The organism is Pseudomonas sp. M47T1 (genome assembly GCF_000263855.1).
Classification (GTDB): Bacteria; Pseudomonadota; Gammaproteobacteria; order Pseudomonadales; family Pseudomonadaceae; genus Aquipseudomonas.
This window is the reverse complement of sequence record NZ_AJWX01000014.1, coordinates 1-109,553: the sequence shown is the minus strand read 5'-3', so window position 1 is coordinate 109,553 and position 109,553 is coordinate 1. Positions and strand designations below refer to the sequence as shown.

The window sequence follows — 109,553 nt, the reverse complement described above, 5'->3', positions numbered from 1 at the left end:
CAGCAATCGGCAATTCCGGTAATCAGGTTAGTAGCGCCTGGGCCACTGGTGCCCAGCGCCACGCCCATCACCTTGTGGTTCGTCGCCCGTGCGACAGCGGATGCAGCGAAGGAGGCACCTTGCTCATGGTGCATGGACACCAACTTGGTCTTGCCGAGCAAGTTAATACTGTCCACCAGATGGGCGATCATGCCACCGATGAGCTCGAAACCGTAGAGGACTTGGGTGTCCGCGAGAACCTTTGCTACTGCATCCGATGCTTTCATAAATTTAGAAACCGATCCCGAAGAACTCTTCCAGTTTTTCACCGACGTAGTCGAAATGCTCCTGACCTAGGGAGGGCTGCACGCCCAGCCAGAACGTCTGGTTCATGGTTCGATCTGTGTTGGTAAGGTCGCCGACGACACGATATTCCACGTTGTGGAAGTACGGTTGGCGGGTCAGGTTGCCGGCGAACAGCAGGCGGGTGCCGATTTTGTGCTGGTCCAGGAACTTCAGCAGGTCGACACGCTTGACCCCGGCGCTCTCTTTCAAAGTAACCGGGAAGCCGAACCAAGAAGGATCGCTGTTAGGCGTAGGCTCGGCGATTTCCAGGAAGTCGCTGAGACTGGCCAGCCGCTCTTTCAGTAGTTTGAAGTTGCGCTTGCGGGTCTCGATGAATTCTGGCGCACGGTCCAGCTGAGCCAGGCCACAGGCCGCTTGCATGTCGGTGATTTTCAAGTTGTAGCCCAGGTGGGCATACACGTACTTGTGATCGTAACCTTGAGGCAGGCTGCCGAACTGCTGGCCGAAACGGTTGCCACAGGTATCGTCGCAACCTGGAGCGCAGTAGCAATCGCGGCCCCAGTCGCGAAACGATTCGGCTATCAGTTTCAGTTGAGCATTGTTGGTGAACACAGCACCGCCTTCGCCCATGGTGATGTGGTGGGCAGGGTAGAAGCTGAGTGTGGCGATATCGCCAAAGGTGCCTACCAGCTTGCCGTCATAGGTTGCGCCCAGGGCATCACAGCAATCCTCGACCAGCCACAGGTTGTACTTCTCGCACAACTCCTTCACCTTGCCGAGATTGAAGGGGTTACCCAAGGTGTGGGCAAGCATGATCGCCTTGGTCTTTGGCGTTATGGCTGCTTCGATCAGGTCAGCGTCGATGTTGTGGGTGGCCATATCCACGTCAACGAACACTGGGATCGCGCCGAACTGGACGATCGGATTGACGGTGGTCGGAAAGCCGGCGGCGACGCCAATCACTTCGTCGCCTTTCTTTATCGCACGGTCACCGAGTTTCGGCGAAGTGAGAGTGCTGAAGGCTACCAGGTTGGCCGAAGAGCCCGAGTTCACGGTGAGCAAGTAGTTCACGCCGAGGAACGCAGCGAGCTTCTTCTCGAACTCTGCATTGAAGCGACCAGTGGTGAGCCAGCCGTCAAGCGAGGCCTCAACCATTAGTTGTAATTCACGGGCGCCGATCACCTTGCCCGAAGGTGGGATGACGGTTTCGCCCCCAACGAAAGGTTTGGTCGCCAGGGCAGTCTGGGCATAGCGCTCTACGAGCTGGCTGATTTCCTGACGGATCATATCGGGGGTCATAGTAATTCCTGCTCAAGCTAATTATCGGTTAGGCACCAGAGGCCATGGCTGCCATGTAGCAGTTGATTTCGTCCACGCAACGGGCGTGCATATCGTCACCTTGCAACCAGCGGCGATGCCAGTTGACGATGTGAGTCAACGTGGTTTCCAAGCTCCAGGTAGGCTCCCATTTCAGGTGGGTACGGGCCTTGGAAATATCCAGTTTCAAATAACGTGCTTCGTGTGGCTGAGGATTCTCGTCGAGCTGCCAGCTGGCACCCGCCCCCCACGCCTGCACCATATGGTCGAGTATCCATTCCACAGGCTGTGCGTCTTCGTCTCTAGGTCCGAAGTTCCACCCTTGTGCGAATGCATGGCCATGCTCCCACAGGTGCTGGGCAAGGACAAGGTAACCGCTGAGCGGTTCTAGCACGTGCTGCCAGGGCCGTGTGGCGACAGGGTTGCGGACTACAACGGGCTTGCCTTGTTCCGCAGCGCGCAGGATATCGGGAATCAGCCGGTCATCGGCCCAGTCGCCGCCACCAATTACATTGCCCGCACGCGCTGAGGCGAGGGCAGCGCCGTGTTCTGCATTGAAGAACGAGTTGCGGTAGGCGCTGGTGATCAGTTCCACGCAGCCTTTACTGTTGCTGTACGGGTCATGGCCACCCATGGGTTCGTTTTCACGGTAGCCCCATTCCCATTCCTGGTTTTCGTAGCATTTGTCAGTGGTCACGTTTACGATCGCGCGCAGCGCAGTGCACTTGCGAGCGGCTTCGAGCACATGAACGGTACCCATCACGTTAGTGGCGTAGGTTTCCACCGGTTCCCGGTAGGAAAGCCGCACCAACGGCTGCGCCGCCATATGGATCAGGATATCGGGATTAAATGCCACCATGCTTTCGTTGATGGCGTGCAGGTCGCGAATGTCACCAATCTCCGACGTCATACCGCGCTCGACCTGCGCCTGCTCGAATAACGAGGGTGTCGTAGGCGGGGTCAGGGCAAAGCCCTTTACCTGCGCGCCCATGCCCTGCAGCCAGAGGGCCAGCCAACTGCCCTTGAAACCGGTATGCCCAGTGAGAAACACCTTCTTGCCCAACCAGAACGCGGGCGATACAGAAGCTTTCATATCGTAGTCAGCTCCAGGTCTTCCACGGCGCGGCACCAGTCTGCCACAACTTTTCAAGCAGAGTCTTGTCGTGGAGGGTGTCCATGGGTTGCCAGAAGCCTGGATGTTCGAAAGCCATTAGTTGGCCATTCTCGGCCAGCCCCATCAGTGGCTCCTGCTCCCACACGGTACTGTCGTCTTTCAGGTATTCCAGAACCTGGGGAGAAAGAACAAAGAAGCCGCCATTGATCATGGCACCGTCACCTTTGGGCTTCTCTTTGAAGTTAAGGACCTGGCCAGCGCTGATGTCCAGTGCGCCGAAGCGGCCTGGCGGATAGGTAGCGGTCAGCGTTGCGGCTTTGCCATGGCGCTTGTGAAAGGCGATGGTGGCGCCGATGTCCATGCTGCCGACGCCGTCGCCGTAGGTAAAGCAGAATGCTTCATCATCGCGAACATAGTCTGCGACGCGGCGCAGGCGACCACCGGTCATGGAGGTTTCACCGGTATCCACGAGCGTCACGTTCCAGTCTTCCGCACGTTTGTCATGAACCTTCATGCTGTTGTCACGCATGTTGAACGTGATGTCCGACGTGTGCAGGAAGTAGTTGGCAAAGTATTCCTTGATCATGTAGCCCTTGTAGCCACAGCAAATGATGAAATCATTGATGCCGTGGGAAGAGTACATTTTCATGATGTGCCACAAGATTGGCTTGCCGCCGATCTCGACCATTGGCTTGGGGCGGGTACCGGTCTCCTCGCTTAAGCGAGTCCCGAGGCCACCTGCCAAAATGACTGCTTTCATAACTGCTCCTTGTTAGTTTGAACTCACGAATGCATCTGAGTAAAAGTGTTTGACTGGCAACCCGGCAACTGTAAGTGCCTCACGCGCAGAGTGAATCATATCCTCTGAACCACAGGCGTATACGACCGCCTGCGCAAGGTCGATGGCGTCATCAAGTAGCGCGGCCTGTACGTAGCCAGTACGCCCTTGCCAGTCAGCGGAGGCCCGTGACAGCACGGGAATAAACGACGCGCTCAGCCCGTCTAGCTGGGGTGTCCAATAGATGTCGGCGGCAGTTCGACCGCCCCAATAAATGCGAATATTCTTGCCTTCGGCCAGTTTCGGGGTGCTCAGGAGCTGCTCCAGTATCGCCTTCACGGGGGCGATTCCGGTACCGGTAGCGAGGAATACGAGTGTGCTGGCAGATTTATCACGCAAGCAGAAGGTGCCGAGCGGGCCCTCCAGGCGCAGGAGGTCATTGGGTTTCGCGCTGCCAAACCAGTATTGGGACATCGAGCCTTGCTCGACCTCGCGAATTTGCAGTTCCAGCTTGCCGTCAGCGCGCTGGGCGTTGGCGATGGAGTAGCTGCGGCGTAGCCCCCCCTCGCCGATCACGTCCAGGTACTGGCCAGGAAGATAATGCAGCTTGCTGGTAGGTGGGACACGCAGGACCACTTCCACCACGTTCTCGGCCAGTCGGGTAATTGTATCGATCCGGCAGGGAAGCGTCTTAACCACAATATCGCCCAACGCACCGATATCTTCGGCGTCCAGCTCAACATTGCTAAGGGCCTGACGGCAACAGGTAAGGATCATGCCGGCGGCAAGTTCGTCGGCGGTCAGTGAGCTTTCACCCTTCAGGGCTTCAGTGTCACCGCTGAGTACGGTTGTTTTGCATACGCCGCAGCGTCCCGTGCGGCAGCTGTATTCCAAGGTGATACCCGCAGCCTTCGCGCTATCTAGCAGTGATGTGCCAGGCTCCGAACTGAACGTCTTACCGTTGTAAAGTTTTACCGAAATCATGAGGCTACCGGATCAAAATGCTGAAAGGTTGCAGAAGCTACTCTCGGTTAATGTGGCAAATACCTCTGGGCGATGGACATCACAAATCCGAGTACGGCAGAGGCTTCGAGGCTGGATCTAAATAGCTCTATGGAGTACAGCGGTCACACATGGAGCGCTTCTGAAGTTTGCTCGGGTGCGGGAGTTTACCACTGCGATGCCAATTTTTGTGTTGGATTTTGTAAGGTGGCTTTGAGCAGGAAATTCTTCTGGAAAGACGCGGATTCCCTGGGGGAGACCGACTGACTGACGCCGCCAGTGCACAGGGCTACTCGCCCCTCGATCACGCAGGAGGAGCACAGTCTGGGGATCTGGCTCGGGCTGCACGTTCACTGAAGCCTGATCCTCTACCGCCATGGTTGGGATGGCCTGTTGAATCAATTAGTCGCAATTCTGTACGGAGATAGACATGGCCGTCAGGCCGGTGTAGTGGCAAGGCACCACTCGGTGCGGGCCTTGCTCAATGCATGAGTGCGCTGTTAAACGGACATGGTTATTCCTTTACCAGGTTTATTTGTTGAAGGGCTATACCCAAAATCCTGTTGTCAGTTGATCCTGTCAGCGCCTGCGGTGATGTTGCCTGTGGGATGGCGATTGAAATAATTCGAGTTCCCCGCGCTCCAGAGAAGGGTATCGGGACCTCTACAGGATTTCCTGAGGCGACCTGAATTTGCTCATTCCAGTGCCAGGAGCGTTGCTCGCTTGAAAACGTAATAGAAATCGGATGTTCCAGGGTTGCATTGAATGCAACGAATTTCAAAACGGCGTTGCATGATTTGCGTGCGCAGTCGTCTGGTATGGGCAGCATCAATTTTGCATTGCCGTGGGACCACACCGACTTGGTTTCCAGGCCATACCAGCCCTCCCTGAGCATGAGGGCACTTCCTTCAAGTCCTGGGCTTATCGAGATAGGGTATTGGGTGTTTGCCAGCATTGCGGCTTCAGATTTCTCGCGATCCCCTACGAATTCAGGTCGCAATCTTGCGACGGCAAAGAGGCTGGTTTCCGAAACCTCTATGGGTTGTAGCCTCTTTAAAGCGTCTACAAATGGTTTTAACGTGTTCTGACTATCGGTGGGACAGCGGAAGTCTGGAATGCCACGAAATTGCTGTTGCTGCTCTTCAGTCAACTGTGCCGTCGTTTCAGCTAGACAGGGCCATACATGGGGCGCCCATAGCATGTGAAAGTAAGGTATGACCAGTGTGTCGACTGTTCCCTTGGTAAGCGTCAATGCTGCAGCTTGCGCTTTTTGGGGGGATAGAACTCCGGCCAGGCCGCCCAAGTCCTCCGGCCAGCTAGCTTGGGCAGCAGCAAGGTTCTTGTCGCCCCCTATGTTAAAAGTGCGAAAGCCAACTTTGGGTGCCAGATAGTTGGCCATGAAGTCGTTGCCCCAAGGTAAGAATAAGACTTTCTCTCCAGGATGGATTCGCTCGGATAACCTTGTTACAAGGTTATCGTCGATCTGGAGAAACATGAGCCGGTTATCAGTTCCGTTTCGCCATCTGTCATGAATATTTGGAAGGTTTGTGATAACCAATGCTGCCAGTGCCAGTGTACAGGCCTGCTGGGCTTTCTTCTCTGCTTGCGAGGCCCAAAGCATTGTCAGTGCCCACAACCCAAAGATCCCTAGCGCAGACCAACGGTACGAGGCGCGCATCACATTGAAGCCGGGCAGTTTCTCGGACATCCATGCGTTTCCGGTTGGCGCTACTGCGTAGTTGGCCGGCATCAGCGCGCTTTGTTGCTGCGGCTGGCTAGCTTGCAAGGATTCAGGCTTTACCGAATCAATTTTTAACGATGGGCCTAGGCTCATATATATGCCAAATAAAGCGATCAGCAGGAAGCTGGATGAACGCTTCAGTTGAGATCGGGTGCGCCACCACCCTGCCAAGCCAATTATCAATACAGGCAGGAAAAATGTTGTTGTCCATACAGAGGCATCGCCGAAGTGGACTTCATCTGTGCGCTTTACGCTCAGCCCCAGGGCGTCGGGCAGCCATAACACGCCGCGAGTCGGAATGGTTATATATGACAGGTCGATGCCCCAGCCTCTGAAAAACTCTAAGGGAGGGATGTCAAAGTTAGATTTTCCGATGTAGGAACTGTAGAGGAAATAGGCCAGTCCGAAGCTGGTTGCGTGAATCGGGGCGGTAAATTGTAGTGCTGATTTGCGTAGTTCGGGTCGGGTGATGAAGGTGTGGAGGAGTAGTATGCTGGACCCGCTGGCAAACATCATGAATGTATAGCCATCCATGAATACTGCAATGATGGTTGCAGTGAAGTAGAGGGCTACCGTTGTTAGCGGCGGTGGCCTTGATCCGAGCGGAGAAGAAAATAGCTTCAAGGCCGCAAGGAAGTAGAACGGTAGCAGTGCGATGCCCCAAGACAGCATGCTATACCCCGCATGCGCCCAGATGACAGGCATTGTGGACCACGCCGTAGCCCCGATCAGTGCTATCGGTCTTGCGGTACCTAATCTGAGGGCGATCGTGCAGGCCGATAGGAAGCCTAGCCCGACCCACAGCGCAGCAGTGATCGAATAGGCGTCGGCGGCCGATAACCCTAGTCTGATAAATAGACTTGCAGGCCAGGCCCCGGCGAGACCGAAAGCGATCGCGGCTGGTTTGGGGATGCCGATGTCATGCGCAAACAGACTAAATATGGACCCATTGGCCAGCGACTCGGAGAAGCCCATCGACCAGATGGCCTGCCCTAGCGTAGGCATCATCAGGAATGGCACTGTCTCCTGAATAAACAGCACAAAAGAAACTGCCACGAAAGCGAGCAGGATCTCCCATAGTGTCCAATTTTTACGTTCAGGCATTCGTGGAGTCCGTGGCAGTTGCATGGGGTTGGAGGGGGGATACGCATAGGAAAAACAATAGGTCGCCGGTAACCGTCACAAGTCTGCCCAGAAGCGTTGCCATGAGTAGGTCTGCCTCCTGCACGGTGCCCTTCAGCAACAAGAGCAGAACCATTTCACGTATGCCCACGCCAGCAGGAGCACCAGGGGTAACCAGCCCGGCAAGCCAAGCAATAATGTAAGCGCCACCAATGCTTGGCCAAAGCGTCATGGGAATAATTTCATTCTTGGAAATGACGCTAATCAGAGCGGTAAATATTCCGGCCGATACTCCGAGAAAAACGGCCTGGTAGATAAATGCAGTGACCACTTGCTGGCTGCCGAGGCGCTTTAGTACCCACGCAAAAATCCACCCTGATACCAATAGTATGAGGACGCTAAGTGTTTCCGGAAAGTGGGGGGTGAGAAGAGGTGGCACGAGTGAACTGAAAAGGGTTGCAGTCGCGACGAGTAACCCCAGTTCCCATAAGGTCGACTTAGCAAGGGTGCCAGCCGGTATTCCAGCTGCCATCCCTAGCGCTTGTCGTCCGGCCAAATGAAAAATATTACCCGGAAGGTATTTTGCGAGTTGAGATATTCCGTAGATTTTTATTGACCTTGGTCTCGATACGGATGTTCCCAGGTGTGAGACCAGGTGTCGCCATGCCAGTGCGAGTAATATATTGGCAGCGCCGTAAGCAACTGCAAGCAGTCCGACGGAGAACCACGCGAGCGGTATGACTTCCGAGAAGTCCAATTCGAGCCAGTATGTGCGCATTCTGAAGATGACGAAGATAATACCGGCTATCGCGAGTCCGCTACCGAGCCAGTGCAGTTTTTGCCGTAGGTTTGGGGGCGTTTTCACATTCGTGGGCGGCATAGCAACATTGTCCAAGGCAGCGGGCTACTTATTTCTATAACGTCAAAATATTTCGAAACCATTGTAATGAAGCGTTGCTTTGACCAGTGTTGGATATGTCCTGGCGTGTTGCCGAACTGCGCAATATATTTGCCGCGTGCAAAGTTGAGAGCGCGCCATAGAGGCTCGCGGGGGACGCTGAGGATTAGATGCTGGAAGGCTAGATTTTTTAGTGCTTGTAATCCTGCATCGGGGTCCTCCAGGTGCTCCAGTACTTCGCAGCAAACCAAAAGATCGGCGCTGTCCTTGGTCGCCTCAAGGTCGTAGATGCTGCAGGGCTGGAATATTGACGGCGATACGCCTCGTGCGATGGAATTTTCCCGCGCGAGTTCAATGACCGTTTTTGAAAAGTCACAGCCTCGCGCGTTTATTTCCTGTTCTGTCCAGCGTAGCACCCAATAGCCTTCTCCGCAGCCGATCTCATGGATGGACTTGGGCTCTGCTTTTGTCACAAAGTCTGACAGGGCTGATTCGAATCCGTTCATCATCCATTTGACGATTGGATTTTTTGACCCGTATTTATCATAGGCATTGCCGGTAACGATGCCATCTTCTTTTGCTCCCCCGGAGATTTTGATCTTCATGGTAGGTTTTTCGCATTCGTCGTTAAAGGTTCAGGTTCCGGCTTCTGCGTAGCATCCGATGAGTCATTGCGGTCGCTGCGCGATGCGCTGGCTACTTTGAAGCGTATGTCTTCGAGCAACTTCCTATTGGCTGCAAGCAAATCTGCGATGAACGCCACGAGCAATGTCTGAAAACCGATCCCGAGGAAGACAGATGCCAGAATCAGGGACTGTACGTGGCCTTCGCCTGCGCCATTCACATAAAACCATATAAAGCGTAGGCCTATGAGCGTGCCAATGCCGAAAAGGGCGGCGCCGATAGACCCGAAGAAGGTAAAAGGGCGATAAATAATAAAAATTCGTATGATGGTGACGACGCTACGCTTAATGTAGGATGGAATACTTTTGACTAAGCGTGATGGCCGAAGATCCTCATTGACTCTAATAGGGACGGAGGTTATTGCCATATTCTTTTGGCCGGCCTGGATGATTGTTTCCAGCGTGTAGGTGTAGTCGTTGAATACCATCAGGCGTTGTGCGGCGGATCGGCTAATGGCACGAAATCCGCTGGGAGCATCAGGAATATTCGTCTTGCTGGCTACGCGTACAACCCAGCTACCTAGCTTCTGCAGTAGTTTTTTTACCGGTGAAAAATGTTCGATTGTGTATATGGGGCGAGCGCCGACCACTAATTCGGCCCGGTGTCGAAGAATCGGTTCGACCAACGTAGGTATGTCGTCAGCGTTATATTGGTTGTCAGCGTCGGTATTCACGATTACGTCGGCGCCAAGTCGCAGACAGGCGTCCAGTCCGGTCATGAATGCTCTGGCCAATCCCTTGTTGCTAGGGTGTCGGATGATATGGTCCACGCCATTGCGGCGTGCGACATCGACGGTGTTGTCCTGGCTGCCATCATCAATGATCAGCCATTCAACCGAGCTAAATCCGGGCATCGTACGCGGCAGGGCCGCCAGCGCAATAGAAAGGGTTTGAGCTTCATTAAAGCAAGGGATCTGTATGATTAGTTTCATTGATTATATTTTGATTACCAATGCCGGTCTTTAGTTGACAGGTAGGGAATGTCACCCTTCCAGATCTTGATTTTGCTTGTATTTTTGCACATTCCTTCGCCCGCAAGTAGCTTTGGCTAGCAGCTTGTCACTCATTGCCTGCGCCAGTCATCGTCATGTTTTGGCGTTGATCCTGACAAGGTTGCCCGGAATCTAGGGTAAAAAATAGTCACAATTTGAGGCGGTGGAAAGCTCGCGATATGTGCGCCAAAAAAATACGCTTGTCCCGCTTCCACGGGCGCCCTCGGGGGTTAGAAGCGTGTGACGAAAAAAAAACCGGTGTTCGCGTCTTGCAGCGCCATAGCCAGTCGAGCTAGCCCATGGTTGGATGTATACTGCCGCGCAGTCATGCGTGGGTGCCGGATTAGTACGGAGCTTTGCGTAGCGCTCATTTTTAAAGCCCTTGTGGAACAAATGGAGTAGGTCAATTCACATGAAAGCAATCGTTACTGGTATCACGGGTCAGGACGGGGCATATCTGGCGGAGCTGTTGCTTGAGAAGGGCTACACCGTCTACGGCACCTACCGCCGTACCAGCTCAGTCAATTTCTGGCGCATCGAAGAGCTGGGCATCCAGAACAACCCCAACCTGCACCTGGTCGAGTACGACCTGACCGACCTGTCGGCCAGCATTCGCCTGCTGCAGACGACCGAGGCCACCGAGGTCTACAACCTTGCTGCGCAAAGCTTCGTGGGCGTCTCCTTCGAGCAGCCGCTGACCACCGCCGAAATTACCGGCCTGGGCGCCGTGAACCTGCTGGAAGCCATCCGCATCGTCAACCCGAAAGCCCGCTTCTATCAAGCGTCGACGTCGGAAATGTTCGGTAAGGTGCAGGCCATCCCGCAAGTCGAAAGCACGCCTTTCTACCCGCGCAGCCCGTACGGCGTTGCCAAGCTCTACGCCCACTGGATGACCATCAACTACCGCGAGTCCTACGGCATCTTCGCCACCAGCGGCATCCTGTTCAACCACGAATCGCCCCTGCGTGGCCGCGAGTTCGTGACCCGCAAGATCACCGACTCGGTCGCCAAGATCAAGCTGGGCCTGCTGGACAAGATGGAACTGGGCAACATGGACGCCAAGCGCGATTGGGGTTTTGCCAAGGAATACGTGGAAGGCATGTGGCGCATGCTGCAGGCCAAGGAGCCGGACACCTTCGTCCTGGCCACCAACCGTACCGAAACCGTGCGTGACTTCGTCACCATGGCCTTCAAGGCGGCCAACATCGAGATCAACTGGCACGGCGAAGCCGAAGGCGAGCACGCGATCGACACCGCAACCGGTAAGGTAGTGGTTGCGGTGAATCCGAAGTTCTATCGCCCTACCGAAGTGGACCTGCTGATCGGTAACCCCGCGAAAGCCAAGGAAATTTTGGGCTGGGAGCCTAAAACTAATCTGGAAGAACTGTGTCGGATGATGGTATTGGCCGACCTGCGCCGTAACGAAAAAGGATTTTCCTTCTGATGACCACTGCCGGCAAACGTGTACTGATAACAGGGATTCATGGCTTCACCGGTCGCTACATGGCGGCCGAGCTTCAAGCCAATGGCTATGAAGTAATGGGGATGGGTACCAACCCGTCGCCTGAAGCCAATTACCATCAGGTGGACCTGGCCGATGCGCCGGGCCTCAACAAGCTGCTGGCAGAACTTCAACCGGACGTCGTGGTGCACCTCGCTGCCCTGGCCTTTGTTGCCCATGGTGCGGCGGAGGCCTTCTATAAGGTCAACCTCATCGGTACCCGCAACTTGCTGGAGGCTATCGCGGCCTGCGGCAAAACGCTGGATTGCGTGTTGATCGCCAGCAGCGCCAACGTATACGGCAACGTATCCGAGGGCCTGTTGAGTGAAGACACCTCACCAGCCCCGGCCAATGATTACGCAGTCAGCAAGCTGGCCATGGAGTACATGGCCAAGCTCTGGCAAGGTCGGTTGCCCATCGTGATCACCCGGCCGTTCAACTACACCGGGGTAGGGCAGGCGGATAACTTCCTGTTGCCCAAAATCGTTTCCCACTTCCGCCGCAAGGCTGAAAAGATCGAGTTGGGCAACCTGGATGTGTGGCGTGATTTCAGTGACGTTCGCGCGCTGGTCAAGGCCTACCGTGGCCTGATCGAAGCACGCCCCTTGGGCGAGACGGTCAATGTCAGCTCGGGGAAAGCCTATTCGCTGCGCGAAGTCATCGAGATGTGCAGCACCATTACCGGGCACCACCTGCAGGTTGAGGTGAACCCGGCATTCGTGCGCGCCAACGAAGTGAAGACCTTGTGTGGTGACAACAGCAAGCTGCGAGGCCTGGTGCCGGGGTGGCAAACCCCTCCCCTGGAAGATACCCTGGGCTGGATGCTGACTGAATAAATGAAGGTCATCCTTTCTGTCGAGCCGGTTCGCTTTCCGCTGACCGGCATCGGCCGTTATACCTATGAACTCGCGCTGAGGTTGCAGCAAAGTCCGGACATTACGGACCTGCAGTACTTTGCCGGTCGCCGATTTCTTCCGGCCCTGCCCACGGCAGCCGACTCTTCCGGCACTGGGTATGGCTTCAAGCGGGCTGTACAGAAAAACTTCCTCGCCATCGAAGCTTACCGTTTGCTGATGCCTTTCTTGCGCAAGCAGGCGCTCAAGGCGCATGGCGATTTTCTGTACCACAGCCCCAATTACTACCTGCCGCCTTTCAAGGGGCGTAGCGTGGCCACGTTTCACGACTTGTCTCCTTTTACCTGGGCGCACTGCCATGCACCGCAGATGGCGCGTTACCTGCAAAAAGAGCTGAGTGTCACGGTGGCGCGCGCAGATGCGCTTATCACCGACTCGCACTACACGCGTCACGAACTGGCGACGTTCTTCAATTGGCCCCTGGAGCGTATTCATGCGGTGCCTTTGGCCAGTTCGCCCGAGTTTTATCCTCGTAGCCCTGAAGTGTTGACGGGCGCGCTTGCTCGTCATGGCCTTGAGCCTGGCGGCTATAGCCTGTTTGTCGGCACCATTGAGCCGCGCAAGAACATCGAAACGTTGCTGGATGCTTACAGCCGCTTGCCCATGGCCCTGCGAACTCGTTGGCCACTGATTCTCACTGGCTACCATGGCTGGGCAAACGAAGCGATTCATCAACGCCTGGACAGTGCTCGTCAGGAAGGCTGGGCACGCTACCTGGGTTTTGTGCCCGGTGACGACTTGCCCCTGCTGTTTGCAGGGGCGAGGCTGTTTGCCTTTCCATCTTTGTACGAGGGGTTTGGCTTGCCGGTGCTTGAGGCCATGAGCTCTGGAGTGCCGGTGGTGTGCTCCAACAGTTCATCGCTACCGGAAGTAGCAGGTGATGCGGCACTGATGTGCGAGCCCATGGACGTCGAGCAACTGACGGCTCATCTGCAGCGTGGCCTTGAGGATCAGGCGTGGCGCGAGCAGGCGCGGGCGATGGGGATCGCCCGTGCTGCCGGATTTTCCTGGGAGCGCTGCGCCGAACAGACGCTTGAGGTCTACAAGAAGGTGAGTCAGGGGCGATGAGCAAGGTTCTGCACTTCTTCAAAACCTATTACCCGGACAGTATGGGGGGGATCGAGCAGGTCATTTTCCAGATCGCTGAAGGCTGCACGCCCCGGGGATTTGATGCCCAGGTGCTGTTTCTGAGTGAGCGAGGCGCGGCGCGCAATGAAATGCTGGCCCATCACGTTACCCATCGATCCAGGCTGGACCTGCATGTGGCATCCACCGGGTTCTCCTTGTCCGCTTTCAAGGATTTCGCCGAGCTGGCTGCTGAAGCGGATCTGATTCATTACCATTTCCCCTGGCCCTTTATGGACCTGGTGCATTTCGCCAGCCGGGTGCGCAAGCCCACGGTGGTCAGCTATCACTCCGACATCGTCAAGCAGAAGTACCTGCTCAAATTGTATGAGCCGCTGATGAACCGGTTCCTGGGGAGTGTTGACGCCGTAGTGGCTTCTTCGCCCAACTACGCCCAGAGCAGCCCGGTGCTCCGGCGGCTGGGCGACAAGGTGCGGATCATTCCCTATGGCCTGGACGAGGCCACGTATCCGATACCGGATGCCTCCAGGCTGGCGCATTGGCGACAGCAGGTTGGGGACCGATTTTTCCTGTTCGTAGGTGCACTGCGTTACTACAAGGGCATCAACTACCTGCTGGAGGCCGCCAAGCTCAGTGGCTGCCCCGTGGTCATTGTGGGGGGCGGTCATCTGGAAATGGAGCTCAAGGCGCAGGCGGTTAAATTGGGCTTGAACCAGGTCCATTTTGTCGGTGGCCTTCCCGATGAAGACAAAGCGGCGCTTTTACAGCTCTGTACTGGCTTTGTGTTTCCTTCTCACCTTCGTTCCGAATCATTTGGCATATCGCTTTTGGAAGCAGCCATGTATGGCAAGTCGATGATCTCCTGCGATATTGGCACCGGTACTTCATTCATCAACCTCGATGGCGTTACTGGAAGGCTGGTTTCACCGCGTGATGCCCACGCGCTGGCCAAGGCTATGGTTGAAATACAGAGCAACCCGGAACTGGCTGCCGAGTGGGGGCGCAATGCGCGTGCCCGTTATCAGCAGGTATTCTCGGTCAATGGCATGGCGACCGCGTACGCTGGCCTTTATGATGAGTTGCTGGGCAAGGCATAGCCTGCTGGCGGTCGACTTTCCTCGGGTGCGTGTCCATGTCGGGTAGATCCATTCTGGTTACTGGTGGTACCGGGTTCGTCGGCGGCGCTGTGTTGCGCCATTTTTCAACCGGCCCTGGTGATCGCGTCGTCGCAGCAGTGCGCAAGTCTGCCCTGGACTTGCCAAGACACGTTATTGCCCATGACGTTGGCGATATCGATGGGGCCACGGATTGGTCGGCAGCGCTGCAGGCAATAGACGTTGTTGTGCACGCGGCTGCTCGTGTTCATGTCATGAATGAAACCGCCGGTGACCCTTTGGACGCTTTCCGTCAGGTCAACGTCCACGGCACCATGGCGCTGGCAACCCAGGCGGCGGCGTTGGGCGTACGGCGCTTCATTTTCCTGAGCTCCATCAAGGTCAACGGCGAGTTGAGCCCGCAAGGTCGGGCTTTCACGGCTAACGATGTGCCTGCACCGGTCGATCCCTACGGCCAGTCCAAGCTTGAGGCCGAGCAAGCGCTGTTTGACCTTGCGGCCAGGACAGGCATGGAAGTGGTTGTTATCCGCCCCGTGCTGGTCTACGGGCCTGGCGTAAAAGCCAACTTTCGCAACATGATGCGTTGGGTTGATCGTGGTGTGCCGTTGCCGCTCGGCGCGGTGAATAACCAGAGAAGCCTGGTGTTTCTGGATAACCTCATCGATCTGATTGACGTGTGCTGTCGTCACCCTTCGGCCGCAGGGCAGGTTTTCCTGGCCAGCGATGGTCAGGATGTGTCCACTACTCAGCTGCTGGCCCTTCTAGGGCAGACGCTTCGTGGGCATGCGCGATTGTTGCCGGTTCCGGCGTCTTGGTTAACGCTGGCGGGGCGTTTGAGTGGGAAAGCCGCGGTTGTCCAACGGCTTTTGGGCAGCCTCAACGTAGATATAAGCAAGAATCGTGAATTATTGGGCTGGGAGCCTCCCGTGACCGTAGAGACGGCATTGGCGAGAACAGCGTTGGCCTACAAGGAGTCTGTGCACGAATGAATCAAGGTTTTCTCGTGCTGCTTGGGTGGGCCGTTTCCTACGGCCTGACGGGATTGTTGCGTCGGTATGCGCTCAAGCAAAGCCTGATGGACGTGCCTAATGCACGCAGTTCACATACGGTACCTACGCCAAGGGGCGGCGGCGTGGCAATTGTGGCCAGCTTTCTGCTGGTCGCGCTGATCATGGCATTGAGCGGCTCGCTTTCCGGACGTCAGGTGCTGGCATTGATCGCGCCCGGGATTCTGGTGGCTGTGCTTGGGTTCATGGATGACCATGGCCATATCGCCGCACGCTGGCGGCTGCTGGGCCATTTTGGTGCGGCGTTGCTTGCGCTTTTGTGCATCGGTGGCATGCCAGCAATACCTTTGCCATGGACAGAAGTCGAGCCGAGCTGGTGGCTGCTCGCGCTGGGCTCATTTTATATGGTCTGGATGCTCAATCTTTACAACTTTATGGATGGCATCGACGGCATCGCCAGTGTTCAGGCCATCACGACCTGCTTGGGGATCTGTCTGATCTACGCGTTGGGTGGGCACCTTGACCTGGTTTGGGCCCCGCTGTTGCTGGCTGCGGCCGTGGCAGGTTTCTTGCTCTGGAATTTCCCGCCGGCGAAGATTTTCATGGGCGATGCGGGCAGCGGCTTTCTGGGCCTTGTGCTCGCCGTAATGTCCTTGCAAGGCAGCTGGTCCGATGGACGGTACTTCTGGGTGTGGCTCATTCTGATGGGCGTATTCATCGTCGATGCAACACTCACACTTTTCCGACGTCTATTGCGCGGAGACAAGGTGTACGAAGCTCACCGCAGCCATGCTTACCAATATGCTTCGCGGTATTGGCGGGGCCACCGGCCGGTAACGCTCTGCGTTGCTGCGCTAAATGTATTCTGGCTGTTGCCGATCGGTTTCGCAGTCATCTTCGCCCACTTGCCGGGGCTGGTTGGTGTGATGCTGGCCTATGTGCCGCTAGTTATGTTGGCTGGGAAATATCATGCTGGTGCTCGTGAAAGTGCAAGCGCGGTGATTTGATCGTTAACGCCGACAATATCGCTACAATGGAGTCGAGTTGCTGAATGCCAGACCATGAAGGTTGAGAAGTTATGGATCGATTGAGAGCATTTTTACTGAGGCTTCCACGGCGGCAGAAGCGGATTATTCAGGTGGCAACGGACGTTGTGCTTGTCTGGGGGGCTTTGTGGCTTTCGTTCATGGTGCGCCTTGGCATCGAGGACATGTACAACCCGTTTATTGTGCATAGCTGGCTGTTTGTCTGCGCACCTGTGGTTGCCATACCTCTCTTCATTCGTTTCGGTATGTACCGAGCGGTGATGCGCTATTTCGGCAACGACGCCCTGGTGGCCATCGTCAAGGCCGTTAGCCTCTCGTCATTGATCCTGGCCGTGGTTGTGTATTGGTACAGCAACCATCAGGCGGTGGTGCCCCGGTCGATCATCTTCAACTACTGGTGGTTAAGCCTGGTCATCATTGGCGGGCTGCGACTGGCGATGCGCCAGTACTTCATGGGCGACTGGTTTACTTCCAACTACGTGCCATTTCGCAGTCGTGACGAAGGGCTGACCAAGGTTGCGGTGTATGGGGCCGGTGTTGCAGGCAATCAACTGGTCGCGGCCTTGCGTATGGGGCGCACCATGCGCCCGGTCGCGTTCATTGATGACGACAACAGCATTGCGGATCGAATCATTTCAGGCCTACAGGTATTTAACTCCAAGCATATCCAGCAAATGATCGACGAGACCGGCGCACAAGAACTGCTGCTGGCCTTACCCTCGACTACCCGTGCGCGGCGGCGTGAGATTCTGGGCTTCCTTGAAGGGTTCCCGTTGCACGTGCGTAGCGTTCCGAACTTTACTGACTTGGCCGCCGGCCGCGTGAAGGTCGACGATATCCAGGAGGTCGATATCGCCGACCTGCTGGGACGAGATTCCGTGCCTGCCCAGGATGACTTGCTGCAACACTGCATCACCGGCAAGGCGGTCATGGTCACAGGGGCTGGGGGCTCGATCGGTTCGGAGTTGTGCCGGCAGATCATTTCATTACGGCCAACGCTGCTGGTGCTGTTCGAGCACAGTGAATTCAATCTGTACAACATCATGGGCGAGTTGGAACAGCGCCTTGAGCGCGAGGCACTGACCGTACAGCTTCTGCCTATCCTGGGTTCCGTGCGCCATCCGGACAAGTTACTGGACGTGATGAAGACCTGGAGCATCAACACGGTCTATCACGCTGCAGCGTATAAGCATGTGCCCATGGTTGAGCACAATATCGCCGAAGGTATTTACAACAATGTCATCGGTAGCCTCAATACGGCCCAAGCCGCTCTGCAGGCGGGTGTGGCCAACTTCGTACTGATTTCCACCGACAAGGCTGTGCGCCCCACCAACGTCATGGGCAGCACCAAGCGGCTAGCCGAGATGACCCTGCAGGCATTGAGTCGCGAGCTGGCGCCCGTGTTGTATGGCGACCCGGCCAACGTTGCTCGCGTCAACAAGACCCGGTTCAGCATGGTGCGGTTTGGAAATGTGCTGGGATCTTCGGGTTCGGTAATTCCACTGTTCCATAAGCAGATAAAGACGGGTGGCCCGCTGACGGTGACGCACCCCAAGATCACCCGCTATTTCATGACCATTCCGGAAGCGGCTCAGTTGGTGATTCAGGCGGGGTCGATGGGCCTGGGTGGTGATGTATTCGTGCTCGACATGGGTGAGCCCGTTCGCATTGCCGAACTGGCGGAAAAAATGGTTCATCTGTCGGGCCTGAGCATCCGTTCAGAGAAAAACCCGCAGGGTGATATCGGTATTGAGTTCACCGGGTTGCGTCCCGGTGAGAAGCTCTATGAGGAGCTACTGATCGGCGACAATGTGGCAATGACCCGCCACCCGATGATCATGTGCGCGCACGAAGAGCACATTCATTGGGATTTGCTGAAGGAAAAACTTTCGGAACTGGTCATGGCCATTGAAGGCAATGACTACCATCGCGTTCGTACGCTGTTACGCGATACCGTCAGTGGGTACGCGCCCGAGGGCGAGATAGTTGACTGGGTGTATTTGCAGCAGCGGCAGGAGCTTTGAGGCTGCCCTGTAAATGGGGTGTTGCCTGAAGGGAAATATCTCCTGACGAACCGCCGTTGGACAAGCACTGAGCCTGGACTAAGTTGAGAGGGCGGCTCTGGAATGCCGCCTTCGAACCCTCAGCAGTCAAGGAGCTTCATCCATGCGCACGTTCTCCCTACCGGCCCTGTTGGCTACTCTCCTGTTTACCCTGTCCCTGGCTGCCAATGCCGCCCCAATCCCCAACAGCCCGCCAATGGCGGCTGTGGCTCAGTCTGCCCAGGTCAATCTAAACAAGGCCGACGCCGAGACGCTACAGCGCGACCTGGCTGGCATCGGCACGGCCAAGGCCCAGGCTATCGTCGCCCACCGCGAATCCAACGGTGCTTTCACGTCAGTGGACGAGTTGCTGGAAGTCAAAGGCATCGGGAAGTCCCTGCTCGACAAGAACCGCGACCGCTTGACGTTGGAGTAAGGCGCGCACTAATGAAAAAGGCCGGAATTTCCGGCCTTTTTTCGCAACCTAACTAACCTCGAGGGTCAGCGCAGCCTTTGGCAGCAGCTACACCTTAGCGATTCACCTCGATGCTACCATCCTGGTTCTGGCGAATGAGTGTGTACGGAAGCAACGCGGTGTCCACTACGGCCGACAATGTCAGGTCAAGCAAATGGAATATCGGCGGGGTGCTGGTGTAGTTGTTTTCATCCTCCGGCGCGCCATGCAGCACGCAGAAGTCGAATATTGTCCCGCTGTAGACCCTCGGTACGGCACCGCAGTAGGACCTGGCTTCAACTAGATACTCGCTGGTCACCCGATCGTCGCGTACTACGGTAATGATGCTTCCGCAGCCGCTTAGCAACAGGGCTGCACAAGCTGCCATAAATAACTTCATCTCGAACTCCTTGTCCCAGGCACCGAAGCGGCACCAAAGCCGCGACCCTAAGTCTCAAGGACCATCCACGCTACCCGACACGCCCCCTAAAAACTGTATCAAGCCTTAACCAGATTAATCATCTCCTCCCGATACCGCCCACGGCTATCCACCAGCAACCGGGCATTCTCCCCAATCACCCCATAATCAAACCGGTCATGGTCCGTCGCCAGCACCACCGCGTCATACCCGGCCACCACCTCGGCCGTCAGTGTCACGCTGTCCATCGCAAAGTCATACACCCCATGCCCATGAAACGCAGGAATATGGGGGTCGCTGTAGGACGCAATGGCCCCACGCTCGCGAATCAATTTGATGATTTCCAGCGCTGGCGACTCACGCATGTCGTCGATGTTCTTTTTATAAGCGATGCCCAGCACCAGCACCTTGCTGTTTTTCAGCGCCTTGCCGTCGTCGTTCAGGCCGTCCACCAGTTTGCTCACCACGTACTCGGGCATGCCCTGGTTGATTTCACCAGACAGTTCGATAAAGCGGGTGTGCAGGCCGTAGGCTCGGGCTTTCCAGGTCAGGTAGAAGGGGTCGATGGGGATGCAGTGGCCGCCCAGGCCGGGGCCGGGGTAGTAGGGGGTGAAGCCGAAGGGTTTGGTGGAGGCGGCGTCGACCACTTCGAAAATGTCGATGCCCATTTTGTCGGCGACGATTTTCATTTCGTTGACCAAGCCGATGTTGACGGCGCGGTGGATGTTTTCCAGCAGTTTGGTCAGTTCGGCGGCCTTGGTGGAGCTGACGGGCACGATGCGGTCGATGGCTTGTTCATACAGGGCCACGCCCACTTCCAGGCAGGCCTTGGTGGCGCCGCCGACTACTTTGGGGATGGTTTGGGTGTCGAAGTGTTTGTTGCCCGGGTCTTCGCGCTCGGGGGAGTAGATGACGAACACGTCCTGGCCGATGGTGAGGCCCTGGTGGATGATGCGCGGGATGATTTCTTCGTCGGTGGTGCCGGGGTAGGTGGTACTTTCCAGCGACACGACTTGGCCTGGGCGCAGGAAGGGCGCGATGGCGTCGGCGGTGCTGGTGACGTAGCTGATGTCGGGCTCACGGTATTCGTTGAGCGGGGTGGGCACGCACAGGATCAGGGCGTCGCATTCGGCCACGTCCTTGAAGTGGCAGGTGGCACGAAAGCCGGCTTCGCGGGCCTGGGCGATGCGCTCGCCGGGGATGTGTTCGATGTAGCTCATGCCGTCGTTGAGCTGGTCGACCTTGTGGGTGTCGATGTCGATGCCCAGCACGCGGAAGCCGGCGGCGATGTAGCGCAGCATCAGCGGCAGGCCGACGTAGCCAAGGCCAACGATGCCGATCACGGCTTCGCGGCTTTTGAGGCGGGCGATGAGTTGGGTTTTGCTGTGCATGTTGAAACTGTCCTGTGTCGGTGTGGGTCAGGCGGAGGCGTTAGCCGTTTTGCCTGGCAACCACTGGGCAATGCGCTGGTACCAGTGCTGCTTGGGTGGGGGGCATGGCAGCGGTGGAAGCTGTAATGCATGGGCGAAGGCTTCGGTACGCTGGGACAGGCGGTGGCGTTCACGCGCCAGGGCCAGGCCGTTGGCGGCGATGCGCTGGGCGGTCTCGGGGCTGGCCTGCAGTTGGCGGTATTTGTCCAGGGCTTCTTCGAGGGTGTCGTAGTGCACCACGTTGTGCATGTCGACGAAGCCGAGCGGGCCGTCTTCCGAGGGTTGGCGCTTGGCCATTAGCAAGCAGCCACAGCCCATGGCTTCGAAGTTCTTGGCCATGTATTCGTTGAAGCCGATGTCGGCGCTGAGAAACACGCCGATACGGTTAAGCAGGTGCAGGTATTCGTCGGGCGTCTGGGTGCGCAGGGTTTGCAGGCCACACAGGGTTTCCATGCGTTCGAGCAGGTGGCGGCGCTCGTTGTAGACCTGGCTTTTGGTACGGCCTATAAAGCCCAGGCTGATGTCGCGCGGCACGTCGAGGGCGTCGAGTACGCTGTCGTCGTAGGCCTTGGGAATACAGCAGGCATCGATGCCGCGGGCGATGAAGTAGTCGCGCATGAAATAGCTGGTGACGATGATGCGGGCATTGGTCAATTCACCGAAGCCGGTGGCGAATTGCTGGCTGAATTTGCTTTCGGCCACCCGTTCCTGGCAGGCGTCTTCTTCATAGAACACCAGGCCCTGGATGGTGCGCAGGGCTTTGCTGGCGTTGCCGATGCGGCGTAAAGGCACGTCGAACAGCACGCGGTCCCAGGCGCTGAAGTCGGTGTGCTTGAGGTAGGGGCGGATATCGTGGACCTGGGCCTTGGTCAACTTGTGTACGTCGACCTGAGCGAAGTGCCCCGCGAGCCTGGCAAACAGGCTATCGAAGGAGCGCGCGCGCTGTTGGCGGGTGACGATGAGCAGTTTCATTTCACTGTCCTGCGGTAAGGAACGGGGTGCGGTAGTCATCGCGGCTGATCAGGTGCTGGTAGTACAGGGCTTCGGCGAGGTCGTCGGTGCCGTGCAGCCAGTTTTGTTTGCCGTGCTGGCGGGACAAGCTCTTGCGCAGTTCCGCCTTGATGGATGCCGCTGCACCGGCGGGCAACTGGCAGGTAATCAGGGTGTCGGGCGCGCTGAGGGCATAGTGCTTGGTCGCCAACCAGTTCCCGCCTCGGGCCCACCACAGCAATCGACGAACTTGATCCGGGTTCAGTGGCTGGCGCTGCAGCACGGTGCCGTGCCGCGCCAGGGTGTCGACGATGTGCTGTTCGTGCTGGTGTTCGCGGGTTTCCTGGCGCGTGACCAGTATCACCAGATTGTGGGGGGCTTGCGGTGTGCGGGTATGCAGGCGCGCCGTCTCCAGGGCGTGTACATGATCCAGCCAGGCGTCTTGGTCGGGCCAGCGCCGGATAAGATCGAACGGTATTGCCCAGGCCTGTTCAAGCAGCCACTGATGACATTCCAGCAGGCTATCGAGTGGGGGCAGGGCAACACCCTCCCGCCGGGCTTCTTCCAGCAGGCGCTGGCGGTAGTCTTTTTTAGCGGTTTGGCGGCTGGCATCACTGTCACCCGGCAGCATGCGCAGGCCGCTGGCTTGGCGCTTGTGATAGGTCAGGTGGTAGACCAATGCCGGCAGGTAGTCTGCCGGTGCTATGCGGTACCAGCCGCGAGGGTCGAGTTGGCGACGGTCCAGCAGGTGCCGGGCGCGAACGGGTGGGTAGTAGGGTAACTGGCGATAGGAAAGGCCAGTACGGCCGGAGTCGCTATAGAGGTCGAACTTGACCTTCTGAGCCTTGCGCCCCAAGTTGAAAAACGGCATTGCTGCGGCAATGCGCGGCAGCGAACCATGTTCCACCAACAAGTCGATGTCATCGACCACTTGGCGGCTCAGTACCTGGGGAACGTCGTCGTACCAGCGCAACACCACATACGCCACGTCTTCCCGCGCCAGGCCCTGGAGAAAGGCGGCGGGGTTGCGCAGCCGCAGGCTGAAGCCCTTGTCGGCCTTGAGCTTCTTGCGCCAGCGGGCTAGGCGCAGGCGAGTCAGTAATGCTTTGATCGGGTTCATGAGAACAACTCGTAACGTTTGGCGCGGGACAGTTCCATCTGCTTGCCCAATGAGTAGTGGGCCTGGCAGGTGTTGGTAGCCACGTTGAACAAGGCCGCTCGGCGCCCCAGGTGCCGGGTTGCCCACTGGTCGAAGGTGTTTTCAGCCAAGCAGTGCTGTGCCCATTTCTGCCACAGGTAACCCAGGTAATAGGCGTAAAGCTCGCCTTTGCGCGATTGGTCCCAGGCCATATATTCAAAGTCGATGATGCGGACGTTATCGTCGTCATCGAGCATGACGTTGCGGGTGTTGAGGTCCAGGTGAAAGACTCCGGCCAGAGCCATCTGGACGATCACCGGCTCCACGGCGTCAAGCGCGACGATGGGCTGCTGCGACAGGCGCTCGTGCAGGGTGCGAAAGCCTCTCAGGTACGGGTACGCCACCACTTGCTGGCGGCACAGCAGTGCATTGCGTTTTTCCAAAAAGGCGCGTACCGCCAGGCCCGGCAGGCCCAGGGCGCAGAAACGTTCGGCGTTGATGCGTTCGGACCAGCCATGGCGATGGCCGTGCACCGGGCACGGCTGTTTCCAGCGGGCGCGCCAGCGTTGTTTGACACGGCGGATCTCGAATACCTTGAACACCAGGGCAGCACCGTTGGCGCTCGCCCATACCTGCGTCTCATCGCCACGTGGGTTGAGGGCCTGGAAGGTGGCGGGATGCTCAATAAATCGAGTCAGGTCCAATTGCTCACTGGCAGATAAGCCAGCGGCGGTAAAGAGAGGGGTTAGCATTGAATCCATTCGTTTGCGTGGGGAGAGGTGCCAGCATTTCGTCCCCTGATTAATGTTTCATAATTGTGACTAGTTGGTACATTGTCTATTGCTAATGATTTGACGTCAATTGGCCATCATCTTGGGCGTTGGTTGTATTTACGGGTTTGTCTCAAACCATTTGCTTTTTAAGATGATGGGCGTAATCCTATAGGGGTGGAATTATGGCCGACATATATCGGTTGCCTCAGGCGCCGTAGCCGTCAACAGTTACAAAGAAGGATCAATCATGAACAACCGCAGAATCGTTATCACCGGCATGGGCCTGGTGTCCCCCTTGGGCACGGGCGTGGAAGCCGTATGGCGGCGTCTGCTGGCCGGCCAGTCGGGCCTGCGTGAATTGCCGCAGGCCGTGGTGGCGGACCTGCCCGCTCACGTCGGCGGTGTGGTGCCCACCCTTGAGGAAGACGCCGAGGCGGGTTTCGATCCCGACTTCGCCGCGCCGCCCAAGGAGCAGAAGAAAATGGACCGCTTCATCCTCTTCGCCCTGGCTGCCGCCCGCGAAGCGCTGACCCAGGCGGGTTGGGCGCCGAGTGATGAGCAGGCGCGTGAGCGCACGGCTACCGTGATCGGGTCGGGCATTGGCGGTTTCGGCACCATTGCCGAGGCCGTGCGTACCACCGACAGCCGCGGGCCGCGCAAGCTGTCGCCGTTCACTATTCCCGCGTTCCTGGTGAACCTGGCGGCCGGGCATATTTCTATCCAGCATGGTTTCAAGGGCCCGCTGGGCGCGCCGGTTACCGCCTGCGCCGCCGGGGTGCAGGCCATTGGCGATGCGGCGCGGATGATTCGTGCCGGTGAGGTGGACATTGCCGTGTGTGGCGGTGCTGAAGCGGCCATTGACCGGGTCAGCCTGGGCGGCTTTGCTGCGGCGCGGGCGCTGTCCGGCGGTTTCAATGACACGCCGACCCGGGCCTCGCGGCCGTTCGATCGCGATCGCGATGGTTTTGTGATGGGCGAGGGCGCGGGTGTACTGGTGATTGAGACGCTTGAGCACGCGTTGGCTCGTGGTGCTACGCCGCTGGCCGAGTTGGTGGGGTATGGCACCAGTGCCGATGCTTATCATCTGACCGCTGGCCCCGAAGACGGCAGTGGTGCGCGGCGGGCCATGGTGCAGGCGCTGACCCAGGCAGACGTTGCGCCTGGGCAGGTGCAGCACCTCAATGCCCACGCCACCTCCACGCCGGTGGGCGACAAGGGTGAGCTGGCGGCGATTCGTTCGGTGTTTGGCGCGGGCGAGGGGCCGGCGATTACCTCGACCAAGTCCGCCACGGGCCATTTGCTGGGGGCGGCGGGCGGCCTTGAGGCGATCTTCACGGTGCTGGCGTTGCGCGATCAGGTAGCGCCGGCAACCTTGAACCTGGAAAACCCTGACGAGGCGGCCGAAGGGCTGGATCTGGTCCGTGGTGAGGCGCGGCCCATGGCCATGGAATACGCCTTGTCCAATGGCTTCGGCTTTGGCGGGGTGAATGCCAGCGTGTTGTTCAAGCGCTGGGGGTGATTGTTAACGCTCAGGCGGCCCTGTTCTGAGGTGTGGGGGCAGACTTGCCAGCGAGCGTTCAGGGCCTCACAGCTCGCTGGCAAGCCAGCTCCCACAGGGGTTTATTGGCCTGGGGGATTCATCATGGTAACGCTTGGCAGGCCCCGTCGGCTTGCAGCTTGAGCGCTTTGCGGGCGGTATCCAGGATGCGCAGTGACAATTGCGGATCTTCTACGCTGCGCGACAGCATCAGCGCCCCTACCAGGGTGGACAACATCACCACCGCCTGCTCGTCGGCATCCTCTGCACTTAACGTCGCGGCAATGCGCCCGAGGCGATCTTCCACGCCGCGGTCGATGATGGCGCTGGGTTGGCCGCGCTGGCCCAGTTCGGCGGCCATGGTGGGCAATGGGCAGCCTTTTTCCGGGCTGTCGCGGTGGGTGGGGCTGAGGTAGGTGTCGATGAAGCTGTGCAGGGGCTTTTGCTTGGCAAAGGCCTTTTCGCACACCTCGGTCAGTTCATCGGTGGCCGCCTGCAGGGCGGTCTCCACCAGCTCATCCTTGGATTTGAAGTGCGCGTAGAAGCCGCCGTGGGTCAGGCCCAGGGCTTTCATCAACGGCTGCAGGCCGGTGGCGCCAATCCCGTCCCGGCGAAAGCGCGCGGCGGCTTCCTTGACGATGCGGTCGTGGGTCTGGGCTTTGTGGTCTGCGGAATAACGCACGGGCGATGCCCTCCGGGGCGGTGCATGGGATGGTGAGCATCATTTTAACAGATTGTAATGAGTGATGCGGGGTGTCGGGGTTGTTGGTGGGGGAAGGGAGCACTATAGTGCGCGGGTCATCTGGATGGATGACCGGCTTTGACAGGCTGAATACATAGACGCACTTGCCATTCACGTACGCTGACGCTATGCGCCTGCGCGCGTGTTATGGCGGCTGTGCGCGGGGCATCTACGGGTGCGCCGGGTTCCTATGTCTCGGTCTGTCAACCCGCGTACAGCTGCCACCCAATCCTGTTTGACAGGGCGGTGGATTGAACTTACATAGGAGATTCACTCAATGGACTACAAAACGCCTTCAACCCGCTATATCCCTCTCAGCAACACCTGCACCCAGCTTCCGGTCGTCCTGATCGACAGCAAAGCCCCGCTCAAAGACCTTCACGCTTTCGCCGACCTGCGCTTTCGTCAGGCCACCGCCTTCCTGGACAGCCTTGCCCACATGCGCCCCGGCGATGTAGACGATCGCGACCTGAGTGCCATGGCAAGCCAGGCCTATGCGTTGATGCAGGAGGGGTGTGATGTGAATCAGGTGATAGAGCGGCGGTTGGCTGAATCCTGTTGATGACCGATTCGATGAGCCCGTCTCACGCCCTGTAGCAGCGGCACAAGGCTGCGTCTTGCGACGCAGCAGCGGCTACGAGATCGGCGGGGGCAGCCGCGCCAAAGGATTACCGATTCTGCGCATCCTTGGCATCGGCGGCCGCATTACGCTCGGCCACTTTGCGCCGCTGTTCATCGGTCAGTTCCACCTTGTCGGCGCTGTCGCGCAGCATCATCAGGCCGCCGACGATCGAGCCTATTGCCACTACCAATATCAACCAGGCGTACCAGGGCATGGCCACTTCTCCTTGAGCACCGAGCTCGCCGCCAGGCTGGCGGCGAAAGACAGGCTTGTACCCCATTGGAGCTCAAGCGCTCGGCAGTGGTTCCATTATAGGGCGTTGCCTACAGCCCTGTGAGCATGGCGTCGGCAGGGGCGCTGGCGCGGGCGGCACCGGTGAGCAGGAAGTACACGAAGCCCACCAGCATGAACGCCAGGAAGATCAGGCCGATCAGGGCGTTGAACCAGGCCATGGCCACCAGGCACACCACCGCCAGCACCAGGGCTATGCCGGGCACGATGGGGTAGCCGGGGGCGCGGAAGGTGCGTTCCAGGTTGGGTTCGCTGCGGCGCAGTTTGAACAGGCTGAGCATGCTCATGATGTACATGACGATGGCGCCAAACACCGCCATGGTGATCATGGCGGCCGTGAGGCTCATGCCCCCCAGGTTGATCAGGCCGTCGCTGTAGATGGCCGCGATGCCCACCACGCCGCCAGCGATGATGGCCCGGTGCGGGGTGTGGAAGCGCGACAGTTTGGCCAGGCTTTTGGGCAGGTAGCCGGCGCGGGCCAGGGCGAAGCACTGCCGCGAGTAGCCCAGGATAATGCCGTGGAAGCTGGCCACCAGGCCGAACAGGCCTATCCACACCAGCATGTGCAACCAGCCGGACCCGGCGCCCACCACGGTTTTCATGGCCTGGGGCAGTGGGTCGTTGATATTGGCCAGGGCGCGCCAGTCCCCCACGCCGCCGGCAAACACCATGACACCCAGGGCCAGCATGACCAGGGTGAGGATGCCGCTGATGTAGGCCTTGGGGATGGTGCGTTTGGGGTCCTTGGCTTCTTCGGCGGCCATGGCCGCGCCTTCAATGGCCAGGAAAAACCAGATGGCGAAGGGGATGGCCGCGAACATGCCGCTGACGGCGCTCATGCTGAATGTGGCGTCGCCGGCCCAGCCGTTGGCCACGAAGTTGGTCACGCTGAAGCCGGGGGCCACCACGCCCATGAATACCAGCAACTCGATCACCGCCAAAATGCACACCACCAGTTCAAAGGTGGCCGCCAATTGCACGCCCAGGATGTTCAGTGCCATGAACACGATGTAGGCACCCAGCGCCGCGTGGCGCGGGTCCAGGGCCGGCCATTGCACGTTCAGGTAGGCGCCGATGGCCAGGGCAATGGCGGGCGGGGCGAAGACGAACTCGATCAGCGTGGCCAGGCCGGCGATCAGGCCGCCCTTCTCACCGAAGGCGCGACGGCTGTAGGCAAAGGGGCCGCCAGCGTGGGGAATGGCCGTGGTCAGTTCGGTGAAACTGAAGATGAAGCAGGTGTACAGGGTGGCCACCATCAACGACGTCACCAGGAATCCGAGGGTGCCTGCCACCCCCCAGCCATAACTCCAGCCAAAATATTCCCCGGAAATCACCAGCCCTACCGCGATGCCCCACAGGTGCAGCGTGCCCAGCGTGGGCTTGAGTTGCGTAGTCATGACGGCTCCCTCGTGTGGAATTGGAACGTTCGTGCTGTTTTGTGTGCAGTGGGCGTGCCAGGTGGGGATTGGGGGTCGTAATGGTGGGAATGGGGTCGTTGTTGGGGATGTGATGGGTTTTTGGCAGGCTGCACGTGCCTTTTTCTGGGGCATCGGCGGCGCCTGGTTCGCGGACGCGCTCCGCTGTCGAGATGGGTCGTCCGGTGGACAACCTGCAGTGGCATCGGATAATTTTCTAGATGGCCAATGAGAAGCTGGCCATCATTCTTCAATTCAAAGATTAGAGCTGAGCATGGTACCTGTTCGTAAGCCCCAGCATTTAGGCGCCCTAAGGGATATTTTGAGCCCTTACCGATACCTACTATGCGTCGATCTTGAGGCTACCTGTGATGAGGACGCCAAGCCCGGAGAGCCACCATGTCAGTTGATCGTGCAACGCGAGGATATGGAAACCATTGAGATCGGCTTGGCGGTGATCGATCTGTCATCGCTGAAAGTGGTCGACCAATTTCAGAGCTTTGTCCGACCTACCCTGCATCCGGTGCTCACCGATTTTTGTCGAGCGTTAACGACCATCAAGCAGAGCGACGTGGACGCAGCACCTGATTACGTCTGGGTTGCCCAGATGCTTGATGCATTCCTCGTGGACTATCCCAACTCGATGTGGTGTTCGTGGGGCGATTACGACTTCAAGCAGCTCCAGCAAGATGCCTCACGCTTAAATTGCAGGCCAATGCTCGACGGGATGCGTCACACGAATTTGAAGAAATGGCATTGGAAGGTTTACGACTGCCGCGCGCTCGGCCTGCAGCCTGCAGTGGAAATGCTAGGGATGGAGTGGGAGGGCACTTACCACCGTGGCATAGATGACGCGCGCAATGTCGCTAGTGTGGCAATCCACATGCTTGGTTGATGAGATTGCTGGTGGGAGAAATGCTCAACTGGCCCTTTGTAAACGGCTAGGGCCGGCGCGGGATGACTCAGAACCGCTTTCCGCCCGATACGTGAGCCGTGAGCCGCTGTGCATCAACGCGTACCTAGCTCGCACCAGGTACGCTTAGCGATAACTCAGCTGGACTGGCTTGGGACCCTAAGCAACAACCTTAACGCTCGTCTCAACGCCAGCTGTAACGCGATCCAGCAAATGTCGTGCAACATCGGCGAAAGCGGCGAAGCAGGTTTCGTAGTCAGGTTTCTCGTGCGCGTAAAGCAGGGGCATAAGACGCTGCTCGAAATTAGCCTTCAAGCCCTCATGGGTGGCGGCAACCTCAAGGGTTTGTCGCAAGACCCCGAACGGATCCGCTCCAAATTCAGGGTGCTGCCTGCCGAACTCAGCGACGTCCTTGGCCACCGACGATGCGAACACACCTGCAGCAGGCTCTATCGCTTCAGGGTGGCTGGTCGCGATACGCCACACATCGTACACATGGCGAACCAGCGCGGTGTCGAACTCGCCGACCTGGCGCCCATCCCAGCAACTGGCACTGCGCCGCAACAGTGAAAGCACTTTTTCGGCGAGGGTTTCCGCGACGGTGATGCACTGCATGGAGAACAAGAAAGGGTTGTTGCTCCCGCTCAGTTGTTCCAGCATATAGCCCAGGTTCTGCGTCTGCGAGGGGATCATGGGTGGCCGACAAACGAGCTCGATCTTCAGCTGCGAGCGCAGAGTACCGGTCGCATCGTGAAAGTGCGCTGCATACGATACCAACAGGCAGTAGTAGCGATGAGTGTCCCTGCGAGTCGGATTACCCGCGTCTACAACCCAATGAAAATCAAGCCCTGCCAAGGCCTCCTCTACCGCTGCATGCAGCGCTTTCAGGCGGCTACGATCGCCCAGATCTTTTGGAAAAGCATAGCCTTCAGGCGGCGCATCCAACTCGACTTTGATGTCGATGTCTTCAGACATCCGCTCGATAAGACCGTAGGCCTTCGAAAGGCAGGTGCCTCCGGCGAAAACCATTCGCGTTGCCACGTTGACCGTTGCGGGCTGGGAATCACCCTTTTTCCGGTTTAACTGGGAGGCGACGTGGGTGACTCGAATTTGTGAAAGGGCATGAAGGGCATCAGTGATGTGCTGGTCTTTCTCTGCGACGGCAGCTGGCATGCTTTTCAGAATGCCAGCCGTAGACGCATCTTCAATGTTAACCCGCAGCTGCTCTGGAAGAGTTTTCATAGACGACAGTGTTGTTTCCTACAATCACTTTACGGGAAATACGTCGGCTCCCAGTGTTGACGACCGTGCCCATAGGGATCTGAGTCGATTTACCGCTGTTGTACTCGGCAACAAGGGTGCTGGGGGCAATCGAAATTTTCAGCTTGCGGAAAAGCTCAGCTGCGATCATTTCCAACGTGCCTGCGGGCGTTGGTTTGCCCGTGTACTGGTTGATGCGAGCTTTCGCAAACGCACCTTTACTGACGCGCACGAGGATGCCCTTCTCCACAAATCGAGCCAAAACACGGCCCACCTGGGAATCACTACCCATGCTTGTAAAATCTGAGCGCAACACGACGATGCTCGTGCGCAGCTTGATCGAACGGCTCATGCGGTCTTCGAGTTTCATATATCAGCTCTCCTAAGACAGGCTGCTTACCTTAAGGTCACTATAGGCCTTAACCGCAGATTCGACCAGTGAAAACAAGGCTTTCACCTGGCAAAACCTGCGCACCCATGCGTGAGAATTTAACTCAAAATTGTGGCGAGAGATAATGGCGTGGCATGCAGCAGTCGCTCCGCACCTACCGGTGTACGCTGACCCGTAGGTGCGGGTCGTGTCCGCGAACCAGGCGCCACCACACCCTAAAATCCGCTACAATACGCGCCGATTTCGACTTGCCCCCTGAGAGCCCGCCCATGTCCGCTTGCCAGACTCCTATCATCGTCGCCCTGGATTTCCCTACCCGCGACGCCGCCCTGAAACTGGCCGACCAGTTGGACCCCAAACTGTGCCGCGTCAAGGTAGGCAAGGAGCTGTTCACCAGCAGCGCGTCGGGCATCGTCGAAACCCTGAATGACAAGGGCTTCGAAGTGTTCCTGGACCTGAAATTCCACGACATCCCCAACACCACCGCCATGGCGGTGAAAGCGGCGGCCGAGATGGGCGTGTGGATGGTGAACGTGCACTGCTCGGGCGGCCTGCGCATGATGGCGGCTTGCCGTGAGGTGCTGGACCAGCGCACCGGTGCCAAGCCGCTGCTGATTGGCGTGACCGTGCTGACCAGCATGGAGCGCGAAGACCTGGCCGCCATTGGCCTGGACATCGAGCCCCAAGAGCAAGTGCTGCGCCTGGCCGGCCTGGCCGCCAAGGCCGGCATGGATGGCTTGGTGTGTTCGGCCCTGGAAGCGCAGGCGCTGAAGGCGGCGCACCCGTCGCTGCAACTGGTGACCCCGGGTATCCGCCCGGCCGGCAGCGCCCAGGACGACCAGCGCCGTATCCTCACCCCACGCCAGGCCCTGGATGCCGGTTCCGACTACCTGGTGATCGGCCGCCCGATCAGCCAGGCGAAAGACCCGGCCCAGGCGCTGGCTGACGTTGTGGCACAACTCAACGCCTGATTCCCACTGCACGGCCGGAACGGTCTTCTGTGGGAGTGGGCTCTGCCCACGAAAAGGCTATCGCGTGGCGTCAGAGATTACGCAGTGGTCTTTTCGCGGGTAGAACCCGCTCCCACAGGGTCGCGACCTGCCAGCGGCTACACGGTTAGACTTTTAGCACTAACTTGCCGACATTCTCCCCGCTGAACAGCTTCTGCAGCGTCTCCGGAAACGTTTCCAGCCCTTCCACCACGTGCTCCTTGCTCTTGAGTTGCCCCTTGGCCAACCAGCCGGCGATTTCCTGCCCGGCCGCGGCGAAGTTGGCGGCGTGGTCCATCACCACGAAACCTTCCATGCGCGCGCGGTTCACCAGCAGTGACAGGTAGTTGGCCGGGCCTTTTATGCCCGTCTTGCTGTTGTATTGGCTGATGGCCCCGCAAATCACCACGCGCGCATGGGGCGCCAGGCGGCTGAGCACGGCGTCGAGGATATCGCCGCCCACGTTGTCGAAATACACGTCCACGCCTTTGGGGCATTCGCGCTTGAGGCCCGCCATCACGTCTTCGTTTTTGTAGTCGATCACGCCGTCAAAGCCCAGCTCGTCCACCAGCAACTGACATTTGTCCTTGCCGCCGGCAATGCCGATTACCCGGCAGCCCTTGATCTTGGCTATTTGCCCGGCCACGCTGCCCACCGCGCCAGCCGCACCGGAGATCACCACGGTGTCACCGGCCTTCGGCGCGCCGGTGTCCAGCAAGGCGAAATAGGCAGTCATGCCGGTCATGCCCAGGGCAGACAGGTACAAAGGCAGGGGCGCCAGTGTCGGGTCGATCTTGTAGAAGCCCTTGGGCTCGCCCTGGAAGAAGTCCTGCACGCCTACGGCGCCGTTGACGTAGTCGCCCACGGCGAAGCCGGGGTTTTTCGATTCCACCACCTTGCCCACGCCCAGCGCACGCATCACTTCACCCAGGCCCACCGGTGGAATGTAGGACTTGCCCTCGTTCATCCAGCCGCGCATGGCCGGGTCCAGGGACAGGTATTGGTTGTGCACTCGGATTTGGCCATCGCCCAGCTCGGGCAGGGGCACGCTCTGGAAGGTGAAGTCGTCGCGGCTGGCCGCGCCGTTGGGCCGGCGGGCCAGCAGGAATTGGCGGTTGGTGTCGGTCATGGCAGTTACTCGCAAGGGGTGACAGTGGACTGTTGATAGGCCTCTACGTGGGCGCATGCAAGCGTAACGGCTGCGCCGAATACGGCGCGATACAGGGTGCCTATAGTGATGCGTGGGCGCGAGCCGCTTTAGCTAAGCTGCGGGTATCACTTTTTTCGCGCAGGGGTTCAACGCATGGGCTTGGTATTTTCCGGACAAGTGGCACTGGTGACCGGCGGCGGGGCGGGCATTGGCCGCGCCACGGCATTGGCGTTCGCCGCCGAGGGCCTGAAGGTGATTGTGGTGGACCTGGACGCCAGTGGCGGCGAAGGCACCGTGGCGCAGATTCACGATGCCGGTGGGCAGGCGCAGTTCCTGCGCTGCGACGTGACCGTGGAAGCCCAGGTACACGCCATGATGGCCCAGGCGGTAGCCTGTTACGGCCGTGTTGATTATGCGTTCAACAACGCCGGCATCGAGATTGAGAACAGCAAGCTGGCCGAAGGCACCGAAGCGCAGTTCGACGCCATCATGGGCGTGAACGTCAAGGGCGTGTGGCTGTGCATGAAGCACCAGTTACCGGTGATGCTGGCCCAGGGCGGCGGTGCCATCGTCAACACCGCGTCGGTGGCGGGCGTGGGCGCAGCGCCGAAGATGAGCATTTACGCGGCGTCCAAGCACGCGGTGATCGGCCTCACGCAGTCGGCGGCCATCGAATACGCCAAGAAGCACATCCGCGTGAACGCCGTGTGCCCGGCGGTGATCGATACCGACATGTTCCGCCGCGCTTATGAAGCCGACCCGCGCAAGGGCGAATTCGCCGCGGCCATGCACCCGGTAGGGCGCGTGGGCAAGGTGGAGGAAGTGGCCAGTGCGGTGCTGTACCTGTGCAGCGATGGCGCAGCGTTCACCACGGGCCACTCCCTGCTGGTAGACGGCGGCGCTACTGCCATCTAGCCATTAACTATCGTCCTGTAGCAGGCAGGGTAGGCAGGGTAAACCGGCGTTGGCATTGCTGATTGCGACATCGGTATAGCTTTTTGCCATTATTCCGACGTCAGGATCTTGTGCCTCACCCCCCGCCATTGCCACTCTCCGGGTATCGACCTTGGGAGCGCACGCAATGAAATCGGCCAGCAGTGGACGTTTTGCCAACCTGGGCATGGCGAAAAAGATGGGCCTGGGGTTCGCCCTGGTGCTGTCGTTGACCGTGCTGGTGGCCGTGATAGGCGTGTGGTCGCTGACCAGCATCAGCCATCGTTTCGACACCCTCAAGCACATGTCGGCCCTCAACAGCAGCCTGCTGCGGGTGCGTTTGCTGGAACAGGATTTCGCCCTGCACTGCGACCCCAAGACCGCCGACCAACTGCGCAAGGGGGTCGATGCCCTGGCCGCCCAGGCCGGGGCCGTCGAAGGCGTGCAGCAGGCCCTGACGGCGTACCGCAAGGCCTTCGATCAGTTCGTGGAAATCAGCCAGGCCAAGGACCTGGCGCTGGACATGGCCAGCTGGTCGGTGAGCACCGTGGCCAACAACCTGGACGTGTTGCAGGCCGGGCTGTCGGACGACGGCACCTACGCGCTCAAGGACTCCAAGGGCGAGAAGGGCAGCGAGTTCATCACCCAGGCCAACGAGGTGGCCCAGGTGGCCCGCCTGATGCTGCAGGCCATGGACGTGGCCCGCGTGCGCCTGGACCAGAGCCGCAAAGGCGTGGAAGACGACGGCAGCGCCGGCAAGATCGAACAGGCCGCCGATGCCCTCAAGCAGGCCAATGCCCTGAAGACCGAAGTGCAGGACGCCGGGTACCAGACGGTGCTCAATGAAGTGAGCGATCACATTGCCAGTTTCAGCGACAAGCTGGGTGAATACACCGACCTGCTGGTGAAGGAGAAACAGGTGTATGCCCAGCTCAAGGCGCGCGCCGACGAGGTGGTGAGCCGTGTCGACCAGGCCGCAGCGGCCCAGGATCAAGCCATGCAGGCCGAACTGAAGAAAAACGCCGTGCTGATCATGGGCTCGTCGTTGTTGGCCTTGCTGGTGGGCATTCTCGCGGCCTGGGGCATCACCCGTTTGGTTGTGCAGCCCCTGCGCCGAGTGATTGGCCGGGCCCAGCAGATTGCCGCCGGCGACCTCAGCGGCAGCATCGAGGTGGACCGCCGCGACGAGATTGGCCAGCTTCTGACGGCCATGCAGCAGATGGGTGCCGGGCTGAGCGGCATTGTCAGCGGCTTGCAGGCCGGCATCGAACAGTTATCCACGTCGGCGCATTCATTGTCGGCGGTCACCGAGCAAACCAACCTGGAAGTCAGCAGCCAGCAACAGGAAACTGAACAGGTGGCCACGGCCATGAACCAGATGACCGCTACGGTACATGACGTGGCGCGCAACGCCGAGCAGGCGGCATTGGCCGCCCAGTCGGCCGACACCAAGGTGGACAGTGGTCAGCAAGTGGTGCGCCAGAGCATGCAACGCATCGAGCAACTGGCCGGCGCCGCCGACTCGGCCAGCCAGAGCATCGTGCGGCTGAGCGACGAAATCCAGAACATCAACAGCGTGGTGGCGGTGATCAAGAGCGTAGCCGAACAGACCAACCTGCTGGCACTCAACGCCGCCATCGAAGCCGCGCGGGCCGGTGAGCAGGGCCGCGGCTTTGCCGTGGTGGCTGACGAGGTGCGGGCGCTGGCCAAGCGCACCCAGCAGTCCACCGCCGAGATCGAACGGCTGGTCAGCACCCTGCGGGCCAGTGCCGAGGCGTCGGTGGCGCAAATCCAGAACAGTGGGGAACTGGTCAAACTGGCGGTTACTGATGCGTTGCAGACCGAAAGCGCCCTGGGCAGCATTGCCAGCGCGGTGTCGCAGATTCAGCAAATGAACCAGCAGATTGCCGCGGCGGCCGAGCAGCAAAGCTCGGTGGCCGAGGAGATCAACCGCAGCGTCACCAGCATCCGCGCCAGCGCCGATCAGTCGGCGGTGGCCATGCGTGGCAATGCGGCTTCCAGCATTGAGTTGGCGCAGTTGGGCACCGAGTTGCGGGGGATGGTGGGGCATTTTCGTTTGTAATTCACATTCTCGTGCTCGGGTGTCAGTTTCACCACTGTCAGAGTTGCCAGTTGTAGAAAGCTATCCACGGCCCTCCAATAGGTGCTCATTACTGGAGACACCGAGATGAGCACAACAGGCAATATTAACGCGGGGCAACTCGATCCTGCATTTGGCCATCTGGGTCGGTTGAATTTGCCGGATGCATTTTCAGGCGGAGTTACCAGCGTGTTGGCAGGTCCGGAGGGAACGTTTTTTGTTGCAGGAACGTCTGTCCATCGAAATGAAAGCGGGGACGTCATTGCGACGGAGTACGTAATTGCCAAATTTTCCGGCGATGGTGTTCTCGATACCCGCTTCGGTGTGGGGGGGGTGTTAGTTGGCAATTTTGCCCCGGGTACAAATGAGGCTAATTACGCAACACTTTTCAAGCAAGGCGATCATCTGCTGGTGTCCGGCAAAGAAGGATATAACAAGGGTGTCGCGTTCGCCGCTGCACGGCTAACGTTGCAAGGTCAACTGGACAAGAGCTTTGGAAACAATGGGGTGTGCCTGTTCCAGCTTGAAGACATCGTGGGGGAAACCAAAGCTGAGTTGCACTTTAATGTAATGTCAGCAATGGCTGACGATGGAAAAATTCTGCTTGCTGCCGGTCTGTATTATCCTGATGGCGCTTACCACCCCATTGTCGTGCGGTTGACGGCCGATGGCGCATTGGATCGGTCCTGGGACGGTAGAGGCTACAAAGTTATCGTGGTAGAGCAGCCTGGCGCACTGTTCAGCCGGCTCTACGGCCTTCATGCAGACGGGCAAAAAATTATCGTAAGCGCCAATTATGATACGCCGCCCAACGCAACGAGCGATAAGAATTACATGGCGCGCTTCGAGGCGGATGGCTCCATCGACCGATCATTTGGTGTGGAGGGGTTATTTCTGTTTCCACCGGTGCCCGAGCGCGTCAGTTCGATTGGCGTTGATGGCGAATGTTTCCCATTTTCGGCCAAGTCCGAAGTTGCCGATGATAAGGTTTGGCCTTTGCTGAGAATTGTGTCCTCCGGAACGACGGGAGCCGCTCCCCATTATCTAGCAACAGGTACGAAGTTTCGGGAGGATCCGCGAACATGGGCTGGTATAGTTATCGGGTTGGATGAGGACGGTCAATACGATAGGTATTTTAATGATGGTAAGGCCGTGATCGTGGACCCGGATGCTGAGGGGGCCTATATCAATCAATGTGTTGTGCAAACGGGTAGCGATACTTTCATTATAGCCGTGGGGTCGCGGGATACGGGTACGCTTATCTCGCGCTATACGCCTGACGGCAAACTGGATCGGGCGTTCGGTAATGAAGGTTATGTCATTCTGGTAAGAAATGGAGCATACCTTCCGATCCTTACGACCTTCCCGGCCATCATCAGTACCCCGAGTTACCAGCGTCTTCTCATCAACTTTTGGGACGAGAAAGGCAGACTAGTGATTGAGGCTTATACGGTGTAGCGCTAGTGTGGGAGCTGGTTTGCCAGCGAGCTTTTCGGGCCTCAAAAGCTCGCTGGCAAGCCAGCTCCCACGGTATACCACGCACGCCACCCATTTCGTACAGAGCCTAAGTAAGGCTATCGCAGCCGTGCTGCGGCAGCCTGATGCTTCACCCCTTGCGCCAGTTCAGGATCAACAACGTCAACACCCCCGCCACAATCCCCCAGAACGCCGACCCCACCGAGAACAACGTGAAGCCCGACGCCGTGACCATGAAGGTGATCAGCGCCGCCTCACGCTCCTTGGGCTCGTTCATGGCGATGCTCAGGCCGTTGATGATCGACCCAAACAGCGCCAGCGCGGCAATCGACAGCACCAGTTCCTTGGGCAACGCGGCAAACAGCGCCGCCAGGGTGGCGCCGAACACGCCGGCGATGCCGTAGAAAATCCCGCACCACACCGCGGCGGTGTAGCGCTTGCTCGGGTCTTCATGGGCGTGCGGCCCGGTGCAGATGGCAGCACTGATGGCGGCCAGGTTGATGCCGTGGGAACCGAACGGCGCCAGCAGCAGCGAAGCGAAGCCGGTGACCGAGATCAGCGGCGACGCCGGTACCGGGTAACCGTCGGCGCGCAGCACGGCGATACCGGGCATGTTCTGCGAGGTCATGGCCACCACGAACAGCGGGATGCCGATGCTGATGGTGGCCGCCAGCGAGAACGACGGCGTGGTCCATACTGGCGTGGCCACCTCCAGGTGGAACTGGCTGAAGTCCAGCAGGCCCATGAACCCGGACAGCAGGGTACCCAGCACCAGGGCCGAGAGCACGGCGTAACGCGGCGATACCCGTTTAACTAGCAGGTAGGTGAAGAACATGCCCAGCACCAGCAGGGTTCGGTGCTGGGCAGCGACGAAGATCTCGCTGCCAATTTTGAACAGGATGCCGGCCAGCAGGGCGGCAGCCAGCGAGGAGGGCAGGCGCTTGACCAGTTTCTCGAAACTGCCGGTGAGCCCGCAGATCAGCACCAGCACGGCGCAGGTGATGTAGGCGCCGATGGCCTCGCTGTAGTTGACATGGCCCAGGCTGGTAATCAGCAACGCTGCCCCAGGCGTTGACCAGGCGACGGTGATGGGCGTGCGGTAGCGCAGGGACAGGCCGATGCTGCACACCGCCATGCCGATCGACAGCGCCCAGATCCACGATGAAATCTGCGCAGTGGTGAGGCCCGCAGCCTGGCCGGCCTGGAACATCAACACCAGCGAGCTGGTGTAGCCGGTCATCATGGCGATGAACCCGGCCACCACGGCGGAGGGGGACGTGTCGGCCAGCGGGCGCAGGTGCGCAGGGGAGGCGTCGGTCATGCTGCAAATCCTTGAGCGGGTGAGGGCAGGTGTGCAAGCCTAAACCCGCGCTCGTGGATGATTGCAATACAGCGACCGTAACATTTGGCCATACAGTGCACGAAAAGGTCCGCAGCACCTTCCCGGTTTATAACGTGTTACCCAACGCCGCATTCACTGCCAACCACCCATCCACCGCCGGCGCCCCCGCTTCGGCAAACACCCGCTGCAGCAGTTTCACCTGCTCCTTGCGCAACGACTCCTCAAACCGCACCCCCTCGGCCGTGAGCCCCAGCAAGCGCTTGCGCTTGTCACTGGCCGGCGCGGTGCTGGTCACCAGTTGCATTTCCACCAGCTGGCGCAGCGGCATGTTCAGCGCCTGCTTGCTCACCCCCAGCTTTTCCAGCAGTTCGCTCATGCCGATGTTCGGGTAGCGAGCAATGAAAAACACGATGCGCTGGTGCACCCGGCTCAGGCCTCGGCGCGCGAGCATTTCGTCGGCCTTGGCGGTGAAGGCCTGGTAGCCATAGAAAAACGCTTCCATGGCGGTTTGTTGCGTGGCGGTATTTTTAAGGTCAAGCATATTGACGTATCCGGGCTCGGCGTCGTAATTTCGGTCAAGCAGTTTGACGTATTTCCCGATGACTTCGCCAGCGGTGGTCCCATGGCTTTCTCAGAACGTGTCACACGCCTCAAAAGTTCGTTGATCCGTGAAATTCTCGCCGCGGCCCAGCGCCCGGAAGTCATGTCGTTCGCCGGTGGCCTGCCTGCCGAGGCCATGTTGCCGGCGTTGGACTGGGCTGGCATGCCCACCAGCATGGGCCAGTACGGCACCAGTGAAGGCGAGCCGGCGCTGCGCGAGTTGTTGGCCGCCGAAGCCCGGGCGCTGGGCATCGCCTGCCAGGCCAGCCAGGTGCTGGTGCTGAGCGGTTCGCAGCAGGCGCTGGACCTGGCCACCAAGCTGTACATCGACAAAGGCACCGAAGTCATCGTCGAGGGCCCCACCTACCTGGCCGCCCTGCAGACCTTCCAGTTGTTCGGCGCCGAGTGCCTGAGTGTGCCGCTGGGCGCTGACGGGCCGCACATCGACGCACTGCGCGCGCGCCTTGAGCAGCATGCGCCGGCCTTCGTTTACCTGATACCCACCTTCCAGAACCCGTCGGGCGTGCGTTACAGCGAGGCGGCCCGGGCGCGGGTTGCCGCGCTGCTGGACGAATTCGGGGTGACGCTGATCGAGGATGAGCCCTACCGTGAACTGACCTACGACGGTGGCATGGCCGCGCCCATTGCCGGGCGCCTGCGCAAGGCCAGCTGGGTCTACACCGGTACCGTGTCCAAGACCTTGCTGCCGGGCCTGCGGGTGGGCTACTTGATTGCCAGCCCCGACCTGTTCGCGCACCTGTTGCGGCTCAAACAGGCCGCCGACCTGCACACCAACCGTGTGGGCCAGTGGCAGGCCATGCAGTGGCTAGGCACGGAAAAATACCGTCAGCACCTGGGCGAGCTGCGCGGGTTCTATCGTGAGCGTCGGGACGCCATGCAACAGGCCCTTGAGCAGCATTTGGGCGACCTGGCCGATTGGCATGTGCCCCAGGGCGGCCTATTCTTCTGGCTGACCTTGAAACAGCCGATCGACACCCGCACCTTAGTGGCTGCGGCCATGGCCCAGGATGTCGCCTTCATGCCGGGTGAGCCGTTTTTTGCGGACCCGGACGCCAACCCGGGTTGCCTGCGGTTGAATTTCAGTCACGTTGCCCCGCACCGCCTGCAAGAAGGGGTGTTGCGGTTGGCTCATGTTATCCGTCAGGCTCAGGCCGCTCAGGCAGCGGCGTAAGGAGAGGCTTTATGTACAAGGTTTACGGCGACTATCGCTCGGGCAACTGCTACAAGGTCAAGCTGATGTTGAACCTGCTGGGCGTGCCCTACGAGTGGGTGGACATCGACATTCTGGGCGGTGACACGCAAACCCCCGAGTTCCTGGCCAAGAACCCCAACGGCAAGATCCCGGTGCTGGAGCTTGAGGACGGTACCTGCCTGTGGGAGTCCAACGCGATTCTCAACTTCCTCGCCGACGGCACCTCGTTCCTGCCCGCCGAACCACGCCTGCGCACCCAGGTGCTGCAATGGCAGTTCTTTGAGCAGTACAGCCATGAGCCCTACATTGCCGTGGCGCGTTTCATCCAGCTGTACCTGGGTATGCCCCAGGACCGCTTGAAGGAATATGAAGACTGCCAAGTGCGCGGCAAGAAGGCGCTGCGGGTGATGGAGCGGCAGTTGCAACTGACGCCGTTTCTGGTGGGCGAGCAGTATTCGATCGCCGACATCGCACTGTATGCCTACACCCACGTGGCCCATGAGGGCGGCTTCGACCTGGCGGCGTACCCGGGCATAGAGGCATGGATCAAGCGTGTCGAGGCGCAGCCCGGGCATGTGACCATGCTGGGCTGACCTGTAGGAGGGGCTTAGGCGAAGCGTTGCTGCAGGTAGGCGATAATGGCCTTGGATTCGTACATCCAGGTGGTCTGGCCATTTTCCTCGATGCGCAGGCACGGCACCTTGATACGGCCGCCTTCGGCCAGCAGGGTCTGGCGGTGCTGCTCATCGTTCTTCGCGTCGCGCAGGGCAACCGGCACGTTGAGCTGGTGCAGCGTGCGCCGGGTTTTCACGCAGAACGGGCAGGCGTGGAACTGATACAGGCTGAGGTTGGCGGCCTGGCTGTCCACGGCGGCCTGGGCGGCGGCACTGCGCTTGCGCTTGGGGCCGCGCGTCAGCAGGTCACCGATGACAATGACCTGACCCAGGCCTACGCGCAAAGCTTTCATCAACATGGAGGCTACCTTCCGATCATTTGATCAGGCTGAGGAATTCGCTGCGGGTGGCGGCGTTTTCACGGAATTCGCCCAGCATCACCGAGGTGATCATGGACGAGTTCTGCTTTTCCACGCCGCGCATCATCATGCACATGTGCTTGGCCTCGATGACCACGGCAACGCCCAGGGCGCCGGTGACCTGCTGGATCGCGTCGGCGATCTGGCGGCTGAGGTTTTCCTGGATCTGCAGGCGACGGGCGTACATGTCGACGATACGCGCTACCTTGGACAGCCCCAACACCTTGCCGCTGGGAATGTAGGCCACGTGGGCCTTGCCGATGAACGGCAGCAGGTGGTGTTCGCACAGCGAGTACAACTCGATGTCCTTGACCAGTACCATTTCGCTGTTGTCGGAGCTGAAGAGGGCACCGTTGGTGACTTCTTCCAGGGTTTGTTCATAACCGCGGCAAAGGTACTGCATGGCTTTGGCGGCACGCTTGGGGGTGTCGAGCAGGCCTTCGCGGGATACGTCCTCGCCGAGTTTGCCGAGAATCGCGGTGTAGTGCTGTTCCAGGGACATGGATCTACCTGTGGGAATTTTCGCAAACGCGAAGGGTACGGCCACGGCCGCGTCGCTGCAAGCGCAAGCTTTACTCGTCACGCCCTTCAAGCATGGTGCGCTTGAGCATCACGTACACGGCGCCAGCGCCTCCGTGGCGGGGTTGGCAGGAGGTAAAGCCCAGCACGTGGGCATGTTGTCGCAGCCAGGTGTTGACGTGGCTTTTGATCATGGGGCGCTTGCCGTCCAGGCGCACGGCCTTGCCGTGGGTGACGCGCACGCAGCGAATTTCGAACTTCACGGCCTCGGCCAGGAACGACCACAGGGTTTCGCGGGCCTTCTCCACGCTCATGCCGTGCAGGTCCAGGCTGCCTTCGAAGGGGATCTGGCCAACCTTGAGCTTGCGCATCTGGCTTTCCTGCACGCCGTCGCGGGCCCAGTGCAGGTCGTCTTCGGGGCCCACGTCAATGACGAACTGGTCGGACAGGCCATCGACGGTGGTGGCGTCCTGGCGCACGGTCGCGGCCTGGCGCAGGGTGGCCAGGTTTTTGCGATCTGCCTTGGGTTTGCCTGTGTCGGCGCGGTCATGCTTGATCGGCTTTACGCCGTGCATTTGGCTTGCGAACAGGGAAAAATCGTCGTCTTGCATGTCAGCCTCCACTACGGAGGCCTAGTTTACGCGAGTCAATCGTGTTTTTTCATCAGGTGTGGCGCCAGGTTCAGTTCGCGATTGCGCAGCCGGCGCAGGCGGCACACCCGCCACAGGCGCACGCCCAGGTAAAGAACCACCACACCGAACACCACCAACAGGGCGGCGCCGGTCTTGCTGGCGTTTAAGTCGCCCAGGGCGGGCGGGTGGCCCAGCAGGCTGGCGGCACCGGCCATGGCCAGCAGTACCCCCAGGGCTGCCAGCAGTGCAGCAAAGGCCTGGCCCAGGCGGGTGCCCCAGCTGCGTTGGCCGCGTGGACGCAGGCGGCGAGCGTCAAAACCATCGGATAACTTCATTCCGATTTCCTCAGTGAATATCGGGCCTTCGACTCGCCTGGGGCGTCGGGGTTCCGACACACGGAGCAATTAGAGAAAATGAGTGCTTTTATCGGATGGGCGGCCGCGAAACGGGCCGCCTGATCGGCGCGGCGGCGGGTTAGACCAGGTCGTCGGTCTGGGCCACGCAGGCAAAGTTGTCGTTCATGGTGGCCATGCCCACCTGCTTGACGGTGGCGGCCGGTACCACGCCGTCCTTGTAGGGCAGGTCGCGGGTGGCGCAGGCGTCTTCCACCAGGGTGCTGCGGTAGCCGTAGTCCTTGGCGGCGCGCACGGTGGTGCTGATGCTGGAGTGGGTCATGAAGCCGCAGACGATCAGGTCGATGGGGCCTTTTTCCTGCAGCGTCTGGTGCAACGGGGTGTTGTTGAACGCGTTGGGCATGTTCTTTTCGATGATGGGCTCGTCACCCACCGGCTCCAGCCCCGGAATGAACTTGCCGCGGTCGCCCTGGGGGTCGAACAGGCCACCCACGGTGCCCAGGTGACGCACGTGCACGATGGGGCGGTGTGCGGCGCGCGCAGCCTTGAGCAGGCGGGCTATGTTGGCCACGGCCTCGTCAATGCCAACCAGGGCCAGGGGGCCTTTGAGGTATTCGCGCTGGGCATCGATGATCACAAGGCTGGCACGGCTGAGATCGGCAGGGGGATGGCCGCGGCCAGTCAATTGGAACATCGTCTTTGTATCGGACATCGGGGGCTCCTTTGGATAGGGCTTTTGCCACATTGTCCACTGCTTGCGCCCTTCTGTGAATCGCTTCACGCATTCGCCGTGCAGAATCTGGGCGGTAGCCGGGTGCGGCCCTTGCGCAAAATGCCAGCAAGGCGCCCATTGGCGGGGCTTCGCTGGTAGAATGTGCGGCTGTATTCAAAGGAGTCTGCCGTGATCACTTCCCGCCTGCGCACCCTGCGCGACCACATTCGTTGGGCTGTCAGCCGTTTCCATGGGGAAGACCTGTATTTCGGTCACGGTACCGACAATGCCTGGGACGAAGCGCGCCTGCTGGTACTGGGTGCCGTGCACCTGCCGTATCAGATCGCCGACAGCTACCTGGACTGCGCCCTGGAAGAAGACGAGATCGCCCACATCCAGGCGCTGCTGCAGCGCCGCATCGAAGACCGCGTGCCGGTGCCGTACCTGCTGAATGAGGCCTGGTTCTGCGGCATGTCGTTCATTGTCGACGAACGCGTGCTGATCCCGCGCTCGCCCATTGGCGAGCTGATCGAGAACAGCTTCGAACCCTGGCTGGCCAACCCGCCGGCGCGCATTCTGGATTTGTGCACCGGTTCGGGCTGCATCGGCATTGCCTGTGCCGACGTGTTCCCGGACGCCGAAGTGGCGCTGGCCGACCTGTCGTTCGAGGCCCTGGAAGTGGCCAACCAGAACATCGAGCGCCACGGCGTGGATGATCGCGTGTACACCGTGCAGGGTGACGGCTTCGGTGGCCTGCCGGGCCAGCGCTTTGACTTGATCGTGTCGAACCCGCCGTACGTGGATGCCGAAGACTTCGCCGACATGCCCGACGAGTACCAGCACGAGCCGGAACTGGGCCTGGCCTGCGGCACCGACGGCCTGAACCTGGTACGGCGCATGCTGGCCGACGCGGCCGACCACCTCAACGAAAAAGGTTTGCTGATTGTGGAGGTGGGCAACAGCCAGGTGCACGTTGAGGCGCTGTACCCGGAGGTGGATTTCCACTGGCTGGAGTTCCAGCGTGGCGGCCACGGCGTGTTCATGCTCAGCGCGGCGCAATGCCGTGAGCATCAGGCGCTGTTCGCGTCCCGCGTCTGATCCCCCATTTCATGGGGGCGCCTTCGCGGGCACGCTCCGCTGCTGCTGGGTTGCGTTGGACCGTTACCGGTGGGTAGCAATCCAGATCAACAGTCCCGCCTGAAACACCGCGAAGGCCACCAGGCAGGTGATGGTGAAGCGCAAGCCGCTGTCTTCACGCTTGAACTTGCTGACCCGTTCTTCCTGCTGGCGCAATTTCACTTCCTGCTCCTGCAGGTTGTGCTCGGCCAGTTGCAGCATGTTCGCCGCGTCCAGAATCTCCACCACCTGCACCCGGTCACCGTTCCAGGTGGCTATCAGTTCACCGACCTGCACGTCGGCATAGCTGCCTTTCATGTGCTGAGCGTCGGTGTAGCTGACGGTAAAGCCCTGGGTCTTGAGCGTGTGGTCGCGGCGCAGGCGGGTGTCTTCATTGAGCCCGTCCTTGCTCGCCAGCGCGGCGCCCTCCACGCGGTAGTGGGCCCATTTGCGCTGGGCCCAGATCACCGCCTGGGCCATGAGGAAACGCCCCAGGCCGCGGTTCAGGGGTTCCATGCTCAAGCCCGACTCGGGGCCGAAGCTGACGGTGCGGGTCTGGTGGTTGGCCCAGACTTCCAGGCGGTTCTGGTCCTTGCGCACTTTCTGCGCCGGCAACTGGATGTCCATGCGCAGCAGGCTGTAGTCTCGGCCATGGCGCTCGGCGCGGCCGAACTGCACGAAGCGCAACGGCCGGGCGCCGGTGGCACGGTCTACCGTCAGAGGCAACAGACGCAGCATCTTGAAATGTTCAGGCACCACATCCGCCCACGGCAACTCGACCGGTTCGGCGGCAGGCGGCTGTACAGCTTCCACGGCCACTTCGGGTGACTCTGGGGTTTGCGTATCGGTCATCACGGCGATCCTCTTTCGCGCAGCACTGCGGGTATCAAAGTCGATACCTGCATCGGCGTATCGGCCGCATTCGACGATACTTGCGCGGTATTTGCAGCGATCAGTGAATCGTCTTGATAAATGCCACCACGGCGCGCCCCAGCGCGTCGGCCAGGGGCAGGTCACGGTTGTTGTAGGAGGCTACCTGGGCCTTGAGATCATTGGGCACGATGCGCATCACGTGGTTCATGCCGTCGATCAGCACCAGTTGCGCATCGGGCTTGGCGGCCTTCAGGGCCTGGGCGTCCTGCACGCCCACCTGGATGTCGTTGCGGCCCTGCACAATCAGTGCGGGCACCTTCACCTTGGCAAAGGCGCCCGCCGGGTTCTGCCGCAACAGCGACACCAGATAGGGCTGCACGCTGGGGCGGAAGATCACGTGTAAGGGGCTGGGTACATCAGTGTCGTACTGGCCGGCCTTGAGGCGCTCCAGCAGTTGCCAGCTGCGCATCTCCAGGTCCGGCGGCAGGCGGCCCTTGAGCTGTTCACGAATCACCTCGTCCAGCGGGCGACCGCTGCCGCCAATGGACACCACCGCGCTGGCGCCGCTCTGGGGCGCGGCCAGGGAGGCGATCAGCGCGCCTTCGCTGTGGCCCAGCAAAATCAGTGGCCCTACCCGCGGGTCGGCCTTGAGTTTGCGCGCCCAGGCCTGGGCATCGGCCACGTAGCCTTCCACGCTCAGGTTGCGCTCGTCCGGCGCCAGCGGCAGGCCGCTGGCCACGCCACGCTTGTCGTAGCGCACGCTGGCGATGTTGTTGCGCGCCAGCAGTTGCGCCAGCTTGCGCAGGCTGTCGTTGTTACCGCCTTCGGGGTTGTTGCCGTTGCGGTCGGTAGGCCCGGAACCGGCGATGATCAGCACCATGGGCACCGGTTTGTCCGACAGCGGCAGCAGCAACGAGCCGTGCAGCACGCCGGTGCCGGTGTCCAGGTCGATGGGGCGCTGGGCCACCACCGGGGCGGCCTGCAGCAGGGGGCACACAAGGAAAACGAGGAGGGCAGCAAAGCGTAGCATCATCAAGCCAGTATCCGAGAGGTGGCGTTTGGACTTATACCAAGGGCGAAGGTTCGCACATCCAAGGATGAATCAACGCACCAGCGTGCGTATACTGGCCGCCTGATTTGATTTTGGCTGAATTCGCGGAGCGTCCTGCATGTCCGGCAATACCTACGGCAAGCTGTTCACTGTCACCACCGCTGGCGAAAGCCATGGGCCGGCGTTGGTCGCCATTGTCGATGGCTGCCCGCCGGGCATGGAACTGTCGCTGCAAGACCTGCAGCGCGACCTGGACCGGCGCAAGCCCGGCACCAGCCGCCACACCACCCAGCGCCAGGAGCCTGACGAGGTCGAGATCCTCTCCGGCGTGTTCGAAGGCCGCACCACCGGCTGCGCCATTGGCCTGCTGATCCGCAACACCGACCAGAAGTCCAAGGACTACTCGGCGATCAAGGATCTGTTCCGCCCGGCCCACGCCGATTACACCCTGCACCACAAGTTTGGTGAGCGCGACTACCGTGGCGGTGGCCGCAGTTCGGCGCGCGAGACCGCTATGCGCGTGGCCGCCGGCGCCATTGCCAAGAAATACCTGGCCAGCCAGGGCATCGTTATCCGTGGCTACATGAGCCAGCTGGGCCCCATCGAAATTCCGTTCAAGACCTGGGATTCGGTGGAAGACAATGCCTTCTTTTGCCCCGACCCCGACAAGGTGCCAGCGCTGGAGGCCTACATGGACCAGCTGCGCCGTGACCAGGACTCGGTGGGCGCCAAGATCACCGTGGTCGCCGAAGGCGTGAAACCTGGCCTGGGCGAGCCGATCTTCGACCGCCTGGACGCCGAACTGGCCCACGCGCTGATGAGCATCAATGCGGTCAAGGGCGTGGAAATTGGCGCCGGCTTTGCCTGCGTGTCCCAGCGCGGCACCGAGCACCGTGACGAAATGACCCCCGAAGGCTTCCTCAGCAACAACGCGGGCGGCATCTTGGGCGGCATCTCTTCCGGCCAGCCCATCGTCGCGCACCTGGCCTTGAAGCCAACCTCGAGCATCACCACGCCAGGCCGTTCCATCGACGTCCATGGCAACCCGGTGGAAGTGATCACCAAGGGCCGTCACGACCCGTGCGTGGGCATTCGTGCCACGCCGATCGCCGAGGCCATGATGGCTATCGTGCTCATGGACCACCTGCTGCGCAACCGCGGCCAAAACGCTGACGTGCGCGTCACTACCCCGGTGCTGGGCCAGCTGTAACGCCCGCCGCCGGGGTTGCTGACCGGCCGCCGAGGTGATGATTGTCACCCGTGTTCAGGAGGAACCGGCATGAGCCTTGATCGCCAACAGCTTGCCCGGCAAATAGTCGACGCCGGGCGTTTTCTGTATGGTCGCGGCTGGTCGCCAGCCACCAGCAGTAATTACTCCGTGCGCCTTAGCGCCGACCAGGCGCTGCTGACGGTGTCGGGCAGGCACAAGGGCCAATTGGCCGAGGACGATGTGCTGGCCACCGACATGGCCGGCATCAGCCTGGAACCCGGCAAGAAGCCGTCCGCCGAAACCTTGCTGCACACGCAGCTGTACCGCTGGCAGCCGGGGATCGGCGCGGTGTTGCATACCCATTCGGTGAATGCCACGGTGTTGTCACGCCTCACCCCGGCCAATCGGCTGGTGTTCGAAGGCTACGAACTGCAAAAGGCTTTCACCGGCATCACTACCCACGATTGCGTGGTGCAGGTGCCTGTTTTCGACAATGACCAGGACATCGCCCGCCTGGCTACCCAGGTGCAGCCGTGGCTGGATGAGCACCCCGACTGCGTGGGCTACCTGATACGCGGCCACGGCCTGTACACCTGGGGGGCGCAGATGAGTGATGCGCTGCGCCAGGTGGAAGCGTTCGAGTTTCTGTTTGAGTGTGAACTGAAAGTGCGATCGGTTTCCGCTCGCTAAAAGAAGGAATGGCCTGATGAGTAGCCTGACTGTGTACCACGAGTCCACCCCGGACATTCCCAACAAGGTACTGACCCACCTTGAAGACATCGCCGCCACCCTTGGCGAACACGGTGTGCGCTTCGAGCGCTGGCAGGTCAGCGCGCCCATCCAGCCCGGCGCCAGCCAGCAGCAGGTAATAGACGCCTACCGGGTGCAGATCGACCAGTTGATGACCGAATGCGGCTACCTGACCGTGGACGTCATCAGCCTGGACCGCGACCACCCGCAGAAGGCCCAGTTGCGCGCCAAGTTCCTTGACGAGCACCGCCATGGCGAAGACGAGGTGCGTTTCTTCGTGGCCGGGCGCGGGTTGTTTACCCTGCACATCGATGATTACGTGTACGCCGTGCTGTGCGAAAAGAACGACCTGATCTCGGTGCCGGCCGGCACGCCGCACTGGTTCGACATGGGCGAGCAGCCGCACTTTGTTGCCATCCGCCTGTTCAATAACGCCGAAGGCTGGGTGGCGCAGTTTACCGGGGAAGAGATTGCCAGCCGCTTCCCGCGCCTCGACGACTGACCCGGAGCCCGCATGCCCATCATGGCCGTCCTCACCGATATCGAAGGCACCACCAGCGCGGTGAGTTTTGTCTTCGACGTGCTGTTTCCCTTTGCCGCCCGCCATTTGCCCGACTATGTGCGTGAGCACGCCAGCCAGCCCGAGGTGGCCGCGCAACTGGCCGCTGTGCGCCAGGACAGCGGCGAGCCCGATGCGGATGTGGAGCGGGTGATCCACATCCTCTTGCAGTGGCTGGCCGACGACCGCAAGGCCACCGCGCTCAAGGCCTTGCAGGGCATGGTCTGGGCCCAGGGCTATGCGGCGGGGCTGCTCAAGGGGCACGTGTATCCGGATGCCGTGGAGGCGCTGACGCGCTGGCACCGCGACGGGCTTGCGCTGTATGTGTATTCGTCGGGCTCGGTGCAGGCACAGAAGCTGATTTTCGGTTGCTGCGAGGCGGGCGACCTGAGCGGGTTGTTCAGCGGTTATTTCGACACCACCTCGGGCGGCAAGCGCGACGCGCAGTCCTACCGCACTATCAGCACGGCCATGGGCGTGGCGGCGGGGCAGGTGCTGTTTTTGTCAGACGTGGTGCAAGAGTTGGATGCGGCGAGGCAGGCGGGCATGCAGACCGTTGGCCTGGTGCGTGAGGGTGGGGAACTTGGCGATCACGCGTGCGTCAAAACCTTCAATCACATACGTGTAGGCGCTGCCGAAGGCTGCACTGGCCCCGTGGTTCACTGAACGTATCCAGCGTATATCGGGGCAAGCCCAGCCTGGCGGCAGCGGCTAAAACGCGACAGGTAGTGTGATCTCAGGCCGAATGATAGGTCGGCAGGGCGAAGCGGTTCTGGCTTTGCAGCATGTTAATGGCGGGCAGTTCGCTGGCGGCACCGGCCAGGTCGCGGCGGATGGCGCTGATCACCCAGGTCAGTTGCTCGGCAGTGTGCAGTTGAGCGTACGAGATAGACCTTCTGGTCACTTTCCCTTCGTTATCGCGCAGGGTCAGCAACACCGCGCCGTCGGGGCGTGGTTGAGTGGTGACGTCGTAGCCGGCGAATACGGAAGCGAATTTTTCTTGAATGAAGTTCATGTCAGCTCCTGGCTCTTTGGTTGGCAAACCTGGGAGTAAAGAGTGCAGAGCCCGTGCCAGCTTTGTCGTAGAGGGCAAACCCAATGAAACCGGGGCTGTCGGGCGAAAAGCAATTTTCGCTTTCGTGCAATTTGCATGAATGATCATTTGCTGCACGGCATTTTGCGCGACGGGTTCGGGTATTTCCGAAAGGCGGGGAAGACTTTTTGCAAAGCCTTATGGTCTATGACAACGAATTGCCAATTAATTCAATCGTCCGGCACCATAGGCAGGTTCTGTTGACCCCTTGTCGGTACAGGCCGGACACTGAGCGCCATTAGTCAGCCAGGAGGTTCCCCCATGACAGACAACCGTGAAGCCCGCCAGATGAGCGCCGACGAAGCCGCCGAATTCGCCGCCCAGGTGTTCGACGTGGCCCGCAGTGGCGATGCCGACATGCTCGGCCGCCTGCTGGAAAAGGGCCTGCCGGTGAACCTGCGCAACCACAAAGGCGACACCCTGCTGATGCTGGCCGCCTACCACGGCCACCAGGACGCTGTACGCGTGCTGCTGGCCCACCAGGCCGACCCCGAAATTCGCAATGACAACAACCAGAGCCCAGTGGCCGGTGCTGCCTTCAAGGGTGACCTGGCCGTGGTGAAATTGCTGGTGGAAGGCGGCGCCAGCGTAGAGGGCGCCGGCGGCGATGGCCGTACCGCGCTGATGATGGCGGCCATGTTCAACCGCACGGCCATTGTCGACTACCTGCTTGGCCAGGGCGCCGACCCCCACGCCAAGGACGCCAACGGCGCCACGGCCCTGGCCGCCGCGCAGACCATGGGGGCCCAGGACACGGCCGCGCAACTGGCGAAATTGTCCGCCTGATACCCTTGGGGCGTGAATGCGGCTATCCTTTGCGCCCTTTTTTTCATCCGCTGCAGGCCGCCCCCATGAAAGACCAACTGATTGAACTCATCACCAAGATCAGCTCGGGCTGCCTGGCGGAACAGGACATCGCGCGCATCGCCGACGAAGCCGCCCAGGCCTACGCCGACCCCCAGGCGTTCCTGGCGGCCAACCCGGACATCAACTACGACGACACCTTTCCCATTGCCCTGGGCGAATGGGTCGTGGTGGGCAGCCTGCCGGAGACGGTGCTGTTCCAGGCCGACACCTACCAGGACCTGTTCAGGCAGATCACTGATTCGTTCGGCACCCATGTGACGTTCAACTTCAAGGCCAAGCAGTTGGCCAAGATTGAGCCACTGACCGCGCTGAACCGCATCCAGGTGCAGATGAGCAGCCTGAGCAAGGAAGACGGCGGCTACACGTTGGTCAACTTCAGCCAACTGCTGGACGATGACATCCAGTGCGTACTGGTGTTCGGCAAGGACGTGGTGCGCGTGCTGGAGCTGTGCGCAGCGCTGAACATCGCCGCCGCGCCCTCGCTGGAAGCCCTGAAGATCGCCGTGCACGTCTGACACTGCCGTTGGTGGTAGAAGCTCCCCACAACAAACAGCGGTTAGCTACGCTGAAGGGACGTCCCCTTCACGGAGCATCACCCATGGGTTCTACCTTCAACGGCCTGATCGGCCTGATCATTCTGGCCCTGGATATCTGGGCGATCATCAATGTGCTCAAGAGCAGCGCCGAGGTGGGCATGAAGGTGCTCTGGATACTGCTTATCCTATTGCTTCCGGTGCTGGGGCTGATCATCTGGGCCATTGCCGGCCCGCGGGGTAATGTGCGCCTCTAGGCAAAATTGTTACCTGGTACGTCATGCATTTTCCGGCGGCTGCCATCCCTGCAGCCGCTGCCGCAGGCTGCGCGGGCCCCCCGTAACGCTGAAGAGCGCCGCTGCACACAGGGGCCAGCGCAGCCTGGCGGCAGGGGCTATGGGATGCCTGGCAGGTAAATTAGCTGTGCATCCCTTTTCATCTTCGTGCACCATTTGCCCCCTCGTGTTTCACGATTCCACTAAACCCCCCTCCACGGATTCTCTATCGACATGGCCAACACGGACGCCTTGGGTCCGGCGCAGGCGTATCAACGCCGGCAGCCGACCGTCAAATCCCACCTTGCCTACACGTTGCTCAGCGGCCTGGCCATCATGGTCCTGCTCAGCCTTCTGCGCCTGGCATTGCTGATCTATAACCGTGAAATGATCCTCGACACCCCGGCCTCGACCTTTGTCGAAGCGTTCGGCAACGGCCTGCGTTTTGACGTGCGCCTGGTGGTGTACACCCTGATTCCGCTGGTCATCGCCACCCTGGTGCCCTGGCTCATGGCCCGCCGCGGCCTGTGGCGCTTCTGGCTGACCATTACTTCCAGCGCAATGATGTTCCTGGGCCTGATGGAACTGGACTTCTTCCGCGAGTTCCACCAGCGCCTCAACGGCCTGGTGTTCCAGTACGTCAAGGAAGACCCCAAGACCGTTCTCAGCATGCTCTGGTACGGCTACCCGGTAGTGCGCTACCTGCTGGCCTGGGCCATTGTCACCTGGCTGTTGAGCCTGGTGTTCAAGGGCATCGACCGCTCCACCCGCCCACGGGTGGACTACGTTGCCAGCGGCCGCCGTCCCGTGGCGCCGTGGTATGCGCGCGTTGCCGTGTTCGCGGTGCTGCTGGCCGTGGCCGTGGTGGCCGCACGTGGCACCTTGCGCCAGGGCCCGCCGCTGCGCTGGGGCGATGCCTACACCACTGACTCCAACTTTGCCAACCAGCTGGGCCTCAATGGCACCCTTAGCCTGATTGGCGCGGCCAAGAGCAGCTTCTCCGACGAGCGCGACAATATCTGGAAAGCCACCATCCCCCAGGATGATGCGCAACAGACCGTGCGCAACATGCTGCTGACGGTCAACGACAAGCTGGTGGACGCCGATACCGCTGCCGTGCGCCGTGACTTCACGCCGCCGGCGCAGAACGTGCTGGGCTACAAGAACGTCGTGGTCATCCTGATGGAAAGCTTCGCCGGTCACTCGGTGGGCGCCCTGGGTGCCCCGGGCAACATCACCCCGTACTTCGACAAACTGGCGAAGCAGGGGGTGCTGTTCGACCACTTCTTCTCCAACGGTACCCACACCCACCAGGGCATGTTCGCCACCATGGGTTGCTTCCCCAACCTGCCGGGCTTCGAGTACCTGATGCAAACCCCGGAAGGCGCGCACAAGCTGTCGGGCCTGCCAGAGCTGCTCAGCGCTCGTGATTTCGATGACGTGTACGTGTACAACGGCGACTTTGCCTGGGACAACCAGTCCGGCTTCTTTGCCAACCAGGGCATGACCACGTTCATTGGCCGCAATGACTTCGTCAACCCGGTGTTCTCCGACCCCACTTGGGGCGTGTCCGACCAGGACATGTTCGACCGCGGCGCCGAAGAGCTGGCCAAGCGCGACAAGGCCGGCAAGCCGTTCTATGCCTTGCTGCAAACCTTGTCCAACCACACGCCGTACGCCATCCCGTCGCCGTTGCCAGTACCGCAGGTTACCGACCGTGGCTCGCTTAACCAGCACCTCACTGCCATGCGCTACTCCGACTGGGCCCTGGGCCAGTTCTTCGAGAAGGCCAAGAAGGAGCCGTACTTCAAGGACACCCTGTTCATCGTGGTGGGTGACCATGGCTTCGGCAACGAGCAGCAGATCACCGAGATGGACCTGGGCCGTTTCAACGTGCCTATGCTGATGATCGGCGAAGGCCTGCAAGAGAAGTTTGGTGCGGTCAACCACACGGTCGGCACGCAGATCGACATCGTGCCTACCATCATGGGCCGCCTGGGCGGTGAAACCCGTAACCAGTGCTGGGGTCGCGACCTGCTGAACCTGCCGGACGGCGACAAGGGCTTCGGCGTGATCAAGCCTTCGGGCAACGAGCAGACCGTGGCTATCATCACCGGTGACCGGATCCTGGTGCAGCCCAAGGACATGGCTCCGCGCATGTTCCGCTTCCAGTTGGGCGCCGACCCGAAGGCCGAGCCGATTGCCGATGAGCCTGACCAGGCCGACCTGCTGCACAAGCTCGACTCGTTCATCCAGACGGCGACCAAGAGCCTGCTGGACAACACGGCGGGTGTGACTGAAGCGAAGAAATAAGCGCTTTTGCTCGCTACCTTGAAACCCGGTGCCGGAAACGGCATCGGGTTTTTTTGTGGGCGCAGGAACCCTAGGCCTTACAGCGCGACAAACTGCGGCTTGATGACATAAATCGCAGAATCGGCTGCGTCAGCGGTCAGGTCCACCACGGGAAGCAGTGGAAACAGCTTGCCATCGGCGTGAGCCTGGGCAAGCTCTGGCAGCAGATGATTGGCGCTGGCCCGCACCTGCTCCAGGATAAACGCCTCCCACGCGCGTGGGCCCAGGCCAATGCTATGACTGGGGATGCGCAGGCGACCATAGGGGCCCGAGGGCAGCGCTCGCGGATAAACCACGTAGTAGGCCCTGCTGTGCGGGTGCATGCAGATCAGCACGGGCAGGGTGTTGTAGTGGAGGGTGGCCCGGGGCACATAACCCAGGCTTGAACAGACGCTTTCAGCCACGCCCATCAGCACCTGGTGGCGCCCCAGGTTGTGGTGGCCGGGTTGCCTCTCCATCGTAATCAGTTGCTCGATGTGCTGCCGCTGGGAGGCCAGCACGTCGGCGCCCAGCGCATGGAAACTGGCGCGCTGGCGGCTGAATTCCAGGCGGGTCATGGTTACCTCCACGCTTGAAAGCGACTTGGGTCTGAACACCACGGGCGCACGGTGCAGCATGACGTCGTCACGGGAGGCGGCCTGCGGTGGCGCAGGCGCGAGAATCTCGTGTTCGGTGAACCGGTAGTTATCGCGGTCCAGGTAGTAGGCCGCTTCCAGAAACGCGTGACTGTGCTGCGGTTCCAGCCCGGCCTGTGCCAACAGTTGCGCGTCGGGCCAGTGCAGGGGTGGGGCGCTGGCGGTCGGGTTATCCATGCCCTGCAAGGATTCCTGCTCAAGGGGCGGCGCGCTCGGTTCTACGGGCGCGTGGCGGGCGCGCCAGGCCAGGTTGTCATCACGCACAATGGCTTGCCTGAAACCGTCGCGAAGGTGAGGGGTAAGCAGCCGGTAGGTTGCGTGTTCGCGGCTGTAGTCCACTTCCAGTTGGCGCACCTGGGTGGGGCTGTCGATGTGCCGAATGTAATGGCGGCCGCCCACGTGGTAGACGCCGTCGGGGTCGGCATGCAGCCCCTTGAGCGAGACCTCGGCATCGGCCAGGGCGGGTAGCGCGCCAGGCAGTGGCGGCACCGCCAGAAGCCGTGCCTGCAACTGTTCGGGGCCGGCCCGAAAAAGGCCCACGGGGGCGCCCCGCAGGTCCAGCACCGAGCCGCCCAGGCTGGCGAGGGAGCCGCCAATCTCGTCCACGGCCTGCTCATAGTCGCCGCGCTGCATGGCCTGCACACCGCCCACCAGGGCGGGCAGGCTGAGCAGGCCGTTGACCGCCAGGCCGGCCCAGGGGTTGATGGCGCTGGCAACGGCGCCAGCCACGGCGCTGGCCAGTGTGATAGCGGTGTGCAGGTTGCTTTGCCGGTCGCTGGTGGCGGCGGCTTCCGCCTGGCTGACCAGGCTGTCCACATGTGCGTCGAACGCCGCGTCACTGCTCGCGCGCGGCAGATGACCAGCCTTTAACGCCTCGGCCCACTTCGGGTCGCTGGGCGCGCCCATGGCGGCCCGTTGACGTTGCAGGGCAAAGTCGGCCTGCTGCATCTGGGCGAAAACAGTGTGGAAGGGCAGGTGGGGGGCCGTGTCGATCAGTGCCCTCAGGTGGGGGCCGTAGGTACCACCCACATCCACCTCGCGCACCACGGTACGGATGAGGTTGGGGTCCAGGCCGGGCACTGGCTGGCCGTGCTGGTCGACAATGACGGCGGTCAGCCAGTAATCGACGTCCAACGCGCCGATGTTGCTCAGCGCCTTGTCAGGTAGCGCCGTGAGGTCACGGCCGTGCTTGATTTCGCTGTAGATCAGCCACGGCAGGCCTTTCCAGAGCTTGGGCAGCAGCGCCACTACCCGCGCTTCGCTGACGTAGAGTTGGTCGACATTGATGCGCCGGCCCAGGCGACGACGCAGTTGCCCCTCGACCCGGGCCTTGGCGAAGGCTTTGAGGCCCGGCAGTTGGGTCATCAAGTGTTGCCACTGCAGGGCGTAGCGGGCCAGTCGGCGCGTGCGGTGGGCCAGCGCCTGACGCGCGCGTGGCGAGGCGCTGCCGAGCCAGGCAGGTTCAGTGGCCGTCAGCAGCGCCTGGGTGCGCCGGGCTGTGAAACCGTCGGGGGCCAGGGCGTCGCGAAGGTCCAATGCGGCGGTGAGGCCCACCACCCATTCACGGCCTTGCAATGCGCTGAGCTCGCGGTGCTTAAGGTGGTAGGCAAAGTCGTCCAGCTGTTTTTGCTGCCAGCCGGCCCAGAGCCAGGCGAATACATCGTCGGTGACCTCGGTGAACGTCATGGGCGCACGGGCGCGGTTGCCCAGGCGCTTGCTGTCACGCTCGCGCAAGCCTGGGCGCAGGCCTGCAAGCAGGTCTGCCGCACGCAGGGCTTCTAGGTTGTCGAACGTGCGCACGCCCTCACCGGGCGTGAACAGCAGCAGCTTGCCCACGTCCTCCTGTTGTTGCAGCGAATGCAGGCGTATATGGGCCGATTCCGCCAGCAGCAGGCTGCCACTGCAGTCCAGTGAGTGGTCGTCCAGGGTGAGGTGCACGGCGTAGGCGCGGGTGAGAGGCCCGAAGTAGCGGCCCCGTTCGGCTTCCGTGGGCCATTGGTGGACACTCTTGGCCATCAACCGGTGCGGGTCGCCCAGCAAACCGTCGGCATGCAGCAGGTTGACCTGGGCCAGACAATAATCGGCCAGTGCTTGGGCGCCCTGGGCCGAGTTCACCTGGCCCGTTTCGCTGTGCAGGTATTCGCGCAAGCGAGTAGGGTAGCTTTTGGGCAGGCGCAGCAGCGCGGTTTGTGTGGGGGTGTGTTCGTCGGCGTCTTCGCTCAGCCGCTGGCTCATGCGCTGGAACACCGACAGTGGCGTGGGCCACTGGGCGAGCGCATGCAGCAGCGTGCCATGGTGTTGCAGCAGGTGCGTGTAGTGAGTATGGGCGAGGGCAATGGTCATGGGGCGGCTCCTTGGGCAAAGAGCGCTAGCAGGCCAGTTGGGCCGGCCGGGCAGGCGGTATCTATATGAAGATTGCCACCGCTGGGCGCAGCCCCGGAACGATGGCCCGCCGGTTGGGTCAAGTGAAGTGAGGCCTTTGCCTCAAGACTGCCGAGGAGATCTTGATGAAAAAGTGGCAAATCGCTTTTATCGACGAGCACGGCCAACAGCTGAACCTTGAAATAGACGCCGAGAGTCGTCCCGACAAGGATGAAGCCGCCCGACATGTACGTGCCTACTATCGCCCGGTGCTGGAAAAGGCCGACCTCAATGATTTCGATAATCGCGCCGCCGAGCCTGCGGCCAAGGCACTCAAGGACATGAATGCCATGGAAATCGTGTCCGTGACGCAAGTCGACTGATCTGCACCGCATGCGCCTGCCCCTCTGGCACAGGCGCTTCCTTCGCGCTACTCTGCAACTGAAGGCGGCCAATCTGCTTGGCCGAGCACTTGTCTTGTCTGCTCCATGCTTGTTTCCGGGTGACCCTGGGTCGCGTATTCCCTTTGCAGTTATCTGTCAACGGAGGTCCTGGAAGTACTGAAAGTCTATCCATCAATGATGAGGAGGACGATTCATGAGCACAGCCTATCAAGAAGACATCAGCACCCACGTTCTGCGCCGCATGAAAGAAGGCGGATTCGACTTCGCCAGCATCCACCCCATCGAGTTCTATGCCGTGTTCCCGGACGAGGAGTGCGCGCGCACGGCAGCGGGAAAGTTTCAGGGCGAGTCACTCAACGCCCAGGTCAGTGAACGCGACGATGGGGCCTGGTACCTGGAGTTGAGCAAGGTGATGTACGCCACCTATGGTGGCATCGGCGAATTCGAGCAGGGCTTTGAAGCCGTGATCGAGCCGTTGGGCGGCGAGATGGAAGGGTGGGGTGTGAAGCACCACATTCAGCGCCTGCAGGCCTAGACGTAGCTGCAAGCTGTGAGCTGCAGCGTCAAGTTGGCGCGTAAATCCAACTTGACGCTTGCAACGTGGAGCTTGCAGCTATCCTTAAGTCCGCTTCGCAATGAAGCGTACGGGAACCGGTTGGGCCACGTCATGCACAGGAATGGTGCGTGCCTGATTATCCAATAATCCAACCTGTTGTTTTTAAAGCGTTTCTGCCGCTGGCACGGGCCTTGCGATTGGCTTGGTGTCCGGGTGACAAGGAGTACGGCATGATCCGCACCTTTTATGATGAGATGTACGATGCCGGGGGTATTGTCCGCCCGCATTATCGGGAGTTCGCGCGCTGGCTGGCCGACACCCCCGAAGAGCTCCTGGCCCAGCGGCGCCGGGAAGCCGATCTGCTGTTCCACCGGGCCGGTATTACGTTCACGCTGTATGGCGATGAGCAGGGAACCGAACGGCTGATCCCGTTCGATACCATTCCGCGCAGCATCCCGGCCAGCGAGTGGCGGGTGGTGGAGCGTGGCTGCATTCAGCGCGTCAAGGCGCTGAACATGTTCCTGGCCGACCTTTACCATGACCAGCGCATCATCAAGGCCGGGATCGTTCCCGCCGAGCAGGTGCTGGCCAACGAGCAATACCAGTTGGCGATGCAGGGCCTGAACCTGCACCGCGACATCTACTCGCACATTTCCGGGGTAGACCTGGTGCGCGATGGCGATGGCAGCTACTACGTGCTGGAAGACAACCTGCGCACCCCCAGCGGCGTGAGCTACATGCTCGAAGACCGCAAGATGATGATGCGCCTGTTCCCCGAGCTGTTCGCCGCCCAGCGCATCGCGCCCATCGACCATTACCCCAGCCTGTTGCTCGACACCCTGAAAAGCTCAAGCCCCCTGGATAACCCCAGTGTCGTGGTGCTCACCCCAGGGCGTTTCAACAGTGCGTTCTTTGAACACGCGTTCCTGGCGCGCGAGATGGGCGTGGAGCTGGTGGAAGGCGCCGACCTGTTCGTGCGTGATGACCGCGTGTTCATGCGTACCACCGATGGCCCCAAGGCGGTGGATGTGATCTACCGGCGCCTGGACGATGCCTTCCTCGACCCGCTGGCGTTCAACCCCGATTCGATGCTGGGCGTGCCCGGCCTGCTGGCGGCGTACCGCTCGGGCAATGTGGTGCTGGCCAATGCCATTGGCACCGGCGTGGCCGACGACAAGTCGGTGTACCCGTACGTCACCGACATGATCCGCTTTTATCTGGACGAGGAGCCCATCCTCAAGAACGTGCCGACCTGGCAATGCCGCAACCCCAGCGAGCTGTCCCACGTGCTGGCGAACCTGCCAGACCTGGTGGTCAAGGAAACCCAGGGTTCGGGTGGCTACGGCATGCTGGTAGGCCCCGCCGCCAGCGCCGCCGAGATCGAGAATTTCCGTGCCCGGCTCAAGGCCCGGCCCCACGCCTATATCGCGCAACCGACGCTGTCATTGTCGACCTGCCCGACCTTCGTCGAAAACGGCATTGCCCCACGCCATATCGACCTGCGCCCGTTCGTGCTGGCCGGCCGTGAAACCCGTGTGGTACCGGGCGGGCTGACCCGCGTGGCACTGCGCGAAGGTTCGCTGGTGGTCAACTCGTCACAGGGTGGCGGAACCAAGGACACCTGGGTGGTCGAGGATTAAGGATGCCTGACAATGCTGAGTAGAACTGCCTCTGACCTGTATTGGATGTCGCGTTACCTGGAGCGCGCGGAGAATCTGGCGCGCATGCTCGAGGTCAGCTATTCGCTTTCCCTGATGCCCCAGGACGGCCGTGGCGATGGCCTGGAAGAGATGGCCATGCCGCTGTTGATCACCGGCACCCTGGACGATTACCTGGAGCGCCATGGCCAGCTGCACGCCGAACGGCTGCTGCACTTTTTCGCCCTGGACGCCAGCAACCCGGCCAGCCTCTATAGCTGCCTGGGTGCGGCCCGTGCCTGTGCTCACGCGGTGCGGGGGCGAATTACCGCCGACATGTGGGAAAACATCAACGCCACCTGGCTGGAAATTCGCGGCATCGCCGAGCAGGGCCTGGGCCGTTACGGCCTGAGCCGCTTTTGCGAGTGGATCAAGGAGCGTTCGCACCTGTTTCGTGGCGCTACCTACGGCACCATCATGCGTAACGACGCCTTCCGCTTCATTCGCTTGGGCACCTTCATCGAGCGCGCCGACAACACCCTGCGCCTGGTGGACGCCCGCTACGAAATGTTGGGCGATGAGGCCGAGTCGGTGGACGAGACCTCGGCGCGCAGTTATTACCAGTGGAGTGCCTTGCTGCGCGCGTTGTCGTCGTTCGAGGCCTACACCGAGATCTACCGCGACGCGCCGTCGGCCAACAACGTGGCCGAACTGTTGCTGCTGCGCGCCGACGTGCCGCGCTCGCTGCGCGCCTGCACCGAGGAAATTGACCAGATCCTGGCCTCGCTGCCTGGGCTCAACGGCCGCCCGGCCCAGCGCCTGGCCGCCGAGCTGGACGCACGGCTGCGCTACACCGGCATCGATGAAATCCTTGATGAAGGCCTGCACGCCTGGTTGACCGAATTTATTCCGCTGGTGGCCCAGCTGGGTAATGCCATTCACAGCTCTTACCTGGAGGCTGTATGAGACTCTCCATTAGCCACGAGACTGCCTACCACTACGACGACGAGGTGCGTGCCAGCATCCAGTACCTGCGCCTGACCCCGCACGACAGCGAGCGCCAGCACGTATTGAGCTGGCAATTGGACCTGCCGCGCCACGTGCGCGCGCAGCTGGACCCGTTCGGCAATATCCTGCACGTGCTGACCCTGGATGAGCCGCACCACGACATCATCATTGGTGCCCGCGGCCAGGTGGATATCGATGAAACCCGCGAGGCCGAGCACGAGTCGCAATCGCCGCTGCCGTTTCGCCGTTTCACTCGCCTGACCGAGGCCGACGAGGCCCTGCGTGCGTTCGCCGATCAGCAATGCAAGCAGCGTGGCGACCGCAATGCGCTGATTGACCTGATGCATGCGTTGAACCAGCACATGACCTACACCCCTGGCGCCACTGAGGTAGACACCAGCGCCGCCCAGGCCTTCGCCGCACGGGCAGGCGTATGCCAGGACCACACCCATGCATTCCTGGCCTGCGCGCGCAGCCTGGGCGTGCCGGCACGGTATGTGTCGGGGTACCTGTTCAGTGGTGAAAGCGAGCACCTGGCCAGTCATGCCTGGGCTGAAGCCTGGATTGACGACGCCTGGTACAGCTTCGACGTGACCAACCAACTGGCGCGCCCCGAGCGCCACTTGAAGCTGGCGGTGGGCCTGGATTACCTGGATGCCTGCCCGGTACGCGGCATGCGCCGTGGCGGCGGTTTCGAGCAGATGCACGCCAAGGTGCACGTCACGCCGACGCCGACCTTGCAGGTACAGGTTCAATAACCTGTCCGACATCAGTCGCCAGCCCGTAAACCGTAGCCGTAGCCGTAGCCGCAGCCGCAGCCTGCGGCAGCGGCTACACGGTCAGCAGTAGAAGCTGTCTTTCTGGCACAAGCGGAACAGTGCCGAATTCAGGTCCATGTAATTGCCGCCGTTCACGATCCTCAGAAACCCCGCCTTCTTCAACGCGGCCTCCGACTTGTTGGCGTTCTCGTCGGTGTCGCTGTACATCACCACCACCTGGCTCTTGTCCTGGATCACCTTGGCGAGCTGGTACGCCAGTATCCGGGCGTCGGTATCATCGGAAGAGAGTGGGCGCAGGGTAATGTCGACCTGCAGCGCGTTGTTGATATGGCCGGCGGAGAACTGGTCATCATTGCGCACGTCGAGAATGACCACGCCGTTTCCGATTTGGTCCACCGCCTCATCGATGTCAACGTAGGCGTTGGCATGAGTGCTGATCAGTAGTGCGAGGGGGGCAATCCATCTGCGCATTGGCCATTCTCCAAGGGTTCAATGGCAAAGATTGGCACAGATGCGCAGCCCCCGGTAGTGAAGGGGGGTGAATTTATTCAAGGTTGGGCGCGGCGCGGCTCAACCGAACAGCCGGGTGAGGTTGGGGAGTATCAACAACAGGGTGGTAATGGCGACGATGATGCCCGCTTGACGTACTTTGTCGTGTTTGAACATGGTTGGCTGCCTTCTTGTTATTATTCCATTGCGCCGACTGCGGGCCAGGTTGGCCAGGCGAAGACGTGCACCTGTGCTGCCATCGCCCGTCGGCTCTACAAAGCTTGAGTCACTGAAGCGATATTTCTAACAGTAGGGCCCGCGCAGCACGTGGCTTAGAACGCTTTGGTCCGACCTTATCGCGACGCAATCGCGAAAGCGTCTAGCAACTCGCCGAACGCAGCAGCGATTCCCATGCTAGACACCCTGCTTGCCCTTGAAGTCAGGTTTACCTGTGAATGACCGTTCGTCAGGCGCCGCCCAACGGGTGGGCAAAGCGGCCGATCAACGGACGCGCACTTGCAAGCCCGCGCCGTTTCCCGCAGTCTCAGCGCCGTGCACCTTTGCCTCTAATCGTGTCGGGTACTCTTTCTATGTCGTTACGCATCTGCATCCTGGAAACCGATGTCCTGCGGCCGGAGCTGGTCGATCAATATCAGGGCTATGGCCGGATGTTCGAACAGTTGTTCGCGCGCCAACCCGTGGCCGCGCAGTTCTCCATCTATAACGTGCTGAACGGGGAATACCCGGCGCCGGGCGAGGTGTTCGACGCCTACCTGGTCACCGGCAGCAAGGCCGACTCGTTCGGCAACGACCCGTGGATCCAGACGCTCAAGACCTTCCTGCTGGAGCGCTACACCCGTGGCGACAAACTGCTGGGCGTGTGTTTTGGCCATCAACTGCTGGCGCTGCTGCTGGGCGGCCGCGCCGAGCGGGCCAGCCAGGGCTGGGGCGTGGGCGTGCACGACTATAAAGTGGACACCCAGGCTGCGTGGATGAACCCGCCGGCCAGCGAACTGGCGTTGTTGATCAGCCACCAGGACCAGGTTACGGCCCTGCCTGAAGGCGCCACGGTGGTGGCCTCCAGCGCGTTCTGCCCCAATGCGGCGTATCACATTGGCGATCAGGTACTGTGCTTCCAGGGCCACCCCGAGTTCATGCACGACTACTCCCGGGCGTTGCTCGACCTGCGTGTGCAAAGCCTGGGCGAAGCACTGCATGGCAAGGCCATGGCCAGCCTTGAGCGCGAACACCAGGGCACCCTGGTGGGCGAGTGGATGATGCGTTTCGTGGCCCAAGGCCGCTGATGCCGCGGCCCGTAGGCGCTGCCGCCAGGCTGCGAAGGCCCGCACAGCGGGCCCTGGATCGGCTGGACGCCACAGCAAGGCCCTGCAAACCTTGTCGCAGCCTGACGACAGCGCCTACTTCAATAACCTCACACCCGGCAGTTGCTGCCATGAGGTTGCGCAGGGTTACAGCCACCCGGAGCGCTTGAAGCTGGCGTACAGCGCGCCGCAGCCCACAGCGATGGCCCCCAGCACGGCGAAGTAGCCGTACTGCCAATGCAGCTCCGGCATGTTCTGGAAGTTCATGCCGTAGATACCCGCCACGGCAGTGGGGAACGCCAGTATCGCCGCCCAGGCGGCAAACTTGCGTTGCACGATGCTCTGGCGCGATGACTCCAGCAGCATGCCGACCTCGATGGTCTGGCTGGCGATGTCGCGCATCGTGGCCAGGTCCTCCATCTGCCGGTTCACATGAATCTGCACATCACGAAAGTAGGGGCGCATGTTTTTGTCGATGAACGGGAAGTCCAGACGCTGCAACTCTTCGCTGATCTCCACCATGGGCCCCACGTAGCGGCGCAGGCGCAACAGTTCGCGGCGCAGGCTGTGCAGGCGCTGCACATCGGATTCATGCAGGCAGTCGGCAAGCACGTTGGCTTCGATTTGCTCGATCTCCACATGGATGGCCTCGCTGACCGGCTGGTAGTTCTCGGTGACGAAATCCAGCAGCGCGTACAGCACGAAGTCCTCGCCATGCTCCAGCAGCAACGGTCGCGCCTCGCAGCGCTGGCGCACCAGCGAGTAGGACGCCGAGTGGCCATTGCGGGCAGTGATGATGTAGCCCTTGCCGGCAAAAATATGGGTCTCGATGAACTCCAGCTGGCCGTCCAGGCGTACGGGTGAATAGGTCACGATGAACAATGCATCGCCAAAGGTTTCCAGCTTTGGCCGGCTGTGCTTCTCCAGCGCGTCTTCAATGGCCAGTTCATGCAGCCCGAACTGGCGCTGCAGGTTGGCCAGCTCCGTGGCGTTGGGTTGCTCCAGGCCGATCCACACGAAGTGCCCCGGTTTCTTTGCCCAGGCGGCGCCTTCATCCAGGCTGATATCAACCACTTTTTTCCCGGCGCTGTACACCGCCGCGGCAACGACTCTACCCATGGTTTGGCTTCTTGTTCTGGTGGCAGTGAATGCAGCTTGGTCCCAGTGTTGAGAGTCGGCAAGCTGCTTGGGGTTCAAGCGTGCTGCAGTCCGCGTTCAAGGTCATCGATGCACTGCTGCATCTGCTCGCGACACTGCTGCATCAAGGGCACCACGTCTTTGCTGGTCAGCCCATGGGTGGGGATGGCCGGCAACGAACGCACCGCCACGTGCCCGGCGCTCCAGCGGTTCAAGCGTACGCTGCGGCGGTAGCGGCTGACGCACAGCGGCACAATGGGCACGCCGGCATCGATAGCCATCTGGAAGGCGCCTTTCTTGAATGGCAGCAAGTCGCTGCCCTGATTGCGCGTGCCTTCGGGGAACACCCATATGGATGTGTCGCGCTGCAAGGTACGGGTAGTGGTCTGCAGGGCGCGACGGGCCTGGTAGGCGTTGTCACGGTTGATCAGCACGTTGCCGCCCAGCCAGAACAGCTGGCCGAAGAACGGCACCCACTTGAGGCTCTTCTTGCCGATGCACACGGTGCGGCGCGGCACCACCGTGCCCAGCACGAACAGGTCGTAGTTGGACTGATGGTTGGCAATGATCACGCAGCCGGGCGGCTGCTCGAACAGTGGCGTGACCTGAGCATCCAGTTCAAGCCCCAATATTTTAATGGCTGGGCGCGAATACAGGCGGGCGAACACCCGGCTGTTGTCTGGGTGGAAAGGGCGGCATAGCCCAATCAACAGGCCCAGGCCACCCACTGCAATAAAGTGCAGCCCCATCAAGATCATGCGAACGATGTAAAGCATCCAGCGACTCACCTTTGGCAGAGCGCTGGAGTTTAAGGGGGCGGCCGCGATTGGATCAATTAACTATATAGAACAACCTGGCGCGGCTGCCGTGGCAGCGGCATAGGCTTACAGCGGAATTTCCTGATCACGGATAATGGCGTCGTCCAGCAATTCCAGCAGCGCCTTGCGCACCTTGAGCTTGGTTTTGCGATGGGCCGTCATGTTGATTTTCTTCAATTGCTGCGCCGCCGCCAGGGCCGTGGCATGCAGTTGCTCGGCGCCGACCACCACGTCGAGGAAGCCGGCATCGATGGCCGTGGCCGGGGTAAACATCTCGCCATTGATGACCGAGCGCTGGAAAGCAGCCTTGCTCAGGCGGTCGCGGGCCAGCTCGATGCCAGCGTGGTGCATGGTCATGCCGATCTGCACTTCGTTCAGGCCAATGCTGAATGGGCCTTCCACGCCGATGCGGTAATCAGCCGACAGCAGCAGGAACGCGCCCTTGGCCACCGCGTGCCCCGGGCAGGCAACAATGATGGGGAAGGGGTGCGACAGCAGGCGGCGGGCCAGGGTGGAGCCTGCCGTGACCAGGCCCACGGCCTGTTGCGGGCCGGCGGTCATCACCTTCAGGTCATAGCCGCCCGACAGAATTCCGGGCTGGCCGGTGATGATCACCACGGCGCGGTCCTGCTCGGCACGGTCCAGCGCTGCATTGAAGGCAGCGATCACCTCCGGGGAAATCGCGTTGACCTTGCCGTTGCTCAGCGTCAGGGTGGCAATGCCCTCGTCCAGTTGGTAATCGATCAGCTCGCTCATGACGGTGTTCCTTGTTAGGGTTTTGCCGCTGACGTTACCCAGCACACCGGCCCAGGTAAAGCGCCATGACTGACCCACCAGTCACGCCAGGCGCCCCCAGCCATGCCGGCCGGGATTGCCCACCCAGCGCTGGCCGGTTTGCCCTGAACACAGGCTGTTTTAGCCTGAGGGGCATAAGCGCATGAAAAATCTGAAAAAAATGTTTGCCATCAGAAAAGCTTTCGACTACATTAGCGCGCCTCGACAGACAGAACATGTTTGAAGAGAAACGGTGAAGTGTCCGAGTGGCTGAAGGAGCACGCCTGGAAAGTGTGTATACAGGAAACTGTATCAAGGGTTCGAATCCCTTCTTCACCGCCACATTTGAACGAAAAGGCCCTGATTATTCAGGGCTTTTTCGTTTCTACGTTTTTGAAAAAATTCCCAGCCCATACTTTGGCCCATACCTTGGATGCGACCGGATTTACGACCAAAGGTAGGGTCACCACCGGTTTTTAGCTGTGCATTCCTCGATCAAGCACTACGTGATCCTAAGGCGGCTCATGACAGAAGGGGGGGCAATCGTCTTGATGCGCTCCGTGAGGGAATGACTGCTAGCCTGCGAGATCAATAACCGCGTAAATCAGCATCTGTCGTACGAGGCGACAGTGCTGCTCGCCCCCCCCGTGCTATTGACGTCGAAAGCAGTGAGCTGGAAAAAGAGCGTGGCGCTTTTGAGCGTTAACAGGGTCGTGAGTACACCAGCGCTTTGCTTTACTCACGGGTCCATTCAAACAGGGCTGCGCAGCCGCCCTGTTTGAATGGACCTCACCTAAAAAATCCAAAGCGCCGCAGTTCGCTACTGGCGGCCACGGTCTGCCATAGACGAATCACGCTTTCTATCGCTGCTACATCTCCCCAAGAACGTCGCTTGACCCTGCGGGGCGGGGGGAGTAGAAAAAGAAGGCACGAGCGCTGTCGATGACAGCACCCAGGTGGTCCGAACCTTAAAGGCCACTCCACAACCGTGGTGGTTCGCCCCAAGTATGTTCAGCATCCGGCAGTGCATATGGTCACCCCAGCCCAGGTGTGATGGATGCGTTTTCTTGCTTATTGACCTTGTGGCAACAGCTACACCCTCTCTCGCTACTCAGCAGCAACTTATTCCCTTGGCCATTTCATGCGCCAATCTGTGCCCGTCTCTTTCTTCCGGAAAGAGACGGGCACTCCTAACACTGCTGCAACCCACATCGGACGGGGCTTTGTGGCAACTCCCCTCGTGACAATCGGCGTGACAAACGCCGATGCCACCAGCAACAGCGATGCAGATGATGGTGCCGCAGACCAAGGAATGGACTGCACCTGGCTGACAGCCCGGCATGCCCCCGTCATCGCATCGCTGCCTCCACCCGGCTCAGGATCTCGCGGCGTTGGTTTCGTCAGCCGGCGCAGCCTCCACCCGCCCACCGGCAACGGTGTTCAGGAGGCCAGATCATGAGATGCCCTTGCTCCCGGTCGTAAGGAGCCGCCAGTCCCGCGCTAGAGGACGAAACCCACAGGCCGCAGGGGCCTTGATCCCTGATAACACTCAACATTCTTGGCGGGATGACGTGGGGCGAGGAGCGGGGAGCAGGTTATAAGGTGAACGACATGGTATCAGTCGGTACGCGCGACGGCCGTAATTTGGGTTACGGCAGACAATTGAGCTACGCAGCGCCTCAAGCGCTAAAAGACATGATCGGTGGTGGCTATTACGGTACCGACAAAGCACACAATCGCTGGCCAGCCCTTCGTGCGCGGGTATTGGGCGCAGGTTTGTCCAGGCTTCTATGACGCTTGAGAAGTAGATCGAAATACCTTGTTGGATGATGCCGCCTACATGCTCTGCTTGAGCGAGGTAATGTGGCCATTTCGAATGCGCATATTCGGTTCTCCAGCGTAAACCGCACCCTAGAGGTGCGTTTAATGGCGATCATCAGGTGAGCATTCTTAGCCCGGGCAAGATGCTAGGCATGAACCTTGGCAGTGTTCGCGTGTCAGTGCTGCAAGGACAATTTTCCGTGAACACTAGGGCACGCGGGCCTGTAAGCTATTCAGGAGGCCCGCTGGCCACTCTCTTAAGATCCGACACGATTCCCGTGCAATCCTGACAGAGAGCCCCGTATGACCATCCGCCGCGCTACTTCGCTTCGCCCTGGACAACTCAAGCACTTGATCCGCGTTGCATCCGTCACTGGTCGCCTACCAGAGCGCGATGTGGCCTTGTTGCGGCTCACCCATACCGCAGGTATTCGCGTCGCCGAGTTGGCCTTGCTGGAGGTCGCAGACGTGCTGTACCCCAGTGGTGCCATCAAGCCCGAGGTGTACTTGCGAGCGGACATCACAAAGGGTTGCAGGCCGCGAAATATCTATCTGACCCATGCCAAATGCCTTGCGGCGCTCGATGCGTGGTTATCGGTGCGTCATCGGCGCCGCTGGGGGCTTTCCGGCGCGGATGAATATCTAGGGTTGCGCCCAAGTTCAAAGTTGGTCATGACGCACAAAGGCCAGGCTTTTGAACTGGCATTCAAGCATCGGGAGCTGGACAGTGGGCCGGAGGTGTATCGGGCTTGTGATGCGCTGCAACAGACCATCACCAGGCTCTACCGGCAGGCCGGTATCAAGCAGGGATCATCGCACAGCGGCAGGCGCTCCCTTGCGGCAAAAGTGTTGGCGGCAACCGGTGATGTTGAGACCGTACAGACCATCCTTGGCCATGTCTGCCTTGACCACAGCAAGCCCTATTTAACTGTTGATCAAGCGACAATTCGACATGCATTCGAGGTTGCGCTGGCATAGAGACATCAGTAGTGTTCGTTGGATCCATGTTTGCACAGGGATCGTGCCGACGCGTTGATGGTGGGCTTTGGTGTTCGGGTACTTGAGGTGAGTAAGTGAATAGAGTGAAGGCTGCAGCCGTTGTGCTGCCTGTGTTGTTGGCCTGGGGGCATGCCGCGCTGGCCGATGGATGCGGTCATGAGGATTTGATCAGTGCTGCTAAGACGCCTTTTGTGCAGGACTTTCAAAACCCGCCGGACCTTCACAGTGATAGCGTCATGCCGTTTCGTGGAAAGGTGACGCAGAGTTCGTGTGAGGGGCAGACGCAAGCTTGCAAGATCACGTTTCAGGTGGAGCAGTATTTTTTTGATCTGACCGATGTGTTTGGGGAAGTGTTTAGTATCCCGGTTTATCACGCTGATCATATCGAGGTCACTATATTTGGCGGTACACCGGTACCTGAGCATGTCGTCATTGGCAGCGAATGGCTAGTGGTCGCCCATCGCTACGCCGCCAACGAAAGGTTTGGAGGAACGGGGCTCAATTACAAGTGTGGAGAATGGATAGGCCCCATCAAAAACGAGGTGGTGTATTTCAATAACGGTGCCTCTTCCATGCCTTATGAGCAGGCCCGTCAGGACATACTGCAGCCCGTGACCTCGGCGGGTGAAGAGGGCATGAATCGGCTCAGGCAGGCGATTCGGGCGTTGAGGCCCTGAGGTGCGCATTTGCTGAAACGCCTGACCTAGGTCGCGATGCGGGCATTGTGTAATACCGGGAAACCCCAGGTACACATAAGCCCAGCCATGCGCTGGGCCTAGGCAGTAGAGGGATACCGAAGGCATCGGGGGGTATACGCAGGCTGGGAGTGCCTACGGTCAGCGACCGTATCGCACAAACTGTAGTCAAACTTCTCATCGAGCCAAAGCTGGATGCGCTTTTCCATCCGGACTCATATGGATACCGACCAGGACGCTCAGCCAAACAGGCTGTAGCGATCACACGCGAACGCTGCTGGCGATACGACTGGGTGGTGGAGTTTGATATCAAGGCGGCTTTCGATCACATTGATCATGAGCTGCTGATGAAAGCGGTGCGAACCCATATCAAAGAGGACTGGATACTGCTGTACATCGAACGATGGCTGGTTGCTCCGTTCGAGGCAGCCGATGGCGTTCGCATTCAACGCGAACGTGGCACCCCGCAAGGCGGCGTGATCAGTCCCATGCTGATGAATCTGTTCATGCATTACGCCTTTGACGCTTGGATGCAACGAAACAGCCCCAACTGTCCTTTTGCCCGGTATGCCGATGATGCGGTAGTGCATTGTCGCAGCCAGAGGCAGGCAGAGCACGTGATGCGTTCAATCGCTTCACGTCTGGCGGTTTGTGGCCTCACGATGCATCCAGAGAAATCGAAAATCGTATACTGCAAGGACAGCAATCGACGCGCAGGGTATCCGCATGTGAGCTTTACCTTCCTTGGTTTCACTTTTAGACCCAGGAAGGCAATCGGCCAGCATAACAAGCTTTTCACCAGCTTCCTTCCGGGAGCCAGTGCGCAAGCGTTGAAGCGGATGCGGCGAGCAGTGCGCGAGTGGCGGGTCAACCGCCAAACTCACGTGACGCTGGCTGCTGTGGCTCGGCTTTACAACCCAGTGATACAAGGTTGGTGGCAGTATTATGGCGCGTTCTATCGGACGGCCATGCTTGGCATCTTTCGACATATCGATAGCGCGCTCAAGCGTTGGGCCGGTCGTAAGTACAAAATACTTCACGGGCGCAAGCGGCGTATATCTCACTGGTTGGATACGGTGCATACGGCTGCCCCTCGACTGTTTTATCACTGGCAAGTAACCGAGCAACAGGTTGGATAACGGGAGCCGTATGACGCGAGAGTGTCACGTACGGTTCTGCGAGCGGCTACGGGGGCAGTTCCTGTGGCCGACTCACCTCTTTGGCATGAAGGCGCACATCGGCGCTGACGTTGAGTCAGGACTAGTTCATCACGTTCATGGCACCGCCGCCAACATGGCCGATATCACCCAAGTCGCCGAACTGCTCCACGGGGAAGAAAACGCGGTCTATGCGGACGCTGGTTACACCGGTGTCGAGAAGCGTGAAGAGCACGAAAATCGTGCCGTGATCTGGCAAATCGCGGCTCGGCGCAGCACGTATTCCAAGCTGAACAAACGCAGCCTGTTGTACAAAGCCAAGCGCAAGATCGAGTACTGCAAAGCGCAGACACGCGCCAAGGTCGAGCACCCGTTTCGGGTCATCAAGCGCCAGTTTGGTTACGTGAAAGTACGCTTTCGTGGGCTGATGAAAAACACGGCGCAGCTGACCACGCTGTTTGCCCTGTCGAACCTGTGGATGGCTCGAAAACGACTGATGGGTTTGGGTGAGTTGCGCGCTTAACGTGGAGAACCGGGCGGAAAACGCTCCGTAGCACCTGTATTAGGCCGTTTTCGGGGAATAACGCTACGTGCCTGGCGAATCTCGGCTTGCCATCGCTGCACGGCAAGTTGATCGGAGCATCCTTAACGTGTCAGAACGTCTGATGAGTGCGGGCCGCATATTTTTCAAGCGCGAGCCGCTATCAAGTAGGCAGAGTTCTGGTGGCTCAGAATCACCAGCGCGGTGGCTCACTATCACTGGAATGGGTGGCTCACAACCAATGGAATGGGTGGTCACTATCACTGGAATACACACCCTAGAGGTGCGTGTAATGGCGATCATCAGGTGAGGATTCTTAGCCCGGGCAAGATGCTAGGCAGTGTTCGCGTGTCAGTGCCGCAAGGACAATTTTCCGTGAACACCAGGTAGGGCATGTTGATACCCTTGTCAGGAGGCCCCGGCCTGACTCTCTCCAGATCCAGGACGTTTCCAGTGCAATCCTGGCAGAGAGCCCCTGCATGACTATCCGCCGCGCTACTTCGCTTCGCCCAGGACAATTCAAACACTTGATTCGCGTTGCATCCGTCACTGGCCGTCTGCCAGAGCGTGATGTGACATTGTTGTGGCTCACCCATACCACAGATCGTGTTACCGAGCTGGCTTTGCTGGAGGTTGCAGACGTGCTGTACCCCAGCGGTGCCATCAAGCCTGAGGTGTACTTGCGAGCGGACATCACGAAGGGTTGCAGGCCACGAAATATCTATCTGACCCATGCCAAATGTCTGGCCGCGCTCGATGCGTGGTTTGGGGTGCGTCAAGCAACGATCCGGCGAGCATTTGAGATAGCTCTTTAATAAGCCATATGTCTTGCATATGCATGTCTGCGTTGCTATATTGCATATGTCAAACATATGTAGGGGTGACGTTATGCGCACTGTCTCAATTTTCAAGAACGGCAAGAATCAAGCAATTCGCTTTCCCGCTGACATGGCTTATGAGGGTATCGGCGAGCTGGAGATTACGCGCAGTGGCGACACGATCACACTGCGCCCCGTGCGCCCGAGCTGGCTGTCGCTAACTGAATTGCCCAAGGCTGATGCTGACTTTCTGCAAGAGCGTCCGAGCGTTATCAGCGATGAAGGCAGGTTCAATTTGTGACCACGTACATGCTGGATACCTGCATTTGCTCTTTCATCATGCGTGAGCGTCCAGAGTCTGTTTTGCAGCGCTTGGCCGCAGAGGTTGCCAGGAATAACCGGATCGTCATTTCTGCGATTACCTACGCCGAAATGCGTTACGGGCAGATCGGTAAGAAGGCATCGCCCAAGCACAAAACGCTGGTAGATGAGTTTGTGAAACGTCTGGATGAGGTCTTACCGTGGGATCAAAACGCGGTTGACGCGACGGTCGAGGTGAAGCTCGAACTCACCGAAGCTGGCTTGGTCATTGGCGAGAATGACACCGCTATTGCCGGTCACGCGATTGCTTCGGGTTGTGTGTTGGTCACGAACAATGTGCGTGAATTCAGCCGCGTTTCGGGCCTGCCTTACGAAGATTGGGTTCACTGAGGAAAAAGAGCCTTGAATCTTGACGCGATTCCGGTTGCAGCGCTGTTGGCTCTGGCAGTCTCGCTGTTTGGGCTATGGCGCGGTGAGCGGACTCAAAACAAGCCTAGAGCAGCGGAGCGTTTTCTGCTGCAACAGACAGTCTTGCTCAAGGCCGAGGCGGTTCGCTCCGAGTGGTACATGCTGCAACGGGAAAACAAAACTTTGATCCTTCGTTTGAGCCTCAACAACGACCTCCGACCTGAACTTCGAGCAGTCGCTTCCGACTACCTTCAAGATTAGAAGGAATTTATCCCGATGTGTATTGCAGACGCGACCACGTTTGCAGAAAACGTTTTTACTAACGGGACCAAGTCTAGCGAGAAGAAATGCCGCGAGGACCTTCGCCTTATTGAAGTCAGTCTCGAAAAATTGAGGCGGAATCAAGGGGTATCAGAACGAAGGTTTGACGAACTCATGCGGCAAGCAGCCGCTCATGCTGGAATCCAGGTGGGTAATTGCACGGACTTGCCCACCCATTTGCATTCGACCTGACCAGTCATTTGCATCGGATTTGACCGGCATGATTCGTGGACACAACCAGCAGAGAACGAACCATAGCGGTCATCCCACTGAAGTCGCCATGCTGGTTCGATGCCTATGTGAAGTCGAACAGCACCAACGCGCTGGACGGGCTCTCAAGGGTGGTGGAGCTTGTACTCCTGGCTCAACCCGCCATAGCCGTAGGCGCTGGCGCGGCAGTCGATCACATGTATGTTTGAGTGCGGGTGTACATTTCCTATTTCTTTGGCCAGCAACTCGAAAGCCTCATGCTGAAAGCGCGCTTTCTGGGCCTTGGTATTGGTTTCATCCGTGATTGTGACCTCCAGACGGAACGAGTTGCGTCCTTGTTCAGCCAGTGAAAGGTTCTCGATGAACCAAAGTTCATGAGGCAGGAACTGCACCATCACCAATGTCTGTTCCGGTCGCTTTTCCAGTACTTCACAGGTCAAGGCGGTGAGTTTGGGGACGATGCTATGGACTAGTTCAAGGTTCGAATCACCAGAAATCTTGAGTGTAATACCGGGCATGTTGAACTCCTTTGCCGGCAATGAATGTCCAGTAAAGAGTAAGAAGTTGCGTTGATGCTGAAAAGCCGGAAGATATGCATTCATCTATCGGAAAAACGGCAGGATCAACATGCGCCCCTTTGACCTGGATCTCTTGCGTTCCTTCACCGTTGCCATGGCTTGCGGCAGTCTTTCGGAGGCCGCGCCGCACCTGTGCCGGTCGCAATCAGCGTTGAGCGAACAATTACGCAAGCTGGAAGCATTCACCGGTGTAACGCTGCTGGAGCGGGGCAAAAAGGGTGTCCGGCCTACGCCCGCAGGGGAGCGATTGATGGTGCATGCACAAGAACTGTTGGCCATGAGTGATCGCGCTCTTGAAGACGTACGCGGAGTGACGTTTGCCGGCGAATTGAGATTGGCGATCACCGACTACTTCTTGCCCGTTTCGATTGCCGAGTTGTTGAAGCAACTGCGCCTGAGATATCCACGCCTTCGACTGCATGTGTCGGTGCGAAAGAGTATGCAGATAGAGAGCGGTGCAGATGCAGGCGACTTCGATATCGGCCTTTCAATGCGAATACTTGATGGCCGCAGCCTTCCCGAGGGCATCCCGGTACGTCGGGAAGCATTGCATTGGGTATCAGCCATGGGGTCTGAGCCGAGGAACGAAGAAGATAGCGCGTTGCCACTATTGGTGCTACCGCAGGGATGCAGTCTCCAACGCCTTACCCGAGAGACGCTGGACGCCCATAAGGTGCCTTATGTAATTGCCCATTCCGCGTCCGGAGTAGCAGGGCTGCAATCAGCACTGATGGCGGGGCTGGGGGTCGCTTGCCTGAATGCCTCGGCTGTGCCGGTGGGCGCAGAGATTTGCCGGCCAGCCTTCCTGTTACCGGCTTTGCCCGACGTTGAGTTCAGCCTGTTGCCTGCGCGTACTGGCGAGTCTGATTTGGTCGGTGCTGTCCGGGAAATGCTTGCCAGCAAATTTGGGGAATGAGTGACAAATCCCTGAAGCGAAAACGCCGGCACCCCTAGCCCCGCTGCAAACCGGGGCCGAGGCCGTAGAAGCCACATCCCCATAATTCAAGGACCCCCGCACATGAACAACGACCCGACTTCGCCGAATAGCTTCGAGCATTCCCGCCTGGCCGACCTGATCGCCGTGCATCAGGCCATTGCGGCGCTGGGCCAGGTCACGGACCTGGCGGCCGGGCAGGCGCAGCAGGCGTCCTTATATGCCCGCGTAGAGGCGCTGCATCCAACGCTGATCAGCCCCGAGGAGCGCGGGGCATTCAACCTGCTGATTGGCTCAATGGCTGGCGTGCGCGCCGAAACCCTGGGCGCTGATTGACATATCGGAAAACGAAGATGGCCGCTCACCCTACACCTGGTGAAGCACGCGTTGCCGTGCTGGTGGACTGCGACAATGTCTCACCTGACGTCTTAGAGCATGCTCTCCGAGTGGGTGCACAGTTTGGCAGAATCATTCTGCGACGTGGCTATGGCAACCATGCCACTCTCGCTAACAAATGGCAGGAAGCTTTGGTACGTCAGGCTTTCACCCCCTGCCTGCAGTTGAATGCCTGCCACTCTGTAGCCGTTGACGCAAGCAGCGGCGACGGGAAGCCGCCGCTGCCCAAAGGCCCACGCCTCACGCCGTCTTGTGCAACCTCCCATTGAGTTTCGAAAACGTCCGGCTATCCGCCACGGCCGTCAACTTGCGGCCGTCCTTCAGCGTGGCGATGAACGTCACCTGTTCTTCCTTGCCGCCCAGCCATAACCCGGCCACCAGCCCCAGGGGGCCCAGTACCAGCGCGCCGGCCATGCCCCAGCCGATGGCACCGCCCAGGCTGCGGTTGATTTCCTGATTGGCGACGGTGATGTTCTTGATGCGGTTGAGGGGTATCCGCTCGCCGGGCGAGGGGTGGTTGGCAGTCTTGAGCGTGAGCGATCCATTGCTGTACTCGCCTTCACACTGCAAGAAATCACCGGCTTTTATTGTGAGCTTCATGGTGGGATTTCCAGGTTGAATGCAGTGAATTCCAAACCTTGGGAATAGCTCACCTGCTGCGCAAGTCAATGTCGGGCGACGAGCTGCTGTCCCTCTGTGCTGAGGGCGCGCTGCTTGCTGTTGCGCGGGTGAGCCACACCACCAGGGCCAGCGCGCTGATGGCGACACCGGCACCGACGATGCCGGGCCAGCCGAGGCGAGCGTAGAGTTGCGCGCCCAGGGTTGAACCCAGCGCGCCACCGATGAAATAGCAGGTGATGTACCCCGCGTTGAGGCGGTTGCGTGCCAAGGGGCGCAGGGCATAGACCGCGTTCTGGTTGCTGACGTGTACCAGTTGCACGGCCAGGTCCAGCACCAGCACGCCCAGCAATAGTGCCCACAGGGACCGCCCGGCGAACGCCAGGGGTAGCCAGGCGGCCAGCAGGGTCGCCAGCCCTATCAAGGTGGCAAGGCTGCCCTTGCCGCGATCAGCCAGGCGCCCGGCGGCGTTGGCCGCCAGCGCACCAGCGGCACCGGCCAGGCCGAACAAACCGATAGTGGCGTCGCAATAGCCGTAGGGTGCAGCGCTGAGGACGAACGCCAGGGGTGTCCAGAACAGGCCAAACAGGCAAAACGTCAGCAGCCCCAGCAGGGCGCGCAAGCGCAGCACCGGCTCTTCAACGAACAGCGTCAGCACCGAGCCCAGCAGTTGCCCGTAGCCTAGCCCTGCGGACTGCCGACGGCGCGGCAGCGAAAACGCCAATGCCACTGCGCACAAGGTCAGCAGGGCAGCTGCGAGCCAGTAAATGGCGCGCCAATCGGCCAATGATGAGACCAGGCCGGCCGCTGTACGCGCCAGCAGGATGCCCAGCAGCAGGCCACTCATCAAGGTGCCTACCACGCGGCCGCGGTGTTGCGGGTGGGCGAGGCTGGCCGCCATCGGCACCAGTACCTGGGCCACCACCGAGAACAGGCCGGTGATGGCCGTGCCCAGCAGCAGCAACGTCAGGTTCGGCGCCATGGCGCTCAGCACCAGGCCGGCGGCGCTGAGCAGGGTCATGGTGACGATGAGGCGGCGCTGCTCCAGCAGGTCACCCAGCGGCACCAGCAGGAACAGGCCGGCGCCGTAGCTCAGTTGCGCGGTGATGACAATGCTGCCGGCACTGGCGGTGCTGAGCCCCAATTGCTGGGCAATGGTGTGCAGCAATGGTTGCGCGTAATAGTTGCTCGCTACTGTGAGGCCGGTGGCGATGGCCATGAGCAAGGTCAGGGCCGGGCTGAGTGAGGTGTTGCGCGGGGTGGACATGCGAGCGTATCCGTACGGGGAAAGAGGATAGAAGTATCCCCATGGCTTATCCATGACACCAATGTATTGTTGTCATTGAATCGATCGTAAAACGAGATGAAAGGCATGAACCTCAAACAGATCGAATATGCCCTGGCAGTGGCCGAGGAGGGCAGCTTCACGCGCGCCGCAGAGCGCTGCCACACTGTGCAGTCGGCCTTGAGTCATCAGATCGCACGCCTGGAGCGTCAACTGGGTGCGCAGTTGTTCGAGCGCACGTCACGGCGGGTGGCGTTGACGCCGGCCGGCGAAGCCTTCGTGCACAGTGCCCGCACGGCCCTGGCTGCCGCGCGGCGCATCAGCGATGACGTGGCTGCGGCCTGCGGGCAGGTGCGCGGCCGCCTGGGCCTGGGAATGATCTCGTCACTGACCGGGCTCGACGTGGTGGAGCGTATTGCTGCGTTTCACCATCAGTACACTCAGGTGGATGTGCAACTGTGTGTGGGGCGCAGCGAATGGCTGTTGGAAGAAGTGCGCGGGCGGCGTATGGACGTGGCGCTGATTGGCGTGTGGCCGGGCGAGCCGGTGCAGGGCGTGGCATCGCGGGCATTGGCCGACGAAGAGTTGGTGGCCGTGATGCATCCCGACCACGCCCTGGCAGCGCTGGCGCAGGTCAGCCTGGCCCAGTTGGCGGATCAGGCTTTGGTGGATTTTGCCGCCGGTAGTGGTGCGCGGCGTCAGACCGACGAGGCCTTCGCGGCGGCGCGCGTGGCGCACCGGGTGCAGTTCGAGGTCAGTGACATGCGTCTGGTGGAGCAGTTTGTTCAGCGGGCGATGGCCCTGGGCCTGGTGCCGGCCAGCGTGGCGCGCAGCTTCCAGGCCGTGGTCACGGTGCCTGTCAGTGATGCGCCACGGCGTCGGCTGTATGCCATCTGGTCGAATACCCCAACGCCGGCCGCTCGGGCGTTTGTCGCGATGCTGGAGCAGGCGCTTGCGGATCAGGCGCCGAAGCCACCGTCGATGGTCAGGCTGGCACCGGTGACGTAACCTGCTTGCGGGCCGGCCAGGTAGCTGACAAAGCCGGCGATCTCGTCGGCATGGCCGTAGCGCTTCAGCGCCATGAAGCCCAACATGCTTTCGGCCATTTCGCCGTTGGCCGGGTTCATGTCGGTGTCCACCGGGCCGGGCTGCACGTTGTTGACGGTGATGCCCCGTGGCCCCAAGTCGCGCGCCAGGCCTTTGACCAGGCCCACCAGCGCCGACTTGCTCATGGCGTAGGCGCTGCCGCCGGCGAAGGGCATGCGGTCGGCGTTGGTGCTGCCGATGTTGATGATGCGCCCGCCGTCACCCATGTGCTTGGCAGCAGCCTGGCTGGCGATGAACACGCTGCGCACATTGACGGCGTAGGTGCGGTCGAAATCTTCCAGGCTGAAGTCTTCCAGCGCTCCAAGGGCCAGCACACCGGCGTTGTTGACCAGGATGTCCAGGCGGCCGAAGGTTTCCACAGTGCTGTCCACGGCGTTGCGGATGGCGTGTGCGTCAGCGCTGTCAGCCTTGATTGCCAGGACCTTGCCGCCTTCAGCGGTGATGCCGTCGACCAGCGCCTTGGCGGCCCCTGCGGAGCTTGCGTAGGTGAAGGCCACGGCAGCGCCCTCGGCGGCCAGGCGTTTGACGATGGCGGCACCGATGCCCCGCGAACCGCCCTGTACAAGGGCGACTTTGCCAGTGAATGTGCGTTGATTGGACATGGGATTGCTCCAGTTGCACAGGGCGGGATGCCCTGGTTGATGGGGCTCAGTATCGTCTGCGGATTATGCTGTCGGTAGACCATGATTGGGATAGTCTGAGTAAACCAACAGTATCGAATGGCCTGCCATGGAAACCTTCAGCAACATTGAATGCTTTGTTCGCAGCGCTGAAGTGGGCAGCTTTGCCGAGGCGGCCCGGCGCTTGAGCCTGACCCCGGCTGCCGTGGGCAAAAACGTTGCGCGCCTGGAGGCGCGCATGGGGGTGCGGTTGTTTTTGCGCAGCACCCGGCACTTGACCCTGACCGAGGCTGGCCAGCGGTTCCTGGAAGAGGTGGGCGCAAGCTTTGCCATGATTCAGAACGCGGTGGCCAACCTGGCCAGCGCCCAGGGCCAGCCCACGGGCACCTTGCGGGTCAGCATGGGCACGGTATTCGGGCGCCTGTACGTAGTGCCCTTGCTGGGCGAGTTCTTGCGCCGTTACCCGCAGATTTCGCCGGACTGGCACTTCGACAATCGCCAGGTGGACCTGATCGGCCAGGGCTTTGATGCGGCCATCGGCGGTGGTTTCGACCTGCCCCAGGGCGTGGTGGCGCGCAAGCTGGCGCCGGCCCATCGCGTGCTGGTGGCATCGGCCGGCTATCTGGCAGCACGGTCACCGATAAGGGTGCCCGATGACCTTCACGCCCAGAACGGCATATTGATTCGCTCGCCCCAGACCGGCCGGGTGCGCAGTTGGCCGCTGACCGGGCGTGGCCATGCGCAAGCTGAATTGCGCCTGCCTGCGCGCATGACCCTCAGCGACTCCGACGCCGCCTGCGTGGCGGCGTTGCAGGACCTGGGCGTAGCCCTGGTGAGCATGCCCTTTGCCGTTCCTTATCTGGAGCAGGGGCGTTTGCAGCGGGTGCTGCCCGACTGGTACGTGGACGACGGGTTCATCTGGCTGTACTACGCCGAACACAAGCTGCTGCCGGGCAAGACACGGGTGTTCATTGAGTATTTGCAGGCGCAGTTCCTGGCTCAGGACCTGGCCATGCGTTTCACCGCCTAGCCCTGTAGCAGCAACTGTCTTGCGTCAGCCATCGGCCTGGCGGCAGTGGCTACACGATGTGAGTGACGGTATGCACCTGGCGGACTCCAGCCACGGTGAGGCTGATGTCTTCGTCTTCGAACTTGCCCAGCAGGCTTTGGCCCAGGGGTGAGCGGGGGGTGATCACGGTGATCAAACGCTCGCCCAGGGTGATCTTCAGGCCCGCCGCTTCCGGGCCCAGGAACAGCCATTGCACCTGGCCGTTCTCGGCTTCCAAGGCAACCAGCGCGCCGATCTGAATGCCCTGCGGGTGGTCGTAGTCGCGCAAGGCCAGTTGCTGATACAGGCTCAGGGCTTGGCGAATCTCTTCCATGCGCCGCGCCTGGCCGGTGGCCAGGTAGGAGGCTTCCAGGCCAAGGGTGTCGTACTTGTTCTCGGCTACGTTTTCTTCGTGGGTGGCGGTTTCGTAGGCGGTTTGCGCGGCCCGTTGCAGCACGTCGAAATCCTCGGCCAGGCGGTCGACGATCAATTGCCGCAAGGCGTGCTTGTTCAGGTCAATTGCAGAACTTGAGGACATTGGTGCGGCTCTTGTCAGTGGGGGCGGTGCGGTCCTGCTGCAGCCAGAACTGGCATTTGGGGTCCTGGTTGTGATTCTGGGCGTCGCCCTGGCTTTGCTCCTGGCGGCGCAGGTTGTCATTGTACTGCTGGAACATCGACGAGCTGTCGTCGGGCGCGCGCATGGCCGGTGGCGGTGGCGCCGGGGTGATGATGGGCAGCGGCGCGTTGAAGAACAGCTTGTAGCCCAGCCATGTGGTCAGGGCAATGGCCAGGAAACCCAGCCAGATACCCAGGGCAATGCAGCCCACCAGTTGTGCGGGGTTGAGGGTGACCAGCAGTTGGCGAGGGTTGGGGCGGTAGGGCATGACGGCCTCCTGGCGAGGGTTGGCTTATGATTGTCTCATGAGTGTGGCCGCTGTCGCCGACTTTGGCTCTACAATGCCCGACTTTGCCTGGAGGGCGGTGATGGACGCGGACGTGAAAGCCTCCTGGGATATTTTTTGTTGTGTGGTCGACAACTACGGCGATATCGGGGTGACCTGGCGCCTGGCGCGTCAACTGGCGGCCGAGCACGATGTGGCGGTGCGCTTGTGGGTGGATGACCTGAAATCCTTCGAGCGCCTGTGGCCCTCGGTTCAGCCGCAGCTGGCCAGCCAATGGCAGCAGGGCGTGGACATTTGCCAATGGCCGCTGGAGTGGCCGGCGGTGCAGGCAGCCGATGTGGTGATCGAAGCGTTCGGTTGCACATTGCCCGAGGCCTATCGGCAGGCCATGGCGGTGCGTACCACGCCGGCCTTGTGGCTGAACCTTGAATACCTGAGTGCCGAAAGTTGGGTGTCGGGTTGCCACGGTCTGCCTTCGCCGCAGCCGGATCGGTTGCAGAAGTATTTCTTCTTTCCCGGCTTTGTCGAGAAGACGGGCGGCCTGCTGCGTGAGGGCGACCTGCTGGCGCGGCGCCAGGCCTTTCAGGCCGATCCCCAGGCGCGCCGGGATTTTCTCGCCAGCCTGGGCGTGACGGTGCCCGCGGGCACGCGGTTGATGTCGTTGTTCGCCTATGAAAATGCCAGCCTGGGCGAATGGCTGGACGCGCTGGCGGCCGATGCATCGCCTACTCATGTGCTGGTGCCGCAGGGGCGAGTGCTGGGCGACGTCCACGCCTGGCTGGCGGTGGAGGCCCTTGAGGTGGGCGCCGTTCATCGGCGCGGGGCGCTGTCGGTGCAGGTGGTACCGTTTGTTCGCCAGGATCAATACGACTTGCTGCTGTGGTGCTGCGACTTCAATGCGGTGCGCGGCGAAGACTCGTTCGTGCGCGCCCAATGGGCTGGCCGGCCCTTGTTGTGGCACATCTATGAGCAGGAGGAGTACGCCCACTGGGAAAAGCTTGAAGCCTTCCTGGCGCTCTATGTCGAGGGCCTGAGCGCCGAGGCGGGCCAGGCACTGACCCTGCTGTGGCGCGCCTGGAACCAGGGAAAGGCCATGGGCCAGGCGTGGGGGCAGGTGTTACAGCATTGGGACGAATTGCGCGCCAATGCCGAGAAATGGTGCGCCCGGCAAGCCGCTCAGCCTGATCTTGCGACGGCGCTGGTGAAGTTTTACCGAAATTGGATATGATATGCGGCCTAGATTTTTGTAAATCCATCCAAATTCGGATATTCGCAATGAAAACTGGTAAAGAGCTTAAACCCGGTACCGTGATTCGTATCGACAACGACCCATGGCTGGTTCAGAAAGCTGAATTCACCAAGTCGGGCCGTAACAGCGCGATCATGAAGACCAAGCTGAAGAACCTGCTGACCGGCTACAAGACTGAAACCGTCTACAGCGCCGACGACAAGCTGGACGACGTGATCCTGGACCGTAAAGAAGCCACCCTGTCTTTCATCAGCGGTGATTCCTACACGTTCATGGACACCACTGACTACACCATGTACGAGCTGAACGCCGAAGACATCGAATCGGTTCTGCCATTCGTTGAAGAAGGCATGACTGACGTCTGCGAAGCTGTGTTCTTCGAAGGCCGCCTGGTATCCGTTGAGCTGCCGACCACCATCGTGCGTCAGATCGACTACACCGAAGGTTCGGCTCGTGGCGACACCTCCGGCAAGGTCATGAAGCCTGCCAAACTGAAGAATGGCACCGAGCTGAGCGTTGCCGACTTCATCGAGATCGGCGACATGATCGAGATCGATACCCGCGAAGGCGGTTCGTACAAAGGTCGCGCCAAGTAATCCTGGCCCTTCCTGCGTAACAAAAAGCCCGACCATCGAGTCGGGCTTTTTTGTGCCTGTGAAGTGCTGTTTGCGTCAGCCTTCAGGGCCTCACACCGATACGTGCAGGCGTACGTCGACGTTGCCGCGGGTGGCGTTGGAGTACGGGCACACCAGGTGAGCAGCGTCTACCAGCGCCTGGGCGTCGGCCTGTTCCAGGCCTGGCAGGCTGATGCGCAGGTCGATGTCCAGGCCGAAACCGCCGGGGATCTGGCCGATGCCGACTTCGGCGGTGATCTGGGTGTCGGACGGCAGGGCGCGCTTGGCCTGGCCGGCAACGAACTTCAGGGCGCCGATGAAGCAGGCCGAGTAGCCGGCGGCAAACAGTTGCTCGGGGTTGGTGGCTTCGCCGCCTGCCCCGCCCAGTGCCTTGGGTGTGGCCAGTTTCACGTCGAGAATCTTGTCGCTGGAAACAGCGCGGCCGTCGCGGCCACCGGTAGCGGTTACGGTTGCAGTGTAGAGCGTTTGCATGGTGACACCTCGAAGACTGTGGGGGGAATGCTTGGGTACGGAATTAGATTAGTTCGTTAATAGTTTGCGCGCAAGATAAATAATCGAGGGTCACGATGAACGGTATCTGTGTGCCTGTACGCGGAGGCGGCGGCTACAGCACAGCGAGGGTCAGAGGTTTTGGTGAAGGTGGCCGCGCAGTTCCAGCAATTCGCCTTGCAGCTGGCGCAAGCGGTCTACCGTGCTGCCCGTGGCCGCCAGGATGCACCCTGGGATGCTCTTGGCTTTTTCCCGCAACGCCCGCCCGCGCTCCGTCAGCTCGACGATCACCACACGCTCGTCCTCGCGGCTGCGGGTGCGGCTGAGCAAGCCTTCGGCTTCCAGGCGCTTGAGCAGCGGGGTCAGCGAGCCCGGGTCAGTCAGCAGCCGGGTGCTGATTTCGCCCACCGTCAACCCGTCCTTTTCCCACAGCACCATCATGGTGAGGTATTGCGGGTAGGTCAGGTCCAGCGCCTGCAACAGGGGCTTGTAGACCTTGGTCATCAGCAGCGAGGTGGAGTACAGGGCAAAGCACAATTGGCTGTCGAGCAGCAGATCGTCGCAGTGGCCTTCGGCAGCGCTGGAAGTGGGGCGGTCGGCGTTCATGCTGATCCTTGAGTCAATTGAAGCGGGCGAATTTAGCGTCAAGGTGTTTAATGCGCCAGCTAATCCATCATGGCCGCACTCGCGGCTTCTACAAGGTTTGAGCGCTGAACCTCGTCGAGAGTTCGAATGATTAGAGTTTGAAGCCCTCGGCGATGTGATCGGCCAGGCACTCGGTCATGGCGTTGCGGGTGCTGTCGTTGCGCAGCAGCATGACGCTGGCCATGGGCAGCTGCGGCAGGCCTTCCGCTTCGCCGAGGATGCGCATGTCGGGGGTGATCAGGCTTTGCAGTTGTGCGGTCACCGCCAGGCCGGCACTGACCACGGCCATGATGGCCGCAAGGCTGGGGCTGCTGTACGCCACCCGATAGGGTTTTTGCCGAGCGTCCAGGGCGTTGCAGGCCCAGATGCGGCAAAAGCAGTCATTGTTGAACATCGCCAGGGGTACCGGATTCTGCTCGTGGGGGCTGAAGCCCTGGGCCTGGGCCCACACGAAGCGCTCATGGCGCAGCATCTGGCCAATCTCGCTGCCGGGCTCGCGGGTGACGATGGTCAGGTCCAGGTCTTGGCGCTGCATCAGTTGCTTTGAGCTATCGCAATGCACCTCGACCTGCACCAGCGGGTAGGCCTGGGCAAACTGCGAAAGGATGCCCGGCAGAAAGCGCATGGCGTAGTCGTCGGGGGTGCCAATGCGCACGGTACCGACCATGTGCGGCTGGCGCAGGGTGGTGAACACTTCGCTGTGCAGTTGCAGGATCCGCCGGGCATAACCCAGCAGCACCTGCCCTTCGGCGGTCAGGCGCACCTGGCGGCCGTCACGCTCGAACAACTGGCGCTGGAGGATATCTTCCTCCAGCCGCTTCATCTGCATGCTCACTGCCGACTGGGTGCGGTTGACCCGCTCGCCGGCGCGAGTGAAGCCGCCTTCATCGGCGATGGCCACGAAGGTGCGCAACACCTCTGAGTCGATACTCTGATACTGAGACATTCATCAAACTCCGAGATGCCAAGCATAAGAAACATTCGTTGGATTGATCATAGGCCCGGCAGGACACTGAGTCATCCCCAACTGGAGGGCAGGATGATGAAAGGTCAAAAAGGTTACGTTGTGGTACTGCGCACCCCTTCCCACGCTGTGTCGTTCAAGGCCGTGTGGCAGCGCCTGGTCGGCCGCGTGCGGCGCTGGCGGCAACTGGCGTGGGAGCGTCACCAACTGGCGTTGATGAGTGATGACATGCTCAAGGACATCGGCATGAGCCGCGCCGATGTGTCTCGGGAGGTGGAGCGGCATTTCTGGGATGATCCGCTGAAAAAATGAGCGATGGCCAGCGTTGCGCGCCAACGCTACTGTAGGGCATGCCACAAGGAGTCGAGCATGCCCGCACCTCTCTCGCTATCAATCGCCCAGGCCCGCCGCCTGGTGCTGGCTGCCCAAGGCTTTGCCGCGCGGCCACGGCGGTCGGCGCTGGCCCCCGCGCACTTGATGCAGGTGGTGCAACGCCTGGGTGTGCTGCAGATCGATTCGGTCAATGCCGTGGTGCGTTCTCACTATTTGCCGCTGTTTTCGCGCTTGGGTGATTACCCCCATGCCATGCTCGATGCGCTGGCCTGGGGGCGTGGGCGCGAGCGCAAACTGTTCGAGTATTGGGGGCACGAGGCTTCCCTGCTGCCGTTGCACCTGTATCCCGCCATGGCCTGGCGCATGGCCCGGGCCCGGGAGGGGAGGGGCATCTACAAGGAATTGGCGCGCTTTGGCGTGGACCAGAAGGCGGTGGTGCATCGGGTGCTGGACACGGTGCGCGAACAGGGCGCGCTGGGTGCCGGCAGCCTGTCGACTCGCCAGGAGCGAGCGGGGCCATGGTGGGACTGGAGTGCGGAAAAGCTGGCGCTGGAATGGCTGTTTGCCGCAGGGCAGGTGACCGTGGCCGGGCGGCGCGGCTTCGAGCGTTTGTACGACTTGCCCGAGCGAGTGATTCCCGCGGCAATTCTGAGTCAGCCGATTCCCGATGAGGCGCGGGCGCACGGCGAGCTGCTCCTGCATGCCGCCGGGGCGCTGGGAGTGGCGACGGAAAAGGATTTGCGCGATTACTTTCGGCTTGACCCGGCCGATACCCGCCAGAGCCTGGCGCAGCTGATCGACGGCCGACAACTGCAACGGTGTGAGGTGGCGGGGTGGCGTCAGCCCGCCTATTGCCTGCCCCAGGTACGCGTGCCGCGCCGGGTCGAGGCCAGTGCGCTGTTGTCGCCGTTTGATTCGCTGGTGTGGGAGCGTGATCGCACCGAGCGGCTGTTCGGCTTTCGCTACCGGTTGGAAATCTATACCCCGGCGCACAAGCGGGTGTATGGCTACTACGTGCTGCCTTTCCTGTACAACGAGCGCATCGTGGCCCGGGTGGACGTGCGGGCTGCGCGGGCCAGCGCAGAACTGCGGGTGTTAGCCGTTCACGGTGAGGGCCAAGGGCTGGACCAGGAGGCGCTGCTGGCATTGGCTCGCCAACTCACGGCGATGGCCGGCTGGCTGGGCTTGGCGGCGGTGACCCTGGAGTGCACGCGCCGCCCCGAGCTGCATGGCCTGCTAAATCTGTAGCCGCTGGCGCAGGCGGCACGTCTGGTCAGCGGCGCACTTGTTTCAGGGTTTCGGCAATCATGAAGGCCAGCTCAAGCGACTGGTCGGCGTTCATGCGCGGGTCGCAGTGGGTGTGGTACCGGTCTGACAGGCCGTCCTCGGTGATGGGCCGGGCGCCGCCGATGCATTCGGTGACGTCCTGCCCGGTCATCTCGATGTGGATACCGCCGGCGTACGTGCCTTCGGCTTCGTGCACCTGGAAGAACTGCTTCACTTCGCTGAGGATCTGCGCAAAGTCCCGGGTCTTGTAGCCGCTGCTGGCCTTGATGGTATTGCCATGCATGGGGTCGCTGCTCCACAGCACTTGGCGGCCTTCGGCTTTCACGGTGCGGATCAGCTGTGGCAAGTGATCGCCGACCTTGCCGGCGCCCATGCGCGCGATCAGGTTAAGGCGCCCGGGGTCGTTGTCCGGGTTGAGGATGTCGATCAGGCGGATCAGGTCCTCGGCCTTCATGCTCGGCCCCACCTTGACGCCGATGGGGTTGTGCACCCCGCGCAGGAACTCCACGTGGGCGCCGTCGAGCTGGCGAGTGCGGTCGCCGATCCACAGCATGTGCGCCGAGCAGTCGTAGTAGTCGTTGGTCAGGCTGTCGCGGCGCACGAAGGCTTCTTCGTAATTGAGCAGCAACGCTTCATGGGCGGTGAAGAAGCTGGTTTCGCGCAATTGCGGCGAGCTGTCCATGCCGCAGGCGCGCATGAACGCCAGGGTTTCGTCGATGCGGTCGGCCAGTTGATGATATTTGTGCGCCAGCGCCGAGTTGGCGATGAAGTCCAGGTTCCATTTGTGCACTTGGTGCAGGTCGGCAAAACCGCCCTGGGCGAACGCGCGCAGCAGGTTGAGGGTGGCGGTGGCCTGATGGTAGGACTGCAACAGGCGCTCGGGGTCGGGGGTGCGGCTTTTTTCGTCGAAGCCGATGCCGTTGACGATGTCACCGCGGTAGGCCGGCAGGGTCACGCCATCGACGGTCTCGTCGTTGGCCGAGCGCGGCTTGGCGAATTGCCCGGCCATGCGGCCCACCTTGACCACCGGGCAGCCGGCGGCGAACGTCATGACAATGGCCATTTGCAGCAGCACCTTGAAGGTGTCGCGGATCTTGGCCGCGGAAAACTCGGCGAAGCTCTCCGCGCAATCGCCGCCTTGCAGCAGGAAGGCCCGGCCCTGGGTGACCTCGGCAAACTGGCGGCGCAGCTCGCGCGCCTCGCCGGCGAACACCAGCGGCGGGTAGCTGGCCAGTGTCTGTTCCACCTGGGCCAGGCGACCGGCGTCGGGGTAAAGGGGTTGTTGCTGGACCGGCAGGGCGCGCCAGCTGTCAGGGCTCCAGGGGTGGGTCATCACAGGCTCTTTTTTGTAGTGGTTGATGGGTGGATTGATGGTATCAGGCTTGGGTTGTGTGGTGGTTTCGTCGCGGGCTCTGCCCGCGAAGAAACCACCACGGACCTAATTAATGCGACAATCGCATTTTTCCCAGTTTGATGAGCGCCCGTGGTGCAAGACAACGAACCCGAAGTAACCCGTGAGCGCGTGGAGCGTCTGCTGGCCGAAGTGCATGATGAGTTCGGCATGATTCGCGTGCTGGAAGTGGAAGATTACCGCTTCCTTGAGTTTGGCGATGCCATCGAGCAGAGCTGCGTGTTCACTGCGGACCCTGCATGGCTTGAGTACGACTACACCCGCGCCATGCTGATTGGCGCGTTGTGCCACGAACAGCCCGAAACCGCGCTGTTCCTGGGCCTCGGTGCTGGCACGCTGACCCAGGCCTGCCTGAAATTCCTGCCCCTGGAAGACGTGGAGGCCATCGAGCTGCGCCCCGACGTGCCGCGTCTGGCCATCGAGTACCTTGGCCTGGACGATGACCCGCGCCTGTACATCCGCACCGGTGATGCCCTTGAACTGCTGCCCACGGCTGAACCGGCAGACCTGATTTTCGTCGACCTGTACACCGACCACGGCCCGGGCGTGGGGCACCTGGCCTGGCGTTTCCTCGAAGATTGCCAGAAGCGCCTGACCCCGGGTGGGTGGCTGATCATCAACCAGTGGGCCGGTGACGACGGCAAGCCGTTGGGCGCCGCCTTGTTGCGCGGCCTGTACCACCGTCATTACTGGGAACTGCCGGTCACCGAGGGCAATGTCATCCTGATCATTCCGGCTGACCTGGACCAGCACTTGGACATGGAAGCCCTCAAGGCCCGCGCCGACCTGCTGATGCCGCGCCTGGGCTATTCGTTGCAGGCGCTGATCGCCCAGCTGCGCCCGGCGTCCTGATCAAGTGCCGCTGAACCGGCCGGGGCGGCGCTCCTTGAACGCCGCCAGGCCTTCGCGGGCATCATCGCTGGCGAACAAGCGTTGCGTATGGCCTGGCAACGCAGCCATGGCCGCTGCCTGCCCCTCCTGCACCGCCTGGCGCGCCGAGGCCAGGCTGGCCTGAACCCCCAGGGGTGCCTGGGCGGCAATGCGCTCGGCCAGGTGCACGGCATTGGGCAGCAGGTCCTCGCTGGCCATGACTTCCTGCACCAGGCCCAGCCTGAGCGCCTCGTGGGCATCGAACTCGTCGCCGGTCAGCAGCCAGCGCATGGCATTGCCCCAGCCCGCCACCTGTTGCAGGCGCACGGTGGCGCCGCCGAACGGCAGCAGCCCGCGTTGCACCTCCATTTGCGCGAAGCGTGTGTTGCTGGCGCACAGGTTGATGTCCGCCGCCAGCATCAGTTCAATGCCCACGGTCAGGCAGTAGCCTTGGGCGGCGACGATCAGCGGCTTGGTCAGGGTGGGCCCCAATCCGACGCGCCAGGGATCAAGGCCGCCAGCGGGCAGTTGCCAGCCCTGGGCGAAGGTGCTACTGACCGCTTCCAGGTCCACGCCGGCGGTGAAATGCTCGCCGTGGCCGAACAGCACCGCCGCCCGGGCCTGCGGCTCGCGCTCGTATTCACCAAAGGCCAGGCTCAGTTGCTCCAGCAGGGGCAGGTCGAAGGCGTTGCGCTTGGCGTTGCGATCGAGGCCGATCAGCATGACGGCACCGCGCAACTCGCGGCTGACGTGGCCAGGGCAGGGTGGGCTCATCTCGGCATCCTCGGGGGCAAAGGGTGAAACGATTAAGCCTGAGCACCAGGCGCGCGGGTCAGTAGCAAAATAGACCTGCGGCCAAGGTTGCGCAAAGCCTGTGACAGTCATGGGTTCAGCGGTCTGATAAGGTGAAAAAACTCTCACGTGCGTGGCGTTTTCAGGTATAGTGCGCGCCGGTCTTTAATCAGGCCGCGTTCAGGTAGCGCAATCCTCCGAAGACAACTTCGACTGCACGTCCGTTCCGCGGACTCTTCCTGACGATTCTTTTTTTTCATTCAATCGTTTTCGCAAATCCCCGCCGACAAAGCTGCCAGGGTGACTCTCGAGTCTTACAAGGCATGCGCAGCTTTGGAGCATGGGTCTTTGCGGATGCACTTAGAGGCAGACCCATGACCCAGGAAACCGGCGGCTTCGCCGCTCTCGGACTTAACCCGAACATTGTTGCAGCCGTCATCGCGACTGGCTACGAAGAGCCGTCGGCTATTCAGCAGCAATCGATCCCAATCATCCTGGAAGGTCACGACATGATCGGCCAGGCGCAGACAGGTACCGGTAAAACCGCTGCCTTCGCACTGCCGATTCTGAATCGCATCGACCCGAGCAAGCGCGAGCCGCAAGCCCTGATCCTGGCGCCAACCCGCGAGTTGGCGCTGCAAGTAGCCACTGCATTCGAAACCTATGCCAAGCAGATGCCTGGTGTAACCGTAGTGGCCGTGTATGGCGGTGCCCCGATGGGCCCGCAGTTGAAAGCTATCCGTAACGGCGCGCAAATCGTCGTGGCTACCCCTGGCCGTCTGTGCGACCACCTGCGTCGTGACGAGAAGGTCCTGGCTACCGTGAACCACCTGGTTCTCGACGAAGCTGACGAAATGCTCAAGCTGGGCTTCATGGACGACCTGGAAGTCATCTTCAAGGCCATGCCCGAGTCGCGTCAGACCGTACTGTTCTCGGCTACCCTGCCGCAGTCCATCCGGGCGATCGCCGAGCGTCACCTGAAAGACCCGAAACACGTCAAGATCCAGAGCAAGACCCAGACCGTTACCGCGATCGAGCAGGCTCACCTGCTGGTTCACGCTGACCAGAAGACCTCCGCTGTCCTGCGCCTGCTGGAAGTGGAAGAGTTCGACGCCCTGATCGCTTTCGTGCGTACCAAGCAAGCCACCCTCGACCTGGCCAGCGCCCTTGAAGCCAAAGGCTACAAGGCTGCCGCCCTGAACGGTGACATTGCCCAGAACCAGCGTGAGCGCGTTATCGAGTCGCTGAAGGATGGCCGCCTGGACATCGTCGTCGCCACCGACGTCGCTGCCCGTGGCCTGGACGTACCGCGCATCACTCACGTGTTCAACGTTGACATGCCGTACGACCCAGAGTCCTACGTTCACCGTATCGGCCGTACCGGCCGTGCCGGTCGCGAAGGCCGTGCACTGCTGCTGGTCACCCCGCGTGAGCGCCGCATGCTGCAGGTTATCGAGCGTGTGACCGGTCAGAAGGTTGCCGAAGTTCGCCTGCCAAACGCCCAGGCCGTTCTTGATGCCCGCATCAAGAAGCTGACCAACAGCCTGGCGCCGCTGGTTGCCGACGCAGAAGCCACCCATGGCGACCTGCTGGACCGCCTGACCGCCGACATCGGCTGCACCCCGCGTGCCCTGGCCGCTGCCCTGCTGCGCAAGGCCACCAACGGCCAGGCGCTGACCCTGGACGCGGTAGAGCGTGAACAGCCTCTGGTGCCAACCAGCAGCGCGCCACGTGAGCGTACTGCCGGTAGCGGTGATCGTCCTGAGCGTGGTGATCGCGAGCGTCGCGCGCCAATGCCTTTGGGTGAAGGCCGTGCGCGTTGCCGTACCGCACTGGGTGCTCGCGACGGTATCGCCGCGAAGAACCTGCTGGGCGCAATCCTCAACGAAGGCGGCCTGGCCCGCGAAGCGATCGGCCGTATCCAGGTTCGTGACAGCTTCAGCCTGGTTGAACTGCCTGAGGAAGGCCTGGAGAAGCTGCTGGCCAAGCTCAAGGACACTCGCGTTGCCGGCAAGCAGCTGAAGTTGCGTCGTTATCGCGAAGACTGATCCTGCCTTGCGGCTGATCTGAAATGAAAAATCCCCGGCCTGGTGCCGGGGATTTTTTTTGCCTGGGATCTATGTCGTGGGCAGAGCGGCAACTGTCTTGTGTGAGCGTGCGCCCCGCGCAGGTCCTGCAGGTGTGTCAGGCAGGTCGCGACGGTGTTCAGTCGAAGCGATAAATGTCCATGCCCAGCGCGCCCAGCGTCCAGCCTGCATGGGCCAGGCTGAACGCATCGCCTGCACCGCGGGCGAAGTACAGCGGCAGCAAATGTTCATCGCTGGGGTGGTTCTTCACCGCAAACGGCGCCTGCTGGCGATAGTCGAACAGTGCTTGCTGGTCATTGGCTTCCAGCTTTTCGATCATCCAGTCACGAAACGCCAGTGCCCACGGCGTGGCGTGTTCAGGGCCCGCATGCCAGTCCAACTCGCGCAGGTTGTGGGTGATGCTGCCCGAACCGATCAGCAGGATGCCTTGCTCACGCAACCCCGCCAGCGCCTGGCCCACTTGGTGTTGCAGCTCAGGCCCGAGCCGGCTGGGCAGCGAAACCTGCACCACGGGGATGTCGGCATTGGGGTACATGAGCGACAGGGGTACCCAGGCGCCATGGTCGAAGGGCCGTTGTGGATCCAGGCGCGCCGGCAGCCCGGCGTCGCCCAGGCGCTGGGCAACCTCGGCCGCCAGGGCCGGGTTGCCGGGTGCCGGGTATTGCACGGCAAACAGCGCGGCAGGGAAGCCGCCGAAGTCATGCCAGGTATCCGGGGCGGGGCTGCTGGCCACCAGCAACTCGCGGCTTTCCCAGTGCGCCGACACCAGCACGATCGCCTTGGGGCGTGGCAGCTCGGCCGCCAGCCTGGCCAGCGCCGGGCCGCTGGCACCGGGTTCCAGGGCAAGCATGGGCGAGCCGTGGGAGATAAACAGGCTGGGAAGCATGATTGATGTCCTGAGTGTTGAGATGGGATTATCTTCGGTCAGTGAATGATCTAAATCTAATATAAGTTTTAGGGCTATTTGATCGATATTTTCGGGGGGTGTTCATGCAGGCTGATTTTTGGCGGGAGCGCTGGCAGCGCAACCAGATCGGGTTTCATCAGGCGGCGGTCAATCCATACTTGCAGCGCCATTGGCCACTGCTGGCGCAGCACGCCAGGGTGCTGGTGCCGTTGTGCGGCAAAAGCCTGGACCTTGCCTGGTTGGCGGGGCGGGGGATGCGGGTGCTGGGTGTCGAGCTGGCGCCGCAAGCCGTGGAGGCTTTCTTTGCCGAGCAGGGACTGCAGCCCGAGATTGTCAGGCGGGGCGACTTCACCTGCTACTCGGCGGGCGACCTCGAGCTGTGGTGTGGCGATTTCTTTGCGTTGAACGCAGATGACGTGGCGGGGTGCACGGCATTGTATGACCGTGCGGCGTTGATTGCCTTGCCGCCGGAGATGCGTGAGCGGTATGTGCAGCACCTTGCAGCCATTCTGCCGGCAGGGTGCGTTGGTTTGCTGGTGACCCTGGATTACGACCAGGACGTGCTGCCGGGGCCGCCGTTTTCGGTGCCGGATCAAGAGGTGAGGGCGTTGTGGGGTGCCGGATGGCAGGTTGAAGAGGTGGAGTGCCGAGACATTCTCGACAAGGGCGGCAAGTTCGTCAGCGCTGGCGCCAAGCGCCTGCACGAGCGCGCCTACCGCCTGAAACGCTAAACTGTGGTGCCTGGCTTGCCAGCGAGCTGTTCGGATTGAACGCTCACTGGCAAACCAGCCCCCCCATGGATCAGCCGCGGCGGCGCAGGGCCTCGATGCGGTCTTCCAGCGGCGGGTGGCTCATCAGCAGGCCAGCCAGGCCGTGCTTGAGACTGCCATTGATGCCGAACGCGGTCAGGGTGTCGGGCATGTGCACCGGCACGCCTTGTTCAGAGCGCAGGCGCTGCAGCGCGCTGATCATGGCGCCGGTGCCGGCCAGGCGGGCGCCAGCTTCATCGGCGCGGAATTCACGTTTGCGCGAGAACCACATGACGATGATGCTGGCCAGGATGCCCAGTACCAGTTCGGCGACTATGGTCGCGATGTAATACGCCATGCCCTGGCCTTCTTCGTTCTTGAAGATCACCTTGTCGACAAAGTTGCCGATGATGCGCGCGAAGAACATCACGAAGGTGTTCACCACGCCCTGCACCAGCGCCAGTGTCACCATGTCGCCGTTGGCCACGTGACCGATCTCGTGAGCCAGTACCGCTTTCACCTCGTCGGGCGAGAAGCGCTCCAGCAGCCCTTGGCTGACAGCCACCAGGGCGTCGTTCTTGTTCCAGCCGGTGGCGAAGGCGTTGGCCTCGTAGGCCGGGAAGATGCCCACTTCCGGCATTTTGATGCCCGCGTCGCGGGACAGTTGTTCAACGGTTGCCAGCAGCCACTGCTCGTGGCGGGTGCGCGGCTGGCTGATGATTTGCGTGCTGGTGCTCATCTTCGCCATCCACTTGGAGATGAACAGCGAGAACAGCGAGCCGGCGAAGCCGAAGACGGCGCAGAAGATCAGCAGCTGGTTGAGGTTCAGATCCACGCCGTTGGCCGCCATGAACCCGTTGAAGCCGAAAAGGCTCAGGGTAATGCTGGCAATCAGCACAACCGCCAGGTTGGTGGCTAGAAACAGCAAGATTCGCATCATGGTTGTTACGTACTCCTCACAGAAGAAATTGTCGCGTTGTCCGGTATATAAGGGGCTGGCACCGGTGATTCAACAAAGCGACTATTTCAAAAAGTGTCACAACCATGATTCTAGACAGCAGAGCGCTGCCGCCGTGGGGTGGCGGGATCAGTGGTTGTTTAGAGAAGTGTTACCAGACATGTAGCAGGCAACTGCCTATGTGGGAGCTGGCACGCCAGCTCCCACATAGGCAGGACGCGATTACTGCTTGTAGTTCTTCAGGAAGCCGCCAATACGGCCGATGGCCTGTTCCAGGTCATCCACCCGCGGCAGCGTCACTACACGGAAGTGGTCGGGCCACGGCCAGTTGAACGCCGTGCCTTGCACCACCAGCAGCTTTTCCGACAGCAGCAGGTCGAGCACGAACTTCTCGTCGTTGTGGATCGGGCAGACCTTGGGGTCGATGCGCGGGAAGGCGTACAGGGCGCCCATGGGCTTCACGCAACTGACGCCGGGGATGTCGTTGAGCAATTCCCAGGTGCGGTTGCGCTGCTCCAGCAGGCGGCCGTTGGGCAGCACCAGGTCATTGATGCTCTGGTAGCCGCCCAGGGCAGTCTGGATGGCGTGCTGGCTCGGTACGTTGGCACACAGGCGCATGTTGGCCAGGATGTCGATGCCTTCGATGTAGCTGCTGGCGTTGTGCTTGGGCCCGGAGATGGCGATCCAGCCCGAACGGAACCCGGCCACGCGGTAGGACTTGGACAGGCCGTTGAAGGTCAGGCACAGCAGGTCGGGCGCCAGGGAAGCGGTGCACACGTGCACGGCGTCGTCGTAGAGGATCTTGTCGTAGATCTCGTCGGAGAACACCACCAGGTTGTGCTGGCGAGCGATTTCCAGCATGCCCAGCAGCACTTCTTTCGAGTACACGGCGCCGGTGGGGTTGTTCGGGTTGATGATCACCATGGCCTTGGTGTTGGGGGTGATCTTGGCCTTGATGTCGTCCAGGTCGGGCCACCAGTTGGCCTGCTCGTCGCACAGGTAGTGCACGGCATGGCCGCCTGCCAGGCTCACCGAGGCGGTCCACAGCGGGTAGTCGGGCGCCGGTACCAGCACCTCGTCACCGTTGTTCAGCAAGGCCTGCAGCGCCATCACGATCAGCTCGGAGACGCCGTTGCCCAGGTAGATGTCTTCGATGCCGACACCTTCCACCTGCTTTTGCTGGTAGTACTGCATCACCGCCTTGCGGGCGCTGAACAGGCCCTTGGAGTCGCTGTAGCCCTGGGCGGTGGGCAGGTTGCGGATCACGTCCTGAAGGATTTCCTCCGGCGCTTCGAAGCCAAAGGGCGCCGGGTTGCCGATGTTCAGCTTGAGGATGCGATGGCCTTCCTCTTCCAGGCGTTTGGCGTGCTTGAGCACTGGCCCGCGAATGTCATAGCAGACGTTGGCGAGCTTGTTCGATTTGCTGACCTGCATGATGGAGTCCCAAGGAAAAAAAGTGCCGCGAGATGGCGCGGTGAAAATGAAATTGAATGCGCCTGGCGTGGGTGACAGACTGGGGTCTGAACAAGGCGCAATCATACGTGCCACCCGATCACCGGAAAAGGTACAGATCGGGGTTTTTAAGCTGCCGAGGTAACCCGATGACCCAGTTCACCAAGACCGAGGATGAATGGAAGGCGATGCTCGACCCCGAGCAATACAACGTCTGCCGCCTCAAGGCCACCGAACGCCCCTTCACGGGCAAGTACAACAGCACCAAGACCGACGGGGTGTATCACTGCGTGTGCTGTAATGCCGCACTGTTCGATTCGACCAGCAAGTTCGATTCCGGTTGCGGCTGGCCGAGCTTTTACGCGCCGATCGAAGACCATGCCATGGTCGAGATTCGCGACGTCAGCCACGGCATGATCCGTACCGAAGTGACCTGCGCCCAGTGCGACGCGCACCTGGGCCACGTGTTCCCCGATGGTCCGCCGCCCACCGGCCTGCGCTATTGCATCAATTCGGTGTGCCTGAACCTGGTGCCGCGCGCCGAGGGAGCGTGATTCCTGCGTCCAATTGGCGTGGGGCGGGCTCTGCCCGCGAAATAGACACCGCGTGATGTAGTTAGGGCGCTGTGTGCTTTTCGCGGGCAGGGCCCACTCCCACAAAGTGCGTGGGTAAAATGGTTTATTAGATTGTATGCAATTCAATTGCACGCTATGGTTATCCTTCATCCCACGGAGGACCTGCCATGAGCGACGCGTTGCTGAATATTCCCTGCACCACCATCACCGGCCAGCAGAAGACCCTGGCCGACTTCGAGGGCAAGGCCATCCTGGTGGTCAATACCGCCAGCAAGTGCGGCTTCACGCCCCAATACAAGGGCCTGGAGAAACTGTGGCAGGACTACAAGGACCAGGGGCTGGTGGTGCTGGGCTTCCCCTGCAACCAGTTCGGCCATCAGGAGCCGGGTAACGAGGGCGAGATCTCGCAGTTCTGCGAGCTCAATTTCGGCGTGACCTTTCCACTGTTCAAGAAGATTGACGTCAACGGCGCCGAGGCTCACCCGCTGTTCGTGCAGTTGAAGAAACGTGCGCCGGGCCTGCTGGGCTCCCAGGGCATCAAGTGGAACTTCACCAAGTTCCTCATCGGCAAGGACGGCAAGCTGGTCAAGCGCTTTGGCCCCACCACCAAACCCCAGGCGCTGGACAGCGAGATTGCAGCGTTGCTCAAATGACCGGCCTGTTGCTGGACGACCAGCTGTGTTTCAAGCTGTACGCCGCTTCACGGGCGGTGACCCGCGGCTATAAGCCGATGCTCGACGCGCTGGGCCTGACCTACCCGCAGTACCTGGCGATGCTGGTGTTGTGGGAGTGGCAGGTGACGGCGCCCGAGCAGCCCACCGTCAAGGCCTTGGGCGAGCGACTGATGCTGGACTCGGGCACCCTGACGCCACTGCTCAAGCGCATCGAACAGATGGGCCTGGTGGTGCGCCGCCGCGCCTTGCACGACGAGCGTGAAGTGCACGTGAGCCTGAGCCCCGAAGGCCGGGCGTTGCGTGAGCAGGCTGCGCAGTTGCGCGAGCGGCTGATTTGCGCCAGTGGTATTGACCTCAACCAGCTCCAGCCCTTGCAGCAAGGGCTGGAGCATTTGCTGGGGCAACTTACGGCGCGAGATTAAGCGGTATCCAGTGGTCGATCAGGGTGATCAGCTCTTCGCGCCGGAAGGGCTTGGCCAGGTAATCGCTCATGCCCGCCGCCCGGCAACGCTCGCGTTCCTCGGGCATGGCGTTGGCGGTCAGGGCAACGATGGGCAATTGCGGCCAGCGGCCGCTCTGGCGAATACGCCGGCTGGCCTCGTAGCCGTCCATGACCGGCATGTTGCAGTCCATCAGCACCAGGTCGTATTCCTTGTCTTCCAGTGCGGCCAGGGCCTCGCCACCGTGGGCGGCCACCGTGACCTCGCACCCCAGCTTGCTGAGCATGCCCTTGGCCACCAACTGGTTGACCGGGTTGTCCTCCACCAACAGGATCCGCGCCCGCCGGTGGGGTGATTCGCCACGCTCCAGTGCCTGCTGATGACTGGGCTCGTCGCCCAGCAGGGTGCGTCGCAGGGTCTGGTACAAGGCATTGCGGGCGAGGGGGCGAGCCTGTTGTTGCAGTGGGCTGAGCGCCGTGGCCTGTTCGGTTGGCAGGAAGTTGCCGTAGGCGGTTACCAGCAGGATCGGTGCGCTGATGGCCGGGCGCAGGCCGAACAGGCAGTCCAGGCAGTCGGTGATAAGCAGGTCGGGGTTCAGCCCTTCCAGCGGGGCGTCGGTGCTCAAGCGCTGGTAATCCAGCCCCCAGTCGGGCAGCAGGCTTTCCAGCAATTCGGCCAGGCCGCTGCTGGCCGGGCTGATGGCAATGACCTTGCCCTTGAGCGGCGCCGGCGCAATGGCCGGGGTGTGGGTGGGCAGCGGCAGGTCGGCGCTGAAGCGGCTGCCGAAGCCGGCTTCGGAGCTGATGCTCAGGCGCCCCTGCATGGCCTCGCACAGGTTGTTGGTCAGGGCCAGGCCCAGGCCGGTGCCACCAAACTGGCGGGTAATGCCGGCGCCGGCCTGGGTGAATGGCTGGAAAATCTTGACCTGGGCTTCCTGGGCGATGCCGATGCCGGTGTCGCACACTTCAATGCTAACCCCGCCGGGGTAGGTGCTGAGGCGCACGTCGACACGGCCGAAACGGGTGAACTTGAGGGCGTTGGACAGCAGGTTGCTGACGATTTGCCGCACGCGGGTAGGGTCGCCCAGTACCATCGACGGGAAGCTTGGGTTGATCAGGCAGGCCAGTTCCACGCTGGGAGCGGCGTTCTGCGACAGCAGGTTGGCGGTGTCTTCCACCAGTGCGCCCAGGTCGAACGGTATGCGCTCGAGCTCCAGTTGCCCGGCATCGAACTTGGACAGGTCGAGAATATCGTTGAGCAATTCGACCAGCACCTTGCCCGAGTCGTGGGCAATGGACAGTTGCTGGCGCTGTTCGGCCGTCAGCGGGCTGTCCAGCGACAGCGCGATCATGCCCAGCAGCCCGTTGAGCGGGGTACGGATCTCGTGGCTCATGTTGGCCAGGAACGCGGCGCGCGCCTGGGCCATGTCCAGGGCGGTGCGCCGGGCATTTTCCAGCTCTTCGTTGGACAGGCTCAGGCGGATGTTGCTGGCCTTGAGCTCGGTGGTGCGCGCCGAGACAATGTTTTCCAGTTCGCCCAGGTAGTCGGTAAGGCGGTTTTCGGCGGTGCGGCGCTGCTGGATTTCGGTGCTCATGCTGACGAACTGCTGGTTGGCCGCGCGCACCAGCACGCCAATCTCGTCATGTTCGTGACCGGGCGGGTAGTCCAGCCTGGTCGGTTTGGCCGCGTGGGGGTTGGAATTGCTCAGCGCGCTGATGACCCGCACCAGCGGTTTGGTCAGCATGGTGTAGAACATCCCCAGCATGATCGCGGCCAGCAGCAGGCTGCGCAGGAAACCGGAAAACAGGGTGATCTCGGCGCGGCGCAGGAAACGCATGCCAAAGGCCAGTGTGTCGACGTCCAGGTGCAGCGTGCCCAAGCGCTCGCTGGGCATATGGCTGAGGAACAGTGGGTCGTCGTAGGTGCGCCGTTCACCGAACAGGAAGTCGCTGATGAAGCGGTAGCGGCTTTCTGTGCGCGGACGGCTGACGTCGGCCAGCACACTGCCGTTGTTGTCGGACAGGCGTGCGCCGACAATGGCCTCGGAATGCAGCAGCCCGGCGGTGAGCTCCTTGGCCAACTCGCTGTCAATGTTGTAGGCCACACGCGATGCCGGGTTGTGACTGATCTCGAGCAGCGAAACCATCTCGCGGTTGATGGCCTCGTCAACGCTGGCATAATCGATGCCGATCTGCACAATGCTGAGCAATGTCCCGATGATGAAGCCGACCACTACTGTCAGTCGAGCCTGTTTGTACGACAGTCGATGGGTAAACTTTATATCCATATAGTCCGGGCCAATGTTTCGTTCCGTGCGCGCTGGGCAAGCATAGCTGATGTGGCGTCCTGATCGGCGGTGTCATGTGACTATATCGACAGCGCGTCGGCGGCTTTTACTGTGAATTGCCAAAAGGAGAAGTCATGGACTCGCGATTGGATGCTTTTCTGCAGCGTGCCGAGTCGGTGCTGGCGCGTCTGGAACCCCTGTTGCCGGCCATCCGCCCGCACATCGACTGGGCCCAGTGCCTGGCGGCGCGGTGGCAGCGCGACGGGCGCAGTGGCTATTTGATGCCGTTGCAAGTCAGCCTGGACACCCGCTTGACCGACCTGATCGGTGTGGACCGCCAGCGTGACCAACTGGGCGCCAACACTCGCCAGTTTCTCCAGGGGCTGCCGGCCAACCATGCGCTACTGTGGGGCTCGCGGGGCACGGGCAAGTCGTCGCTGGTGCGCGCCTTGCTGGCCGAACATGCCGGGCAGGGCTTGCGCCTGATCGAGATCGAGCGTGATCACCTGGCGGACCTTGCGCGAGTGGTGGAGCAACTGATGCACTTGCCCCAGCGCTTCGTGCTGTTCTGCGACGATTTGTCGTTCGAGTCAGGGGAGGGCGATTACCGTATCCTGAAAAGTGTGCTGGACGGCTCGCTGGAGTCGGCGCCAGACAATGTGCTGCTGTACGCCACGTCCAACCGCCGGCACCTGGTGCCGGAGAAGGAGAGTGACAACGCTCACTGGCAGAACATCGATGGCGAGATCCACCCCAGCGAGGCGGTGGAGGACAAGATTGCGCTGTCGGATCGTTTCGGCCTGTGGCTGTCGTTCTACCCGTTCAACCAGGAGCATTTTCTCGACGTGGTCGAGCACTGGGTTGGCCACTTTGCCGCCCAGGCCGGCCTCGTCTGGCAGCGGACCGAGGAGCTGGACATCCTGGCCGCGCGCTGGGCAACCGGCCGAGGCAACCGCAACGGCCGTTGTGCCTACCAATTCGCCCGCTACTGGGTGGGTCTCAAATTACTGGAGCAACCGCAATGATTGATTTGAACAGCACCGGCCAGGGCCTCGAAGGCTACGCGATGCTGACGGCGCAACTGGAGTCGCTGCTCGCCGACGAGCGTGACTTCATTGCCAACGCCTCGCAGTTCTCGGCGTTCCTCTACAACTATGTGGATGACCTGAACTGGGCGGGCTTTTATATCAACCGCGACGAAGAGCTGGTGCTGGGCCCGTTCCAGGGTCAGGTGGCCTGTGTGCGCATCCCGTTTTCCAAGGGCGTGTGCGGCGCCGCTGCGGCCACTCGACAGACCCAACGCGTGGAAGACGTGCACGCCTTCCCCGGCCACATTGCCTGCGACAGTGCTTCGAACAGCGAGTTGGTGATTCCATTGGTCAAGGAAGGGCGCCTGATTGGGGTGCTGGACCTGGACAGCCCGAAACTGGCACGCTTCAGCGAAGCGGACCAGTTGGGGATGGAAAAGATGGTGGAAATCTTCCTGCGCTCCACTGATTGCTGAGCCGGCGGCGGCACCTGCTTTGTTAGGCGCTGTATGAAATGCATCCCAGCTCGGCCATGCTGCGCTGGAAACAGGCTCGCAATGCTCCATTGACAACCGGTAAAGTGGAGCGCGACCCCGGCCGTTCCTCGCCTGTTTCGTCTTGCCTGACCTGCGCTGGAATACATTTCATACAGGCCGAGGGGAGCTGCCGCCAGGCCGCGAAGGCGCACAGCGTGCCCTCGATCGGCATGACACCGCCAAGGTCCTGCAGACCTTTTCGCAGCCTTGCGGCGGCTCCTGCGGGGGGATCAGTCGTAAATGACTTTCTTCTTCCATTCGGGCTCGACTTCTTTCAGCCCTTCAGTCAATTCGTTCTGATCGTCCTCGGTAGGCGCAGTGCTGTCCAGCACCTGGGCGTTGGCGCGGGCGAGCAGTTTCTCCATGTACTTGAGCTGCTCCTGGTAAACCGCCGGTTCCGGCTGTTTGCGCAGGTACTGCACGCCACGCTCGAACGCCAGGCGCGCCTGGCCAGGCTGTTCGGCCTGCAAGGCGGCCTGGCCCAGATTATTGAAGAACTCAATGTGCAGCAGCACCAGGATGTGGCGAATCTCGCGAATCCAGTGTTTCGCCTCGTTGGCGGGCAGGAAGCCGTCTTGGGCGGCGCGGGTTACCTGGCTGTGCAGGGCTTCCAATAGAAAGCGAACGTCCTTGGCCTTCACTTCGGTCTGGATGGGCGCCGGCGGGTTGTTCACCGAGATGCTTTCGCCCTTGGCGATTTCCGCTTCCAGTTCACCCAGGCGCGCCTTGACCGCGGCGTTGCTTTTATCCTGGGACAGAATGCGCTGGTTGAGGTTGAGCTCCAGGCGCGTCAGCAACAGCTTCAGCGCAGGGGTCATCAGTTGCCCAGGGAAAGTTTCGGTGATTTCGCCGCAGCGGCGCAAGCGGTCGGCCAGCTCATGCTTGAGCTTGGTCTTTTCCAGCTTGTTGTTCTCCACCACATTGTTCAGGTAACCGATGGCGATCAATATAACGATGCCCGCTACTATAAGCAGGGTGATCAGAAGTGGTGTCACCGTGTAAGCCTCGTCGGGTTGTCTTCCATTTGAGTGTAGTGGCTTCGCCTCAGACCGGATAGTGGCTATTGCCTTGCAGGGCAGTCGCACTGGGCCTGACAGCGCTGCTCAGTGAGGTTATCGGCAGGGAAGTCATTGATTTAAATAAATTTATCATTGGGGGTTGACGACTTCTCAAACCACCCCTAGAATGCGCGCCACTTGCAGCGTAAAGCACACAGCGAAACGCCAGCAGGGAGTGAAGTTGTAGCGTGTCCCCTTCGTCTAGTGGCCTAGGACACCGCCCTTTCACGGCGGTAACAGGGGTTCGAGTCCCCTAGGGGACGCCAATGCGGGAATAGCTCAGTTGGTAGAGCACGACCTTGCCAAGGTCGGGGTCGCGAGTTCGAGTCTCGTTTCCCGCTCCATTTTTAAACGGTCTTGCTTTCGAGCGAGGCTGAGTGAAACCAGAACCCAGTCTTCGGATGCGGCTCTGGGCACCGAAACACACACCATGTGTTCCGGGCAGCGTGTCCCCTTCGTCTAGTGGCCTAGGACACCGCCCTTTCACGGCGGTAACAGGGGTTCGAGTCCCCTAGGGGACGCCATTTGCGGGAATAGCTCAGTTGGTAGAGCACGACCTTGCCAAGGTCGGGGTCGCGAGTTCGAGTCTCGTTTCCCGCTCCATATTTATCAAGAACGCCGCTCATTGAGCGGCGTTTTTGTTTGAGCTGTGAAAAACTTTCGTGTAGGCACTGCCGCCAAGCTGCGCTGGCGCTGACGGCCACTGAAGATGCTCGGCGGGGCATAGGGCCAGTGCAGTTTGGCATCAGCTACAAGGGCGACGTGCAGCCAGTTGTGGTAAGTCTGTGAAAAAAATCACTTTTTTTTTGAAAAGGGCTTGCCAAAAGCTTCGAATGGATTCAAAATCTGTCCCATCGAAACGTTGATAAAAATCAATGATTTCAACAAGATAGCTAATTGGTACGTTATCTTTCTGCGGGAATAGCTCAGTTGGTAGAGCACGACCTTGCCAAGGTCGGGGTCGCGAGTTCGAGTCTCGTTTCCCGCTCCAAATTCATCAAGAACGCCGCTCACTGAGCGGCGTTTTTGTGTGCGCTATAAACACTGCCGCTATCCGCCCATGGACGTTGCAACAGACACAAAAAAGCCGCTCATCGAGCGGCTTTTTCGTACCCAGTCAAATCAATGCTTGCTGTCGTCCTGCAGCGACAGTGCCAGCAAGTGCTTTTCCTGGTTCCAGTCGAACGGCTCTTCGTTCTCCTCGGCTTCGAAACGACGCTCTTCCAGGGCCTGGTACAGGTCAATTTCATCATCAGGCATGTAGTGCAGACAGTCACCGCCGAAGAACCACAGCAGGTCACGCGGGATCAGGTGGGCGATCTGCGGGTAGCGCTGGATGATCTGGCACATCAAGTCCTGGCCCAGGTAGGCACTGGCAACCGGGTCGATGGGCAACTCCAGGCGTAGTTCGTCGTAGCGCTCCAGGAACAGCTCGTGACTTTCTTCGGGAACCTGTTCGGCTTCACCCAGGGCAACCAGGATGCCGCGCAGGTGATCGAGCAGCACAAGCTGGTGGTCGATATAAGGGGTGGCCATGTTGAGGGTCCTCTTGAGCAAAACGGGCGCGGGAGTATACGCGCCCGGGAGGAAGTGTGTCTGTAGCGTCAGCGGACGCGGCCTTCGCTGGCGGTGAGTTCCTGTTTGTCGAAATCATCCACGTCGATCACCCGGCGCCTCGCAGCCTCGGCCTTGCGCAGGGTTTGCGCTTCGCCTGCCTGCAGCACGCCGGCATCAAGGGCGGCATCGATCAAGGTTTGTTCCGGCGCCGGGGTGAATTGGCCGGCCTTGAAGGCCGTGTGCATTTTCTTCTGCAGCGGGTGGCTGGCGGCCAACAGGTCGTACGCCACTTGCAGTGCGCCCACCGGATCGTCCTCGCCGTGCGGGCGATAGCAGCCAGCCAGCAATTCTTCCAGGGTGGGGTCGCCTTTGGCGCGGCCGATGATCGCTGCCACTTCGGCGTCCAGGCGGTCGGACGGCCCCGTGTGGCGACGGCCAAAGGGGAACACCACCAGGCGCATCAGGCCACCCAGTGCACGGCTGGGGAAATTCCTCAGCAGTTCGTCCAGCGCGCGCTCGGCCTGGCCCAGGCTTTCTTCCATGGCCCAGCACAGCAGGGGTTGCAAGTGCTCGGGGGAATTAAGGTCGTGGTAGCGCTTGAGGGCGGCAGAACTCAGGTACAGGTTGCTGAGCACGTCGCCCAGGCGCGCCGACAGGCGTTCGCGGCGTTTCAGTTCGCCGCCCAGCAGCATCATGCTCAGGTCGGCCAGCAGGGCAAACGCGGCGGCCTGGCGGTTGAGCGCGCGGAAGTAACCCTGGCTCAGGCTATCCCCGGGGGCATGTTCGAAGTGGCCCAGGCCCAGGTTGAGGACAAAGGTGCTGGCGGCGTTGCTGACGGCAAAACCGATGTGCTTGAGCAGCACGGCGTCGAACTCCACCAGCGCCTGGGCCTTGTCCTCGCGGGCGGCCAGGGCCATCTCCTTGAGCACGAACGGATGGCAGCGAATGGCGCCCTGGCCAAAGATCATCAGGTTGCGCGAAAGAATGTTGGCGCCTTCCACGGTGATGAAGATGGGCGCACCCTGCCAGCTGCGGCCCAGGTAGTTGTTGGGCCCCATGATGATGCCCTTGCCGCCATGCACGTCCATGGCGTGGCTGATGCATTCGCGGCCGCGCTCGGTCAGGTGGTACTTGAGGATGGCCGACAGCACGGAAGGCTTTTCCCCCAGGTCCACCGCGTTGGCGGTGAGCATGCGCGCCGCGTCCATCATCCAGGCGTTGCCGCCTATGCGAGCCATCGCCGCCTGGATGCCCTCGAAGGCCGACAGCGGCACATTGAATTGCTCGCGAACCTGGGTGTACTGGCCGGTGACGAGGCTGGTGTACTTGGCCGCGCCGGTGCCCACGGCCGGCAGCGAGATCGAACGGCCCACCGACAGGCAGTTCATCAGCATCATCCAGCCCTTGCCCAGCATCGCTTCGCCACCGATCAGGTAGCTAAGGGGCACGAACACATCCTTGCCGGAGTTGGGGCCGTTCATGAAGGCCGCGCCCAGGGGCAGGTGGCGGCGGCCAATGTTCACACCGGGTGTGTCGGTGGGGATAAGCGCCAGGGTAATGCCCAGGTCTTCCTCGTTGCCCAGCAGGTGCTCAGGGTCGTAGGCCTTGAACGCCAGGCCCAGCAGGGTGGCCACCGGGCCCAGGGTGATGTAGCGCTTTTCCCAGTTCAGGCGCAGGCCCAGCACTTCCTCGCCTTGCCACTGGCCCTTGCAGATAACCCCGGTGTCGGGCATGGCGCCCGCGTCCGAGCCGGCCAGTGGGCCGGTCAGGGCAAAACACGGAATGTCGTCGCCACGGGCCAGGCGTGGCAGGTAGTGATTACGCTGCTCGTCGGTGCCGTAGTGCAGCAGCAATTCGGCAGGGCCCAGGGAGTTGGGGACCATGACCGTGGAGGCCAGGTCGCCGCTGCGGGTGGCCAGTTTCATGGCCACCTGGGAGTGGGCATAGGCGGAAAAGCCCTTGCCGCCGAATTCCTTGGGAATGATCAGGGCAAAGAAGCCGTGTTCCTTTATATGCGCCCAGGCAGCGGGCGGCAGGTCCAGGTCCTGGCCAATCTGCCAGTCGCTGACCATGGCGCACAGTGCCTCAGTAGGGCCGTCGATAAAGGCTTGTTCCTCTGCCGTCAGTTGCGCCTTGGGGTAGCCCAGCAGGGTATGCCAGTCAGGCCGGCCGCTGAACAGCTGGCCGTCCCACCATACGGTGCCGGCATCGATGGCCTCGCGCTCAGTTTGGGACATGGGCGGCAACGTGCGCTGGAACCAGTTGAACAGGGGAGCCGTGAACAGCTTGCGGCGCAGATCGGGCAGCAGCAAGGGCAGGGCGCCCGCCACCAGCAGTATCCAGAAAATGGCCAGCAGCCAGCCCGGGGCACGGCTGAACATGCCCATGGCCAACAGGTACACGGCAATGATGCCCATGGCCGGCAGCGGCGGCACACGGCGATGGGCCAGCCAGGCACTGCCAATGATCAGTACCACGATCCACAACAACAGCATATTCAGTCCTCCATGATGACGCGGCGACGCACTGCAACAGCTTAGCCGCTTGCCTGATAAGTGACCCCGGTGCTGTCGGGTAGTTCGTTGCAGCGGGTTTCGTGGCCGTGAACGCGCAAAAAATCCACGCCCAACCCGCCCCCAATTCCCGGCACGGTAGTAGACTCCTCTGACTATTCAGCAGGGAGACAGGCAATGCTCAAGGTGTGGGGGCGCAAGAACTCGTCCAACGTCCGCAAGGTGCTGTGGTGCGCCGAAGAGTTGCAACTGCCGTATCAGGCCATCGACGCCGGCGGTGCCTTTGGCCTGGTGGACGAGCCGGACTACCGCAGCAAGAACCCCAATGGCCGGGTGCCGATGCTGGAAGACGGTGACCTGGTGCTGTGGGAATCCAACGCCATCGTGCGTTACCTGTGCGCCCGTTATGGCGTTGACGCTGGCTGGTATGCAGCCGATCCGGCTGTACGTGCCGGAGCCGACAAGTGGATGGACTGGACCACCTCGACCTTGGCCGACCCCTTCAAACCATTGTTCTGGGGCCTGCTGCGCACGCCGCCCGAGCGCCAGGACTGGGCGCAGATCAACGCCGCCCACACGGCGTGCACCGAGGTGCTTGCCGTGGCCGACCAGGCCCTGGCGAACCAGCCTTACCTGTCGGGGGAGGCGTTGGGCATGGGTGACTTCGTCCTGGGGCCGTTCATCTACGCCTGGTTCGAGTTGCCCATCGAGCGGGCGCCCATGCCCCACCTGGAAGCCTGGTACGAGCGCCTGAAGCAGCGCCCCGCATACCGCAAGGCGGTCATGACCGCGTTGACCTGATAGTCATTATCAATGTCCATCACTGTACTTGTGCGTTGCGGGCACGCACCATTGGTCATGCCCGCCGCACGTTGTGACAGTCGCGGACGTCTGTATCCGGGTTGATCATTTCTTTTTATTTCTTATTCGGTGCATGGTTTATCTATGAGTTCTGCTCTGTCCATCCGGCAGCTGACCAAGACCTACGGCAACGGTTTCCAGGCCCTCAAGGGCATTGACCTGGACGTGGCCGAAGGCGATTTCTTTGCCTTGCTTGGCCCTAACGGGGCCGGCAAGTCCACCACCATCGGGATTCTCTCGACCCTGGTCAACAAGACCAGCGGTACGGTGAACATCTTCGGTCACGACCTGGACCGTGACCCGGCGGCGCTCAAGCGCTCCATCGGCGTGGTGCCCCAGGAGTTCAACTTCAACCAGTTCGAGAAAACCTTCGACATCGTCGTCACGCAAGCGGGCTACTACGGTATTGCGCCGCGTATCGCCAGGGAACGTACCGAGCAGTACCTGACCCAATTGGGGCTGTGGGACAAGCGTGACGTGCCGTCGCGGTCGTTGTCCGGCGGCATGAAGCGTCGATTGATGATTGCCCGGGCACTGATCCACAACCCGCGCCTGCTGATCCTCGACGAACCCACCGCCGGGGTGGACATTGAGCTGCGCCGTTCGATGTGGAGCTTCCTGACCGAGCTGAACCAGCAAGGCACCACCATCATCCTCACCACCCATTACCTGGAAGAGGCTGAACAGCTGTGCCGCAACATCGGCATCATCGACCACGGCACCATTGTCGAGAACACCAGCATGCGCAAGCTGCTGGGTACCCTGCACGTGGAAACCTTCCTGTTGGACCTCAAGTCCGACCTGGCGCAAGCGCCAGTGCTGGACGGTTACCCCTGTCGGCTGATCGACGCCCACACCTTGGAAGTGCAGGTGGACAAGCAGGTGGGCATCACCGCGCTGTTCGGCCAACTGGCCTTGAAGCAGGTCGAGGTGCTGAGCCTGCGCAATAAAACCAACCGGCTGGAGGAGCTGTTCGTGTCCCTGGTGGAGAAAAATCTGGCGAAGGTGGCCGTATGAGTTTCGAAGTGAAAGCCAACTGGGTGGCGCTGAACACCATCGTCTACCGCGAGGTGCGCCGTTTCATGCGCATCTGGCCCCAGACCCTGCTGCCCCCGGCCATCACCATGGTCCTGTATTTCGTGATTTTCGGTAACCTGATCGGCCGGCAGATCGGCGGCATGGGCGGTTTCTCCTACATGGAGTACATCGTGCCGGGCTTGATCATGATGTCGGTGATCACCAACTCCTACGGCAACGTGGTGTCGAGTTTCTTCGGCAGCAAATTCCAGCGTTCCATTGAAGAGCTGATGGTGTCCCCAGTGTCGCCGCACATCATTCTCACCGGCTACGTGGTGGGCGGCGTGCTGCGTGGCTTGATGGTAGGCATCATCGTGACCCTGTTGTCGCTGTTCTTCACCCATCTGCAGGTGCATCACCTGGGCATTACCCTGCTGGTGGTGCTCCTGACGGCGACCATCTTCTCGCTGCTGGGCTTCATCAACGCCGTGTTCGCACGCAACTTCGACGATATCTCGATCATCCCGACGTTCGTGCTCACTCCCCTGACGTACCTGGGCGGTGTGTTCTACTCTATCACCCTGTTGCCACCGTTCTGGCAGACCGTGTCGCTGGCGAACCCGGTGCTGCACATGGTCAACGCGTTCCGCTACGGCATTCTTGGTGTGTCGGACATCAAGATCAGCGTAGCGATAACCTTCATGCTGGCGGCTACCGTGGTGCTGTATGTC

108 protein-coding genes, 6 tRNA genes and 6 pseudogenes (1 of these 120 running past the window's edge) are annotated in these 109,553 nt (G+C 60.8%); 67 read left to right on the top strand and 53 right to left on the bottom strand.

Annotation, left to right across the window (positions count from 1 at the left end):
- From PMM47T1_RS16025 to PMM47T1_RS15985, 9 genes are all read right to left on the bottom strand, one after another.
- Window positions 1–266: the 5' end (the start) of a thiamine pyrophosphate-binding protein gene (locus tag PMM47T1_RS16025; RefSeq protein ID WP_043301143.1), read on the bottom strand. Its footprint begins 1,450 nt before the window's first position; the window shows 266 of its 1,716 coding nt (coding positions 1–266); its start codon is at window positions 264–266; its stop codon lies beyond the left edge, outside the window.
- Between the two features lie 4 nt (window positions 267–270).
- Window positions 271–1,584, bottom strand: coding sequence for a lipopolysaccharide biosynthesis protein RfbH (gene rfbH / locus PMM47T1_RS16020; protein WP_008370686.1), 1,314 nt, complete (start codon window positions 1,582–1,584; stop codon window positions 271–273).
- 28 nt (window positions 1,585–1,612) lie between these two features.
- Window positions 1,613–2,695: a CDP-glucose 4,6-dehydratase gene (gene rfbG, locus PMM47T1_RS16015; RefSeq protein ID WP_008370685.1), complete on the bottom strand. Its 1,083-nt coding sequence runs from the start codon at window positions 2,693–2,695 to the stop codon at window positions 1,613–1,615.
- A 7-nt stretch (window positions 2,696–2,702) separates the two neighbouring features.
- The gene (gene rfbF / locus PMM47T1_RS16010; RefSeq protein ID WP_008370684.1) at window positions 2,703–3,476 is read right to left on the bottom strand and encodes a glucose-1-phosphate cytidylyltransferase; all 774 of its coding nucleotides are present in this window, start codon (window positions 3,474–3,476) and stop codon (window positions 2,703–2,705) included.
- A gap of 12 nt (window positions 3,477–3,488) precedes the next feature.
- On the bottom strand, window positions 3,489–4,478 hold the full coding sequence (locus tag PMM47T1_RS16005; RefSeq protein WP_008370683.1) for an FAD-binding oxidoreductase: 990 nt from the start codon (window positions 4,476–4,478) through the stop codon (window positions 3,489–3,491).
- Window positions 4,479–5,010: 532 nt separating this feature from the next.
- Complete coding sequence (locus PMM47T1_RS16000; protein WP_008370682.1) at window positions 5,011–7,341, bottom strand: hypothetical protein; 2,331 nt, start codon at window positions 7,339–7,341, stop codon at window positions 5,011–5,013.
- Window positions 7,334–8,254, bottom strand: coding sequence for a hypothetical protein (locus PMM47T1_RS29865; RefSeq protein WP_157213025.1), 921 nt, complete (start codon window positions 8,252–8,254; stop codon window positions 7,334–7,336). Before PMM47T1_RS29865 ends, PMM47T1_RS16000 begins: the two co-directional genes overlap by 8 nt.
- Entirely contained in the window at window positions 8,221–8,862 is a 642-nt protein-coding gene (locus PMM47T1_RS15990) for a class I SAM-dependent methyltransferase (RefSeq protein ID WP_008370680.1), read from the bottom strand. Before PMM47T1_RS15990 ends, PMM47T1_RS29865 begins: the two co-directional genes overlap by 34 nt.
- Window positions 8,859–9,872, bottom strand: a complete 1,014-nt coding sequence (locus tag PMM47T1_RS15985) for a glycosyltransferase family 2 protein (protein ID WP_008370675.1) — start codon at window positions 9,870–9,872, stop codon at window positions 8,859–8,861. Before PMM47T1_RS15985 ends, PMM47T1_RS15990 begins: the two co-directional genes overlap by 4 nt.
- A gap of 472 nt (window positions 9,873–10,344) precedes the next feature.
- Between PMM47T1_RS15985 and gmd the strand changes: the two genes are divergently transcribed.
- From gmd to PMM47T1_RS15945, 8 genes are all read left to right on the top strand, one after another.
- Window positions 10,345–11,376 (top strand): GDP-mannose 4,6-dehydratase, encoded by a 1,032-nt coding sequence (gene gmd / locus PMM47T1_RS15980; protein WP_008370672.1) that lies wholly within the window; start codon window positions 10,345–10,347, stop codon window positions 11,374–11,376.
- Window positions 11,376–12,269, top strand: a complete 894-nt coding sequence (locus tag PMM47T1_RS15975; protein ID WP_008370670.1) for a GDP-mannose 4,6-dehydratase — start codon at window positions 11,376–11,378, stop codon at window positions 12,267–12,269. The genes gmd and PMM47T1_RS15975 overlap by 1 nt, the downstream gene beginning before the upstream one ends.
- Window positions 12,270–13,415, top strand: a complete 1,146-nt coding sequence (locus tag PMM47T1_RS15970; RefSeq protein ID WP_008370669.1) for a glycosyltransferase family 4 protein — start codon at window positions 12,270–12,272, stop codon at window positions 13,413–13,415. It abuts the gene before it with no gap.
- Window positions 13,412–14,530, top strand: a complete 1,119-nt coding sequence (locus PMM47T1_RS15965) for a glycosyltransferase family 4 protein (RefSeq protein WP_008370667.1) — start codon at window positions 13,412–13,414, stop codon at window positions 14,528–14,530. Before PMM47T1_RS15970 ends, PMM47T1_RS15965 begins: the two co-directional genes overlap by 4 nt.
- Before the next feature lie 35 nt (window positions 14,531–14,565).
- A complete protein-coding gene (locus tag PMM47T1_RS15960; protein ID WP_008370666.1) occupies window positions 14,566–15,537 on the top strand; it encodes a UDP-glucose 4-epimerase family protein in 972 nt (323 codons plus the stop codon).
- The gene (locus PMM47T1_RS15955; RefSeq protein WP_008370665.1) at window positions 15,534–16,562 is read left to right on the top strand and encodes an MraY family glycosyltransferase; all 1,029 of its coding nucleotides are present in this window, start codon (window positions 15,534–15,536) and stop codon (window positions 16,560–16,562) included. Before PMM47T1_RS15960 ends, PMM47T1_RS15955 begins: the two co-directional genes overlap by 4 nt.
- A gap of 71 nt (window positions 16,563–16,633) precedes the next feature.
- Window positions 16,634–18,625, top strand: coding sequence for a polysaccharide biosynthesis protein (locus PMM47T1_RS15950; protein WP_008370664.1), 1,992 nt, complete (start codon window positions 16,634–16,636; stop codon window positions 18,623–18,625).
- A 142-nt stretch (window positions 18,626–18,767) separates the two neighbouring features.
- Entirely contained in the window at window positions 18,768–19,079 is a 312-nt protein-coding gene (locus PMM47T1_RS15945) for a ComEA family DNA-binding protein (RefSeq protein WP_008370663.1), read from the top strand.
- Between the two features lie 94 nt (window positions 19,080–19,173).
- Here the strand turns inward: PMM47T1_RS15945 and PMM47T1_RS15940 are convergent, their stop codons facing one another.
- The 5 genes from PMM47T1_RS15940 to PMM47T1_RS15920 all read right to left on the bottom strand — a co-directional run bounded on the left by PMM47T1_RS15940 (window position 19,174) and on the right by PMM47T1_RS15920 (window position 23,825).
- Window positions 19,174–19,497 (bottom strand): YceK/YidQ family lipoprotein, encoded by a 324-nt coding sequence (locus tag PMM47T1_RS15940; RefSeq protein ID WP_008370662.1) that lies wholly within the window; start codon window positions 19,495–19,497, stop codon window positions 19,174–19,176.
- 98 nt (window positions 19,498–19,595) lie between these two features.
- The gene (locus PMM47T1_RS15935) at window positions 19,596–20,906 is read right to left on the bottom strand and encodes a nucleotide sugar dehydrogenase (RefSeq protein WP_008370661.1); all 1,311 of its coding nucleotides are present in this window, start codon (window positions 20,904–20,906) and stop codon (window positions 19,596–19,598) included.
- Between the two features lie 27 nt (window positions 20,907–20,933).
- Window positions 20,934–21,917 (bottom strand): glycosyltransferase, encoded by a 984-nt coding sequence (locus tag PMM47T1_RS15930; RefSeq protein ID WP_008370660.1) that lies wholly within the window; start codon window positions 21,915–21,917, stop codon window positions 20,934–20,936.
- 1 nt (window position 21,918) lies between these two features.
- On the bottom strand, window positions 21,919–23,055 hold the full coding sequence (locus PMM47T1_RS15925) for a hypothetical protein (RefSeq protein ID WP_008370659.1): 1,137 nt from the start codon (window positions 23,053–23,055) through the stop codon (window positions 21,919–21,921).
- Window positions 23,052–23,825, bottom strand: coding sequence for a hypothetical protein (locus PMM47T1_RS15920; protein WP_157213024.1), 774 nt, complete (start codon window positions 23,823–23,825; stop codon window positions 23,052–23,054). The genes PMM47T1_RS15925 and PMM47T1_RS15920 overlap by 4 nt, the downstream gene beginning before the upstream one ends.
- 268 nt (window positions 23,826–24,093) lie before the next feature.
- Between PMM47T1_RS15920 and fabF the strand changes: the two genes are divergently transcribed.
- A complete protein-coding gene (gene fabF / locus PMM47T1_RS15915) occupies window positions 24,094–25,365 on the top strand; it encodes a beta-ketoacyl-ACP synthase II (RefSeq protein ID WP_008370643.1) in 1,272 nt (423 codons plus the stop codon).
- Window positions 25,366–25,486: 121 nt separating this feature from the next.
- Here the strand turns inward: fabF and PMM47T1_RS15910 are convergent, their stop codons facing one another.
- Window positions 25,487–26,065 (bottom strand): TetR/AcrR family transcriptional regulator, encoded by a 579-nt coding sequence (locus PMM47T1_RS15910; RefSeq protein WP_008370640.1) that lies wholly within the window; start codon window positions 26,063–26,065, stop codon window positions 25,487–25,489.
- Window positions 26,066–26,402: 337 nt separating this feature from the next.
- Here PMM47T1_RS15910 and PMM47T1_RS15905 point away from each other — a divergent pair, with 337 nt between their 5' ends.
- Entirely contained in the window at window positions 26,403–26,687 is a 285-nt protein-coding gene (locus PMM47T1_RS15905; protein ID WP_008370638.1) for a hypothetical protein, read from the top strand.
- Window positions 26,688–26,793: 106 nt separating this feature from the next.
- Here the strand turns inward: PMM47T1_RS15905 and PMM47T1_RS29145 are convergent, their stop codons facing one another.
- A complete protein-coding gene (locus PMM47T1_RS29145; RefSeq protein WP_008370636.1) occupies window positions 26,794–26,961 on the bottom strand; it encodes a DUF2897 family protein in 168 nt (55 codons plus the stop codon).
- A 109-nt stretch (window positions 26,962–27,070) separates the two neighbouring features.
- Window positions 27,071–28,435, bottom strand: a complete 1,365-nt coding sequence (eat, locus tag PMM47T1_RS15900; RefSeq protein ID WP_008370634.1) for an ethanolamine permease — start codon at window positions 28,433–28,435, stop codon at window positions 27,071–27,073.
- Between the two features lie 292 nt (window positions 28,436–28,727).
- Between eat and PMM47T1_RS15895 the strand changes: the two genes are divergently transcribed.
- A complete protein-coding gene (locus PMM47T1_RS15895) occupies window positions 28,728–29,348 on the top strand; it encodes a 3'-5' exonuclease (protein WP_008370632.1) in 621 nt (206 codons plus the stop codon).
- Between the two features lie 177 nt (window positions 29,349–29,525).
- On the opposite strand, the gene PMM47T1_RS15890 is transcribed toward PMM47T1_RS15895, so the two are convergent.
- Together PMM47T1_RS15890 and PMM47T1_RS15885 are read right to left on the bottom strand one after the other, a co-directional pair.
- Window positions 29,526–30,608: a nucleotidyl transferase AbiEii/AbiGii toxin family protein gene (locus PMM47T1_RS15890; RefSeq protein WP_008370631.1), complete on the bottom strand. Its 1,083-nt coding sequence runs from the start codon at window positions 30,606–30,608 to the stop codon at window positions 29,526–29,528.
- Window positions 30,577–30,996, bottom strand: coding sequence for a DUF6088 family protein (locus tag PMM47T1_RS15885; protein WP_008370630.1), 420 nt, complete (start codon window positions 30,994–30,996; stop codon window positions 30,577–30,579). Before PMM47T1_RS15885 ends, PMM47T1_RS15890 begins: the two co-directional genes overlap by 32 nt.
- A 290-nt stretch (window positions 30,997–31,286) precedes the next feature.
- Between PMM47T1_RS15885 and pyrF the strand changes: the two genes are divergently transcribed.
- The gene (pyrF, locus tag PMM47T1_RS15880) at window positions 31,287–31,988 is read left to right on the top strand and encodes an orotidine-5'-phosphate decarboxylase (RefSeq protein WP_008370629.1); all 702 of its coding nucleotides are present in this window, start codon (window positions 31,287–31,289) and stop codon (window positions 31,986–31,988) included.
- A 145-nt stretch (window positions 31,989–32,133) separates the two neighbouring features.
- On the opposite strand, the gene PMM47T1_RS15875 is transcribed toward pyrF, so the two are convergent.
- The gene (locus PMM47T1_RS15875; RefSeq protein WP_008370628.1) at window positions 32,134–33,135 is read right to left on the bottom strand and encodes an NADP-dependent oxidoreductase; all 1,002 of its coding nucleotides are present in this window, start codon (window positions 33,133–33,135) and stop codon (window positions 32,134–32,136) included.
- 174 nt (window positions 33,136–33,309) lie between these two features.
- Between PMM47T1_RS15875 and PMM47T1_RS15870 the strand changes: the two genes are divergently transcribed.
- The 4 genes and pseudogenes from PMM47T1_RS15870 (at window position 33,310) to PMM47T1_RS15860 (ending at window position 37,648) form a co-directional block, all read left to right on the top strand.
- Window positions 33,310–34,071: an SDR family oxidoreductase gene (locus PMM47T1_RS15870; protein ID WP_008370627.1), complete on the top strand. Its 762-nt coding sequence runs from the start codon at window positions 33,310–33,312 to the stop codon at window positions 34,069–34,071.
- 166 nt (window positions 34,072–34,237) lie between these two features.
- A pseudogene (locus PMM47T1_RS30900) lies at window positions 34,238–35,311 on the top strand (HAMP domain-containing protein); the annotation flags it as partial.
- On the top strand, window positions 35,300–36,172 hold the full coding sequence (locus tag PMM47T1_RS30895; protein ID WP_443216099.1) for a methyl-accepting chemotaxis protein: 873 nt from the start codon (window positions 35,300–35,302) through the stop codon (window positions 36,170–36,172). The pseudogene PMM47T1_RS30900 and the gene PMM47T1_RS30895, both read left to right, overlap by 12 nt.
- 105 nt (window positions 36,173–36,277) lie before the next feature.
- Window positions 36,278–37,648, top strand: coding sequence for a delta-60 repeat domain-containing protein (locus PMM47T1_RS15860; protein ID WP_008370624.1), 1,371 nt, complete (start codon window positions 36,278–36,280; stop codon window positions 37,646–37,648).
- A 148-nt stretch (window positions 37,649–37,796) separates the two neighbouring features.
- On the opposite strand, the gene PMM47T1_RS15855 is transcribed toward PMM47T1_RS15860, so the two are convergent.
- Window positions 37,797–38,987 carry a benzoate/H(+) symporter BenE family transporter gene (locus PMM47T1_RS15855; RefSeq protein WP_008370622.1) on the bottom strand — a complete coding sequence of 397 codons (1,191 nt, stop codon included), beginning with the start codon at window positions 38,985–38,987 and terminating at the stop codon, window positions 37,797–37,799.
- Window positions 38,988–39,114: 127 nt separating this feature from the next.
- On the bottom strand, window positions 39,115–39,549 hold the full coding sequence (locus tag PMM47T1_RS15850; protein ID WP_043301142.1) for a MarR family winged helix-turn-helix transcriptional regulator: 435 nt from the start codon (window positions 39,547–39,549) through the stop codon (window positions 39,115–39,117).
- Window positions 39,550–39,630: 81 nt separating this feature from the next.
- Here PMM47T1_RS15850 and PMM47T1_RS15845 point away from each other — a divergent pair, with 81 nt between their 5' ends.
- Together PMM47T1_RS15845 and PMM47T1_RS15840 are read left to right on the top strand one after the other, a co-directional pair.
- Entirely contained in the window at window positions 39,631–40,800 is a 1,170-nt protein-coding gene (locus PMM47T1_RS15845; protein WP_008370618.1) for an aminotransferase-like domain-containing protein, read from the top strand.
- A gap of 11 nt (window positions 40,801–40,811) precedes the next feature.
- A complete protein-coding gene (locus PMM47T1_RS15840) occupies window positions 40,812–41,414 on the top strand; it encodes a glutathione S-transferase family protein (protein WP_008370616.1) in 603 nt (200 codons plus the stop codon).
- A gap of 14 nt (window positions 41,415–41,428) precedes the next feature.
- Here PMM47T1_RS15840 and PMM47T1_RS15835 read toward each other — a convergent pair whose 3' ends face one another.
- The 5 genes from PMM47T1_RS15835 to PMM47T1_RS15815 all read right to left on the bottom strand — a co-directional run bounded on the left by PMM47T1_RS15835 (window position 41,429) and on the right by PMM47T1_RS15815 (window position 44,070).
- Window positions 41,429–41,794 (bottom strand): glutathione S-transferase N-terminal domain-containing protein, encoded by a 366-nt coding sequence (locus PMM47T1_RS15835; protein ID WP_008370614.1) that lies wholly within the window; start codon window positions 41,792–41,794, stop codon window positions 41,429–41,431.
- A 16-nt stretch (window positions 41,795–41,810) separates the two neighbouring features.
- A complete protein-coding gene (gene folE / locus PMM47T1_RS15830) occupies window positions 41,811–42,356 on the bottom strand; it encodes a GTP cyclohydrolase I FolE (protein ID WP_008370613.1) in 546 nt (181 codons plus the stop codon).
- A 70-nt stretch (window positions 42,357–42,426) separates the two neighbouring features.
- Complete coding sequence (locus PMM47T1_RS15825) at window positions 42,427–42,984, bottom strand: Smr/MutS family protein (protein WP_008370612.1); 558 nt, start codon at window positions 42,982–42,984, stop codon at window positions 42,427–42,429.
- A 35-nt stretch (window positions 42,985–43,019) separates the two neighbouring features.
- The gene (locus PMM47T1_RS15820) at window positions 43,020–43,340 is read right to left on the bottom strand and encodes a hypothetical protein (protein WP_008370611.1); all 321 of its coding nucleotides are present in this window, start codon (window positions 43,338–43,340) and stop codon (window positions 43,020–43,022) included.
- A gap of 139 nt (window positions 43,341–43,479) precedes the next feature.
- A complete protein-coding gene (locus PMM47T1_RS15815) occupies window positions 43,480–44,070 on the bottom strand; it encodes a cysteine hydrolase family protein (RefSeq protein WP_008370609.1) in 591 nt (196 codons plus the stop codon).
- A 189-nt stretch (window positions 44,071–44,259) separates the two neighbouring features.
- Between PMM47T1_RS15815 and prmB the strand changes: the two genes are divergently transcribed.
- Entirely contained in the window at window positions 44,260–45,168 is a 909-nt protein-coding gene (gene prmB, locus PMM47T1_RS15810; RefSeq protein WP_008370607.1) for a 50S ribosomal protein L3 N(5)-glutamine methyltransferase, read from the top strand.
- Window positions 45,169–45,231: 63 nt separating this feature from the next.
- On the opposite strand, the gene PMM47T1_RS15805 is transcribed toward prmB, so the two are convergent.
- Window positions 45,232–46,038 (bottom strand): hypothetical protein, encoded by an 807-nt coding sequence (locus tag PMM47T1_RS15805; RefSeq protein WP_008370605.1) that lies wholly within the window; start codon window positions 46,036–46,038, stop codon window positions 45,232–45,234.
- Window positions 46,039–46,138: 100 nt separating this feature from the next.
- Complete coding sequence (locus PMM47T1_RS15800) at window positions 46,139–47,092, bottom strand: alpha/beta hydrolase family protein (RefSeq protein ID WP_008370598.1); 954 nt, start codon at window positions 47,090–47,092, stop codon at window positions 46,139–46,141.
- A gap of 136 nt (window positions 47,093–47,228) precedes the next feature.
- Between PMM47T1_RS15800 and aroC the strand changes: the two genes are divergently transcribed.
- The 4 genes from aroC (at window position 47,229) to mtnC (ending at window position 50,295) form a co-directional block, all read left to right on the top strand.
- On the top strand, window positions 47,229–48,320 hold the full coding sequence (gene aroC, locus PMM47T1_RS15795) for a chorismate synthase (RefSeq protein ID WP_008370595.1): 1,092 nt from the start codon (window positions 47,229–47,231) through the stop codon (window positions 48,318–48,320).
- Between the two features lie 69 nt (window positions 48,321–48,389).
- Window positions 48,390–49,010 carry a methylthioribulose 1-phosphate dehydratase gene (locus PMM47T1_RS15790; RefSeq protein ID WP_008370593.1) on the top strand — a complete coding sequence of 207 codons (621 nt, stop codon included), beginning with the start codon at window positions 48,390–48,392 and terminating at the stop codon, window positions 49,008–49,010.
- A 16-nt stretch (window positions 49,011–49,026) separates the two neighbouring features.
- A complete protein-coding gene (locus tag PMM47T1_RS15785) occupies window positions 49,027–49,572 on the top strand; it encodes a 1,2-dihydroxy-3-keto-5-methylthiopentene dioxygenase (RefSeq protein WP_008370591.1) in 546 nt (181 codons plus the stop codon).
- A 12-nt stretch (window positions 49,573–49,584) separates the two neighbouring features.
- Window positions 49,585–50,295: an acireductone synthase gene (gene mtnC / locus PMM47T1_RS15780; RefSeq protein ID WP_008370583.1), complete on the top strand. Its 711-nt coding sequence runs from the start codon at window positions 49,585–49,587 to the stop codon at window positions 50,293–50,295.
- Between the two features lie 70 nt (window positions 50,296–50,365).
- On the opposite strand, the gene PMM47T1_RS15775 is transcribed toward mtnC, so the two are convergent.
- Window positions 50,366–50,644 carry a DUF3509 domain-containing protein gene (locus tag PMM47T1_RS15775; RefSeq protein ID WP_008370581.1) on the bottom strand — a complete coding sequence of 93 codons (279 nt, stop codon included), beginning with the start codon at window positions 50,642–50,644 and terminating at the stop codon, window positions 50,366–50,368.
- A 339-nt stretch (window positions 50,645–50,983) separates the two neighbouring features.
- On the opposite strand from PMM47T1_RS15775, the gene PMM47T1_RS15770 reads away from it, so the two are divergent.
- The 4 genes from PMM47T1_RS15770 (at window position 50,984) to PMM47T1_RS15755 (ending at window position 54,710) form a co-directional block, all read left to right on the top strand.
- Window positions 50,984–51,508 carry an ankyrin repeat domain-containing protein gene (locus PMM47T1_RS15770; RefSeq protein WP_008370578.1) on the top strand — a complete coding sequence of 175 codons (525 nt, stop codon included), beginning with the start codon at window positions 50,984–50,986 and terminating at the stop codon, window positions 51,506–51,508.
- 65 nt (window positions 51,509–51,573) lie between these two features.
- On the top strand, window positions 51,574–52,104 hold the full coding sequence (locus PMM47T1_RS15765; protein ID WP_008370576.1) for a hypothetical protein: 531 nt from the start codon (window positions 51,574–51,576) through the stop codon (window positions 52,102–52,104).
- 83 nt (window positions 52,105–52,187) lie between these two features.
- The gene (locus PMM47T1_RS15760) at window positions 52,188–52,379 is read left to right on the top strand and encodes a PLDc N-terminal domain-containing protein (protein ID WP_008370574.1); all 192 of its coding nucleotides are present in this window, start codon (window positions 52,188–52,190) and stop codon (window positions 52,377–52,379) included.
- Between the two features lie 252 nt (window positions 52,380–52,631).
- Window positions 52,632–54,710, top strand: coding sequence for an LTA synthase family protein (locus PMM47T1_RS15755; protein ID WP_008370562.1), 2,079 nt, complete (start codon window positions 52,632–52,634; stop codon window positions 54,708–54,710).
- A gap of 77 nt (window positions 54,711–54,787) precedes the next feature.
- Here PMM47T1_RS15755 and PMM47T1_RS15750 read toward each other — a convergent pair whose 3' ends face one another.
- On the bottom strand, window positions 54,788–57,727 hold the full coding sequence (locus PMM47T1_RS15750; RefSeq protein ID WP_008370561.1) for a DUF6543 domain-containing protein: 2,940 nt from the start codon (window positions 57,725–57,727) through the stop codon (window positions 54,788–54,790).
- Window positions 57,728–57,891: 164 nt separating this feature from the next.
- Between PMM47T1_RS15750 and PMM47T1_RS15745 the strand changes: the two genes are divergently transcribed.
- From PMM47T1_RS15745 to PMM47T1_RS15725, 5 genes are all read left to right on the top strand, one after another.
- Window positions 57,892–58,128, top strand: a complete 237-nt coding sequence (locus PMM47T1_RS15745) for a hypothetical protein (protein ID WP_008370553.1) — start codon at window positions 57,892–57,894, stop codon at window positions 58,126–58,128.
- Between the two features lie 214 nt (window positions 58,129–58,342).
- A complete protein-coding gene (locus PMM47T1_RS15740; RefSeq protein WP_008370551.1) occupies window positions 58,343–58,684 on the top strand; it encodes a ribonuclease E inhibitor RraB in 342 nt (113 codons plus the stop codon).
- A 251-nt stretch (window positions 58,685–58,935) separates the two neighbouring features.
- Window positions 58,936–60,345, top strand: coding sequence for a circularly permuted type 2 ATP-grasp protein (locus PMM47T1_RS15735; protein ID WP_008370549.1), 1,410 nt, complete (start codon window positions 58,936–58,938; stop codon window positions 60,343–60,345).
- 12 nt (window positions 60,346–60,357) lie between these two features.
- Window positions 60,358–61,308: an alpha-E domain-containing protein gene (locus PMM47T1_RS15730; RefSeq protein WP_008370547.1), complete on the top strand. Its 951-nt coding sequence runs from the start codon at window positions 60,358–60,360 to the stop codon at window positions 61,306–61,308.
- Window positions 61,305–62,108 (top strand): transglutaminase family protein, encoded by an 804-nt coding sequence (locus tag PMM47T1_RS15725; protein ID WP_008370545.1) that lies wholly within the window; start codon window positions 61,305–61,307, stop codon window positions 62,106–62,108. Before PMM47T1_RS15730 ends, PMM47T1_RS15725 begins: the two co-directional genes overlap by 4 nt.
- 81 nt (window positions 62,109–62,189) lie before the next feature.
- On the opposite strand, the gene PMM47T1_RS15720 is transcribed toward PMM47T1_RS15725, so the two are convergent.
- Entirely contained in the window at window positions 62,190–62,600 is a 411-nt protein-coding gene (locus PMM47T1_RS15720) for a rhodanese-like domain-containing protein (protein ID WP_008370543.1), read from the bottom strand.
- Window positions 62,601–63,208: 608 nt separating this feature from the next.
- Between PMM47T1_RS15720 and PMM47T1_RS15715 the strand changes: the two genes are divergently transcribed.
- A complete protein-coding gene (locus PMM47T1_RS15715) occupies window positions 63,209–63,922 on the top strand; it encodes an amidotransferase (RefSeq protein ID WP_008370542.1) in 714 nt (237 codons plus the stop codon).
- Window positions 63,923–64,087: 165 nt separating this feature from the next.
- Here PMM47T1_RS15715 and PMM47T1_RS15710 read toward each other — a convergent pair whose 3' ends face one another.
- The 3 genes from PMM47T1_RS15710 to PMM47T1_RS15700 all read right to left on the bottom strand — a co-directional run bounded on the left by PMM47T1_RS15710 (window position 64,088) and on the right by PMM47T1_RS15700 (window position 66,651).
- Window positions 64,088–65,059 carry a magnesium and cobalt transport protein CorA gene (locus PMM47T1_RS15710; protein WP_008370541.1) on the bottom strand — a complete coding sequence of 324 codons (972 nt, stop codon included), beginning with the start codon at window positions 65,057–65,059 and terminating at the stop codon, window positions 64,088–64,090.
- Between the two features lie 74 nt (window positions 65,060–65,133).
- Window positions 65,134–65,853 (bottom strand): lysophospholipid acyltransferase family protein, encoded by a 720-nt coding sequence (locus tag PMM47T1_RS15705; protein WP_008370540.1) that lies wholly within the window; start codon window positions 65,851–65,853, stop codon window positions 65,134–65,136.
- A 108-nt stretch (window positions 65,854–65,961) separates the two neighbouring features.
- Window positions 65,962–66,651 (bottom strand): crotonase/enoyl-CoA hydratase family protein, encoded by a 690-nt coding sequence (locus PMM47T1_RS15700; protein ID WP_008370539.1) that lies wholly within the window; start codon window positions 66,649–66,651, stop codon window positions 65,962–65,964.
- Window positions 66,652–66,921: 270 nt separating this feature from the next.
- On the opposite strand from PMM47T1_RS15700, the gene PMM47T1_RS15695 reads away from it, so the two are divergent.
- The 9 genes and pseudogenes from PMM47T1_RS15695 to PMM47T1_RS15660 all read left to right on the top strand — a co-directional run bounded on the left by PMM47T1_RS15695 (window position 66,922) and on the right by PMM47T1_RS15660 (window position 73,690).
- Window positions 66,922–67,011, top strand: a tRNA-Ser gene (locus PMM47T1_RS15695).
- Window positions 67,012–68,793: 1,782 nt separating this feature from the next.
- On the top strand, window positions 68,794–69,468 hold the full coding sequence (locus PMM47T1_RS15690; RefSeq protein ID WP_008370538.1) for a site-specific integrase: 675 nt from the start codon (window positions 68,794–68,796) through the stop codon (window positions 69,466–69,468).
- Between the two features lie 95 nt (window positions 69,469–69,563).
- Window positions 69,564–70,166, top strand: coding sequence for a hypothetical protein (locus PMM47T1_RS15685; protein ID WP_008370537.1), 603 nt, complete (start codon window positions 69,564–69,566; stop codon window positions 70,164–70,166).
- A gap of 113 nt (window positions 70,167–70,279) precedes the next feature.
- Window positions 70,280–71,337, top strand: a pseudogene (ltrA, locus tag PMM47T1_RS15680) (group II intron reverse transcriptase/maturase); the annotation flags it as partial.
- Between the two features lie 59 nt (window positions 71,338–71,396).
- Window positions 71,397–71,864, top strand: a pseudogene (locus PMM47T1_RS15675) (IS5 family transposase); the annotation flags it as partial.
- A gap of 497 nt (window positions 71,865–72,361) precedes the next feature.
- Window positions 72,362–72,658 (top strand): annotated as a pseudogene (locus PMM47T1_RS29135) (site-specific integrase); the annotation flags it as partial.
- Window positions 72,659–72,770: 112 nt separating this feature from the next.
- The gene (gene vapB / locus PMM47T1_RS15670; RefSeq protein ID WP_008370529.1) at window positions 72,771–73,001 is read left to right on the top strand and encodes a type II toxin-antitoxin system VapB family antitoxin; all 231 of its coding nucleotides are present in this window, start codon (window positions 72,771–72,773) and stop codon (window positions 72,999–73,001) included.
- The gene (locus PMM47T1_RS15665) at window positions 72,998–73,411 is read left to right on the top strand and encodes a type II toxin-antitoxin system VapC family toxin (protein WP_008370527.1); all 414 of its coding nucleotides are present in this window, start codon (window positions 72,998–73,000) and stop codon (window positions 73,409–73,411) included. The genes vapB and PMM47T1_RS15665 overlap by 4 nt, the downstream gene beginning before the upstream one ends.
- Before the next feature lie 12 nt (window positions 73,412–73,423).
- Window positions 73,424–73,690 carry a hypothetical protein gene (locus PMM47T1_RS15660; RefSeq protein ID WP_008370520.1) on the top strand — a complete coding sequence of 89 codons (267 nt, stop codon included), beginning with the start codon at window positions 73,424–73,426 and terminating at the stop codon, window positions 73,688–73,690.
- A gap of 395 nt (window positions 73,691–74,085) precedes the next feature.
- Here PMM47T1_RS15660 and PMM47T1_RS15650 read toward each other — a convergent pair whose 3' ends face one another.
- Window positions 74,086–74,478, bottom strand: coding sequence for a tautomerase family protein (locus PMM47T1_RS15650; RefSeq protein WP_008370517.1), 393 nt, complete (start codon window positions 74,476–74,478; stop codon window positions 74,086–74,088).
- A gap of 109 nt (window positions 74,479–74,587) precedes the next feature.
- Between PMM47T1_RS15650 and PMM47T1_RS15645 the strand changes: the two genes are divergently transcribed.
- The 3 genes and pseudogenes from PMM47T1_RS15645 to PMM47T1_RS30365 all read left to right on the top strand — a co-directional run.
- Window positions 74,588–75,454 (top strand): LysR family transcriptional regulator, encoded by an 867-nt coding sequence (locus PMM47T1_RS15645; protein ID WP_008370515.1) that lies wholly within the window; start codon window positions 74,588–74,590, stop codon window positions 75,452–75,454.
- 102 nt (window positions 75,455–75,556) lie between these two features.
- Window positions 75,557–75,808 carry a hypothetical protein gene (locus PMM47T1_RS15640; RefSeq protein ID WP_008370513.1) on the top strand — a complete coding sequence of 84 codons (252 nt, stop codon included), beginning with the start codon at window positions 75,557–75,559 and terminating at the stop codon, window positions 75,806–75,808.
- A gap of 17 nt (window positions 75,809–75,825) precedes the next feature.
- Window positions 75,826–76,032 (top strand): annotated as a pseudogene (locus tag PMM47T1_RS30365) (NYN domain-containing protein); the annotation flags it as partial.
- A 76-nt stretch (window positions 76,033–76,108) separates the two neighbouring features.
- Here the strand turns inward: PMM47T1_RS30365 and PMM47T1_RS15635 are convergent.
- A complete protein-coding gene (locus tag PMM47T1_RS15635) occupies window positions 76,109–76,468 on the bottom strand; it encodes a hypothetical protein (protein WP_008370511.1) in 360 nt (119 codons plus the stop codon).
- A gap of 49 nt (window positions 76,469–76,517) precedes the next feature.
- Window positions 76,518–77,753 carry an MFS transporter gene (locus PMM47T1_RS15630; protein WP_008370509.1) on the bottom strand — a complete coding sequence of 412 codons (1,236 nt, stop codon included), beginning with the start codon at window positions 77,751–77,753 and terminating at the stop codon, window positions 76,518–76,520.
- Between the two features lie 105 nt (window positions 77,754–77,858).
- On the opposite strand from PMM47T1_RS15630, the gene PMM47T1_RS15625 reads away from it, so the two are divergent.
- Window positions 77,859–78,779, top strand: coding sequence for a LysR family transcriptional regulator (locus tag PMM47T1_RS15625; RefSeq protein ID WP_008370507.1), 921 nt, complete (start codon window positions 77,859–77,861; stop codon window positions 78,777–78,779).
- Here the strand turns inward: PMM47T1_RS15625 and PMM47T1_RS15620 are convergent.
- A complete protein-coding gene (locus tag PMM47T1_RS15620) occupies window positions 78,731–79,480 on the bottom strand; it encodes a 3-oxoacyl-ACP reductase family protein (RefSeq protein WP_008370505.1) in 750 nt (249 codons plus the stop codon). The two genes, PMM47T1_RS15625 and PMM47T1_RS15620, sit on opposite strands and share 49 nt — an antisense overlap.
- Window positions 79,481–79,607: 127 nt before the next feature.
- Here PMM47T1_RS15620 and PMM47T1_RS15615 point away from each other — a divergent pair, with 127 nt between their 5' ends.
- Window positions 79,608–80,528 carry a LysR family transcriptional regulator gene (locus PMM47T1_RS15615; RefSeq protein WP_008370504.1) on the top strand — a complete coding sequence of 307 codons (921 nt, stop codon included), beginning with the start codon at window positions 79,608–79,610 and terminating at the stop codon, window positions 80,526–80,528.
- A 49-nt stretch (window positions 80,529–80,577) separates the two neighbouring features.
- Here PMM47T1_RS15615 and PMM47T1_RS15610 read toward each other — a convergent pair whose 3' ends face one another.
- Both PMM47T1_RS15610 and PMM47T1_RS15605 read right to left on the bottom strand, forming a co-directional pair.
- Window positions 80,578–81,060, bottom strand: coding sequence for a GreA/GreB family elongation factor (locus tag PMM47T1_RS15610; protein ID WP_043301150.1), 483 nt, complete (start codon window positions 81,058–81,060; stop codon window positions 80,578–80,580).
- Window position 81,061: 1 nt separating this feature from the next.
- Window positions 81,062–81,430, bottom strand: coding sequence for a hypothetical protein (locus PMM47T1_RS15605; RefSeq protein WP_008370502.1), 369 nt, complete (start codon window positions 81,428–81,430; stop codon window positions 81,062–81,064).
- Between the two features lie 112 nt (window positions 81,431–81,542).
- Here PMM47T1_RS15605 and earP point away from each other — a divergent pair, with 112 nt between their 5' ends.
- Both earP and PMM47T1_RS15595 read left to right on the top strand, forming a co-directional pair.
- The gene (gene earP / locus PMM47T1_RS15600) at window positions 81,543–82,676 is read left to right on the top strand and encodes an elongation factor P maturation arginine rhamnosyltransferase EarP (RefSeq protein ID WP_008370500.1); all 1,134 of its coding nucleotides are present in this window, start codon (window positions 81,543–81,545) and stop codon (window positions 82,674–82,676) included.
- A gap of 47 nt (window positions 82,677–82,723) precedes the next feature.
- Window positions 82,724–83,293: an elongation factor P gene (locus tag PMM47T1_RS15595; protein WP_008370499.1), complete on the top strand. Its 570-nt coding sequence runs from the start codon at window positions 82,724–82,726 to the stop codon at window positions 83,291–83,293.
- Window positions 83,294–83,383: 90 nt separating this feature from the next.
- Here the strand turns inward: PMM47T1_RS15595 and PMM47T1_RS15590 are convergent, their stop codons facing one another.
- From PMM47T1_RS15590 to PMM47T1_RS15580, 3 genes are all read right to left on the bottom strand, one after another.
- The gene (locus tag PMM47T1_RS15590; RefSeq protein ID WP_008370497.1) at window positions 83,384–83,803 is read right to left on the bottom strand and encodes an organic hydroperoxide resistance protein; all 420 of its coding nucleotides are present in this window, start codon (window positions 83,801–83,803) and stop codon (window positions 83,384–83,386) included.
- A 150-nt stretch (window positions 83,804–83,953) separates the two neighbouring features.
- The gene (locus PMM47T1_RS15585) at window positions 83,954–84,427 is read right to left on the bottom strand and encodes a MarR family winged helix-turn-helix transcriptional regulator (RefSeq protein ID WP_008370495.1); all 474 of its coding nucleotides are present in this window, start codon (window positions 84,425–84,427) and stop codon (window positions 83,954–83,956) included.
- A gap of 130 nt (window positions 84,428–84,557) precedes the next feature.
- Window positions 84,558–85,412 (bottom strand): LysR substrate-binding domain-containing protein, encoded by an 855-nt coding sequence (locus PMM47T1_RS15580; RefSeq protein ID WP_008370494.1) that lies wholly within the window; start codon window positions 85,410–85,412, stop codon window positions 84,558–84,560.
- Between the two features lie 96 nt (window positions 85,413–85,508).
- On the opposite strand from PMM47T1_RS15580, the gene PMM47T1_RS15575 reads away from it, so the two are divergent.
- The gene (locus tag PMM47T1_RS15575) at window positions 85,509–85,742 is read left to right on the top strand and encodes a DUF1127 domain-containing protein (RefSeq protein WP_008370493.1); all 234 of its coding nucleotides are present in this window, start codon (window positions 85,509–85,511) and stop codon (window positions 85,740–85,742) included.
- Window positions 85,743–85,799: 57 nt separating this feature from the next.
- On the top strand, window positions 85,800–87,011 hold the full coding sequence (locus tag PMM47T1_RS15570; RefSeq protein WP_008370492.1) for a winged helix-turn-helix domain-containing protein: 1,212 nt from the start codon (window positions 85,800–85,802) through the stop codon (window positions 87,009–87,011).
- 25 nt (window positions 87,012–87,036) lie between these two features.
- Here the strand turns inward: PMM47T1_RS15570 and PMM47T1_RS15565 are convergent, their stop codons facing one another.
- Window positions 87,037–88,383 (bottom strand): class II 3-deoxy-7-phosphoheptulonate synthase, encoded by a 1,347-nt coding sequence (locus tag PMM47T1_RS15565; protein ID WP_008370491.1) that lies wholly within the window; start codon window positions 88,381–88,383, stop codon window positions 87,037–87,039.
- Between the two features lie 228 nt (window positions 88,384–88,611).
- Here PMM47T1_RS15565 and PMM47T1_RS15560 point away from each other — a divergent pair, with 228 nt between their 5' ends.
- The gene (locus PMM47T1_RS15560) at window positions 88,612–89,313 is read left to right on the top strand and encodes a spermidine synthase (protein WP_050990426.1); all 702 of its coding nucleotides are present in this window, start codon (window positions 88,612–88,614) and stop codon (window positions 89,311–89,313) included.
- Here the strand turns inward: PMM47T1_RS15560 and PMM47T1_RS15555 are convergent, their stop codons facing one another.
- On the bottom strand, window positions 89,314–90,105 hold the full coding sequence (locus PMM47T1_RS15555) for a crotonase/enoyl-CoA hydratase family protein (protein WP_008370489.1): 792 nt from the start codon (window positions 90,103–90,105) through the stop codon (window positions 89,314–89,316). It abuts the gene before it with no gap.
- Window positions 90,106–90,463: 358 nt separating this feature from the next.
- Between PMM47T1_RS15555 and PMM47T1_RS15550 the strand changes: the two are divergent.
- Window positions 90,464–92,171 (top strand): annotated as a pseudogene (locus PMM47T1_RS15550) (DEAD/DEAH box helicase).
- 157 nt (window positions 92,172–92,328) lie between these two features.
- Here the strand turns inward: PMM47T1_RS15550 and PMM47T1_RS15545 are convergent.
- Entirely contained in the window at window positions 92,329–93,096 is a 768-nt protein-coding gene (locus tag PMM47T1_RS15545) for a DODA-type extradiol aromatic ring-opening family dioxygenase (protein WP_008370479.1), read from the bottom strand.
- Window positions 93,097–93,200: 104 nt separating this feature from the next.
- Between PMM47T1_RS15545 and PMM47T1_RS15540 the strand changes: the two genes are divergently transcribed.
- Window positions 93,201–93,848, top strand: coding sequence for a thiopurine S-methyltransferase (locus PMM47T1_RS15540; protein ID WP_008370477.1), 648 nt, complete (start codon window positions 93,201–93,203; stop codon window positions 93,846–93,848).
- Between the two features lie 70 nt (window positions 93,849–93,918).
- Here PMM47T1_RS15540 and htpX read toward each other — a convergent pair whose 3' ends face one another.
- The gene (gene htpX, locus PMM47T1_RS15535; protein WP_008370475.1) at window positions 93,919–94,806 is read right to left on the bottom strand and encodes a protease HtpX; all 888 of its coding nucleotides are present in this window, start codon (window positions 94,804–94,806) and stop codon (window positions 93,919–93,921) included.
- A 240-nt stretch (window positions 94,807–95,046) separates the two neighbouring features.
- Window positions 95,047–96,258: a pyridoxal phosphate-dependent aminotransferase gene (locus tag PMM47T1_RS15530; RefSeq protein WP_008370471.1), complete on the bottom strand. Its 1,212-nt coding sequence runs from the start codon at window positions 96,256–96,258 to the stop codon at window positions 95,047–95,049.
- Window positions 96,259–96,425: 167 nt separating this feature from the next.
- Here PMM47T1_RS15530 and msrB point away from each other — a divergent pair, with 167 nt between their 5' ends.
- The 3 genes from msrB to PMM47T1_RS15515 all read left to right on the top strand — a co-directional run bounded on the left by msrB (window position 96,426) and on the right by PMM47T1_RS15515 (window position 97,947).
- The gene (gene msrB, locus PMM47T1_RS15525) at window positions 96,426–96,830 is read left to right on the top strand and encodes a peptide-methionine (R)-S-oxide reductase MsrB (RefSeq protein ID WP_008370469.1); all 405 of its coding nucleotides are present in this window, start codon (window positions 96,426–96,428) and stop codon (window positions 96,828–96,830) included.
- A gap of 188 nt (window positions 96,831–97,018) precedes the next feature.
- Complete coding sequence (locus tag PMM47T1_RS15520) at window positions 97,019–97,504, top strand: glutathione peroxidase (RefSeq protein ID WP_008370467.1); 486 nt, start codon at window positions 97,019–97,021, stop codon at window positions 97,502–97,504.
- The gene (locus PMM47T1_RS15515) at window positions 97,501–97,947 is read left to right on the top strand and encodes a MarR family winged helix-turn-helix transcriptional regulator (RefSeq protein ID WP_008370465.1); all 447 of its coding nucleotides are present in this window, start codon (window positions 97,501–97,503) and stop codon (window positions 97,945–97,947) included. The genes PMM47T1_RS15520 and PMM47T1_RS15515 overlap by 4 nt, the downstream gene beginning before the upstream one ends.
- Here PMM47T1_RS15515 and PMM47T1_RS15510 read toward each other — a convergent pair.
- Window positions 97,931–100,252, bottom strand: a complete 2,322-nt coding sequence (locus PMM47T1_RS15510) for a response regulator (RefSeq protein ID WP_043301138.1) — start codon at window positions 100,250–100,252, stop codon at window positions 97,931–97,933. The genes PMM47T1_RS15515 and PMM47T1_RS15510 overlap by 17 nt on opposite strands.
- 134 nt (window positions 100,253–100,386) lie before the next feature.
- Between PMM47T1_RS15510 and PMM47T1_RS15505 the strand changes: the two genes are divergently transcribed.
- Both PMM47T1_RS15505 and PMM47T1_RS15500 read left to right on the top strand, forming a co-directional pair.
- Window positions 100,387–101,277 carry an ATP-binding protein gene (locus tag PMM47T1_RS15505; RefSeq protein WP_008370461.1) on the top strand — a complete coding sequence of 297 codons (891 nt, stop codon included), beginning with the start codon at window positions 100,387–100,389 and terminating at the stop codon, window positions 101,275–101,277.
- Complete coding sequence (locus tag PMM47T1_RS15500; protein ID WP_008370459.1) at window positions 101,274–101,756, top strand: GAF domain-containing protein; 483 nt, start codon at window positions 101,274–101,276, stop codon at window positions 101,754–101,756. Before PMM47T1_RS15505 ends, PMM47T1_RS15500 begins: the two co-directional genes overlap by 4 nt.
- Before the next feature lie 290 nt (window positions 101,757–102,046).
- On the opposite strand, the gene PMM47T1_RS15495 is transcribed toward PMM47T1_RS15500, so the two are convergent.
- Window positions 102,047–102,811: a hypothetical protein gene (locus tag PMM47T1_RS15495; RefSeq protein WP_008370456.1), complete on the bottom strand. Its 765-nt coding sequence runs from the start codon at window positions 102,809–102,811 to the stop codon at window positions 102,047–102,049.
- A 253-nt stretch (window positions 102,812–103,064) separates the two neighbouring features.
- Here PMM47T1_RS15495 and PMM47T1_RS15490 point away from each other — a divergent pair.
- From PMM47T1_RS15490 to PMM47T1_RS15470, 5 genes are all read left to right on the top strand, one after another.
- A tRNA-Glu gene (locus PMM47T1_RS15490) sits at window positions 103,065–103,140 on the top strand.
- Between the two features lie 2 nt (window positions 103,141–103,142).
- Window positions 103,143–103,218 (top strand) — tRNA-Gly (locus PMM47T1_RS15485).
- Window positions 103,219–103,322: 104 nt separating this feature from the next.
- Window positions 103,323–103,398 (top strand) — tRNA-Glu (locus PMM47T1_RS15480).
- 3 nt (window positions 103,399–103,401) lie between these two features.
- Window positions 103,402–103,477, top strand: a tRNA-Gly gene (locus PMM47T1_RS15475).
- A 312-nt stretch (window positions 103,478–103,789) separates the two neighbouring features.
- A tRNA-Gly gene (locus PMM47T1_RS15470) sits at window positions 103,790–103,865 on the top strand.
- A gap of 131 nt (window positions 103,866–103,996) precedes the next feature.
- Here the strand turns inward: PMM47T1_RS15470 and PMM47T1_RS15465 are convergent.
- Both PMM47T1_RS15465 and PMM47T1_RS15460 read right to left on the bottom strand, forming a co-directional pair.
- Entirely contained in the window at window positions 103,997–104,410 is a 414-nt protein-coding gene (locus PMM47T1_RS15465) for a PA2817 family protein (protein ID WP_008370454.1), read from the bottom strand.
- A 68-nt stretch (window positions 104,411–104,478) separates the two neighbouring features.
- Entirely contained in the window at window positions 104,479–106,926 is a 2,448-nt protein-coding gene (locus PMM47T1_RS15460) for an acyl-CoA dehydrogenase (protein WP_008370452.1), read from the bottom strand.
- 195 nt (window positions 106,927–107,121) lie between these two features.
- Here PMM47T1_RS15460 and PMM47T1_RS15455 point away from each other — a divergent pair, with 195 nt between their 5' ends.
- From PMM47T1_RS15455 to PMM47T1_RS15445, 3 genes are all read left to right on the top strand, one after another.
- Complete coding sequence (locus tag PMM47T1_RS15455) at window positions 107,122–107,745, top strand: glutathione S-transferase family protein (RefSeq protein ID WP_008370450.1); 624 nt, start codon at window positions 107,122–107,124, stop codon at window positions 107,743–107,745.
- Between the two features lie 144 nt (window positions 107,746–107,889).
- On the top strand, window positions 107,890–108,822 hold the full coding sequence (locus tag PMM47T1_RS15450; RefSeq protein WP_008370449.1) for an ABC transporter ATP-binding protein: 933 nt from the start codon (window positions 107,890–107,892) through the stop codon (window positions 108,820–108,822).
- A partial coding sequence (locus PMM47T1_RS15445) for an ABC transporter permease (protein ID WP_008370448.1) occupies window positions 108,819–109,553 on the top strand: 735 nt, incomplete at its 3' end. The genes PMM47T1_RS15450 and PMM47T1_RS15445, both read left to right, overlap by 4 nt.

Excerpts from the sequence above, each read along its gene's own strand:
- rfbH (WP_008370686.1), bottom strand. The coding sequence starts at position 1,584 with ATGACCCCCGATATGATCCGTCAGGAAATCAGCCAGCTCGTAGAGCGC.
- rfbG (WP_008370685.1), bottom strand. The coding sequence starts at position 2,695 with ATGAAAGCTTCTGTATCGCCCGCGTTCTGGTTGGGCAAGAAGGTGTTT.
- rfbF (WP_008370684.1), bottom strand. The coding sequence starts at position 3,476 with ATGAAAGCAGTCATTTTGGCAGGTGGCCTCGGGACTCGCTTAAGCGAG.
- PMM47T1_RS16005 (WP_008370683.1), bottom strand. The coding sequence starts at position 4,478 with ATGATTTCGGTAAAACTTTACAACGGTAAGACGTTCAGTTCGGAGCCT.
- PMM47T1_RS16000 (WP_008370682.1), bottom strand. The coding sequence starts at position 7,341 with ATGCCTGAACGTAAAAATTGGACACTATGGGAGATCCTGCTCGCTTTC.
- PMM47T1_RS15990 (WP_008370680.1), bottom strand. The coding sequence starts at position 8,862 with ATGAAGATCAAAATCTCCGGGGGAGCAAAAGAAGATGGCATCGTTACC.
- PMM47T1_RS15985 (WP_008370675.1), bottom strand. The coding sequence starts at position 9,872 with ATGAAACTAATCATACAGATCCCTTGCTTTAATGAAGCTCAAACCCTT.
- gmd (WP_008370672.1), top strand. The coding sequence starts at position 10,345 with ATGAAAGCAATCGTTACTGGTATCACGGGTCAGGACGGGGCATATCTG.
- PMM47T1_RS15975 (WP_008370670.1), top strand. The coding sequence starts at position 11,376 with ATGACCACTGCCGGCAAACGTGTACTGATAACAGGGATTCATGGCTTC.
- PMM47T1_RS15970 (WP_008370669.1), top strand. The coding sequence starts at position 12,270 with ATGAAGGTCATCCTTTCTGTCGAGCCGGTTCGCTTTCCGCTGACCGGC.
- PMM47T1_RS15965 (WP_008370667.1), top strand. The coding sequence starts at position 13,412 with ATGAGCAAGGTTCTGCACTTCTTCAAAACCTATTACCCGGACAGTATG.
- PMM47T1_RS15960 (WP_008370666.1), top strand. The coding sequence starts at position 14,566 with ATGTCGGGTAGATCCATTCTGGTTACTGGTGGTACCGGGTTCGTCGGC.
- PMM47T1_RS15955 (WP_008370665.1), top strand. The coding sequence starts at position 15,534 with ATGAATCAAGGTTTTCTCGTGCTGCTTGGGTGGGCCGTTTCCTACGGC.
- PMM47T1_RS15950 (WP_008370664.1), top strand. The coding sequence starts at position 16,634 with ATGGATCGATTGAGAGCATTTTTACTGAGGCTTCCACGGCGGCAGAAG.
- PMM47T1_RS15945 (WP_008370663.1), top strand. The coding sequence starts at position 18,768 with ATGCGCACGTTCTCCCTACCGGCCCTGTTGGCTACTCTCCTGTTTACC.
- PMM47T1_RS15940 (WP_008370662.1), bottom strand. The coding sequence starts at position 19,497 with ATGAAGTTATTTATGGCAGCTTGTGCAGCCCTGTTGCTAAGCGGCTGC.
- PMM47T1_RS15935 (WP_008370661.1), bottom strand. The coding sequence starts at position 20,906 with ATGCACAGCAAAACCCAACTCATCGCCCGCCTCAAAAGCCGCGAAGCC.
- PMM47T1_RS15930 (WP_008370660.1), bottom strand. The coding sequence starts at position 21,917 with ATGAAACTGCTCATCGTCACCCGCCAACAGCGCGCGCGCTCCTTCGAT.
- PMM47T1_RS15925 (WP_008370659.1), bottom strand. The coding sequence starts at position 23,055 with ATGAACCCGATCAAAGCATTACTGACTCGCCTGCGCCTAGCCCGCTGG.
- PMM47T1_RS15920 (WP_157213024.1), bottom strand. The coding sequence starts at position 23,825 with ATGCTAACCCCTCTCTTTACCGCCGCTGGCTTATCTGCCAGTGAGCAA.
- fabF (WP_008370643.1), top strand. The coding sequence starts at position 24,094 with ATGAACAACCGCAGAATCGTTATCACCGGCATGGGCCTGGTGTCCCCC.
- PMM47T1_RS15905 (WP_008370638.1), top strand. The coding sequence starts at position 26,403 with ATGGACTACAAAACGCCTTCAACCCGCTATATCCCTCTCAGCAACACC.
- PMM47T1_RS29145 (WP_008370636.1), bottom strand. The coding sequence starts at position 26,961 with ATGCCCTGGTACGCCTGGTTGATATTGGTAGTGGCAATAGGCTCGATC.
- eat (WP_008370634.1), bottom strand. The coding sequence starts at position 28,435 with ATGACTACGCAACTCAAGCCCACGCTGGGCACGCTGCACCTGTGGGGC.
- PMM47T1_RS15895 (WP_008370632.1), top strand. The coding sequence starts at position 28,728 with ATGGTACCTGTTCGTAAGCCCCAGCATTTAGGCGCCCTAAGGGATATT.
- PMM47T1_RS15890 (WP_008370631.1), bottom strand. The coding sequence starts at position 30,608 with ATGAAAACTCTTCCAGAGCAGCTGCGGGTTAACATTGAAGATGCGTCT.
- PMM47T1_RS15885 (WP_008370630.1), bottom strand. The coding sequence starts at position 30,996 with ATGAAACTCGAAGACCGCATGAGCCGTTCGATCAAGCTGCGCACGAGC.
- pyrF (WP_008370629.1), top strand. The coding sequence starts at position 31,287 with ATGTCCGCTTGCCAGACTCCTATCATCGTCGCCCTGGATTTCCCTACC.
- PMM47T1_RS15875 (WP_008370628.1), bottom strand. The coding sequence starts at position 33,135 with ATGACCGACACCAACCGCCAATTCCTGCTGGCCCGCCGGCCCAACGGC.
- PMM47T1_RS15870 (WP_008370627.1), top strand. The coding sequence starts at position 33,310 with ATGGGCTTGGTATTTTCCGGACAAGTGGCACTGGTGACCGGCGGCGGG.
- PMM47T1_RS30895 (WP_443216099.1), top strand. The coding sequence starts at position 35,300 with ATGCAGCAGATGGGTGCCGGGCTGAGCGGCATTGTCAGCGGCTTGCAG.
- PMM47T1_RS15860 (WP_008370624.1), top strand. The coding sequence starts at position 36,278 with ATGAGCACAACAGGCAATATTAACGCGGGGCAACTCGATCCTGCATTT.
- PMM47T1_RS15855 (WP_008370622.1), bottom strand. The coding sequence starts at position 38,987 with ATGACCGACGCCTCCCCTGCGCACCTGCGCCCGCTGGCCGACACGTCC.
- PMM47T1_RS15850 (WP_043301142.1), bottom strand. The coding sequence starts at position 39,549 with ATGCTTGACCTTAAAAATACCGCCACGCAACAAACCGCCATGGAAGCG.
- PMM47T1_RS15845 (WP_008370618.1), top strand. The coding sequence starts at position 39,631 with ATGGCTTTCTCAGAACGTGTCACACGCCTCAAAAGTTCGTTGATCCGT.
- PMM47T1_RS15840 (WP_008370616.1), top strand. The coding sequence starts at position 40,812 with ATGTACAAGGTTTACGGCGACTATCGCTCGGGCAACTGCTACAAGGTC.
- PMM47T1_RS15835 (WP_008370614.1), bottom strand. The coding sequence starts at position 41,794 with ATGTTGATGAAAGCTTTGCGCGTAGGCCTGGGTCAGGTCATTGTCATC.
- folE (WP_008370613.1), bottom strand. The coding sequence starts at position 42,356 with ATGTCCCTGGAACAGCACTACACCGCGATTCTCGGCAAACTCGGCGAG.
- PMM47T1_RS15825 (WP_008370612.1), bottom strand. The coding sequence starts at position 42,984 with ATGCAAGACGACGATTTTTCCCTGTTCGCAAGCCAAATGCACGGCGTA.
- PMM47T1_RS15820 (WP_008370611.1), bottom strand. The coding sequence starts at position 43,340 with ATGAAGTTATCCGATGGTTTTGACGCTCGCCGCCTGCGTCCACGCGGC.
- PMM47T1_RS15815 (WP_008370609.1), bottom strand. The coding sequence starts at position 44,070 with ATGTCCGATACAAAGACGATGTTCCAATTGACTGGCCGCGGCCATCCC.
- PMM47T1_RS15805 (WP_008370605.1), bottom strand. The coding sequence starts at position 46,038 with ATGACCGATACGCAAACCCCAGAGTCACCCGAAGTGGCCGTGGAAGCT.
- PMM47T1_RS15800 (WP_008370598.1), bottom strand. The coding sequence starts at position 47,092 with ATGATGCTACGCTTTGCTGCCCTCCTCGTTTTCCTTGTGTGCCCCCTG.
- aroC (WP_008370595.1), top strand. The coding sequence starts at position 47,229 with ATGTCCGGCAATACCTACGGCAAGCTGTTCACTGTCACCACCGCTGGC.
- PMM47T1_RS15790 (WP_008370593.1), top strand. The coding sequence starts at position 48,390 with ATGAGCCTTGATCGCCAACAGCTTGCCCGGCAAATAGTCGACGCCGGG.
- PMM47T1_RS15785 (WP_008370591.1), top strand. The coding sequence starts at position 49,027 with ATGAGTAGCCTGACTGTGTACCACGAGTCCACCCCGGACATTCCCAAC.
- mtnC (WP_008370583.1), top strand. The coding sequence starts at position 49,585 with ATGCCCATCATGGCCGTCCTCACCGATATCGAAGGCACCACCAGCGCG.
- PMM47T1_RS15775 (WP_008370581.1), bottom strand. The coding sequence starts at position 50,644 with ATGAACTTCATTCAAGAAAAATTCGCTTCCGTATTCGCCGGCTACGAC.
- PMM47T1_RS15770 (WP_008370578.1), top strand. The coding sequence starts at position 50,984 with ATGACAGACAACCGTGAAGCCCGCCAGATGAGCGCCGACGAAGCCGCC.
- PMM47T1_RS15765 (WP_008370576.1), top strand. The coding sequence starts at position 51,574 with ATGAAAGACCAACTGATTGAACTCATCACCAAGATCAGCTCGGGCTGC.
- PMM47T1_RS15760 (WP_008370574.1), top strand. The coding sequence starts at position 52,188 with ATGGGTTCTACCTTCAACGGCCTGATCGGCCTGATCATTCTGGCCCTG.
- PMM47T1_RS15755 (WP_008370562.1), top strand. The coding sequence starts at position 52,632 with ATGGCCAACACGGACGCCTTGGGTCCGGCGCAGGCGTATCAACGCCGG.
- PMM47T1_RS15750 (WP_008370561.1), bottom strand. The coding sequence starts at position 57,727 with ATGACCATTGCCCTCGCCCATACTCACTACACGCACCTGCTGCAACAC.
- PMM47T1_RS15745 (WP_008370553.1), top strand. The coding sequence starts at position 57,892 with ATGAAAAAGTGGCAAATCGCTTTTATCGACGAGCACGGCCAACAGCTG.
- PMM47T1_RS15740 (WP_008370551.1), top strand. The coding sequence starts at position 58,343 with ATGAGCACAGCCTATCAAGAAGACATCAGCACCCACGTTCTGCGCCGC.
- PMM47T1_RS15735 (WP_008370549.1), top strand. The coding sequence starts at position 58,936 with ATGATCCGCACCTTTTATGATGAGATGTACGATGCCGGGGGTATTGTC.
- PMM47T1_RS15730 (WP_008370547.1), top strand. The coding sequence starts at position 60,358 with ATGCTGAGTAGAACTGCCTCTGACCTGTATTGGATGTCGCGTTACCTG.
- PMM47T1_RS15725 (WP_008370545.1), top strand. The coding sequence starts at position 61,305 with ATGAGACTCTCCATTAGCCACGAGACTGCCTACCACTACGACGACGAG.
- PMM47T1_RS15720 (WP_008370543.1), bottom strand. The coding sequence starts at position 62,600 with ATGCGCAGATGGATTGCCCCCCTCGCACTACTGATCAGCACTCATGCC.
- PMM47T1_RS15715 (WP_008370542.1), top strand. The coding sequence starts at position 63,209 with ATGTCGTTACGCATCTGCATCCTGGAAACCGATGTCCTGCGGCCGGAG.
- PMM47T1_RS15710 (WP_008370541.1), bottom strand. The coding sequence starts at position 65,059 with ATGGGTAGAGTCGTTGCCGCGGCGGTGTACAGCGCCGGGAAAAAAGTG.
- PMM47T1_RS15705 (WP_008370540.1), bottom strand. The coding sequence starts at position 65,853 with ATGCTTTACATCGTTCGCATGATCTTGATGGGGCTGCACTTTATTGCA.
- PMM47T1_RS15700 (WP_008370539.1), bottom strand. The coding sequence starts at position 66,651 with ATGAGCGAGCTGATCGATTACCAACTGGACGAGGGCATTGCCACCCTG.
- PMM47T1_RS15690 (WP_008370538.1), top strand. The coding sequence starts at position 68,794 with ATGACCATCCGCCGCGCTACTTCGCTTCGCCCTGGACAACTCAAGCAC.
- vapB (WP_008370529.1), top strand. The coding sequence starts at position 72,771 with ATGCGCACTGTCTCAATTTTCAAGAACGGCAAGAATCAAGCAATTCGC.
- PMM47T1_RS15650 (WP_008370517.1), bottom strand. The coding sequence starts at position 74,478 with ATGCCCGGTATTACACTCAAGATTTCTGGTGATTCGAACCTTGAACTA.
- PMM47T1_RS15645 (WP_008370515.1), top strand. The coding sequence starts at position 74,588 with ATGCGCCCCTTTGACCTGGATCTCTTGCGTTCCTTCACCGTTGCCATG.
- PMM47T1_RS15640 (WP_008370513.1), top strand. The coding sequence starts at position 75,557 with ATGAACAACGACCCGACTTCGCCGAATAGCTTCGAGCATTCCCGCCTG.
- PMM47T1_RS15635 (WP_008370511.1), bottom strand. The coding sequence starts at position 76,468 with ATGAAGCTCACAATAAAAGCCGGTGATTTCTTGCAGTGTGAAGGCGAG.
- PMM47T1_RS15630 (WP_008370509.1), bottom strand. The coding sequence starts at position 77,753 with ATGTCCACCCCGCGCAACACCTCACTCAGCCCGGCCCTGACCTTGCTC.
- PMM47T1_RS15625 (WP_008370507.1), top strand. The coding sequence starts at position 77,859 with ATGAACCTCAAACAGATCGAATATGCCCTGGCAGTGGCCGAGGAGGGC.
- PMM47T1_RS15620 (WP_008370505.1), bottom strand. The coding sequence starts at position 79,480 with ATGTCCAATCAACGCACATTCACTGGCAAAGTCGCCCTTGTACAGGGC.
- PMM47T1_RS15615 (WP_008370504.1), top strand. The coding sequence starts at position 79,608 with ATGGAAACCTTCAGCAACATTGAATGCTTTGTTCGCAGCGCTGAAGTG.
- PMM47T1_RS15605 (WP_008370502.1), bottom strand. The coding sequence starts at position 81,430 with ATGCCCTACCGCCCCAACCCTCGCCAACTGCTGGTCACCCTCAACCCC.
- PMM47T1_RS15595 (WP_008370499.1), top strand. The coding sequence starts at position 82,724 with ATGAAAACTGGTAAAGAGCTTAAACCCGGTACCGTGATTCGTATCGAC.
- PMM47T1_RS15590 (WP_008370497.1), bottom strand. The coding sequence starts at position 83,803 with ATGCAAACGCTCTACACTGCAACCGTAACCGCTACCGGTGGCCGCGAC.
- PMM47T1_RS15585 (WP_008370495.1), bottom strand. The coding sequence starts at position 84,427 with ATGAACGCCGACCGCCCCACTTCCAGCGCTGCCGAAGGCCACTGCGAC.
- PMM47T1_RS15580 (WP_008370494.1), bottom strand. The coding sequence starts at position 85,412 with ATGTCTCAGTATCAGAGTATCGACTCAGAGGTGTTGCGCACCTTCGTG.
- PMM47T1_RS15575 (WP_008370493.1), top strand. The coding sequence starts at position 85,509 with ATGAAAGGTCAAAAAGGTTACGTTGTGGTACTGCGCACCCCTTCCCAC.
- PMM47T1_RS15570 (WP_008370492.1), top strand. The coding sequence starts at position 85,800 with ATGCCCGCACCTCTCTCGCTATCAATCGCCCAGGCCCGCCGCCTGGTG.
- PMM47T1_RS15565 (WP_008370491.1), bottom strand. The coding sequence starts at position 88,383 with ATGACCCACCCCTGGAGCCCTGACAGCTGGCGCGCCCTGCCGGTCCAG.
- PMM47T1_RS15560 (WP_050990426.1), top strand. The coding sequence starts at position 88,612 with ATGATTCGCGTGCTGGAAGTGGAAGATTACCGCTTCCTTGAGTTTGGC.
- PMM47T1_RS15555 (WP_008370489.1), bottom strand. The coding sequence starts at position 90,105 with ATGAGCCCACCCTGCCCTGGCCACGTCAGCCGCGAGTTGCGCGGTGCC.
- PMM47T1_RS15545 (WP_008370479.1), bottom strand. The coding sequence starts at position 93,096 with ATGCTTCCCAGCCTGTTTATCTCCCACGGCTCGCCCATGCTTGCCCTG.
- PMM47T1_RS15540 (WP_008370477.1), top strand. The coding sequence starts at position 93,201 with ATGCAGGCTGATTTTTGGCGGGAGCGCTGGCAGCGCAACCAGATCGGG.
- htpX (WP_008370475.1), bottom strand. The coding sequence starts at position 94,806 with ATGATGCGAATCTTGCTGTTTCTAGCCACCAACCTGGCGGTTGTGCTG.
- PMM47T1_RS15530 (WP_008370471.1), bottom strand. The coding sequence starts at position 96,258 with ATGCAGGTCAGCAAATCGAACAAGCTCGCCAACGTCTGCTATGACATT.
- msrB (WP_008370469.1), top strand. The coding sequence starts at position 96,426 with ATGACCCAGTTCACCAAGACCGAGGATGAATGGAAGGCGATGCTCGAC.
- PMM47T1_RS15520 (WP_008370467.1), top strand. The coding sequence starts at position 97,019 with ATGAGCGACGCGTTGCTGAATATTCCCTGCACCACCATCACCGGCCAG.
- PMM47T1_RS15515 (WP_008370465.1), top strand. The coding sequence starts at position 97,501 with ATGACCGGCCTGTTGCTGGACGACCAGCTGTGTTTCAAGCTGTACGCC.
- PMM47T1_RS15510 (WP_043301138.1), bottom strand. The coding sequence starts at position 100,252 with ATGGATATAAAGTTTACCCATCGACTGTCGTACAAACAGGCTCGACTG.
- PMM47T1_RS15505 (WP_008370461.1), top strand. The coding sequence starts at position 100,387 with ATGGACTCGCGATTGGATGCTTTTCTGCAGCGTGCCGAGTCGGTGCTG.
- PMM47T1_RS15500 (WP_008370459.1), top strand. The coding sequence starts at position 101,274 with ATGATTGATTTGAACAGCACCGGCCAGGGCCTCGAAGGCTACGCGATG.
- PMM47T1_RS15465 (WP_008370454.1), bottom strand. The coding sequence starts at position 104,410 with ATGGCCACCCCTTATATCGACCACCAGCTTGTGCTGCTCGATCACCTG.
- PMM47T1_RS15460 (WP_008370452.1), bottom strand. The coding sequence starts at position 106,926 with ATGCTGTTGTTGTGGATCGTGGTACTGATCATTGGCAGTGCCTGGCTG.
- PMM47T1_RS15455 (WP_008370450.1), top strand. The coding sequence starts at position 107,122 with ATGCTCAAGGTGTGGGGGCGCAAGAACTCGTCCAACGTCCGCAAGGTG.
- PMM47T1_RS15450 (WP_008370449.1), top strand. The coding sequence starts at position 107,890 with ATGAGTTCTGCTCTGTCCATCCGGCAGCTGACCAAGACCTACGGCAAC.